The sequence below is a fragment of the Shewanella dokdonensis genome (assembly GCF_018394335.1).
Lineage (GTDB): Bacteria > Pseudomonadota > Gammaproteobacteria > Enterobacterales > Shewanellaceae > Shewanella > Shewanella dokdonensis.
Genome location: NZ_CP074572.1, coordinates 1,267,850 through 1,383,192, shown reverse-complemented (window position 1 = coordinate 1,383,192; position 115,343 = coordinate 1,267,850). Strand labels below are relative to the sequence as shown.

Below are 115,343 nucleotides of genomic sequence, written 5' to 3'. Positions count from 1 at the left end.
TGGATCCCCTCTCTTTTATCTCTTACCTGAAACATCTGGGCGATGTGGTCAGCATTATCCCTTTGGCAGAGTTTTTACCCCCCATTACCGCGTTTGACAGTGAAAACTGTTATCTGGCTTTTGGCATTCAACTGGCCTCGTCAGCATCGAAGCAAGAAATTGAAGATGTGTTTGAATTTGTTAGGGAAGAAAGCATTCTGCACATTATTCCACCTCACAGCCGATTGCAGGAGTTTGTGCAACTGATAGAGAGCATGCCGCAGGTTGACCAACTGCTGGGGCAGATGCTGGTGCAATCGGGAGCGCTGACAGCCAACGAATTGCAACGGGCACTGCAATTACAGCAACAGCTCAGTAGTAGCCCTCAACCCTTAGGCGAGATTATTTCGAGTACCAATGCGGCATCCAACCGGTATTGCAAGCGGCTCTCGATAAGCAGGGAAAAGTCCGCGATACCCTGGTGAAAGAGCAAAAAGTCTGCGCGTGGATGCCGAAAAGCTGGATAAGCTGATCAATCTGGTGGGCGAGCTGGTGACCGCGGGAGCCGGGACATCGCTGTTGGCCGATAATCTGGGCGATTCGGCGTTAAACGAATCAGTGTCAGTACTGAATTCGTTGCTGGAAGCCGTGCGGGATGCAGCCTTGGAACTGCGAATGGTTGCGATTGGGGCCACGTTCAGCCGCTTCCAACGAGTCGTGCGGGATATTGCCCACGAGCTGGATAAAGAGATTGAACTGGTGATCAACGGCGCCGAAACCGAGCTGGATAAATCCGTGATTGAGAAAATCGGCGATCCATTGACCCACTTGGTGCGCAACGCCATTGATCACGGTATTGAATCGCCTGCAATTCGTGTCGCTGCCGGGAAACCAGAAAAAGGCACGATTACGCTCAATGCCTATCATGATTCCGGCAATATCGTGATTGAAGTCAGTGATGATGGCAAAGGGCTGGATCCCGAGATCATTAGAGCGAAAGCGATTGAAAAACAGTTGCTGGATGAAAATGCCGTATTGTCGCGGGATGAACTGCTGAACCTGATTTTCGAACCGGGTTTTTCTACTGCCTCACAAGTTTCCAACCTTTCCGGTCGCGGTGTGGGAATGGACGTGGTCAAACGCAATATCTCAGAACTGCGAGGCCGCGTGGAGATCCTCAGCCAGATAGGCCAAGGCAGCACCATGCGCATCATCCTGCCGCTAACGCTGGCGATTATTGACGGCTTTATTATTGGGGTTGCGGATGAGCAGTTCGTGGTGCCTTTGGATGCGGTGCAGGAATGTCTTGAACTCAAAAAACTGCCCGACAATCCCGTCGATGCTCCTTACTTTAACCTGCGAGGGCAGGTGTTGCCCTTGATCTATCTGCGCCATTGTTTGGGTATCGAAGGCCGTTATCCGGCGCGTCAGAATGTGGTGGTAGTGCAGTCTGGTGGCACCAGTGCCGGACTGGTCGTTGACTGCCTGTTAGGTGAGTTTCAGACCGTCATCAAACCACTGGGCAAACTGTTTTCCGAAGTGGGCTGCATCAGTGGTTCAACCATTTTAGGGAATGGTTCAGTGGCTTTGATTCTGGATATTCATGGTCTTATCGACACCATGATGGGAGAAGAACAGTTGTTATTACAGTAGCTTGGCAACGGTGTTTAGCAGTGGCCGTTACACATACACAAGAACATGACAAGGAAAGGGTAGATAGCTATGTTCAGGAATATGAAGCTTGGCCTTAAGTTAGGAATGGGGTTTGGCATAGTGTTATTACTGCTATGTCTGGCGGCCATCATCTCCTTCCGTGGGTTGTTCACTGCCAGTAGCGGTTTTGCCGAGTATCGTGCTTATGCCCGCAATACGGTGGAAGCCGGTAATATCCAAAGCAGTATGTTGGCACTGCGGTTAGAGACGTTGTACTACTACATGCATGCCGATGAAACCACACTAAAACGCAAAGGTGAACGCTGGCAGGCGCTGATGGATCTGCTTCCCCAAGCCAAGGCCATGGTGGTTGATCCGCCACAACTGAAAATCTATGAACAGTTAGAGAAACAGCTCAATAACTATGATGCGGTGTTTACCCAGATCACTGAGCTGATTGCCCGCCGTGATGCCTTGATGTCCGGGCAGCTAGATCGTCTTGGCCCTGAGGTGGAAAACGTCATGACGGAATTGCTCAAGACCGCCAGGCAGAATAATAAAGCCGAAGATGCCTATGTCACATCGCTGGCATTACGCCACCTGCTGTTGATGCGCTTGTATGTGGTGAAATTTCTTGACAACAACCTAGATACCTATGTTCAGCGCGTTGATAGTGAATACCTGACGCTGAAAGACCAACTGGCAACACTAGATAAGCAAGTCAACGATAGCAACGAACGGACGCTGGTAAATCAAGTCAAGATTTCCAGCGAGCATTACGCAAGCGCCTTTAATGAACTGACGAGCGTGATTAAGAAACGCAACCAGCTAATGGACGGAGAGCTTTCGGTGATCGGGCGTAATGTGGCCAAACTGCTAGAAGATCTGATGGCTAACATCAAGTCACAGCAGGATGCACTTGGCCCTAAAGTACAGGCGTCCAATGAGCAAGCCAAATTGATGATGTTGAGTGTCTGTGTCATTGCCATTGCTATCGGCTTGCTGGTGGGCTTCTGGATTACCCGTTCGGTATTGCAACAGATTGGGGGCGAACCGGATTATGCGGCCGCGGTGGTGAAGGAAATTTCGGAAGGGGATTTAACCGTCAAGTTCAATCTCAAACCCAATGACAGCACCAGCCTAGTCGCTAATATCCAAAACATGGTACGCAAGTTGTCGCAAATTGTGGGCGAGGTCAACAGTGCCAGCGATGCGCTGGCTTCGGCATCGGAACAGGTGTCTGCCACATCGCAATCGTTAAGCCAGGGCGCCAGCGAACAGGCGGCCAGCGTAGAGGAAACCACCTCATCAGTTGAGCAGATGTCAGCTTCTATCGAGCAGAATACCGACAATGCCAAGGTCACTGATTCCATGGCGGCTAAAGCGGCCAAAGAAGCCAAGCAAGGGGGCGAAGCGGTTACTAAAACGGTGGCGGCGATGAAGTCAATTGCCGAAAAAATCAGCATTATTGACGATATTGCTTACCAGACCAATCTGTTAGCGTTAAACGCTGCAATTGAAGCCGCACGAGCGGGCGAACATGGCAAGGGGTTTGCCGTGGTTGCCGCAGAAGTACGTAAACTGGCAGAGCGCAGTCAGATAGCTTCTCAAGAGATTGGTGAAGTCGCCAAAAACAGTGTTGGACTGGCAGAAGAAGCGGGCAATCTACTGCGAGAAATGGTGCCTTCTATTGAGAAAACCTCGGATTTGGTACAGGAGATCAGCGCGGCATCGATGGAGCAATCTACCGGAGCCAGCCAGATCAACCAGGCGATGGAGCAGTTGAACAGCATTACTCAGCAAAGCGCTTCGGCGTCCGAGGAACTTGCCTCTACCGCAGAAGAGATGAGTAGTCAGGCACAGCAGTTACAGCAGTTGATGACGTTCTTCAAAACGGGCAATGGCACAGCCCCCGTGGAGGGCTCAAACGTACGGCCCCCAAGGCTGCACCTGTGGCGATGAGTCATAAGCCCGTAGCATCTGACGACGATGACAGTGAATTTGTACGCTTTTAGGAGGCCCCATGGCAGAAGCTAAACAATCACTGGCAGTAACTAATGGGACGGATAACGAGGACAACTATCAGGAAGAATCTCAGTACCTGACGTTTCTGTTGCAAGGTGAGCTATATGCTTTTGGCATTCTCCATGTGAAGGAAATTTTGGAGTATGGACGCGTTACCAAAGTCCCGCGCATGCCTGATTTTATTGAAGGCGTGATCAACCTGCGGGGAGAAGTGATCCCCGTGGTGAATCTGGCTAGCCGTTTCGGTATGGCGGCATCGCAGATCAGTCGCCGTACCTGTATTGTCATTGTGGAAGTGGGGCAAGAGACCGATTCCCAAGTGATAGGCGTGCTGGTGGACAGTGTCTCGGAGGTGCTGGAAATTGCCACCGACAACTTGCGTGGCGCGCCCAGCTTTGGCGCCAGTATCCGCACCGATTTTATCCGAGCCATGGGCAAACTGGGCGAAGCCTTTGTGATTATTTTGGATGAAAACAAAGTGCTGTCGGTGGAGGAAATGACCTTGGTTGGTCAGGTTCGGGATGCTGCGCTGGAGAATAAATCGCCGTGAAATGCAATGAAGCGGAATTTCTTTGGCCCGACTCATTCCAGCAGATACCGCTGCATGATGCCGAGTTTCAACTGATCTGCCAGTGGCTGTATCAGGCCGCCGGGATCCGGCTTGCCGCCAATAAAAAAGCTTTGGTGACGAGTCGCCTTAATGGCCGACTGCGGGAGCTACAACTCCCCAGTTTTCGCCGTTATTATGAGTTAATCAGCAACGCTCAAGACACACTAGCAGCATCGGAACGGCAGCGGGCGATTGACTTGCTCACCACCAATGAAACCTTCTTTTTCGGGAAGACAGTCACTTCAGTTTTATTCGGGAAGCGGTATTACCGCGGTTTCGTGGACAACACCTCAAATGCTGGAGTGCTGCCAGCTCCACCGGTGAGGAAGCTTATACCTTAGCCATGGTACTGGCGAGCCACCATCAGGGCAGTTGGCAGATTTTGGGGACAGATATCAATGCTGAAGTCATTGAAAAAGCAAAAAAGGTATTTATCCCATACAAAGGGCAGAGAATATTCCCAAACATTATCTGCATCAGTATTGCCTGAAGGGAACGGGCGATAAATCCTTACAATTCAAGGTCTGTCGTGAACTTCGCAGCCAAGTGGAATTTCGTCATGCCAATTTGCAGCAATTGCCGGAGCGGCTCGGTAGTTTTGATCTGGTGCTGCTGCGCAATGTGATGATCTATTTTGATCAACCCTCAAAACAGCGGGTAGTCGCCAATATTATTCGGCACATGAATGCGGGTGGTTTCCTGCTGATAGGCCATGCCGAAAGCCTCACTGGCGTTACGGACAAAGTTAACCTGTTGCAGCCATCTGTGTATCGGCTAGGAGCAAAACTATGACAATTGCGCTCTCACTGCCGCAGACCCGTAAATTTGTGCTCAATCCTGGTGAGTTGCTGTTCAGTCAGGAACCTGTGCAGGTGCAGACATTGCTCGGCTCCTGTGTGGCCATCACCTTGTGGCATCCGCAGCATAAACTGGGCGGCATGTGCCATTACTTGTTGCCAGATCGGCAGCGCTTTCATCGGCCAGAACGGCATCCACACGGGTATTTCGGCAGTGATGTATTCCATTCCTTTCTCGAACATATTGCTAAAGCGCGCCTGTCTCCCAGCGAATTTGAAGCCAAAATTTTTGGTGGCGGCAATGTGATCCTGTGGCCCGATCGCCACAGGTTTAACATCAACGTTGCCGAAGCCAATATTCGCTTTGGTCAACAACGGCTGCGTGAAGCTGGCTTTGCGGTTAAAGCCGAAGACGTGGGCGGGGAACGTTATCGACAAGTGGTCTTTGAGATGAATAGTGGCAGTGTTTGGGTCAAATATGGTCGTTGTGGTTGAAAGATTGATCTGCGCAAGGAAGCGTTGTGCCGTATGTGGGGAGCAACATGAGTTCAATGATGGGCAAAGGGATTAATGTGCTGATTGTGGATGACTCAGCCGTGGTGCGCCAGGTGATGAGCGATCTGCTGCTGGAGGACAATGCCATTGCCGAAGTGGCCGTGGCTGCCGACCCTATTTTTGCCATGCGGCGCATGGAAAAGTGCTGGCCTGACGTGGTGTTATTAGATGTGGAAATGCCGCGGATGGATGGCTTAACGTTCCTAAAGCAGATTATGGAGAAGCGGCCAACGCCAGTGATCATCTGCTCTAGCCTAGTGGAAAAGGGGGCGGAGGTCACGGTGCGGGCAATGTCCGCCGGAGCCTTTGGTTTTATTACCAAACCCAAAGCTGGCTTGAAAGGTTTTTTGCTCGACAGTGCTAATGATGTGGTCAGCGTGGTGAAAGCGGCGGCCAGTGCCAAGCTGGCCAATATTGTGCGTAAGCCACAGCTAGCAGCACCTAAACCTCAGCCGATAAACCGCGTAGCCCCCGCGCGATTACCACTGCGTAAGGTGGTGGCCATTGGCACCTCCACTGGCGGTACTCAGGCACTGGAGCGGATCTTGACCGCGTTGAGTGAACGCCCACCAGGCATCGTAATCGTGCAGCATATGCCTGAAAAATTTACTGAAATGTTTGCCCAACGGCTTAACAGCTTGTGCCGAATAGAAGTGAAGGAAGCCGCCGATCAGGATGCCGTATTGCCAGGCCGGGCATTAATCGCTCCCGGTGGCCGCCATATGCAGCTAGTTGCTCAAGGCAATGGTTATGTGGTGACCGTGAGTGATGGGCCGCTGGTGAATCGCCATAAACCCTCCGTGGATGTGCTATTTCGTTCAGTTGCCAAAGCCGCCGGGGCCGATGCCGCTGGCTTTATTCTGACGGGCATGGGCGATGATGGTGCCAGAGGTTTAAAGCTGATGCGGCAGGCGGGAGCCATCACCTTTGCCCAAGACGAACAGAGTTGCGTGGTGTTTGGTATGCCAAAAGAAGCTATTGAAATGGAGGCCGTTGAGCAGCAACTTTCACTGGATGAGGTTGCCCCCACCATTGAAAATCTGTGGCGGCACTAGCGATTAACGCTAGCAATAGGCTCTCACCAGTGAATTATCCTTGGCGTATTTGGCATAAAATCATGCTTCTAAGCGGCTGACATCTACAGTTATCCGCAGCTTTGTATGAATAACACCCATATTGAACGCTGCTAACGAGAGTTGCCGGCGCGCCGCCCAGCGTTTTTGCTATGTGGCTCACCACTCCCTGTGCCGCTGCATGTTATTTATGATTGTCAGTGTTCAAACCTGAGGCTAAGGCCTGTGCAATCTGGCAAACGCCAGATACAGAAAGACAACGCCTTGGATTTTTGATACACCATAACGCATCACTGATGGATGAATAACATGGATAGTGAATGGCGAGGCAATTAGTCGAGGAACGGCTGGCATTTATCGAAATGTTGGCACTATGGCAAGGCGAAGTGCGTAACTGCGAGGTCGTCAAACAATTTACGATATCCCGCCAGCAGGTTTATAAGGATATTAGCCAATATCAGGCACGCTATCCTGCCGTGCTTACAAAACAAATGGATGGCCGTTATTGCTTCCAGGATACAGCGTTACCCATATTTTATGACGGCGATTTAGACACATACCTGCATTGGTTGCAAACCAATGAATTTTCCCCACCAGCAAATTACTTAGCCAATAATACTTGGACATCATATCCCCGTTCAAAAGATGATTAATTTTTGCACTTTCATATGAATTAGATTTATAGTCTCTCAGGTAATCAATAAGTTAGAATCCAAAACCTCAACCAAGGAAGGAAATATGAATCGCAATATTATTTTTGCCGTTGCTGCGTTGATACTTACGAGTTGCGCTACTTCACATATGACAACTGGTGCAGATTTTGACGCGACTAAAGTGACAAGCATAGTGAAAGGCAAGACCAGCGCCGATGAATTACAAATCTTAATGGGACAGCCATTTACTAAAACGGTTATAGATGAAAACAGTGAGCGTTGGGGATACCTTTACACCGATGTAACCTCAAAAGCTAAGAGTTATGTATTTTCGGTGGATGTGAACACCACAGGCTTGCGTAAGCAATTAGACGTTTTGATTAAAGATGGTGTTGTAGTTAATTACTCTTACACGGAAGCTCCAATCGGCAGCCAACTTAAGACAAATTAACCTTCAAACTGGTGAGGTGCATGTGTAAAGGCTAGCACCTAACATCTGCTACACCATGGCCTTGTGAGTTTTCGGACGCATTAAGGCAGAATTTTCCGACATCACTAGCTGCCCATTTTCTGACATCGCTAAGGGAATTTTCGGACACCTTTAGCGCGAGTTTTCTTACTCGATAAAAAAGCTATTTTTGCTTGGCAAGTTTAGCTGTTAGTTTCGCTATTCGCTTTTCATTATCATCAGTCCATCCCTGCTTTAACGCCTTTTGTGACAGCTCAAGCGCACCTTGTAGATCACCTTCTTTTTCAAGAATGATAGCAAGTTGTTTGTAACCTGTATGTGAAGGCAGAATTTGAGGTTCATCATAATAGGGATGTGTCATACCCGTTAATTTATGAAGCCCTTTTAGTTCTTTCGGTTTTTCGGGATAACGAAATTTTTTGACTAATTTACTAGAAATAGATATCTGCAATAAGCAAAACTCTTTGGCCTTTTCATAATGAGCTTGATCATTCCGCAAACGGTAATGATATTTAATTAAACCAGCTAGGGCTAAGTGAATATCTATGTAATTTCGCTTAGTCAGGCTAAGAGCCTCTTTTACCGCTTGCTCGGTTTTGTTCCTGATGATGTCTTTCGCGTCATCCTTTGCCACACACGCTAAGACGTCCAGTAAACAGCATTTACCTGTTTCGCCATATTCCTTCCCTACCAGCTTTGCGTAGAGATAACGCTCACCTGTCGGGTAGCCCATTGGCTGATAGTCGCGGGATATTTGATCGCGTTGTTCAGTTGTTAGTGCTGTGTTCCACCATTCCTTTAGTTCGTACTTGTCGAGGATGTCCATATTAGGTTTCTAGTCGATGTGATTGACTAACTGTAAGGTATTTTTCTGGTGGGTAGGGAGATATTTTCTAATGTGAGTGAAAAAGCATGTGTGGGTTTAAATGTGGGTTCAAAATGCAAAAAAGCCAGTCGCAATGACTGGCCTTTTCTTTAAATACAATATGTTACTGATTCAATATCAGTTCATGCCGTATTTTTCAGTTTCTTGCGCAGGGTGCCGCGGTTGATACCCAGCATGTTGGCGGCACGAGTTTGGTTGCCACGGGTGTGCTGCATAATGATATCAAGCAGAGGGGCTTCGACTTCGCAAAGCACCATTTCATATACTTCTTGAGCTTCCTGACCATCCAGCTGCGAGAAGAAGTTGCTAACAGCGCGTTTTACGGCGTCGCGCAGCAGCTGTGGCTTGATGGTGCCGTTTGCGGTTTCAATTTTGCCTACGGTAAGCGGATGAGCTTCTGTGTGAGTTGTCTGATCAAACATTCGTTTCTGCTCTTATTTATCTAGTACACATTCATCAAAATAGTGTTCCACCATGGAGCACTGTTCGGCAGCGCTTTCCAGCTGATTAAACTCAGCCCGAAATTGGCGCTGTTCTTCCTGGTTCAGATACCAACCTATATGCTTTCTGGCGAAGCGAATGCCTTTATATTCGCCATATAAATCATACAGTTTGGACAAATGCTCCAGCATCACTTGACGCTTTTCAGCATTGTCTACAGGTGCCGGCAAACTGCCGGTGTCCAGGTAATGCTGGATCTCTTTAAAAATCCACGGTCGTCCCTGTGCGCCCCGGCCTACCATCAGAGCATCCACGCCAGTGTAATCCAGCACGAAGCGGGCTTTCTCCGGTGAGGTGATATCTCCGTTGGCGATAACCGGTATCGAGACATTCTGTTTGATTGCCTTGATGGTGTCGTATTCGGCTTCTCCCTTGTACAGGTCTTGCCTAGTACGGCCATGTACCGCTAAGGCGGTAATGCCACTCTCTTCAGCAATCTGGGCGATTTGAACACCATTCCTGTGTTCTGGGTCCCAACCCGTGCGAATCTTCAGCGTTACAGGTACATCCACTGCTGCTACCACCGCATCTAGGATACGTTGCACCAATTCCGGTGATTGCAGCAAGGCTGAGCCCGCGAGCTTCTTATTCACTTTTTTGCTGGGCAGCCCATGTTGATATCGATGATCTGGGCACCTTGCTCTACGTTGTAGCGGGCGGCCCAAGCCATGTCATCGGGATCTGCCCCGGCAATTTGTACCGAGCGTAGGCCTTCCTCGCCGGAATGGCTCATACGCTGGCGACTTTTGTCCGTATCCCATAACTCAGGATTGGACGAAAGCATCTCTGACACTGCCATGGCAGCACCATAACGGAGACAGAGATTACGGAAGGGCTGATCGGTGACACCTGCCATTGGTGCCACGATCAGCTGGTTTGTCAGTTGATAGGGGCCAATTTGCATTTCGCGGTTTCACCTAGCGCTTCAAAGGGGCGCCATAGTACGCCTTTTTGCTAGCCATGAAAAGGTCAATAAATAACCTAAAGCAAAACTTTTTTCTTGACTTTTAGATCCTTCGAAGTCAGTGCTGGCGTGCCTTGGCGGCCTATTACAGCGATTTGCGTACTCCTGTCAAGCGGCTCCAGTCTTCTTTGTGAGCAGCGGCGTCCATGGTAAACCACTCGCTGTAGATTTCGCGGAGTTCTTCGGCTTGTTCATTAAGCAAACCTGATAACGCTAGCTTGCCTCCAGGCTTAACCAGCGATGCAATTTGTGGTGCCAGTTCCCGCAGTGGCCCGGCGAGAATGTTGGCCACTAACACATCGGCTTGAATGCCTTGTGGCTGATCTTGCGGCAAGTACAGGCTAAGCCGGTCTATCACCTGATTGCGGGTGGCATTGTCGCGGGAGGCGTCGATGGCTTGATAATCGATATCGATACCAATAGCCGATTTAGCGCCGAGTTTCAGGGCGGCAACGGCGAGAATACCGGAGCCACAACCAAAGTCGATCACTTCCTTATCTTGCAGTTCCAGGCTGTCTAGCCATTGCAGACACAAGGCGGTGGTAGGGTGGGTGCCAGTACCAAAAGCTAGCCCTGGGTCAAGGATCACATTAACCGCATTCGGATCTGGGATCTCGCGCCAACTGGGGCAGATCCACAACCGTTGACCAAACTGGATGGGATGAAAGTTATCCATCCATTCCCGTACCCAGTCTTTGTCTTCGATCTGTTCGATTTTGTAGTTGAACTGTTGTTGCAGAAACGGCAGTTGCTGCAACTCGGCTACCACTGGCGTGAGGTCAGTACCGGCATCAAACAAGGCGACAACAACCGTGTCGGCCCACAATGGTGTTTCACCCAGTTTGGGTTCAAATATGGGCGTGTCTTTACCGTCTTCGAAGGTAATCGACACACTGCCGAGTTCCATCAGCAGGTCGCTCAGTGCTTCAGCATGTTCACTGTTGCTGTGGATACGTAGCTGGATCCAGGGCATGTAAGGCTTCTCTTTGGCTAGAAATAAACCCGCGTATTGTAAGGCAAGGGCTTGCCGCCTTGCTAGCCGATATCACGCAAGTTGGATGAAGTAAAAGTGAAACTGGCTTTCAAAAGTTGCCAATAAAATGCCTGAAATTGGTATCTGAGTTACGTTTTTGACTGATAAATTCAAATAAGCGTTTGATTATTATAGGTTAAATGGTCTTACCATTCACTGTGGCGATAATCCGTATTTGTGATGTATGTCTGATTGGTATTGCAGAATTATTGAACACGATCACGAAAGTCACTTGTCACTATTGGCCAGGCAAGCGGGTTGCGATATGTTGGTACGCTCACGGATCTGACCTTAAATAACTTTAATAACTATGTTAACTAAATATCGTATCAGTGAGAGATGGTTGGGGTATCCACAAAGCCATCGCTGGTCAGCCATCGCGGACATACTGCAGAGTGGCTCCGGCCTTATCTTAGGTTTGTTTCTGCTGGCACACCTGCATTTTGAATCCTCTATCTTGCTGGGCAAAGCGGCGTTTTATCGCGTGGCGAATGTGCTGGAAGGCGGTTGGTTTACCAGCAGCGGCCACGGCTCGTCGTTGCTGACGCAGACGTTTTCAGTGTTCATGTTGCTGGTGGTGATGGTACATGCGGCGACTGCACTCAGACGTTTCCCGGCACAGCGGCGGCAGTGGCAGGCACTGCGTAATCATAATCTTTTGCTCAACCACCAGGATACGCGCTTGTGGTTTTGGCAGATGGTGACTGGATTTTTGATGTTTTTCCTGGTGCCGATGCACTTGGTGACCATGATTACCAATCCTGAAATCGGCCCACATCTGTCTGCGGCGCGCGTTTGGCATGACAACTACTGGCTGGTTTATATCCTGTTGCTGCCCGCGGTGGTGGTTCACGCCATGCTCGGGCTCTATCGGCTGGCTCTCAAATGGGGCGTGAGTTTTCGTCGAGACGGGCTGCGGCTGCTGGCGAAGATCCTAATCGGTTATCTGCTGGTGTTGGGGCTTTGCAGCCTTACCGCTTACCTGTTGATTGGTAGTGGTCTTGCGACGCCTGTAACACCGTTTATTCCTTGATGATTTGACCTGACCGATGCTGTCTGCCGCAAATCGCGGCCGGGAGGATTTTTCCCAACAGCCACAAGATTACCCAGATTAGCGGGTGCTAACGGGATTAAAAATAAGCAGAGCGTGGGATTTCATTAATCCCGAAAGGAGAGAGTGTGAAACTCATTTATACCGATGCACTGGTGGTGGGCGCTGGACTGGCCGGGTTGCGGGTGGCGATTGAAGCCAAGCAACGCGGACTGGATACGCTGGTGCTGTCGTTAATTCCGCCGAAACGTTCGCACTCGGCTGCCGCGCAAGGGGCATGCAGGCGAGTCTGGGCAATACCGTTAAAGGCGATGGCGATAACGAAGACATTCATTTTCAGGACACAGTAAAAGGCTCTGACTGGGGCTGTGACCAAAACGTGGCTCGGATGTTCGCCCATTGTGCCCCCAAAGCGGTGCGGCAGATGGCGAACTGGGGCGTGCCCTGGACGCGAGTGACGGCGGGGCCGCGGCAGGTGGTAGTCAATGCCGAACGGGTAACGCTGGAAGAAGCCCAAGCGGCACACGGGTTAATTAACGCCCGTGATTTTGGCGGCACCAAAAAATGGCGCACCTGCTACACCGCCGATGGCACTGGCCATTCACTACTTTATGCGGTTGATAACAAAGCCATCTCGTTAGATGTGCCGGTGCATGAACGCATAGAAGCGCTGAAAATCATTCACGATGGCAAGCGCTGTTATGGGGTGATTGCTCGTTGCCTGATCACTGGGGAACTGCGAGCTTATATTGCCAAATGTACCACTATAGCCACCGGTGGTTATGGCCGTATCTATGAGGTTTCTACCAATGCGGTTATTTGCGAAGGGATAGGTCAGGCGTTGGCGCTGGAAACCGGTGTGGCCACGCTGGGCAATATGGAAGCGGTGCAGTTCCATCCCACCGCAATTGTACCGGTAGGCATCCTCACCACCGAAGGTTGCCGTGGCGATGGCGGTATTTTGCGTGACAAAAATGGTCACCGTTTTATGCCAGATTATGAGCCAGAGAAAAAGAGCTGGCCTCACGTGATGTGGTATCGCGCCGCATGACCGAACATATGCGCAAAGGCTTGGGAGTCGATAGTCCGTACGGCCCGCATCTGTGGCTGGATATCACTTTGCTTGGGCGTAAGCATGTGGAAACCAACCTGCGTGAAGTCAAAGAGATCTGTGAAAACTTCCTCGGTATCGATCCCGCCGATGAATGGATCCCGGTACGGCCAACACAGCACTATTCCATGGGCGGCATTCGTACTAAAGCCAGCGGTGAAAGTCCACAGCTCAAAGGGCTGTTCAGTGTGGGGAAGCCGCTTGCTGGGATATGCACGGCTTTAACCGCCTGGGGGCAATTCACTGGCAGAAACCGTGGTTGGCGGCATGATTATCGGCAGCTATGTTGCTGACTTCTGTGAGCAGGAGGAATTACAGCTGGACACCCGGTTAGTGGAACAGTTTGCTGGCGAACTGCAACAGGAGATCGACACGCTACTGGCCACCGACGAAGGCGAAGATGCCTTTGATTTGAAACTGCAAATGCAGCGCACCATGATGGATTATGTGGGCATCTTCCGTAATGGCCCAGAGCTGCAAACCGCGGTGGATGAATTGAAAGCACTGCTGGCACGCTCGCGGCATATTCGCCTCAAATGCAAAAAACGTCACGCCAATCCTGAACTCGCAGAAGCGCTGCGGGTGCGGCGTATGCTCAAGGTCGCACTCACCGTTGCTTGTGGTGCCTTAGCGCGCACCGAAAGCCGTGGCGCCCATGCCCGCGAAGATTACCCGCAACGTAACGATAAAGACTGGCTCAGCCGCACACTCTCCAGTTGGCCAGATGCCAATGCACTGGAACCGAGCCTGAGCTATGAAGCACTGGATGTGATGCAGATGGAGCTACCGCCAGGTTACCGCGGTTATGGTGCCGATAACGCGATTGCACACCCCGATACCGCCAAACGGCAGCAGCAAATCGCCGAGATCTTGCAGCAATTGGGCGACAATGCTTCCCGGCAACAAAAACAACAGGCGCTGATGCCGTTTGAGTTACCCGAGCATCTACAGCCACAAAATCAGCGTTTACATGAGCTTTTAGCCCGCGGAGAAAAATCATGAGCCGTAGTCTGACTTTCAGGATCTTTCGTTACGATCCGCAACTGCCTGGCGATGCCCCCAAAATGGTGGATTATCAGTTGGATGAAACCCCAGGGATGACGGTTTTTATTGCGCTGAATCGGCTGCGGGCGGAACAAGACCCGTCATTGCAGTTTGATTTTGTTTGTCGCGCTGGCATATGTGGCAGTTGTGCCATGGTGATCAATGGCTTGCCTACGCTGGCGTGCCGTACCTTAACCGCCAAATACCCGGAGGCAGTGATTACCCTGATGCCATTGCCGGGGTTTGAACTGATTGGCGACTTGTCGGTTAATACCGGTAAATTTATGCGTGAGTTGGCGGAGCGTTTGAAACTATGGCTGCACCCCAAAGCGCAGCAAGCCGATATTCACCATCTGGAACAACCGATGGAACCGGACGAAGCCGCCAAGTTGTACGAGCTGGAGCGCTGCGTTGAGTGCGGTGTCTGTGTTTCTGCCTGTGCCACTGCGCAGATGCGCGACACCTTTGTTGGTGCCGTGGGCATGATGAAAATCGCCCGCTTTGAGCTGGATAGCCGCGATGCCCGTACGGCAGATGACTTCTATCATGTGCTTGGCACTCAGGATGGCGTATTTGGTTGCATGACCTTGCTCGGTTGTCAGGACAACTGCCCCAAAGATCTGCCACACATGCAGCAGATTGCCTATCTGCGCCGCAAAATGGCCGGGACTCTGATTGCACTTAACCGTGCCTAATCGCGCAATAGGGTAACATGCCCGGTAATAGCGCTTAACTCAGCGGCTAACGTTGATAGCGTTGGCCGTTTTTTTATTCCATTGGCTAAATGGATTTCCGCCGTAACTCACTGATTGGCTAATTATCTACAGCCGCTGGTGTGCTGAGTTATGCCAGCGGCTGCGTTTAGACTGCCGTTTAGGCGGTTTCTCTTGCCGCTTGATGTTGCTGCAATTTTTTATATAAAGTGGAAAAGCCAATACCTAATTTGGCGGCGGCTAGCCGTTTATCACCTCCCACTGCCGTGACCACATTCGCCACGTATTCGCGCTCCACTTGGGCGAGTGACTTGAGGTGGTTACCGGACATATTATCGCCAAACGGTAACAGCAGTTCTGGCGGCAAGTCTTCAGCGTCAATCTGATTGTTGGGGCAAAGCACTACCGCCCGCTCCACCATATTTTGTAACTCGCGCACATTGCCAGGCCAAGCATAGTGCAACAGCATGGAGGCCACTTTGGTGCTAAAGCCGTTGATTTTTCGCTGCATCTGCTCGCAATACATGCGTAAAAAGAAGTTTGCGAGCGGCAGAATATCTTCACTGCGATGGCGCAGCGGTGGCACTTTTACCTCAATTACCTTTAAGCGGTAGTAAAGATCTTCGCGAAAGTTGCCGTTTTTCACCTCTTGCAGCAGATCACGGTTAGTGGCGGACAGTAAGCGCACATTGACGTGGCGGGCGCGGTTTTCACCAACGCGCCGTACTTCTTTTTCTTGCAATACCCGCAGCAGTTTGGCCTGAGTGGCTGGGCTGAGTTCGCCAACCTCATCTAAAAACAGCGTGCCGCCATTGGCTTCTTCAAACAGCCCAGGGCGATCTCGGTTGGCGTCGGTAAATGCCCCTTTTGCGTGCCCAAAGAGTTCTGATTCCAGCAAGGTTTCGGTGAGGGCGGCGCAGTTGATGGTGATAAACGGTGCTAATGAACGGCATGAGGCTTCGTGAATATAACGGCTGATGCGTTCCTTGCCGACACCGCTTTCGCCGGTAATCAATACTGAGGAATCGACTTGGGCAACACGTTTGGCCATATCGATGACCTTTTGCATCTCGGTGCTACGTACAAACATGCCGTGATGATCTTCATTCAATCGACTCAATAAGCCTAACTGACGTTGGCGTTGTTTCAGTTTGCGCTCGGTTTCGCGCAGTTTTTCTGAAACATCCCGCAGCATGATATCGGCGGAGCTCATGGCATAGAACTCCAGATAGGGCTTAATTTTGTCGCCCCATTTTTCTTTAAAGTTACCGCGAATGCGGCAGTATGGGTCGCCTTTGGCAACGCATTTATCTTCGATGAAGTAGACTTCACGGCCAAACTTAAATGATTCATAACCACTGGCGTAGCCCATTAACGTCCAGCAGGCAGGTTCGTCAGCTTTGCCATACAGCAGCCGATGCTGCTCGGCTTCATAGGAATCTTTGAGGATACATTCATAGAGCGGCTCATCGTCATTCCCATTGCTCATTTTCAGCTCGATGGTGTTCACTTCACCAAAGAGTCGATGCAGTAAGGCGCCACCATGGGATTGTTTGACGAGATCAGGAAATTCTTGAGACAGCATTTTGGCCGTGCACCAGCCATGGGCATAACCAAAACGCGTTAAAATGGCACAAGCACCATGAAACCCGAGTGTGTCGATCAGCTCTTTACGCAGCAATGCCAGCGAAGCGAGATCGAACACAATCACCCGTTGATCTAAAAAGTGCAGTGAATTGCTCTCATCAGACACGGTCAGCATCTCTTTCAAACTCAGTCCATCGTTTTCCATCGCCTCACTCCTCGCATAGAAGTGATTCTCTAATCAGAGAAAAATATTTCTCAGATTAGAGAATGCTCTATAAGTGAACCATTAAAAATACCATAAAACTCAAAGTGTTAATCGATTCTAATGGCTTGGCATAGGCGATGCTATGAGCCATACGACAGTTTTGTACAAACTGTGTTCAAGCGTAATAAATAACAAGGAGCATTGAGATGTCTGACAACAATGAACAACATGAACATGCAGGTGTATCTCGGCGGGACTTTATCAAAGGTTCCGTTGCTGCCGGAGCGGTATCTGTCGTGGGGATGGTGATGCCGGGACGTGCGCTAGCGGAAAATCAGCGGATTGGGGATCCGGTAACTGATGAACACAAATGGAGTTGGGAACAACCGCAAAAACCGATTAATGCGAGTGAAATCAAAGAGAAGATTAATGCCGATGTGCTGGTAATTGGCGCCGGGTTAGCCGGATTGGCAGCCGCGATTTCAGCCGCAGAACAGGGTGCTAATGTGCACCTTATTGAGAAAAACAACATCTGGGGCGCGCGCGGTGGTCACATTGCCGCCTTTAATAGCAAGCTCCATAAAGAACTGCATATCGACAACGATTATCGCCAAGTGATCCGCGACTGGATCGCATGGGCACAAGGTCGTCTGGACGAAAAATTGCTGTGGGAATATGCCCATCGTAGTGGCGCCGCTATGGACTGGATGATCGATATCACCCGTCGCCGTGGCCTAGATGTGGCAATGTGGGAAGGCTATTACAAAGGCCCGGACTACACCGAATATCCAGTGACACACTTTTTCTACAAGAAAGGTGCCGATATGACTTACGCCAACGGCCATGCCGAAGGTGTAGGTAACATAGTGTTAGTACCAGCCTTGGAAGCTGAAGCCAAAGATAAAGGCGTCAAAATCCATTATAAAACCCCATCTGTACAGATTTTGCGACAGGAGGGTGGCCCAGTGACTGGGGTGATTGCAGGTAACCCTGATCATTACATTCAATTCAACGCGCCGAACGTGATTATTGCCACCGGTGACTACGCTTCTAACCGTGAACTGATCCAACGCTACTCACCAGAAACATTACTGGCCGATGCGCAAATCTACTTCCCGAACAAATGTAATACCGGCGATGGTTTGATCCAGGCGATGCACGTGGGGGCGCGATGCAGAAACATGAGCCCCATGCCGCCGTTATTCACCTGGAAGCCGGTGCTGCCAGTTACGGCTTCCTGCATGTGAATGCCAATGGTCAGCGCTTCAAAAATGAAGACGTTAATACACAATCCAAAAGCTGTACAAAAGAGATGCAACCCGATGGTATCGCCTGGACTATCTACGACAGTCGTTGGGCTGACCAAGTGAAATCTCAGATTGATAACAATCTGGCCGGTGGCCTGTTCTATGGGCAAACCTTCCAACCCTGGGGCCAAGGTTTCAATAAAGAGATGGAAATTGACGTGCAGAAAGGACACATCAGACAGGGCAAAGTGCTCGTTGCCGATTCGCTTGATGAACTTGCGCAAAAAATGCACGTGCCAGCGGCGCAACTGAAAAAACTGTAGCACGTTACAACGAGTTGTATCGCCAACAGAACGATGTGGATTACGGCAAACGTAAGGAGCTGCTTACTGCCATTGATAAACCCCCATATTACGCTGGCAAGTTGATCAGCACAGTGCTGACCATGTGTGGTGGCTTGCGTACCGACAGCAGCTTATTGGTGAAAGATGCCAACGACCAACATATTCCTGGTTTGTATGTAGTGGGGGCAGCCCAAGGCGAATTCTTTGCCAACGACTACCCAACTATCTGCCCCGGAATTGGTCATGGCCGCTGCGTGACCTTTGGTCGCATGGCAGGGATCAAAGCCGCTGGTGGTGATATCGATAAGTTATTACCGTCACTGAAAGTCTAACTCACTGATAGCAATAGGAATGACGATGATCAACACGCAAGTTTGGTCGCTGTGCCGGTTGCTATGGGTGCCTCAAATCGCACCAGGCTGGGGCCGTTGCTTGCGTTGCATGTCATTTCTCCAACGGGGAGGCGTTATTGCCTCCCGGCTGGAAAATCCAACAATAAGGATGGTGAATTGTGAACAAAGCAAGCAAATGTCTCTGGACTATCGCGATTTGCAGTGCCTGTTGGCTGGCGGGAGGGGCGGCGCAGGCGGCCACTTCTGGCACACACTACGGCTTTGGTGGTGAAGGGGTGATGGCGGGAACCACACCGCCAATCGGCTTCACTTACCGAATGTACAACACTTGGTCTAACCCAACGACCATGAAAGATAATCGGGGCCACAAAATCAATAATGGCTTTAACCTTGATGTTTTTGCATCGGCGCATCGATTTGTCTATGTGACCGAGAGCAAGCTCTTTGGTGCTGATTACTTTTATGACGTAGTCATGCCCTTGGTGTCCAAAGATCTGGATATTAAGGCGACCGGATTTAGCGACAGCAAATCATTGTCGCTGGGTGACATGGTTATCGAACCATTGGCCTTGGGTTGGCACAAACCACGTTGGGATGGTGCCTTTGGGTTGGCGGTTATCGCCCCAACCGGCGAATATGACGCTGATATTCCTACTTCTCCGGGGTTGGGATACTGGTCTGGCATGTTGACCATAGGCGGCACTTACTACTTTGATTCCGCCCGTACTTGGACCATCAGTGCCTTGACTCGTACCATCATTAACAGTCGTCAACGCGACACTCATGTGCGTCCCGGCAGTGAGTTTGTGATGGAATATGGGCTTGGTAAAGAAGTACAAATGCGGGATGACTTGTTGGTGCGCGTGGGGATTGCGGGTGCTATTTATCGTCAGTTCAGCGACGACAGTAAAGATGGGGTGGATACCATCGCTTCTGAGCACAAACAGTCTAATGCCTTAGGGGTAGAACTTAACCTGTTTTACCTGCCAGCACAGTTCCAGGCCAATATCCGGGTATTGCGTGAGTTTGATGCAGAAAATACTACACAAGGCTCGCAGGCCGTGCTGACGTTAACTAAATCGTTTTAGTCGCCAGCTTTGAAGATAACTTTGCTCAAATTAGCAAGGGGCAGCGCCACTGGAGCTGCCCCTTGTTGCTGTTACCGCAGGTGGGTAATCCTCCGCCGTAATGGCTTGCTGTTAGCCATAGTTTTCGAACCTTGGGGAATTGCGGCCGCCTATCGCGGTATTTTCTTGCGCGGAGAATTGCCCGTTGCTTGGGATCTTCGTCAACCTCGCCGGGCTTTCCTGCTATAATGCCGCCTCGATTTTGATGGAGGCAACGATGGACGTATCTTCTTTACTTGATGGCCTGAATGAGAAACAGCGCGAAGCGGTCGCCGCCCCTTGTCGAGCATGTTGGTGCTGGCTGGGGCAGGCAGTGGCAAAACGCGGGTGTTAACTCATCGCATTGCATGGCTGATGCAGGTAGAGAACCAGAGCCCTTATTCGATTATGGCGGTGACCTTTACCAATAAGGCGGCCACTGAGATGCGTGAGCGTGTCGAGCGGCTTATTGGTCACAACATGAATCGGATGTGGATCGGCACATTTCATGGGCTGGCGCATCGGCTGTTACGTACCCATTGGCAAGAAGCCGCACTGCCACAGAATTTTCAGATCCTTGATGGCGAAGATCAGCACCGCTTGATCAAACGTATTATCAAGAGTCTTAATCTTGATGAAAAACAGTACCCACCGCGCATGGTGCAGGGCTATATCAATGGTAAAAAAGACGAGGGATTAAGACCGTCGGCCATTGATGCCGGGCCGTTCCCCTTGGAGCAAAAACTGCTGGAGCTGTACCGGGTTTATCAGGAGTCCTGCGACCGCGCCGGGTTGGTGGACTTTGCTGAAATTCTGCTGCGGGCACACGAGTTATGGCTTAATAAGCCGCATCTGCTGGAACACTATCAGGACAGGTTTCGCAATATTCTGGTGGATGAATTTCAAGACACCAACGCCATTCAATACGCCTGGATCCATGCTGGCAGGCGATAGCGGTCATGTGATGATTGTCGGCGACGATGATCAGTCGATTTATGGCTGGCGTGGGGCGCAGGTAGAAAACCTGCATCGTTTTCTGAAAGATTTTCCGCATGCCACCACTATTCGTCTGGAACAGAACTATCGCTCTACCGGCAATATTCTGAAAGCGGCTAATGAATTAATTGCCAATAACCCAGACCGTCTCGGTAAAGACCTGTGGACGGAAGATGCTGAAGGCGAGCCTATCTCCGTTTATTGCGCCTTTAATGAACTGGATGAAGCGCGTTTTATCATCGGGCGCATTGCGGATTGGCAAGATAAAGGCGGTAATTTAGCCGATTGTGCGATTCTTTACCGTTCCAACGCGCAGTCGCGGGTGCTGGAAGAGGCATTACTGCATAAAGGGCTGGCTTACCGTATTTATGGTGGGTTGCGCTTCTTCGAACGGCAAGAAATCAAAGATGCCATGGGCTACCTGCGCTTGATGACAAATCATGATGATGATGCGGCGTTTGAGCGGGTGGTGAATACGCCAACGCGAGGCATAGGTGACCGAACCCTGGAGATTATGCGCAGCACGGCACGCCAGCATCAACTGACGCTGTGGCAGGCAGCCGGACAGTTATTGGAGCAAAAAGTGCTCAGCGGTCGGGCGGCCACGGCGGTGCGCAGTTTTATGGATCTGATAGTCGCGCTGGCACACGATACCGACGAAATGGTCTTGTATCGCAAAACGGATCATGTGATCCAAGCCTCTGGCCTCAAAACCATGTATGAGCAGGAAAAGGGCGAGAAGGCACAAAGCCGGGTAGAGAACCTGGAAGAACTGGTCACGGCGGCGCGTACATTTGAAGTGCCAGAAGAGCTGCTGGACATGGGTGAACTCAACGCCTTTTTGTCTCATGCAGCGCTGGAAGCGGGTGATGGGCAAGCCGATGAACATACGGATGCGGTGCAGTTAATGACATTGCACTCAGCCAAGGGGCTGGAATTTCCGGTAGTGTTCATGGCCGGGGTCGAAGAAGGTATTTTCCCCAGCCAACTGACGTTGGAAGAAGGGGATCGGCTCGAAGAGGAACGCCGCTTATGTTATGTCGGCATGACCCGCGCCATGGCACAACTCTATATCACTTATGCTGAGTCTCGGCGAATTTATGGCCGCGAGAACTACGCCAGACCCTCGCGGTTTATTAAAGAGATCCCGCCACAGTGCATGCAGGAAGTACGGTTGAAGGCCCAGGTTTCCACCCCAGTGTTAAATACCCGTTTTAGCCGTAGTCAGCAGTTTGATGACAACGGATTTCATCATGGTCAGCGGGTCGTGCACGCCAAGTTTGGCCAAGGCACAGTTACCAACAGTGAAGGTAGTGGGGCCCAGGCCAGGGTTCAGGTAAATTTTGATGATTTTGGTAGTAAGTGGCTGGTAGTGGCCTACGCTAAGTTACAAACGGTGTAATACCGTGGCGGCTAAATGTCATTTTGTGGTGTAAATCACACTCTGACTGCGTCATAATGCATTGCTGTAGTGCAAAGACTGAGGGATTTGGAGAGAGCAGGCCCATGAATCTTAGGGAAAAATTCGACGCATATGCGCGTCTTGCTCGTATTGATCGTCCAATCGGCACATTTCTATTGTTGTGGCCGTGTCTGATGGCCTTATGGTTGGCGGCGGGTGGTTTACCCAGTGCCAAAGTGCTGGTGATCTTTATCCTCGGGGTATTCATCATGCGCGCCTGTGGCTGCATTATTAACGATTACGCCGATCGCCATCTCGATACCCATGTTGAACGCACCAAGTCGCGGCCATTAGCCAGCGGTGAAGTCTCGGTTAAAGAAGCGCTGCTGCTGTTTGTGGTGTTGGGGCTGGTGGCTTTTGCGCTGGTGCTGATGCTCAATCCCTTGGTGGTTAAACTGTCCTATATCGGCATGGTGCTTACCATCATTTATCCCTTTACCAAACGCTTTACCAATATGCCGCAGATGTTTCTCGGCGTTGTTTGGAGCTGGTCAATTCCTATGGCTTATGCTGCACAAACTGGTGCAGTGCCCGCTGAAGCTTGGTGGTTGTTTGCGGCAAACTGGTTCTGGACCATCGCTTACGACACCATGTATGCCATGGTGGATCGCGATGATGACCTAAAAGTCGGTATCAAATCTACGGCGATTCTGTTTGGTAAATATGATAGGCAAATCATCGGGTTATTCCAGTTGGCGGCGCTCACCTGTTTTATGACCGCAGGTTTTGTGGCGGATCGCGGCCTGATGTATCTGATCGGTTTGCTGGCCTTTATCGGTTTCAGCCTGTATCAACAGCGGTTGATCTTTGGCCGTGAACGCGCGCCTTGCCTGAAGGCTTTTCTCAACAACAACTGGGCGGGTATGGCGTTATTTTTGGCATTAGGCATGGATTACCTGATGGGCGTGGCTATCTAGTCACCAGCATCTCAATGCCCGATTTGCCCTCAAGCAGGAGGCACTGATGCAACTGTTCGACGTAAAGTGGCCGCTGGTGCAGGCGCCCATGGCGGGGGCTCAAGGCATCGAACTAGCGCTCGCGGTGGCAAGTGCGGGTGCCTTGGGGTCTTTGCCCTGCGCCATGTTAAATGCAACGCAGATCCAGCAAGCCGTGGCGCAGTTCCGCCAGCAAACCCAAGCCCCCATCAATCTCAATTTTTTCTGTCACACGCCACCCGAAGCACAACCACACAAGTTGCAGCAGTGGCAGCAACGGTTGCAACCTTACTATCAGGAACTGTCAGCAACGCCAGTGGATACGGTTGTTGAACGCCGCCCATTTGATGCCGCGATGGCGGCGGCAATTGCACCATTGCGGCCTGAGGTTGTCAGTTTTCATTTTGGTTTACCTGAGCCGTCACTATTGCAGCAGGTAAAATCTTGGGGCAGCAAAGTGATTGCCAGTGCCACTACCGTTGCCGAAGGTGTGTGGTTGCAGGCGCAGGGGTCGATGCGGTCATCGCTCAAGGATTGGAGGCCGGAGGTCATCGCGGCCATTTTCTCACTGATGAACTGTCGTTGCAGTCCGGTACGTTCGCGTTGTTACCACAATTGGCGGCGGCGCTCAATGTGCCAGTAATTGCTGCTGGCGGTATGGTGGATGCCACCACCATTGCTAGCGCGATGAAGCTTGGGGCTGCTGCGGTGCAGGTGGGAACGGCCTATCTGTTATGCCCCGAAACCACTATCAGCCAGCTACACCGTCAGGCATTAGTTGATCCACAACGCAACCAGCATACAGCGCTTACGCGGGTGTTTAGTGGCCGACCCGCCAGAGGGATTGTGAACCGGCTAATGCGGGAACAGGCGATGGCGGATATTCCAGATTTTCCGTTGGCCGCCAGTGCCATCGCCCCGCTGCGCAAGGCCGCTGAGCAGCAAGGCAACAGTGATTTCAGCCCCTTATGGTGTGGGCAAAATGCCAGTGGTTGCCGGGCGATTCCGGCGGCTGAACTGACCCGCCAGTTAGTGGCAGGATTGCCGCGCTAACCCTAGGTAATCGATTAACTGACCAAGGAACGCAGGTCTGCTGGACGATAATAAACCGACTTCAATACTTTGCCACGGCGTACCGTCTTGCCAGCCATGGCTACGTCTTTGGCACATTTGGCGATCAGATAATCGCCATTTCGGCTGCCGCTGATCTCGATCCCTTGCCGGGCATAATGGGCAATGGTTGCTTCTAGTTCCTGCTCGGTGCGACAGACCTTGCTCATATTGCTGCTATGCACTTCGTCCCAGCAGGGGACAAAATCGATACCGCGATTGTTGGCTACCTGCAATAACAGATCCACCAGATAGCTGATCTCCAGCCGTTGCTCCACGGCGGTTGCACCAAGGTGTACCAGTCGGCCCATCAAGACATAGACGCTGTCGACGATAGCATCGGCTTGCGCTACTTTATCTGCGGCTTCGGCCAGCTCTGTCAGTTCTTCACTGATTAACGAGGTATGCAGTTGATCTTGCTTGGCATCTAAGGACTCAGGCTCTGCCACTGGTAGGTCAAAGGTCAGGCGAAATTCGCAGATATCACGATAGAGTTTGTCGTACAGCGACTGGGTCAACAGGGTGAGCTTCATCTTCTGGTTCTCGTTAGGGCATGTTTGGCGATCATAAGGAATCGTCACGGTTAACGCAAAATGCTGCCAAAAAGTATTGCCGAATAATTCGGTGCTTTTTGTGGGTTTCCGCTACCATAAGCTTTTCTCTGAATGATGGACAGATGGATGCCAATTCAACGAATTAATCCCAGCAAGCTCTGGTCTGATGTCACGATTTATCATGGCATTGCCCACTTTGTCGAAGTGGCCGAGAGCGAACCTCTAGGTGATATCCGTGAACAAGTCAGTGCCATACTGGCGCAAGCGGACAACAAATTGCAGCTTATTGGCAGTGACCGTAGCCGCGTGTTAGCGGTGACCATTTATCTCACCGACTTTGCCAACGCCGCCGTATTAAATGAACTGTGGGAAGCCTGGTTTCCTGAAGGTTGTGCTCCCAGTCGCGTCTGTGTCAAAGCCGAATTGGCCGACCCGCAATACCTGTTGGAAATGGCGTTTGTGGCGGCGGCTGGCGAGCCTGGTTATGCCGAGGGGCGCTAACATGTTTATCGTATCGTTAACTTATACTTGTGAACTCAGTGAGATAGAAAAACACCTTGCGGCACATATCGCTTATCTGGAACAGCAGTATGCGGCGGGCCATTTCCTGGCTTCGGGTCGCAAAGTGCCGCGTACGGGTGGGGTGATTTTGGCGCAAGCGGATAGCCAGGAGCAGTTATGGCAGATTCTGGCTCTGGATCCGTTTAAACAGCAACAACTCGCGGAATATGAGATCATCGAATTTATTCCTACAAAAACCGCGGAGAGTCTCGCGTGTTGGCGACAGTAATCGGCGTTGTTTTGATGGAATAGGGCATATGCAGGGCTAACTTAGGCTGGACAGGGAGGAACAGGACTATGGCCAAATATCGTATTTTAAGCTTGGATGGTGGGGGCTGCGCGGCGTGATCAGCGCGCGCTTGTTGCAACGTCTCAATGAACAACCGTCAATCGCCGGTTGGTTAGCACAAGTCGATCTGCTGGCGGGCACTTCTACTGGCGGCATTTTAGCGCTAGGGCTGGCCGCTGGCCACTCGCCGCAAGAGATTGCCGAGCTATACCAGCAGCGAGGGGCTGAAATCTTTGATGACAGCATCTGGGACAATGTCCGCGATCTTGGCAGAACCATAGGTGCCGAATACGCCACCAAGCCGTTGCGGAAAGTGCTGACCGAGACCTTTGGTGAACTGCAACTGGGTGACCTGAGCCGTAAAGTCGCCATTCCTACCTTTGACCTAGATAATGGTGCTGCCGCCGCCCACCGCAGCTGGAAGCCAAAAATTTTTCATAACTTCAACGGCAGTGACTGTGATGCCGCGGTCAAGGTGGCCGATGTGGCCTTGTACACCAGCGCTGCCCCGACCTATTTCCCCTCAGCGGATGGTTACATCGACGGTGGTGTATACGCCAATAATCCGGCCATTGTGGCACTGGCTCAGGCCATTTCTCAACATAACCTACCGCAAGAGCGCGCCGCAATGGATGACATAGTGTTATTGTCGGTTGGCACCGGGGTCAGTCTCACCTATATCAAAGGTAAAACCTTGGACTGGGGCTATGCCCAGTGGATCAAACCGCTGATAAACATTCTGATGGACGGTGTTTCCGGTATTGCTGACTATCAGGCCCGGCAGTTGCTGGGAGAAAGTTACCAGCGGTTGCAGTTAGTGTTTGAGCATGGAGAAACTATTGCGTTGGATGCGGTAAACAAACTACCGCATATGCTACAACTGGCAGACAGTGCCGACATAGATGCTACCGTGGACTGGTTACAGCAACACTGGCTGACATAGAAATTGTGGTGTTGTATTCAGTCTTATTGAGGAAAAGTGCAGAGTATTAGCTAAGGTAAAACTATTTCAATTCTAGGAGTGATGTTGATGGCAGCGTTTAGGGTTTACGGTGATGCGCAATCTGGTAACTGTTATAAAGTGCAATTGTTGTGTGCCTTGTTGCACCTGGACTATGAATGGGTAGCGGTGGATATTCTGGCAGGTGATACTCGGGTTAGCTCATTTCTGGAGAAAAATCCTAACGGTAAAATCCCGTTACTGGAACTGAGCGACGGTCGTACTTTGTCTGAGTCTAACGCCATCATTAACTATCTGGCTCATGGCTCTGCGTTATTACCTTCCGAACCGTTTGCGCTGGCTAAAGTGCAACAGTGGCAGTTTTTTGAGCAGTACAGTCACGAACCCTATATTGCCGTTGCGCGTTTTATCGCTAAATATCTTGGCCTGCCAGCCGAGCGCCGCGCCGAATATGAAGCCAAGCAGAAAGGCGGGCACAAGGCGTTGGCGGTGATGGAGCAACAGTTGCAGCACAGCCAGTTTATTGCCGGTGACAGTTTGAGCACCGCCGATATCAGCTTGTTTGCCTATACCCATGTGGCCGATGAAGGCGGCTTTTCGTTGGAGCACTATCCAGCTATTGACGCCTGGATCGATCGCATCAAAGCATTAGCAGCTTTCCGACCTATGGGGGCATGAGTTAACGCTGCTAAAAACAGCAGTTGTTTGGTACTGAGTGATTGATGGCTCCAGCCGAGAGTCAGGGTGGCTTTCCCACACGGTTAAAAACAGTAGAATAGCCACTTTGTTAACGCTGGAGCTGTTCTCATGTACCAAGATTTTGCAGCAGAGTTGGCCTGGGCCAGCCTGCATATGACCCGTACCCGCGCCGCAGTCGCGGCTTTACCTGATCTACACGGTGTCAGGCTCGCCTGTAACATGCACCTCGACCTGAAAATGGCACCGCTGGTAGCTGGGCTGCTGAGCAAAGGTGCTGAAGTGTTTCTTACTACCTGTAACCCGACAACGGTGCAGGACGATGTGGTCAAATATCTGTGCGACAAAGGGGCAACGGCACATGCTTGGCGCGATATGAGCGATGCTGACTGGTCGGATTCTTTTGATAAAGCACTGGCTTGGCAACCTACCCACTTGTGCGAAATGGGGGCCGATCTGACCACCCGTCTGCATCAGTCTGCCACTGGCCCCAAGATAATTGCTGGGCTGGAAGCGACCGGCTCTGGCATTAATCGTCTGGGCGGTGTCCATCCGCGTTACCCTATTTTTAACTGGGATGACCTGCCGGTAAAAGAAGGATTGCACAATCGTCATATGGTGGGGCTGACAGCCTGGCACACATTCTTTCAGACCACCCATCTCACCTTGCATGAGAAAACCGTTATCGTCATCGGTTATGGCCTCGTTGGGCAAGGGGTCGCCGCAGCAGCCAAAGCCTACGGCGGTCAGGTACAAGTGGCCGAACTCAATCCCGCAAGAGCGTTACAAGCCAAATATGATGGCTGGCCGGTGGTAGATTTGGCGACAGCGGTAACGCAGGCCGATGTGGTTGCCACCGCTACCGGGGCTTATGGTGTGCTGAATGCCAAACATTTGCAGGCGATGAAAGACGGGGCATTTATTCTCAACGTTGGCCATGTTTCACAAGAAATTGATGTGCCTTTCCTGAAACAGCAGGCCCGTCACAGTCTGCCGATGCCTTATGTCGATGCCTATGAATTTGATGGCAAAACCTTATACCTGCTGGCGGATGGTTCGATGTTCAATCTCACTGCTGGTTATGGTGATAGCCTTAACGCCTTCGATGTTACGTTGGCGGTGATGGCGGCGGGTATCGGTCACATTGTTGGCGCGGGTGCCTCACATGCGGCGGGTTTGTATCTACTGCCGCAATCAGCTTGGATGCCTGTTCTGTAACTGATTGTTTACTGGCGTGATCTACAAATGTTGTGAATATAAAAGTGCGTGACCTGCCGCCAAAGTTTTGCCAAACTGAAGCGCAGCTTGACAGGTAGCGGTCAGCACTTGCAGTATCGCCGAAAACACTGATCTTGGATTTTGCCAGCGGAGGAATCACCATGAAGTTTACCCTGATTGCAGGTTTAACGCTTATGTATAGCAGTCTGGTGATCGCTGCTGATACGCCGCCGGATGAAGCCGCACTGGATAGTGGCAACTGCGCCCGTATCGATCAGCTATGGCAACAGGATGGTAAAACCGGTATCGGCCCGCTGTATCTGGGCATGGCGGCCACAGAAGCGGAGCAGAATGGTCATCTGCTATATGACAAAACCGCCAGCAACAGTTGTGCGGCGTATAGTGCCCGCTTTGTGCAGGATGACGGGGTGATTTTTGTGATGCTCGATAGTAGCCGACAGATCATCAGCTTAGGCACCGAAGCCGGTGATGAACAATGCGATGTTAACAGCCAGGCGGCGCAGGCGCGGACGATTTTCCCGCAGATGCATTATCTGCCGCCAGCAAACGCCATGGCCGCCGATGAAGCGCTTGATCCTGCCCCCATTATCGTATCGGTGACGACCCCAACGTCGCGAGGCTGGTATTGAAGAATAACGCTATCCAGTTGGATAACGGGCAGTGCAGTAACTGAGATGATGAGACAGAAAAGGCGCTATTAAGCGCCTTTTTTAACACGATTGAGCCTCAGTCTACCAAGCCATAGCGACTCTTGAGGATCTCAATAATCTCGGCTTTGGGGTTCGCTGATAGGGTAATGGGTTTGCCAGTGACTTTTTCGGCAACACCAATGTAGGTTTTGGAAACCGCCATCATCGCGTCTAACGGCAAGTCATTATCCCGCGCTAAGGCTTCACGCTCAGGCATGCGCTTTTTGTTCAGCAGAATGTCTGGGTCTGGGAAGTGGTGCAGCAGAAATTGCCGGAAGCCTTCTTTGGAGTTTTCCAGAATTTTGCCTTCTCGGTAGGCCGCACCTTCCCAAATTCGGGAAGAGTCAGGGGTACCGACTTCATCCATGTAGATCAGCTTGGAGTTGCCATTATTATCGGTGACATAGCCAAACTCAAACTTGGTATCAACAAAGATCTGGTCAATGTCGCTCAGTGCTTTGGAGATTACCGCAAAACCTTGTTTCAGCAGTTGCTCGTACAAGGCAATATCTTCAGGTTTTTCAAAACCAAATGCCTGCCAGTTGGCTTCTAGGTCGGCACGGCTGACGTTAACATCGTCCTGCTCTGGCACACCGGGAATGCCTTTCAAAATGCCTTTAGTTGATGGGGTGAGCAGCAACTCTGGCAATTTTTGATCTTTTTGCAGACCTTCTGGCAGGGTGATGCCGCAGAATTGCCGTTCACCTTTTTCGTAAGCGCGCCACATTGAGCCAGTAATGTACTGACGGATAATCGCTTCAACTTTGATGGGCCGGGCTTTCTGTACAATCCACACCAATGGATGCGGAATATCCAGAATATGACTATCCGCCAGCCCTTGTTGTTTAAACAGGCCGAACCAGTGGTTGGAGATGGCATTCAAGGCTGCGCCTTTGCCGGGGATCCCCTGCAACCCACCTTCACCATGAAAAATACAGTCGAAGGCAGAGATACGGTCGCTGATCACCATGATTGCCAGCGGCGTGTCGGCCGGTACTGGATAACCTTGTTCTTGGATTAACCGGGCACTGTCAGCCTCAGTTAACCAGTAAACACTACGGACTTTGCCACTATGCACCGGCTTGTCGGTACGGATAGGCAGGTCGTTATTAACGGCTAAAACGGAATCAGCAAGACCCATGACAGGAGTTCCTTTGATGATAGGGGTTGAGGTTTAGCCCGGCAGATATGGTGGTAATTATGGCCAGGCAGACACGGAGCGACAGCCGATATGGCATCAATGACATGCAGTGACCAAGCGATGGGAGCTGTTCCACTGGCAAACCGACCCGTGACAAAAGATGGCTTATTCTACCGCAGCCACGGTGATTTGCCACGGGTGACTTTTGTTGCAGATCACAACACAGCGTTCGCTGTTGCAAACATCTACAGCGCAACGCCATTCACGGTGGAGGTCACTCAGTCGCGGATTTGGCCCGCGCCGTTTACCAGATATTTCTCGGTGGTCAGTGATTCCAGCCCCATCGGCCCATAAGCATGCAGTTTGGTGGTGGCGATACCGATTTCGGCACCGAGTCCCAGCTCCGCCCCATCGCTGAAGCGGGAAGAGGCGTTAACCATCACCACCGAGGCATCGACCGCTTGTTGAAATTGCGCCGCGGCTTGCAGATCTTCGGTGCAGATCACTTCGGTGTGATGGCTACCGAAACGGGCGATATGATTCATGGCGCCATCGAGCGAATCCACCTGGCGGATAGCAATCTCCAGACCGAGATATTCTGCACCGAACTGCTCATCGGTAAGCACGGTTGGCTGTGCAAAATAAGCCGCAGAAGCCGCATCGCAATTGATCTTAACCCCTTTATCTTTCAAGGCTTGTGCAGCAATTGGCAGCCATACTGGCGCAATCTCTTTATGCACCAGTAATCCTTCCAGTGCGTTACACACACCGGTGCGCTGGGTTTTGCCATTGAGCAGCAAGTTCAGGGCTTTCTCCACATCGGCCGCACGGTCAACATATAGGTGGCAAACCCCTTTAAAATGCTGGATCACCGGAATTTTGCTGTTGTCGGTGACAAAGTTAATCAGCCCCTCACCGCCGCGAGGAATGACTAAATCGATGGTTTGTCGCTGTTGCAGTAATTCCAGCATTAACGCGCGGTCTGGATCGGGCACCACGGTAATCAGGGCTTCTGGCAGATTAAATAGCCGGAGCACCTGTTGCAGCACTGCGGCGATCGCCAGACTGGAGCCCAGAGCCTCTTTGCCGCCACGCAGGATCACCGCATTGCCGGATTTAAAACATAGCGCCCCGGCATCTGCCGTGACGTTGGGTCGTGCCTCATAAATCATACAAACCACGCCTAACGGCACCCGTAATTTGCTGACTTTGATGCCATTGGGGCGGGTGCCCAGTTCGCGCCTTAGCCCCACCGGGTCGGCAAGCTTGACTATGGTATCTATGCCATCGGCCATGGCGTTGATCCGCGCAGGCGTGAGTGTTAGTCGATCAAGCATCGCCTCGCTTAAACCGTTGGCTTTGGCCGCGTCTAAGTCTTTCAGGTTTGCTGCCAGAATCACCTCTTGATTGGCTCTAAGGGCGCTGCTCATGGCTTGCAACACTTGGTTTTTGCTGTCACTGTCCAGTATTGCCAATTGGCGTGAGGCGTTACGGGCGGCTTGCGCTAATTCCGTTATCAGACTCATGATTTTTCCTCCATCGGGTTGGCCTTTGGGGAAAGCAGGGCGATATCCTGTGGCGCAATAAGGTTGCGCTCGTGGGTAAAGCTGTCCATCAGCTTGGAATCATCCTGCTTGGCGATAAATTTCAATAATCGGCTGCTGTAGTTACTCCGGGCTTTTGCCAGCCGCGTGCCGTCATCGCTACGCAGTAAAATGGTGTCACCTTCTGAAAAATTGCCTTTAACATCTAGCACTTCGTCACTGGACAGGTTGGCGCAGTCCTCGGCGGAGTGTACTTCATCGGTGGCCGCAATAATGACTTCGCCCTGAGCACGTACCGTGTGAGTAAACCAGTGCAAGCGTTCTAGCATAGGTTTGTCGGAACCGCGGAACAGGGTGCCGGGATTCTTGCCTGCCAGCAGATCATTGAAGCTGGCTTCTTTGAACCCATTGACAATATAAGTATCTATACCGTGGGAAACGGCTTTTTCTGCCGCTTGGATCTTCGTCAGCATCCCGCCAGTGCCCACATCGCTGTGACTGCCGCCGGCCATGGCGTAGATGCTGCCATCAATTTTTGTCACCTCAGGAAGCAACTTGGCATCGGCGTTAAGATGCGGGTTTTTATCGTAAAGACCATCAATGTCGGAGCAGATCACCAAACTGCGAGCATCAGCCGCAGCGGCTACCATGGCTGACAGATTGTCGTTATCGCCCACTTTTAGGGCATCGGTGGTGACGGTATCGTTTTCATTAACAATGGGCAAAATATCGTGTTCCAGCAGGGTGCTGATGGTGTCGCGAATACTCAGGTAACGTTCGCGATCCCTAAGATCACCGTGGGTCAACAAAATCTGTGCTGTCGGGAAATCGAAGAATTTGTCCCAGGTCGCCATCATCTCCGTTTGCCCTGCGGCGGCCATGGCTTTTTCAGTGCCAACAGTGCTTCTGGGCTGGTGCTGTTGTCCCGAGCTCGCAGCGGAAAACGGTGCGCCCCGGCGGCGATAGAGCCGGAAGATACCAAGATGACCTGCAACCCTTTGGTGCGGCAGCGCACAATAAACTGGGCAATCGCCAGCAGGTAACGAGAACTACAGCCCTGTCGATCGGGTGCGATCAGGGCACTGCCGACTTTGAGCACGATACGTTGTTTGCTTTTAGCGTTCATAACGTCCTTGAATTGTCTGGCTGAAGTTAAGTGTTGGGCAGCGGTTCACTGCCCGGATGAAAGTGATAGAACTAACTGAGCTCCTGCAATTTCTCATTCGTCGCGTGAAAGGTTTTTTGCACCGCTTTAGAAGGGTCTTTACCGAAATGGCTCACCAGAATGATAGTGGCGGAACTGACTAAGAAGCCTGGCACTATTTCATAGATCACGCTGGAAAGGGTTTTACCGTCCGGTAAAACCGGTGCATAAATCCACACCAGTACAGTCACGGCGCCAGCGACAATGCTGGACACTGCCGCCGTGTGGTTCATCTTGTGCCAGAACAGGCTGAACAGCACTAACGGCCCGAACGCAGCGCCGAAACCTGCCCAGGCGTTGCTTACCAGATCCAAAATGCTGCTAGAGCGATCCATTGCTAGCAGGGTAGCAACGGCGGCTACCGCAAATACCCCAAAGCGGCCGATGTTAACCAGTTTTTTCTCGTCAATATCTTGATGGAATAGGGCGCGATACACATCTTCGGTCAGGGAGCTGGACGACACTAGCAACTGGCTGGAAATGGTACTCATGACTGCCGCCAAAATAGCGGCCAGCAGGAAGCCGGTGATCAGCGGGTGGAACAAAATCTGCGAAAATACGATAAAAATGGTTTCTGGGTCTTTTAGCTCTAGCCCAAATTTATGCACATAAGCGACACCTACCAGCCCAGTTGCCAACGCCCCAATAATGGTGACCAGCATCCAGCCCATACCTATGTTGCGAGCAAGTTTGATGTCTTTTACCGAACGGATCGCCATAAAGCGCACTATGATATGCGGCTGGCCGAAATAGCCGAGTCCCCATGCCAGACTCGAAACGATAGTCAGCAAACTGATGTGGCTCATAGAATCGGAGAGCGAAGCGATGGTGCTGCGGGCATTGAGCAACATATCTTGGGTGCTATCAAACTGTTCGTAGGCCACATAAGGCACCAGTACCAGTGCGACAAACATGATACAACCCTGGACAAAGTCGGTCATACTCACCGCGAGAAAGCCGCCCAACAAGGTATAAGCCACCACGACGCCGACAGTGACCAGCAGCCCTACTTGGTAATTCAGATGGAAGGCAGTTTCAAACAATTTGCCACCCGCCACCAAACCGGAAGAGGTATACAGGGTGAAAAACAGAATGATAACGGCGGCCGAAACCATCCGCACCGCACCGTTGTTCAAACCGAAACGCTTGCTGAAAAAGTCCGGTAAGGTGAGGGCATCATCGGCTTCTACGGTATAAACCCGCAAACGTGGGGCGACCAATAAATAGTTAAATAACGCGCCAATCAGCAGTCCTAGCGCTATCCAGATAGTATTGAATCCCTGCACAAACATTGCGCCGGGTAAGCCCATCAACATCCAGCCGCTCATATCGGAAGCGCCTGCCGACAGCGCGGTTACCTGAGGGCTGACTTTACGTCCTCCAAGAATGTAGCCAGAAATATCATCCGTGGAGTTGCGATAGGCAAACAGGCCTATCGCTAACATGACCAAAAAGTAGATGGCCAAAGCAATATAGGTTGAATTATCCATTGAGTGAATGCCTGTGTTTATTTGCCAATAGCTTGGTTGAATTTTTGTTTGCACATGGGGAAAAGGTAGGTCGCCAGTACCAGCCAGAAACAGCAGAGCTGTAGCAGGTAACGCGCATGTTCTTTCAGACTGATGTGGTGATGACTGTCAGCCTCCTGGGAGTTGTTGGCATTCATCGAAAGTTCTCCTTGTGTTACTGCGGTTTAACAACCGTGACGGAAAACTATTTGAGTACTAACCAAATAATTAATTAGTGTTCAAATAATTTTTATGAGGGCGCTATTATTCAATATCTGACAGTAATTATCAACTTTACCACATAGGTAGACGTTGGTTTTAATGCGGTTAACTTAATATAATTAATTGAAATTAAATATTTTAATTGATAATTAAAAGGTTTTGTTACATCGCAGTAAATACCAGGGTTATGGGACCAAAGAGCATAGTTCACCGTTACTTTTTGGTGAATAAATGCACAAAAAATTATTTTGAATTAAAAATAAATTTGGTGATTTTATCAGCGAATTTGTAAGAGTTGCCGCAGATCACAGTGTCATTAAAAATTCATTTTAATATATGTTTTTACGTATATATTAATATCCATATATGAAGGCGTCTCCGCTTTGAATTTGCTGGTGGCGTATTGCTCTATGGTGGAACTTTCAATGGAACCAAGCGTATTTTTCAAAGCGATGGCGGATGACACCCGTTTGTGTTGTTTGTTGCTGATCCAGCAACAGGGCGAGCTATGTGTATGTGAGCTGACAGCGGCGTTAGCACAGAGCCAACCCAAAGTATCTAGGCATCTGGCACAACTGCGTAATCAGGGGATCTTGCAGGATCGTCGTCAAGGTCAATGGGTGTTTTATCGCTTTGATGAGGCTCTGCCCAGTTGGTGCCGACAAGTCCTGGTGGCGACCTTGCAAGACAATCAAGCCATGCTGGCAGCACCAATTGAACGACTGCATGCGATGCACTGGCGCCCAGAACGTTGCTGCGCTGCGGCCGCTTGTGGTGATTGATTGTGTCCTAACCGTTATTGCTGCATGAGGTACTCAAATGTTCGCCATTTTCACTGCGTTAGCGGATTGGCTGGTTTACGGGGTATTGTCGCTGGCGCCTCAAAGCCGTCTGGGCGAAGCGCTGCATTTTTGTGGAAGACACCAGCAAGATTTTTGTGCTGTTGCTGTTGATGATTTATGTGATTGCCCTGTTACGGGCATCGCTCAATGTTGAAAAAGTTCGAGATTATCTCGCCGGTAAAAACCGCCTGACAGGTTATCTGTTCGGTTCCGCCTTTGGCGCGGTGACCCCTTTCTGTTCCTGTTCCAGTATTCCGGCATTTCTTGGTTTTACCTCGGCAGGTATTCCGGTGGGGATCACCATGGCGTTTCTCATCACCTCACCACTTATCAATGAAGTCGCGGTGTTGTTATTAGTGGGATTGCTGGGGTGGCAGTTCACGCTGATCTACGTGTTAGTGGGCATGTTGGTGGGCGTGGCTGCCGGGGCTTTTCTGGATGCGATTCATGCAGAACGCTGGTTACAGTCGTTCGCTGCTAAAGCGTTACAGCGTGGGCAACAGCAACAAGTTAGCTGCTGCGGTACGCCGCAAACACCACAGCAATTGAGCTGGCAAGCACGCCACGATTTTGCGGCGGCGGAAACCAAAGAGATTGTCGGCCGGGTTTGGAAATGGGTGTTCATCGGGGTTGGACTCGGTGCCGCGTTACACGGTTTTGTGCCTGACGGCTGGGTGGCAAACCATTTAGGTCAGGGGCAATGGTGGTCAGTACCGCTGGCGGTGTTCATCGGGGTGCCGCTGTATTCCAACGTGACGGGCATTGTGCCAGTGATGGAAAGCCTGCTGCAAAACGGTTTACCGATTGGCACCACGTTGGCGTTTTGTATGGCAACGGTTGCCGCCAGTTTCCCAGAATTTGTGTTGTTGAAACAGGTGATGCAGTGGCGTTTGTTAGCCAGTGTTTTTGGCATTTTACTGCTGGCATTCACCTTGATCGGTTGGTTATTTAATCTGCTAGGTCCGCTGCTTTAAGGAGCAAAATATGAAAAAGATCATTGTGTTAGGAAGTGGTTGTACTAAATGTGTCAAAACCGCAGAGCTGATTGCTGAAGTGGTGAAAGAACAAGGTGTTGCTGCTACCGTCAGCAAAGAAACCAACCCAGAAGTGATCATGGGTTACGGTGTGATGAGCACCCCGGCCGTGGTCATCGATGAACAGGTAGTGCACAGCGGTTCTATGCCACAGAAAGCACAGATTGAAGCTTGGTTGGCCAAATAAGGACGAGGATATCCGATGACGATCCGTGTAGGCATCAATGGCTTTGGCCGTATTGGTCGACTGGTATTACGTGCTGCCTGGGAATGGCCAGAACTGGAGTTTGTGCAGATCAACGATCCGGCTGGTAGTGCTGCCACCCTGGCGCATTTGCTGGAGTTTGATTCGGTGCACGGTCGCTGGCGGCGACAGATTAGCGCCAACGGCGAACAGTTACAGATTGATGGTAAAGTGATTGCGGTGAGCGCCAACAAGGCCATTGCCGATGGCGACTGGTCCGGCTGCGATGTGGTGATTGAAGCTTCTGGCAAAATGCGCAGTAAGGCGCTGCTGCAAGCTTATTTGCAACAAGGGGTGAAACGGGTCGTGGTTACTGCACCCGTCAAAGAGGAAGGTGTACTCAATGTGGTGATGGGGGTGAACCAGCAGTTATTTGATCCGGCATTGCACCCCATTGTCACGGCTGCTTCCTGTACCACTAACTGTCTGGCACCGGTAGTGAAAGTGATCCACGAAAAACTGGGGATCCGCCATGGCTCAATGACCACCATTCATGATTTAACCAATACCCAGACGATTCTTGATGCGCCGCATAAAGACTTGCGCCGTGCCCGTGCGTGTGGTGAGAGTCTGATCCCGACCACTACTGGCAGCGCCACGGCGATTACCCATATCTTCCCGGAACTCAAGGGCAAGCTGAATGGTCATGCGGTGAGGATCCCGCTAGCCAACGCCTCGTTGACCGATTGTGTGTTTGAACTGCAACGGCCAACGACTGAAGCTGAGGTGAATCGGTTACTGCGTGAAGCTGCGGACGGCGAACTGAAAGGCATTCTCGGTTATGAAGAACGGCCGTTGGTGTCAGTGGACTATCGTACCGATCCACGCTCCAGCATCATTGATGCCTTGTCGACTATGGTGATCAACGGTACCCAGTTGAAGTTGTATTGCTGGTACGACAATGAATGGGGCTATGCCAATCGTACCGCCGAACTGGCAGTGCTGGTCGGTCAGGCCGACAGTGGAGTCGCTCATTAATGGCTTCCGTGAGTCCGGCGCTGCGGCAGTATTTGATTATTACCGGTAATTATTGGGCGTTCACGCTGACAGATGGCGCACTACGCATGCTGGTAGTGCTGTATTTCAATGACTTGGGGTACAGCGCGCTGTCGATTGCCATGTTATTTCTGTTTTATGAGTTTTTTGGCGTTGTCACTAATCTGCTGGGAGGCTGGCTCGGTGCCAGAATCGGCCTCAATCGCACCATGAACCTAGGTCTTGGCATACAGATTATCGCGCTGGCGATGTTGCTGGTGCCAACGGCCTGGTTGACGGTGCCGTGGGTGATGGCGGCGCAGGCCATGTCTGGAATTGCCAAAGATCTCAATAAAATGAGTGCCAAGAGTGCGGTGAAAACGCTGGTCAGCGGCAATGATACGCAAGGTCGCTTGTACCGTTATGTGGCGTTACTGACCGGCTCGAAAAATACTCTGAAAGGTGTAGGTTTTTCCTCGGCGGCGCGCTACTGACGCTATTAGGTTTTGAAGGCGCAGTGCTGCTGATGGCACTGGGATTGCTGGTTGTCTGGCAGTTGTCACTGCTCCTCTTGCGTCAGGATTTAGGCAAGGCTAAAAATAAACCGAAATTTCGCGATATTTTTTCCAAAAGCCGCGCGGTGAATATCTTGTCTGCGGCGCGTTTATGTTTATTTGCTTCCCGCGATGTGTGGTTTGTGGTGGCCGTGCCCGTGTATTTAAGTGTGCATCTGGGCTGGGATAACTGGCTGGTGGGTTCCTTTCTCGCCAGTTGGGTAATGGCATATGGCATAGTGCAGGCACTGGCACCTATGCTTACCAGCGCGATGAAAGACGCTGCGGCAGTGCCTGGTCGTAGTGCCGCGGTAGGCTGGGTGGCATTACTCATGATGTTACCGGCAGGTATTGCCTTGGCGTTGCAGACCGGGACCGACCCTCATTGGTGGTTACTGGGCGGTTTGTGGCTGTTTGGGGCGGTGTTTGCGGTGAATTCCTCGTTGCACAGTTTTCTGATTGTGCACTATGCCAGTGAAGATGGGGTGTCGCTGGATGTCGGTTTTTACTATATGGCGAATGCCGCTGGGCGCTTGCTGGGCACAGTGCTTTCAGGCTTGTTGTATCAGCAATATGGGTTGAATGCCTGTTTGTGGTTCAGTAGTGGCTTGTTATTACTCACGTTTGCTATCTCGTTTGCCTTGCCAAAACAGTAAAAATGCCAGATGAAACAGGCTTTTTCTTGTAATAGCGCGTAGGATTAACTTAAAGGATAGCTGGCGGAGATGGCTTATGACTATGACGCTGCAATGCTTGGGAGCCACAGGAGAAGTAACGGGTTCCTGTCACCTACTGGAACTGAATGGTGCGCAGCTATTGCTGGATTGCGGTTTAATCCAGGGCGGTAAAAAAGACGAGCTGCGTAACCACGAACCTTTCGCATTTGACCCACATACTATTACGGCGGTGGTGCTCAGCCACGCGCACATTGACCATTCTGGTCGTCTGCCCTTATTGATGAAACGCGGTTATGACGGCCCCATTTATACTCAAAAAGCGACTGCGGAGCTATGTGCTTTTATGCTGCGCGATGCGGCATCGTTGCAACAGCGCCAGCTCGAAAGGGAAAATGAAAAGCGCTTAAAACAGGATCTGCCGCCATTGGTGCCGCTGTTTGATGAGCAAGATGTCGATATGGTCTTGCAGCATTTTGTACCACTGGAATACGGCGTACGTTTTGAACCTGTCCCCGGTATCAGCGTGTGCTTGAGTGATGCCGGACATATTCTTGGTTCAGCGATATTGGAGCTGTGGCTGGACGATGGTACCTGTCAGAAAAAACTGGTGTTCAGTGGCGATCTCGGGCGCGCCGGCATGCCAATTTTACGCGATCCTACCTTAATCGATGACGCGGATCTGGTGTTGATGGAAAGCACTTATGGCGACCGTTGTCACCGGAGTTGGCAGGCCACAATCGATGAGTTGAAGGCTATTTTTGCCAAGGCGCTCAGTGAAAGTCGCGGCAATATTCTAATCCCGGCCTTTTCAGTCGGGCGCGCGCAGGAGTTGCTGTACCTCTTCCACCTTTATGCTAAAGAGTGGGATCTCAGCCGTTGGCAAATCTGCCTCGACAGCCCCATGGCCATTGAGGCCACGAAAGTATATGTGCGTAATTATCCCTTGATGGATGAAGATTTCCGCCATTTTGTGCAGTTCAATCCTGGTAATCATCCATTACTCAGTAAGGTGCAGTTTATCCAGAGCACCGAAGAATCCAAGGCATTGAACCATATTCATCAGGGGCTGATTATCATTGCTGGCAGCGGCATGTGTAACGGTGGTCGCATTCGCAGCCATCTGGCACATAACCTGTTCCGTTCTGAGTGTGACATTATCATCTGTGGCTTCCAGGCGCGGGGAACTCCCGGGCGTTTGTTAGTCGATGGTGCCACTGAGTTAACTGTGCATGGTGAAAGTGTGCCAGTAAATGCGTTGATCCATACGGTTGGTGGATTGTCAGCCCATGCCGATCAGCAGGAGTTATTACGCTGGTATCGCCATTTCAACAATGCTCCGCCACTCTTACTGGTGCACGGCGAACCAACCGCACAGGAAACGCTGCAACAGGTATTGCGTGAGGAAGGCAATGCCGAGGTAGTCATTGTTAATCTGGCTGACAAGATGGATTTGACACAGTTGCCCCATTTAGCTTGGCTGAATTGAGGCGCAGCTTAGGTAAAATCTAAGACTCTGCGCGGATAGCGCTTGGCGATAGCCTAGTGTTTCGGCAAAATATAGCGGTTCGGCACAGTCGCTGTTCGCGAATCCTTCCCTGCAGTTGTGTCTCATGCGCGTTCCGGAGTCTTCCTTGTCTGCTAGTGCTGCCCGTTTGGGGCTGATATTTATGTCCACCACGGTCATATTTTGGGGGTAATGCCTATTGCCCTGAAATTGTCTGCGGAGTTTATCGATCCTGTTACCCTGACGTGGTTCCGCTTTGGTGTCGCATTTGTGGTTACGCTATTGCAGCAATGGTTGCTTGGTGGTTTGCAACAGTTTGCCCAGTTACGTCGACGAGATTGGTTGAAACTGGCGCTGGCGGCGCTGTTGCTTATCGGCAACTATGTGAGCTTTGTGTTTGCCTTGAAATATCTGGCCCCGGCACGGTGCAGCTCAATTTTCAGACCTCATCGTTTTTTCTGGCTTTAGGCGGCGTGCTATTTTTTGGTGAGCGTTTTTCGCGGATGCAGTTATTGTGTTTCTCTGCGCTTGCCATTGGCATGTTGTTGTTTTTCAATCCGTTCCTTAGCGGCGCCAGCGGTAGTGGCAAGATACTGATCGGGGTGGCCATTGTGCAGCTATCAGTGATCAGTTGGGTCAGTTATGCCTTGTTGCAGAAGTCATTGGGGCGTCGCTTGTCTCCGGCGAATGTGCTGCTGTTTATCTACGGTTTTGCTTTACCTGTGTTATTGCCTTTCAGTGATATCTCGCAGTTTTACCATATGCATACTGAACAGTGGTGGATTGCGATTTTCTGTGCGGTGAGCACCTTAGTGGCTTATGGCTGCTTTGGGCAGGCAATGAAATATTGGCCAGCCGCGCAAGTGGGCGCGTTGATGGCGCTGACACCCGTATTGAGCTTTGCCGCTACCGATCTGGTGGTGCAGTTAGGCTGGTGGCGTGACAGTTTTGCTGCAACCTCGCTGAATCTGTTATCACAAACGGGTGTGGTACTTATCGTGCTCTCCGTGATGTTGGTGCAATTGTTACCTCACTGGCAGCAACGCCAACGCCGTTGCCAGCAAAACTAACGCATACAAACATCGGCTTACAGAAGATGCCAGCACGGTTGACATTGGTTATTTCCAATTGTTAACCATTCGTTGTAACCTGAGGCTTCATTGTGCCTAGCCTTGGTTTATAAAAAACCTCGTTTGGCATGACATTTATAACAATAACAAAGACATGAGGTTTGGATGGAAGTCATAGTCTCGTTGGTCAATCAAATTAATTCACTGGTTTGGGGTGTGCCCATGCTGGTGATGATCCTCGGCGTAGGATTGTTTCTCTCGGTTGGTCTGAAATTAATGCCCGTGCTGAAGCTAGGTACTGGTTTTAAATTGCTTTGGTCGGGTCGTATTCCTGAAAAAGATGCCGATGTGAAAGGGCAGATCAGTCCCTTTAACGCTTTGATGACTTCGCTGTCAGCCACTATTGGTACCGGTAATATCGCGGGTGTGGCAACCGCCATTGCGGTGGGCGGCCCTGGTGCGTTGTTCTGGATGTGGTGTACCGCTCTGGTTGGTATGGCAACTAAGTTTTCTGAAGCCGTGCTGGCGGTGAAATACCGTGAAGAAGATGAACACGGCAACCATATCGGTGGGCCGATGTACTACATCAAGAATGGTCTGGGCAGTAAATGGACTTGGCTGGGCACTTTATTTGCCTTTTTCGGCGCTTTTGCTGGCTTTGGTATTGGTAATACGGTGCAGGCAAACTCTGTTGCTGACGCATTGTCTGCTAACTTTCACATTGCTCCCTGGATCACCGGGGTGGTGATGATGTTATTAGTCGGGGCAGTATTGATGGGCGGCATCAAACGCATTGCTGATGTTGCCGGCAAACTGGTACCGCTGATGACCATTTTTTACGTGGTGTCTGGCCTAGCGGTATTAGTGGTTTATATCGATGATATTCCTGCGGCGTTTGCGCTGGTGGTCAAAAGTGCTTTTACACCGGTAGCCGCGCAAGGCGGTTTCGCTGGGGCCGCGGTTTGGGCTGCTATCCGTTATGGGGTTGCCAGAGGGGTTTTTCCAACGAAGCCAGGCCTTGGTAGTGCGCCGATTGCGCATGCGGCCGCGCAGACCAATAACCCGGTCACGCAGGGGTTAGTGGCGATGCTCGGTACCTTTATTGATACCCTTGTTGTCTGTTCTATTACCGGCTTGGCCATTGTGGTTTCCGGTGCTTGGAGTTCAGGTGAAAACGGTGCTGCGCTGACATCTTATGCCTTCAGTCACGCCTTCCCTATTGGCAATTATGTGGTGGCGGTAGCCTTGGCCATATTTGCTTTTACCACCATTCTTGGCTGGAGTTTTTACAGCGAGAAATGTGTGCAGTTCTTGTTCGGTGTTAATGCCATCAAGCCGTTTCGTTTGATCTTTACGCTGGTGGTGCCTATTGGGGCGATTGCAAAACTGGAATTTATCTGGCTGCTGGCGGATACCCTCAATGCGATGATGGCATTGCCAAATCTGATCGCCTTGCTGCTGTTGAGCCCAGTAGTATTCCGCTTGACCCGCGAATATTTTACAAAGCAGAAAGCGTTGGCAGCAGAAAAATCAGTGTGAGTATTTATCTCATTAGAAAGGGCAGCGGCAGCTGCCCTTTTAACTTAATCAGCGATCAGTAAGAACCCGTCAGGGTTACGCCAGAATACGCTGAGTACCCCTTCAACATGATGTAAAAGGTTCCTGCACTTGGACGCCTGAAGCTACAACTTTCGGTGTTACCACTTCGATACGGACGACAATCATAGCTGCTACTGGTAGGTTCACTGCCGTATTTCACATACAGATCCACATCACCGCTGCCACCACTGGTAGAGATAGTCACCGTTTGAACTCCAGAAGGTACGGCAAACGTCCAGCGTTGTTCAGAACCGCTGGCACCTGAGATCCCGCTAACCGGTTGTCCGTTGAGCAGCTCACCAGTTGTGGCGGGTGGCGGGGTGGTGGTATTACAGCTTGCATCCACATCTACGCCAGCAAAAGCGGTCTCTACATCGCTGGCACTGTAGCCCAGATCTGTTGCTGCTTGCGACACCCCACACGCGGCATCATCAAAGCCAGAGTTAGCGTTCCAGTATAGCTGGTTGGCCTTTACAAAAACTTCAAAAGCCTTTTGCGTATCCCAGCCGCTGCTTGTTGCCAGCAGATAAAAGGCCCGGTTAAATACGCCGGAGCTATAATGGACATCCAGTCCACTGTAGTAATCGTTGGCACTGTCGATGGATATGCCGTCACGACTCGGCTGATCCATATAGCGCAGTGCACCGCTGCCCTTAAATATCTCGGCTCCGACCATCCAGTCGTTACTGCCTTTCATATAATATTCAGCAGCTTCACCGGCCATATCTGAGAAAGCTTCATTGATACCACCGCTTTCCCCGGAATAGATGAGACTTGAGTTCTGCTCAGTGAAGCCGTGAGATACTTCATGGGCAGAAACATCAAGACTGACCAATGGGTAGAAAGTGGTAGCGCCATCACCGAAAGTCATGCCAGTACCGTCCCAGAAGGCATTTTCATAGCTTCGGCCATAGTGCACACGCATTTCCAGCTTGAATGTCAGCGGTGACGTGTTGAACCAGTCAGAATACATATCAAAGATCACGCCACCGAAATAGTGCGCATCATTTTCGGCAGAGTAGGCGCCATTCACATAATTTTCCGGGTTATCAGGACACGTAAACTGCACTACGGTGCCGCTGCCGTTCGTGCGATTGTTCATATCCAGCGTTGTGACATTGGCGTTATCCATTTGGCAACTGTCATTGACCTGCAAATATCCATAGTCAGTACCGTAGAAGTATTCACCGGTCTTTTCATTGCCACCTGGACCTGTTGCCTGTTGGGCATAAGTCAGCTGTTGCCATTGTTTCAGGGGCTCACCACTGGTGGCATCAATGATGGTAAAAGGTCGGCTAGGTTGTGGCTCTGAAACAAACAAATCCACCAGATAAACCAGATGAGCTTGCTGGCTATCATCCAGCCAGATATAGAGCTTTGCCTGACTGCGTTGGGCACTCTGTAAATGGTTGGCTTTCAGCGCCAAGGCAATCGCTTGTTTGTCATTAAATGCTGGAGTGATATTCGCAACATCAGTATCTAACCCACTGACATATTTACCCGACAGGTTGGAGTAAACCCCCATTGGGCTGACATCAGCCGCCATCGACACACCGTAAACCTCTACGCCTTTATGGAACTGACGCATTCGTGCCTTGGTATGTTTGCCAACCTTGACCTTGTGCTCTTTAAAACTCTGACTGTCAGATAGTCCCAGTGCTTTAGCTGGGCTAACAGACGGCGCTAGCGACTGGGCGGCTGTTGCATCAGGCTTTAGGTGCACAATGGATGCGGCAAGTACAGTGGGGGCGAAGGTGGAGGCAGCTATCATGGCTGCTGTGAGTGTTGTCATTTTCATGTTTAAGGATCCTTCCTTATGGTTGTTGACACTGTTACTTTCTGTAACAGTTATTTATAAATAGTTAATATAGAGTTAAAACTCAATAAATTTATTGTTTAATATTAGTTTTTATTGATTCAAGAAGGTTTGTGACTTGAGAGTAGAGATAAAACCGTCAAAAAAACGCTTTTTGTCAAAATAACAATGTGTTGTGGCGATGGTTAACGGTATGTTTATCAGAAAATTGGATTGTCGATTTGTTAATAGCTTTCGAGATTGCACTATGGCTGCCTATTTTTGGTGCACTTGCTTGGATTTGAGTCATTCATAACTGAAACATGTTTTTTAATGCCTTGTTTTCAATGATTTTTATCCTTGGCATTAAAACTGCTTAAAATTCAGCAGGTTTTAAACACCGGGAGCGATTATGGCAAGTATGAGCTATCTCAGTGTCATTGAGCGTTATCATGAATATGAAACGCTGGTACATGAGCTGCTGGAGTCGATTCTGACCGGGATGTCGGATACGCAACTGTTTGATGATACAGGCAAAGCGATAAAGGTTTTTAGTGATGTCGCCGCGCGTTATCCGTTTGTGGAATTGATGTATCTGCTGGACAATTCTGGGCGACAGATCAGTCCCAACCTGGCGTTGATCAATCAACAGGTTAAGCTGTTATCTGTGGGGAGAGCCCTGACCGCAGTCAACGCCCTTATTACCTCAATGTTCGCGATAAAACTGGCACCCAGATTACCCAGCCTTATCTTTCCAATGCCTCTGGTCAACTATGCCTGTCGGCATCTTTGGCGCTGACGTTAGCATCCGGGAAGAAGGGGTATGTGGTGGTCGATATCAATCTCACCCGCTTGATTGAATTTATGATGGGAGACAGTACTCGCCGTAAAGTGACCCCATTATTTAAAGCCGTTTATGCCTTATTAGTGGCCGGGCTGTTTATTATTGTGGCGGTGTTGATGTCGATTGCTGCTCGGGATATCTGGCATCTGTTGATGCTGGGCGGCGATTTACAGCATGACTCACTTAAACCCTTCGGCATTATCATCTTCATTACGCTGGCGTTGGCGGTGTTTGATCTTGGTAAGACCATTCTCGAAGAGGAAGTGCTGATGCATAAAGATATCTTCAGGCACAGCTCTACGCGCCGTACGATTACTCGCTTTGTCTCTACGATTCTGATTGCCATCTCCATTGAAGCGCTGCTGACAATGTTTAAAGCATCATTGGGGGAAGTTGAATATATTCAAGGGGCTATCATGATGATGTTGGCCGTGGTCGGGTTATTGATTGCGCTGGGTTTGTACGTATACCTAGGGGCTAAAGCCGAGATGCTGTTAACTCAGCAAAACTATAATATGAAAGGAAAACAGGGCTAACGCCCTGTTTCAGTTAAAACTCTTCATCATCATCCAGTGCGAGCGCCTTACGCAGTTGTAGGCGCTCCAGATAATCTTCAAGACGGCGTTTTACCTCGCGTCTGTGTTTCAGCACGCGCTCCGCTTGGCGGTTTTTAGGATGGGTCATCGCTTCGATTTCTGCATCGTTGGGTACTAAGTCAACTATATGGGCCATAAAGAACTCCTGTATGACAGATATATGCGAAATTTCTAGCCAAAAAACATGCGGCTGCAAAGCAAAAAATATTCGTCAGAACTGCAAAATATTTTTGTTGCTCTCCGGCAATCGTTTCGTTCCCTTAGCCGCTAATTTAGCAATTGCGTGGTTGCTAAAGTGCGATCGCTGCAACAATTTGACACTATGCGTCAACACGCTATGACTGCCCGCCACGACTTGTCCGAGATCTTGATTTTTTCAATTAACTACCAGACTTCATCTGTTGACACTTGAAGGATGAGTTGCCTCGGATGGTAAAGGTTGCTGTCAGTTCTGATCCCCAAAAAATAGACCAGGAATTTCCTGAGTTTTCAATTCCGTTGTCATTGTGGTTAGTGATGGCATTTGCGTTGGTGTTTATTCTGGTTGGTGGTTATCTGTTCAATTTTTACATTGAGCAACGTGGGCAGGAGCGTTTTGAATTTCAAACACGGCTGCTGAAAAATGCTATCAGCGACAGGATGCGCACATACGAGCAGGTGTTGCGTGGTGGTCTGGGGCTCTTTATGTCTTCCAGCAATGTTACCCGAGAGGAGTGGCATCATTATGTGCTAAACGCCCGCTTGAACGAGTTCTATCCAGGCATTCAGGGCATGGGCTACAGCCAGTTTCTAACTGCTGCGCAGGTGGCACCAGAAGAGCAAGCCATTCGGAATGAGGGGTTTCTAGATTATCAAATTCACCCTGAAGGCCAACGGGAGCGGTATTTGGCGATTGTATACTTAGAACCATTCGACTGGCGTAATCGGCGGGCCTTTGGCTACGACATGTACTCTGAGCCAGTACGGCGCAAAGCGATAGACCGAGCGCTGGCTACCGGAGAAGCGGCCATTTCTGGGCGGATAACCTTAGTGCAGGAAACGGGTCAGGATCAACAAGCGGGATTTCTGATGTATCTGCCGCTGTTTAAGGAAAACCCCAATGGTCAGCGCCAGGCGCAAGGTATGGTCTATGCCCCGTTTCGCATGAATAATCTGATGGAGAACATTATTGGCGATCGTTTTTCGATGTTGCAGTTAGAGATTTACGATGGAACTGCAGCTGACGGAGCCGAGTTGATGTATCGCAGCAGCCCGCGCCCAGCGGCGATTTACCATAACAATGAAACATTGCTGGAGATTGGCGGGCACCAGTGGTTGCTGGTGACCCACAGCACTACTAGTTATGTCTCTGCCACTGAATCGTTGCAACGCGCATTGTTACTGGCATTTGGGGGCTCGTTTTGGATCTTGCTGTTTTATTTTCTGTATCACAACGCCAAGGCGCGTTTCAAAGAAAGCCAGTTAGCACAGGCATTACTAGAGAACGAAGAACGTTTCCGACTCGTGATTGAAGCATCACCTTCCGCGATGGTCATCGTTGACCATAACGGCGTGATGACGCTGGTGAATGCGCATGCCGAGCAGTTGTTTAAATACTCCCGCGATGAAATGCTTGGCCAAGGGATCAACATGTTGTTGCCAGCAGCACAGCACAGCCATCACAGTCACTATATGACGAAGTATTTTCAGCAGCCAATAGCCAAAAATATGTCCAGTCGTGACGATCTTTATGGCCAATGCAGTGATGGTTCGCTGGTGGCGGTTGAAGTTGGTCTGACTCCCGTCATGTTCAGCAATGGCCCGGCGGTTCTGGCCACCATTAACGATATTTCGCAGCGCAAGCAAGTTGAGCAGGAAAAGGCTCGCCATACTACCGAGTTGGAGCGGATTAACAGTGAGCTTGATAGTTTCGCTTATATTGCCTCCCATGACCTCAAATCACCGCTACGGGGCATTGAACAGCTGTCTGATTGGCTTTCGGAGGACTTAGCTGATAATGCGAGTGACACAGTGCAGAAGTATCTGCGCTTGATCCGCAGCCGGGTGCAACGGATGGAATTGCTGCTGGATGGACTGCTGACATTTTCCCGCATCGGTCGCGTCGATGCGCAACTGGTCATGACCGACACCCGCCAATTGGTCGATGAGGTCTTTTCGCTGGTCAATATGCAGCCCAGTTACCATTTGGAAATCGAAACTGAGCTACCGGAATTTGTCACTGCCAGAGTGCCGTTGGAGTTGGTATTTCGCAATCTGTTTAGCAACGCCATCAAACATCATGACAAAGACGGCGGCGTTATCTGTGTCAGTTGCCGCGAACAGCATGACCATTACTGCTTTTGCGTTGCGGATGATGGTCCCGGGATCCCGGAAGCATTTCATGACAAGGTGTTTGCCATTTTTCAGACGTTACGTCCACGTGATGAAGTGGAGGGCAGCGGTTTAGGATTATCACTGGTCAGAAAGTGTGTAGAAAGTTTTGGTGGCCGCATCTGGTTGGAGTCGGAAGGGCGTGGCAGTCGCTTCTGTTTTACTTGGCCGAAAACCCTCAAGGAGCAGCAATGACCGCGATGCCTTACAAAGAAGTCACCATACTGTTGGTTGATGACGATGATATCGACCATATGGCGGTGGTGCGGGCGATGAAGCAATTACGCTTGCTGAACCCGTTAGTACGCGCCAGAGACGGGCTGGAAGCGCTGCAGATGTTGCGACAGCAACAGGTCCATCGGCCTTACCTGATCCTGCTGGATCTCAATATGCCACGGATGAATGGTCTGGAATTCCTCGAACAGTTACGTCATGAAGCCGAACTGTCGTTGTCTGTTGTCTTTGTGTTGACCACCTCCTCGGCTGACGAAGACAAAGTGGCCGCGTATCAGCATCACGTCGCGGGTTACATAGTCAAGCATCATATCAAGGATGAATTTATCAGCATCTTTAACATGCTGGAAAACTACTGGCGGATAGTGGTGCTGCCGCCTGATGCAGGGTGAGTAGAATATGGAACTATTGCTGATTGATGACGATGAGATTGACAGAACCGCGATTATAAGAGCGTTGGCACAGTCAGATATCGGCTTTAATGTTGTCGAAGCTAACTGTGCCCAGGTCGGATTGGATTTAGTCCGTCTGCAGCGTTTTGACGGCATTATTCTCGATTATCGTCTGCCGGATGCTAACGGTTTGGAGCTATTACCCCAGTTACACTCCACTGCGGGCGACGCCACTGCGGTGGTGATGATTTCGCGCTATGAAGATGAAAATCTGGCAGATCGCTGCATTGAAATGGGGGCCCAGGATTTTTGCTCAAAGACGAAGTCAATACCCGGCGGCTGACCCGGGCGATTCGTCTAGCAAAACAGCGAGCCAGCATGAGCCGGGAGCTACAGAAGACCCACGAACGTTTGCGTAATCTAGCAGAGCATGATTCGCTCACTCACCTGCTAAATCGTTACGGCTTTGAGGTGAGTTTGAGTCGGGCGTTGGCAATGGCTCGGGAGCAAAATGCCGAACTGGCATTGATCCTGTTGGATCTGGATGATTTTAAAGGTGTTAATGATACTCATGGACACCAGATGGGCGATCGCCTGCTAGTGGACGTCGCCGCGCGTCTGCGTCAGGTGGTTCCTGATGATTGTCTGCTGGCAAGAGTTGGCGGTGATGAGTTTGTGGTGGTATTAAGCGGAAACCAGGTGTTACTCACCGCCGAACCGTTGGCCGCGGCTTTGTTACAAACACTGCAACCGGTATTTACTATCGATGAGCAGCCGTTATTTATCGGTGCTTGTGCGGGGATTGCCAGCTATGGCGCCTTAGCCTCCAACAGTTCTGGACTGCTGAAATGCGCCGACATCGCCCTCTATCGCGCTAAACAGCGTGGACGTAACCAACTGCAGTTATATTCGGAGGCGCTAGATTTAGCGGTACAACAGCGCCAGCATATTGCGACTGGGTTACGACAGGCGCTGGAGTTTGAGCAATTTCGGTTGTTCTATCAGGGAAAATTTAATGCCCATACGGGGGCTTTGGAAGGGATGGAAGCCTTACTGCGCTGGCAGCATCCGCAAGATGGGCTGATTGCGCCAGACTGCTTTTTGCCGGTTGCTGAAGAGTTGGGAATGATGGATGCGATTTGTGAATGGGTATTGCCCACTGCCTGTCGCCAGACCCAGCAATGGTTACAGCAGTTACCTGCTCACCAACGTTTGACCATTGCCGTCAATCTTTCAGCATCCCAGAAACTCCAAGATAAGCTATTGCAGCAGGTTGAAATGGCGTTGTGCAGTAGTGGCTTACCTGCAGAACTGCTGGAGTTGGAAATCACTGAAAACGCCCTGATTGAAAAACCGAGGGAATTAGCCGAAGTACTCGAAGACGTGGTGGCAATGGGGGTGACACTATCTCTAGATGATTTTGGTACTGGTTTTTCGTCATTGGAACATGTGAAGGATTTCCCCATTAAGGTACTAAAAATAGATAAAAGTTTTGTGTGGGGTATCGAGCAAGATGAACGGGCACGATGTTTACTGGCAGCACTGATCAATTTTGCCAGAGGTTTTAATGTATTGTCGGTTGCGGAAGGGATTGAAACAGCAAGCCAGGCACAGTTTTGTCGTGATCATGGTTGCCATCTGTTACAGGGTTACTTGTATGGCAAACCCATGCCTCCAGAGCAATTCTGGAGGCAATACCTCCAGCCACTTATTGCCGGCCAAGCTTGATTAAAGAACAAAACCCGCCATCCGTAGAACGGATGACGGGTTAGATTCAGGCACGGCTGAAAGTCTACAATGGATCATAACAGTGGCCATCCTGGCATCACCTTGATCCCTCAGTTATTATTGTTATTGCTTGTCGTTATTATTGTAATTTATTGATATTTATTAGAATTCAAATTCGTAGGTGTAGCCCAACACAAATTTCACGTCATCGTCAGGCAGGTCGGTATCTGCCAGTTTGAAGGAAATCGCGCCAATGCTGGTGTCTTTGGTTACTGAGATATTGTATTCAGAATAGTTATCGACACCGTACCAACTGGTGATCACATCCCCAGTAGAGTATGCGTAGTAAGCACCTAATGTGATGCTGTCGGCCAGAGGATAGCTAACGGCAATGTGATAATAGGCGTAATCCTTGTCATCCAGACCATCAGCAGCAACGTCATCGCCAGCGGTCACAAATTTAGCCGCGCCCACTTCTAACCATTTCCAGGTTAAATTCAGGTACAACTCACCGAAGTCAATGGAACCTTCAGCATCTGGATAACCATAATATAGATAACCCACATCATAGCTAAAGTCATCGTTGATGGAATTAGAAAAACCGCCATAAACGTCCATTTCATAACTGGTGTCGTCACCAAAGTCGACATTGGAACCCCAGGTACCCAGATAGAAGCCGGATTCATGGCTGTAATCTACGCCACCCTGTACCGCTGCACTATCGGCAGTTTGTGTAACGCCACGCCACAAATAGTTAGACGTTGCCCCAATATTTCCGGTCACAGTGGCCTGGCTCATGGGCGCAATCATCATTAAGCTTGCGAGCGCACTCAGTGACAGCAGTTTTTGTTTCATACTCATCCCCTTTTTCCCTTTTACAGTTGCCGGAGATCCGGAAAACGCGCCGGAACGTTGGCTTTTCATTGTGCTGATGTTATTCCTCGGAAAGATGAGCTAAAGCTGTGCCAAAAGTGAATAGTGAGTTTTTACAAAAACTTAACTAAATAGTGCCTTATATGTAAACAAACTGCTGCATTATTATGGGGCTGGTTGCACAAAAATAGTGCAACAACTGATGGCGGGTAGAAATAAAAACGCCTCATTGAAGAGGCGTTTGTTACTGAGCTAGGGAAATTCAACTAACACTGTCTTTGAGTGCCTTACCGGCTTTGAATTTGGGGACAGTGGCAGCGGCGATCTGAATTTCTTTACCCGTCAGTGGATTACGTCCAGTTCTAGCGGCGCGAGTGGATGTTTCAAAAGAGCCGAATCCCACGATAGATACTTTATCTCCGGCTTTTAGTGCTTCAGTTACTGCGGCTTCAAAAGACTTCAGTGCCAGGGCGGTTTCAGCTTTTGTCAGCTCAGATTTTTCAGCCATGCTGGCAATCAGTTCGGTTTTATTCATTTTTATACTCTCTTCTTTCCGTAGATATTGTTATAGCGCTGTTAACCTGCCACAAGGCACTACCTAATGAAAGTGAATTTTCCAAATTATCGGGTAAAACATCACTAAAAATTAATCGGCACCTCTCACATCAGTCAATCTCGCTCTGACACCGGGAGACAACGCTGTTATTGACGATAGCATAAGCTGTTAGTGATTGCGCATCTCTTCGCATACATATCCTTGGCGTCTGGAGTCAAAGCGGCAGCCACCACCACATTCCCAAGGGGCGTTTTCATATTTTGTTGACTGTGCTACCGCATATTCACGACATTGTTGGTAAGTAGCAAAGCCCTCTTTTTTCAAATAATTGGCTGAACCAAAACCGTGATGATAGACAAATGCTGTCCAGCCTTCCGGAATGGTGGACGATGAACTGCGACTGATCCAAAAACGGTCGCTGCTACCGCAACCAGCAAGCAGCAGGTGAAGACAATGGGGACAGATACTTTCACGGCAATCTCCCTTATGGATGGCCATTTTATTACTGTAAAAAATGATAAAGTTAACTTAGAGTGTGAACTAGGTGCTACATCCAATATCCAACTATTCAATGATGCTTAATGTCATTCTCACTACCTAATGGATCGCTATTCCCCTCGGAGATATTGCAGTCCGGTTGCCAACAAGGAGACAAAGATGAAAATTGGCTATCTGTTTTTCGCCAGTATACTCAGTATCATGAGTGCTGGCTGTGCCGTGGCTACGGAAGAAGCTGGTGATGTAGCGGCTAATCCGGTAACCACTGCTGGTAAGGTTAAAATCGAATGGCAAACTCCCAATAAGTATACCGACATTCGTACTGCAACTGAGGTTCAAAAACGCTACGAACAGCGCATGTTTGACGAACTCACCAAAGCATTGGATAAAGCCTCTGAAAAGGTTCTGAAAGATAAAGAAAAACTGGAACTGGTGGTGACCGATGTCGATCTTGCAGGAGATTTACGTCCGACATTTGGTCAGGCATCAACGAGCGATATCCGTATCATTAAAGATATTTATCCGCCACGAATTAACTTTTCTTACCGGGTCCTAGATGGTGAGCAGGTGATTATGGTGGGGTCTGAAAAGTTGCGAGATATGCGTTTTATGGACCGTATCAGCAATATCGATAACTCCAGCTTTAAGTACGAAAAAGCCTTACTGAAAGATTGGTTCGATAACACAGTTGCCCCCAAGCTCTAAGTCTTAGGCAATCTGTACTTGTGGGATCTGCAGCAGGCAAAATCCACTGTCGGTGAGTTTTGCCTGTTTTTTTGCCTGGGCACACAGATGGGACAGTTGTGCTTCACTGGCTCCCTCTGTGAGATGTGGCGGGATCAGGCCAACACTGAGGCTCATCAGCGGTTGCAAACACAGTTCTTGTTGACGGTTTCTGGCAAGAAATGATTGCTCGACCCAATGCTGAGCCGTAAAGAAACGCCGTTTGATAACGTCAAACTCCGCCAAGATCTGGCGGCTGTGTTCCACTATGGTGGCATCAGCTCCAATCATCACAAAATCATCGCCACCCACATGCCCAATGAAATGGCGACGGCCATGAAATCTCAGCAGATCAGCTACACAACGGATAACTTCATCGCCTTTGGCAAAACCATAAACATCGTTGTAGGCCTTGAAGTTGTTGAGATCTAGATACGCCAGATAAAACGGTTGCTGCTGTTGTCCCAGACGCAATAGTTCCTGTTGGATTGGCACATTACCAGGCAATTCAGTCAGTGGATTTGCGTGGCGCGCGGTTTGGATCCGCTGTTCCGTGAGCCGTTGCAGCAGATCGCGCGTGTGGCCGAGACCGCGAAATTTTCCCTGCTGCAAAATAATAAACTGCTGTGCCACATATTGGTTGTTATCTGCCGTCAATTGCTGGCTGACTGAGGATAACGGCTCACTGCCTTCGACCATCAGTACGCCGTCATCCATGATTTCTGTGATGGGATGGTTTTCATGCAATGCGCGCCCGTATGGGGTGGAAAACAGTTCCAGTAAACTCTGCCGGTATACCAGTCCCAGTGGAAAATTGTGTTCAATAATGGCAACAGCCTGCAAGGCCGGGCGATCCAACAGCAGTTGACTGAGTGTCTTCATCCGCGTATCGGGTGGCAACGAGATGGCGTCCTGACAGAGACAATCAGCCGTTTCGTTATAACGGGGTTGTTGCTGTGAGCGGAACGATGGAAACCAAGTATGTGGTTTCGTTGGCGGCTGAGGTTGTGGCTTGCCCAGCAAAAATCCCTGGCATAACTGGAGCCCCAGCCTTTGCAACACCGCCAGCTCCGCTTCGGTCTCTATCCCTTCCGCAATCACTTGGCAGGTAAGGCTTTGGCATAAGGTAACAATAGAGCGTACAAACTCCTGTTTTACCGGGAACTGATCAATGCGGTCGATAAAGTGACGGTCAATTTTAACGTAATCAGGTGCCAGTTCAGACCACAGTCTTAGGCCGGAATAGCCAGCACCAAGATCGTCTAACGCCACTTGAAATCCTTGATGGCGATAATAATCGAGGCAGCTTTTCAGCAGATCAATATCTTCTGCCGGATATTGTTCGGAAAGTTCAATGACAATGGCGGAGGGCGGCAATCCTAGTTGTTGTGCCAGTCTCAAGGTGTGGCCTTTCGGATGGCGCGGATCGAGCAACGCCATCGGACTGATGTTAACAAATAACTTGCCCGGTAATTGCTGTTGCTGAAATCGCTGCAAAGCTTGGGTGCGGCACAGGGTTTCCAGTTCAGATAAGCGGCCGTGCTGCTCTGCAACGCTGAACAGGCGAATAGGGGAATAAAGCGGGCTTTGCTCTGGCCCGCGGCTCAGCGCTTCAAAACCGTACATCCGGTTAGTGTCAATGTTGACGATGGGCTGAAAATGTATCGCTATGTCTGCCTGCCGGATTATCTGCTCCAGCAGTACTGCATGATCGGTATTCATCTGCTTGTATCGCATTCATCTGAACCGGTGCCGCAGCTTATGAATATTCCGTGACAAACAGATGACAACCAATCCGCCGCTGTCGATTTTGTGATCAACGGCTATTGGCGGCCCTGTTCTTTGAAGCGCGCCAGTGTTTGCAGCAAAATTGCCAGCTGCTTAACTAAATGTTCCAGTTGTTGCTGTGCGGGTGCTTTGTCTTGTTCTAGTTTCGCCACTAACTCTGCCAGCTCTTGCACATAGGGTAAAAAACGATTGCTTGAGGTGGTAAATCCCTGATCGTCAGTGAAAATTTTGGCAAATTTAGCGTGGCCTTGCTGTTTTAGTTGGTCAAGACTGTTATCGGCGTCAACCGCTTGCCGATAAGCTGTTTGCAGATTGGCCTTCAGTTGCGCTATGACCTTGGTGTATGGCATAACGAGAGTCCTTTAAAGAATTTGTGAAAATTATAAGGAAGCCTAATGGCATCAACAAGCCGTTGGAAAGGATTACTGTGGGTATTTGCCCTGTTTTTGAGCAAAGTAGCTGTTGCCGTACCAGCGCTAACCCCATTGTTTTACCAAGTGGACTACCAAGGGAAAACGGCTTGGATACTCGGCTCATTTCATGTTGGTAAAGCCGATTTCTATCCGCTGCCCGCCAGCATTCATCAGGCATTGGCGCAGTCTTCAGCATTGGTGCTGGAAGCGGATATTCAGGACCCACAAATGCCACAGTGGGTGCAACAGTATGGCATGCAGCCCATAAAAGCCGACAGTGAAACGCAGCAATTAGTGGATAATTACTGCCAGCCGTTGGGGATTTGTCAACAATTAGCGCAGTTTTCACCTTGGTTGCAGTCGGTACAGATCAGCATGTTACGTTTTGCGCGTATGGGGCTATCACCGCAGTTTGGTGTTGAGCAACAGTTACTGAGGTTAAAAGGCAGTAAGCCATTGCTGCAACTGGAAACCGCACAGGGACAATTGCAAATGTTGGCGTCCTTTGAACCGAAGATCCAATGGGCGATGGTGCGTGACAGTATTCAGGCACCAGATGTGGATATTCAGGCGTTAGTGGATGCCTGGCAGCGCGGCGACCGACAGACCATCGCCAGACTCATACAGCAGCAGATGCAGGCTCAAGGTGGGGAGCCAATGCTGGATAAAATGCTATGGCAGCGCAATCGCCAGATGTCGCAGCGTTTACAACAACTGTTACAGCAGCAGGCCAAACCGCTGTTTGTCGCGGTTGGCAGTGCGCACTTAGCCGGAGACTACAACTTGCTGGATTACTTGCAGCAAGCCGGTGCTAATGTGCGTGATTGCTGGCAGGTGTCGTGTGACATCAACACTGAGCAATCAGCGCTTTTGCCCCAGAAAATGGACATAGCGCCCCAGTGACAGATACGGTTCGCGCCGTGAGTATTCCAACTCTATGGCAATGAGCTGGCGCTCGTCATAGTTGTCTGGCAGACGTTTGTTCATGTAATCGTGAATAACCCGCACGCCAGAGGCACACAGTAGGGTGACCGACCAGTCATTGAACCATTGGCGAACGGTGGGGATCTCCAATGGATGTTCCGGGCTTAAGCGGTTTTTCTTTTTCGATTTAAGGCCATTGCGTACATAATCGAAATTACCCGCCGTTAATGCATGAAAGCGCATCGCTTCCTTGTTATAGAACATCAAGGAAAACAGACCACTAGGGCGTAACAACGTCAGTAGTTGGGCGAGCGTTTCTTTGGCATCCGCCAGCCACTCTGCCACCGCATGACATAGAATGAGGTCAAACTGCCCCAGTTCATCAGCATTAAGTTGCTGTATGGGCGCATGGATTAAGGTGATATCCACCGCTTCGGTTTCTGCATCAATCAACTGCTGAGCCTGTTGCAGCATGGCCTGAGAGATATCACATAGCACCACTTGATGCCCGAGTTTGGCCAGTTTCAGGCTAAAATAACCAAAGCCGCCGCCAGCATCCAACACTCGCAAGCGCCGCTGCCCCAGCAGCGGTAATTGCTCTTGTAAATCGCGCCAAAGCACGGCCATACGGATATCACCTTTGGTGGTACCATAGATATTGTGGGCAAACTTTTGCGCGAGTTTATCGAAATTCTTGTCCTGCACGGCGGAATAACTTAGGGTGTGGAAAGCGCTTAGTGTCTCATACTCCGGCTTGGTTAGCACAGTGTCAGCGGGTGATAACACAAATTCGGACTAAGACCTGAGCCAAAGTATGGTTATAATGTTCGCCTGTATCAATAGGAGTGGTAACCGTTGGTGATGGAATCCTGTCTGGAATTGCGGGCTATGCCCTCGTTGTTTTCCTTATATCGCAAGATTTTTTCGGGCGTAAACCTGGCTGGGATCAGCAACCTTTGCCGCATCTTCAAGTCAGTGCCAGACAAGTACAGTTGTCGGCAGAAAAAGTGGCTGAATACGCGGATGTTTGCGGTTTTGCGTTTGATGGCAAAACCTTACCGCCAACGTATCTGTATGTCGCAGCTTTCCGCCTGCATGCCACCATTTTTACCCATGAAGCCATTACCTTTCCGCTGCTCGGTTTGATCCACTTACGTAACCAGATCCGTTGCTATCGCAGTGTGGCGGTGGACGAGTTGCTGGATATTGACTGTGCTGTGGGGGAGAGCCGGGAGACTGACTCCGGGCTGGAATTTGAGCTATTGTCCAAAGTGTATCGTGGTGATGAGTTGGTGTGGGATGCCGTATCGACCTACCTGTACCGCATGGACAAACCAGGTCGCCGAGCCAGACCTCCGAAAGGTGCTGATATGGACTGGCAGGAACCGGTATTTTGGGACTTAGAGGAAGATCTGGGACGGCGTTATGCCAGAGCCTCTGGTGATTATAATCTGATCCACCTGCATCCACTGCTGTCTAAGCGCTTTGGTTTTGATCGGGTCTTGGTGCATGGAATGTGGTCCAAGGCGCGTTGTGTGGCAGAACTGATGCCACAGATTGGGCAGCGGCCGTTCACTATCGATGTCGCGTTTAAGTTACCGCTGTTTATGCCCGCTCGTGTCAGCTTTAATGCACAAACCTCTGCTAGCGGTATCTTGTTTGAATTGCGGGATCAAAAAGGGCGTCGACCGCACCTGGTGGGCAATATTACCTTTATGGATTAGTCCACGGGTAAACGGCTTTCTTTGATACGGATTCAGTATTTATTGTTCGAAACAGCGTGCGGCTTTTGTCGAGCCGATGATTGCTCTAGTATGCGCGCTCAATAATAAAATATCGTCTTAGCGCTGGACCCCCTACATGCTGTCAGATAGCGAAATTTCTCGTCAAAGCCCTCGGCGGCCAATTACCGAAGTTGCCCAATCATTAGGGCTAACGCCCCATGAATATCACACCCTAGGTGACGCCAAAGCCAAAGTACAACTACAGGTGTTGCCACGTCTGGCCGCAGCATCTTGCGGTAAGTTTATTGTGGTCACTGCGGTCAATCCAACCCCTCACGGTGAAGGCAAAACGGTTACCAGTATTGGCCTCACTCAGGCGCTGCATGCTCTCAATAAAAAAGTTTGTGCTTGTTTGCGTCAGCCCAGTATGGGGCCAGTGTTTGGGGTTAAAGGTGGTGCCGCCGGCGGCGGTTATGCGCAAGTCGTGCCGATGGAAGAACTTAACCTGCATCTTACCGGTGATATCCATGCTGTCAGCAGTGCGCATAATCTGGCGTCTGCCGCCTTGGATGCCAGGTTGCACCATGAAACTCGGCTTGGGGCCGCAGCGTTTGCACAGCAAAGTGGCTTAACGCCGTTGAATATTGATCCTGAGCGACTGCTCTGGCCGCGAGTGATGGATCATAACGATCGTGCTCTGCGGCAGATAACGGTCGGACAGGGGAGCAACAATGGCCCAGAACACAGCGCCTCGTTTGTAATTACGGCAGCATCGGAGTTGATGGCGGTGTTGGCGCTGAGTCGCGATTTGGCAGATATGCGCCGTCGTATTGGGCAACTGCTATTAGCCTTTGATAAAGACGGCCAAGCGGTGACCGCAGAAAGATTAGGTGTTGCCGGGGCGATGACGGCCATCATGCGTCAGGCCATTGAACCAACGCTGATGCAGACTCTTAACGGTGCCCCATGCCTGATCCATGCCGGGCCGTTTGCCAATATTGCTCATGGCAATTCATCTATTATTGCCGATGAGATCGCCTTGAAACTGGCGGATTATGTGGTGACGGAAGGCGGTTTCGGCTCTGATATGGGCTTTGAAAAATTCTGTAATATTAAAGTTCGTGCCTCTGGTCATGCGCCAGATTGTGCGGTACTGGTGGTTACTCTGCGGGCATTGAAAAGCCATGCACCAACACCACCACAGGATATTAGTGCGGTTGATTTCACCGCCTTGCAGCAGGGCTTTGCTAACTTAGCGTGGCATTTGAATAATGTGCGGCGTTATGGCGTACCCGTTGTGGTGGCTATCAATCGGTTCCCGCAGGATACGGAACAGGAACTTACTTGGCTGCAACAGGCGGCCATTAATGCTGGTGCCGCGGACTGTGTTGTCAGTGAAGCTTTTAGTCACGGCGCGCAAGGTGCGTTAGCCTTGGCTCAGGCAGTGTTGCAGGCGTTACAGCAACCCGCAGACTTTCATCCCCTGTATCATCCTGAGGCTGGTTTGCAAACCAGTTTAGCAACCTTGGCTGAACTGGGTTATGGCGCGGCGGGGGTATCGCTATCAGACAAAGCGCAGCAGCAGTTACAGCAGCTGCAGCAACTCGGTGCGGATAAATTGCCTGTGTGTATGGCTAAAACGCCGATGTCGATTAGCCATGATCCCGCATTAAAAGGGGTTCCTCGTGGTTTTGTGCTGCCCATCAATGAACTAAGACTCAATGCCGGCGCGGGGTTTGTCACTGCCTTGGCGGGCAATGTGATGACCATGCCTGGGTTGGGGCTTAATCCCGGTTATCTGCATATCGACATTGATGCTGAGGGCAATATTTGCGGTCTCTAATAAAATTGGCCTAACCGGATGATTTAACGTGTGGCTGCTGGTGGTTAAGCAAGCTATTGCCGTGATTGGCAACGCCATCTGGGTTGCGGTTTCACGGCATTCACACTTTGAAATACTTAATACCACTAATTTACGGTTTTTCCTGCCTTAGACGCTTGGCGACAAAACACTCTTGCATTATCGTGCTGGCTGTATCCGTCGTCTGCCAAGCTGCTATTTATGATAAAAACAATAACACTGCTATCACTCACCTTGCTACTTACTGGCACATTGACTGCCTGTCAGGAACAACATAAACCTGCGGCAACCGACCCTACCGTCGGGGTCGTGAAAGTGACCCAACAAGTACTGCCATTGACCCTTATGTTACAGGGGCGAACCGTGGCTTCGTTGAGCGCTGAGGTGAGGCCACAAGTGGGCGGTATTATTCAGCAGCGGCTGTTTACCGAAGGCGCCAAAGTTAATGCGGGTGACGTACTGTACCAGATAGATGCCGCCTCATATGCCGCCACTTATGCTAAAGCGGAGGCTGATTTACGTACGGCACTGGCAACGCAGGAAGCGGCAAGACTAAAAGATCAGCGTTATCAGGCATTGCTGCAAGACAAGAGCGTTTCCCATCAAGACGCTGAAGACGCTCATGCTGCGTTCATGGAAGCTGATGCCAGTGTCGCGGGTTACCAAGCGGCCTTACAAAGCGCCCGGATTGATTTAGAACGTACTAAAATTACCGCACCCATCAGCGGTTATATCGGCATCTCAAATGTCACGCCCGGTGCTTTGGTCAGTGCAGCTCAAACCACGGCGCTGACGACCATCAATACGCTGGATCCCATGAATGTTGACCTGAATGAATCCAGTAAGGATTTGCTGGAACTGCGCAAAATGTTGTCTCGCGCCGGGGTGGTTAAAGGCAATGCCAACGTCAGTTTGATTCTTGAAGATGGTTCCGAATACCCGTACGAGGGGCAACTGAAAGTCCGGGAAGTCTCGGTTGATCGTTCCACTGGTTCCGTAGTGCTACGGGCACAGTTTGCTAATCCTGATGATATTTTACTGCCCGGGATGTTTGTCCGCGCCAAACTGGCAGTGGCGGTTGATCAGCATGGCATCAAGGTGCCACAGCAAGGGATCTCCCGCGATAATCAGGGGCATGCCTACGCCTTGGTGGTGGACAAGGACGGCAAAATCGCTAAGAAGATGGTGACAACGGAACAGGCTATCGGCGATCAGTGGGTGATCTCTGGCGGGTTAGCGGCGGGCGATATGCTGGTGGTTGAAGGCTCCAATAAAGTCAGAGTCGGTCAGACCGTCAAGGCTGAAACTGTGGCGCTTGACACAACTGGCAAGGAAGGACGCTAAGTATGTTGGCGCGTTTTTTTATTGATCGTCCGGTATTCGCCTGGGTTATTGCCATCATTATCATGCTAACCGGGGTTTTTGCGATTGTATCGCTGCCAATTGCACAGTACCCAGATGTGGCCCCACCGACAATTAACATCTCTGCCAGTTACACCGGGGCTGATGCACAGACGGTAGAAAATAGTGTCACTCAAGTATTGGAACAACAGCTCACCGGGATTGATGGTTTGCTGTATTTCTCCTCTTCTTCCAGCTCAGGTCGGGCACAGATTTCGGTGGTCTTTGAGCAGGGCACAGATCCAGACACCGCACAGGTACAAGTACAGAATAAAGTACAGCAGGTAACCTCGCGTCTGCCAACGGCGGTGCAATCTCAAGGGGTGACAGTTACCAAGTCCCAGACCGACTTTCTGATGGTGTTTTCCTTATATGATGCTACTGATAAGGCCAGTTCTTATGATGTTGCTGATTTCCTCGCCTCCAATATGCAGGATCCTATCGCTCGCCTTGAAGGGGTGGGTGATGTGCGGGTATTTGGCGCTCAGCACGCGATGCGGATCTGGCTAGACCCAGCAAAATTAGCGGCTTATGAGTTAATCCCTGCCGATATTACCAGTGCGCTCAGGGTGCAGAATGCCCAAGTGGCGGCCGGGAGTATTGGCGAATTGCCGACTGTGGATGGGCAGGAACTGAATGCTACGGTCACGGCGCAATCAATGTTGCAGACGCCTGAGCAGTTCCGCGAGATCATTGTTAAACACAACTACAATGGCGCGGATGTAAAGCTGAAGGATGTTGCTAGGGTCGAACTTGGTAGTGAAAGCTACAGTTTTCAGCCGCGGCTGAATGGTCATCCGGCATCCGGGATGGCCATCAATCTGGCACCAGGGGCCAATGCCCTGACCACGGCCACGCTGGTCAAAGACACCGTGGCGCGGATGGCCAGTACCTTCCCGGATGGCTATCAAGTAGCCTATCCGCGTGACAGCACGGATTTTATCCGGGTGTCTATTGAAGAAGTGGTGAAAACATTACTCGAAGCCGTGTTGCTGGTGGTGCTGGTGATGTGGATTTTTCTACAGAACTGGCGCGCCACCTTGATCCCAGCCATTGCCGTTCCTGTAGTGTTACTGGGGACATTCGGGGTATTGCAAGCCTTTGGTTATTCCATCAATACGCTGACAATGTTTGGGATGGTGTTGTCGATTGGCTTGCTGGTGGATGATGCCATTGTGGTGGTCGAAAACGTTGAGCGTCTGATGCGAGAAGAGAAACTCTCGCCACGTGCCGCCACCATCAAATCCATGCATGAGATCAGTTCGGCATTGATAGGGATCGCCGTGGTTTTGTCGGCAGTATTTCTACCAATGGCATTTTTGGCGGTTCCACCGGCGTTATTTACCGGCAATTTTCCATCACTATTGTGTCATCAATGATCCTGTCAGTGCTGGTCGCCTTAACGCTGAGTCCCACGCTATGTGCCAGCTTGTTAAAACCCTCGGCGCACGAGCATGAAGCCAAAGGATTGTTCATCTGGTTCAATCGCAATTTCGATCGTTTTAGTGCCAGCTATGGCCGTGGTGTCGCGCGGGTGCTACAGCGGCCACTGAGATGGATGCTGGTTTATGGGCTGATCATCGCGGCCTTAGCTGGGGCTATGTCACATCTGCCCGGTGGATTCTTACCAAACGAGGATCAGGGCATTTTGATGGTGCAGTACAACTTGCCAACCGGGGCATCGGTGAAGCGCACTCGCGCCGTTGCCAAGCAGATCCAGCATTATTTTATGACTGAGGAAAAAGACAACCTTAAGACGATTTTTACCATCTCAGGTTTTAGTTTTGGTGGTAGTGGGCAGAATGCGGGGATGGCATTCATTGCCTTGAAAAACTGGGATCAACGCCCCGGCGCACGCAACAGTGCCCAGGCGATTGCTGAGCGGGCCAGTCATTATTTTGCCTCTATTCGTGATGCCAGAGTTTTTGCTATGTCGCCGCCTCCGGTGCGTGGTCTTGGGCGTAGCAGTGGTTTCTCCTATCAACTGCTGGCAACTGTTGGCACCGATCGCGCACAACTGTCGCAATACCGCGATGTATTGCTCAACGCCGCAAGACAGGATCCATTACTGACCTCTATTCGCGAAGGCAGTCTCAGTGATACGCCGGAACTGAAAGTACACATTGATTCAGCCAAGGCCTCCGCGTTGGGGTTGAGTCTGTCGGATGTTAATAACACCCTCAGTACCGCTTGGGCTGGTAGTTACGTTAATGATTTTATTGATAAAAGCCGGGTGAAAAAAGTATATGTTCAGGGCGATGCGCCATATCGTTCACAACCGGATGATTTGCGTTACTGGTATGTCCGTGGCACTGACAGCCAAGGCCGTGTGGCGATGACACCGTTTTCAGCTTTCAGTGATGTTACCTGGGGCGCAGGGCCACAAAGTCTCAACCGCTTTAACGGTTATGCCTCATACGAGATCCAAGGGGCGGCTAATGGCATCAGTTCCGGTGAGGCGATGAATGAGATTGTGCGCCTAGCAGACGCTCTGCCAAGTGGCGCCACCACTTATGCCTGGAGTGGCTTGTCATATCAGGAACAGTTATCTGGCGGGCAGTCAACGCTGTTGTACAGCATCTCTATTCTGGTGGTATTTCTCTGTTTGGCGGCGTTATATGAGAGTTGGACTGTGCCGCTCTCTGTCATCATGGTGATCCCGCTTGGGGTCATTGGGGCGGCGCTGGCGGCAATGCTGCGCGGCTTGGAAAATGATATCTACTTTCAGGTGGCACTGCTGACGACCATTGGTTTGTCATCGAAAAACGCCATTTTGATCGTCGAGTTCGCTGAGGTGGCTTACGAGCGCGGGATGACAGCGCTAGATGCGGCGATGGAAGGCGCAAAACTCCGGCTAAGACCGATATTGATGACCTCTATGGCATTTATTTTTGGGACATTACCGCTGGCCGTGTCAACCGGAGCGGGGGCGGCCAGTCGTATGTCAATCGGTACCGGGATCGTTGGCGGCACGCTAACAGCAACTGTGCTGGCAATATTCTTAGTACCGCTGTTCTTCGTGTTGGTACGTAAACTGTTTCCTGCCCGTAGACCCGTACATGACGACTGATATAGCAAGCTGATGCTAACCAACTGCGGCGTATTTCTGTTAGAATGCGCTGTTTTTTATTGGTTTTAGAGTAACAGATGATCTGTCCAAATTGTGGCAAGGCCATAAAAGTTGAGGCAATTACCCAACAACGGGGTCGTGGTTTTTCGGCACAGATCCAGTGTCCGCATTGCCTGGTTTGGCTAGGCCGTACACCTTGGCTGTTAAAGGTCAAAATGGTGAGTTTTTATCTGCTGCTACTGTCAGGTATCACAGTATGGTTATGGCCGAACACGCGCCATCTGGGGATACCTGTGGTCATTTTGGTATTGATTACCCTGTTGATGTCGCATTTGATGGATCAGTTGAAGGTCACCGAGCGACCTTCCAAGGTGGACGACAGCGAGCAACGCCGCAAATATCGCTGATCAGTTAACTACCCGTTCTTGGGCTTCCAGAGAGTGTTCTACGTAATAGATGCCACCGAACACTACGCCTAAAAACAGGATGGCGAATAGAATGATCCCTATGTTATTACGGATAAAAGCCAGCATGATCCATTCCTCTGTATACTGATTTGCTCCCGAGTCTATTGCTAACGGCTTAAGGTCAACTTAACTACGGCTTAATCCTGATAATCGCTGTTTAATGCAGCTCGGGGCGCGGCACAATTCCTCTGATTTCCGTTGGTTACCATACGCTGTTATAACGAAGGCCTGCAATCATTAATTTTAGAGAGCACTGAATAACTAACACCATACATTCCTTACTGCTTGCGTTGTGAGTTGTCATTAGGGTGGTATACTGGCGCACCTTCCTGTGAGGAGCAAAAGCGTGCTGTTAGTGTTCAGAAGCTTAGTACTGGCGTTGCTGCTGGTATTGCTGTTCTGTTTTAGTATTGTATTGTGCCTGTTGCGGCCCATGCATAAAGATAATGTTTATGTATTGGCGCGTTGTTTTGCTGCCGTGACTCCATTGCTGGGATTGCGGGTGATCATCCGTCATAGCGAACGTAGCCAGTGCCAGCCCTGTGTTTTTCTCGCTAACCATCAAAATAATTTTGATCTGTTTACCTTATCAAAGGTGGTACCTAAGGGCACAGTGTCTCTTGGCAAAAAGAGCCTGTTGTGGATCCCCTTGTTCGGTATTATTTACTGGTTGTCAGGCAATATTCTGATTGATCGTAAGAATCGCACTCGGGCGGTTTCAACCTTGAACAAGGTCGCCCGCAAAATTAAGCAGAATAGACTATCACTGTGGGTGTTTCCGGAAGGTACTCGTAGCCGCGGTCGCGGGTTATTGCCATTTAAAATGGGCGCATTCCATACCGCAATAGCCACTGGGGTGCCGGTGGTGCCCATTATCGCCTCATGTCAGAGCCATATTCGCCTTAATCGCCGTAACAATGGTGTTGTGATCATTGAATTGCTTGAACCTGTCGCCACTGACAATGTCGCGCCGAACCAGCTCCGTGACTTTGCCGCTGACATTCACCAAAAGATGGCGGCTAAACTGGAACAGCTAAACCTTGAAGCGGCGCAACTGATGGCTGCACCATCACATCATCCTGAAGTATAATCAGCGCCAATGCCCCAACTGGAGATCAATAAATGAGTGTTCAACAACAACTGCAGGCTCAGCAGCAGGAAAATCGCGATATTGTGGAGTCACTGCTGAGTGACGGTTCTGATGCCGATGCTGAATACACCATTGAGCATCATTTTTCGTCCAGTGATTTTGATCGCTTGGAAAAAGCCGCTGTGGATGCGTTCAAATTGGGCTTTGAAGTGAATGATGCTGAAGAAGTGGAACTCGATGACGGTAGTGTACTGTTCTGTTTCGATGCCATCGCTTATCACTCACTGGATGTGGCTTTGCTGGATAAAGCCTGCGAGCAACTATTACAGTTAGCCAGCAAACATAAGGTTGACTATGATGGCTGGGGCACCTACTTCATGGGTGATGACGAAGATATAGAAGAAGATGAAGATCTTGATGATGAAGAAGAGTCTAGCTGGCGTCATTAAGTCTTGCTAAACAGATGTAAAAACACCGGGCTCATCCCGGTGTTTTGTTATGGGCTAGCGGTAACGTCTCAGTTGTAGCGTACCGGTTTTTCACCCATCACGACCGGAATATCCAGTGTTTTACCATCACGGATAATCTGTACGTCGACTTTGGTCCCTGGTTTGGTTTCGGCAATACGATCCATCAGCATGTCGACCCCAGTCACCTCTTCATGCTGATATTTGATGATAACATCACGTGGGCGCAGTCCTGCATGAAATGCCGGGCCACCTGAGTCCAGGCTGGTAATGAAGATGCCTTTCAAATCCGGCAGATTAAGGATCTGTGCGATCACTTGATTTACTGGTTCGCCAGAGATCCCTAGTGCACCACGGATCACCCGACCATCTTTGATCAGTTTGCCCATCACCTTGTATGCCAATTCAATCGGAATGGCAAAGTTGATACCGTGCCCGGCTTTATCATCATTGGTCAACTGATAAGCCGCAGTGTTAATACCGATAAGACTTCCCGTGGTATCGATCAGCGCGCCACCTGAGTTACCGGCGTTAATGGCGGCATCTGTTTGCAAAAAATCCAGATAGCGGCTACTCAAACCGCTGCGACCGGTAGCACTGATAATGCCCTGCGTGATGGTTTGGCCCAAGTTGTAGGGATTGCCAATGGCGAGCACTACATCACCAACCCGTGGCGCATGCTTGAGATTCACCGGCACTACTGGCAGGTTATCACCCTCAATTTTAAGTGCCGCAAGGTCGGTTTCTGGATCTAGCCCCACCACATCGGCACTGAATTTTCGGCCATCTTGCAGTGCCACCACAATTTCATCGGCCTTATTAATCACATGGTAGTTAGTGATAATGTAGCCCTGTTTACTCATTATCACCCCAGAACCCAGTCCCTGCAGCTTGCTGGAATTAAGCGGTTGTTCCTGATTGATGCTGAGACTGTAGATATTGACGACGGCTGGTGCGGCTTTGCGTACCGCTGACGAAAATGACAACTCACTGCCGCTGTTAAATTGCAGCAGATTACCATTGGGATCTGCAATAAAGCGGGTGAACACGATAAACACGGCAGCCATTACCAGGCCGAAGGTAACGGCTTTAGCGATATAGATCAGCGAGGATCTGAGCATTGTTAGTGGCGGTCCGTGATTGAGTAAAAAGGAAAAAGTCGAGCTAGACTAGCATGTTTTATACGGCATCGCTCGTTGATTAGTGTCCGATGTAGTAGCGTCTTTGGCGGTTAAAAAATGGAGCCGCAACCGCGACTCCATTGCCATTATGGTGAATTTATCCGCGTAACACTAGATACAGCAAGCTGTTACCACGACGGATCTTCAAGGCTACACCACCATCTTGATCCTTGAGGGCTGCTTTCAACTGTTTCAGGTTGTCGATACGAGAGCGGTTAACCCCAACAATCAGGTCATCTTTTTGCAGGCCGCTCATGGCCGCTGGAGAACCTTGGGCAATTGCGGTGATGGCCACCCCTTTATCGGTATTTTCGAGGGTTGCTCCGGCCAGCATTGGATGTACATCGCCAGCGGAGGCTTCTTTCATTTCACTCGCATTACCTAGGGTGACTTTAACGTCTTTCTGGTCACCGTCGCGGATGATCCCCAGTTTAACTTCGGTGCCAGCACCCATAGTGCCAATTTTTGCCCGCAACTCTTGGAAGGTTTTCACTGGACGGTCATTTAAACTAACGATAACGTCACCGGCTTTGATCCCGGCTTTTGCGGCTGGGCTATCGGCAACAACCTCATTGACGAACCCACCATGCTGCGATTTCAGACCAAAACCTTCTGCCAGTTTACTGTCCAAATCGCGGCCCATGACCCCGAGTACCCCACGGCGCACTTCGCCATGTTCAATAATCTGATTCACCAGGTTGTGTACCATGTTGGCTGGGATCGCAAAGCCAATACCCACATTGCCACCGTTTGGACCAACAATGGCGGTGTTGATGCCGATCAGTTCACCTTTGAGGTTCACCAATGCACCACCGGAGTTACCACTATTAATGGCGGCATCAGTTTGAATGAAGTTTTCCAGCATTTCTATGCCTAGGCCGCTCCGGCCCAGTGCGCTGACAATACCTGAAGTCACGGTTTGCCCAAGACCAAACGGGTTACCAATCGCCACGGCAAAGTCACCAACACGCAAGGAATCAGAGTCGGCAGGTTTAATGGCTGTCAAATTGTCAGCCTTGATCTGCAACAATGCCACATCAGATTCTTTGTCTGTGCCCAGCAATTTAGCGGTTACTTCACGGCCATCATGCAGACCTACTTTAATTTCGTCGGCACCATCAACCACATGGTTGTTGGTGACAATGTAACCTTTGTCCGCATCAATAATGACCCCAGAACCCAGGCCGCGGAAGGGTTGTTCCTGTACTTGCTCTTGTGGCGCATTGGGGCCAAAAAGTAGCGGAAAATATCTGGGACGCGTTGCCGTGACACATGGGTTCCAGATACGGCAACAGAGACTACCGCGGGGTTACTTTTTCCAGCATCGGGGCGAGACTAGGAATATTCTGCCCATCAACGGCTTGTGGAATGGATGCCTGTGACACCACAGGGTTTAACATCAGGCTTGCCCCCAACAGGGCCGCGGAAATCAGTGATAACTTGGTCTTCATCTATGTATTGCTCCTCATCCGGAATCATTCAGATGTTCTGCTCTGCCAGGTGGCGGCGAATTCGTTAAATGCTCTGTGAGCTATCGGTACTTAATCCGACTGAACAGGCTTTTGAAAAGTTCGAGTCATTAACAAAGATTAATTATCTGCGCTCACTGTATTGTCGTTAATAGAATAGTAAAACCTATTAAAAACATTGCGTTAATTTTTACTGGTTCTGGTACGTCTGTACCAACTTTGGCCTCGCATGTTAACATTTGGCTTCTTTTGAAAGGCCGTATATTTCACATAAGGCATAACGAGAAGATTTCAAGTGTCACAAATCACGCCATGGGAACATTATCAGCAGGATCTGGAACGAACCGATTTTAGTTATGATGCTGCTCAGGAACGCGCCGTAAGAGCTTTACAACGGGTTTACGATGTATTGCAAAAACCTGCCAAGGGTGGATGGCGGCGTTGGATAGGCCGCGGTAAGCCACAACCGGTTCAAGGGTTGTATCTGTGGGGCGGCGTCGGTCGTGGAAAGACCTATCTGATGGATATCTTTTTCGAATCACTACCGGATAGCCACAAATTACGTGCCCATTTTCATCATTTTATGGCACGTATTCATCAGGAATTGAATGAGCTGAAAGGGACTCGCGATCCGTTACTGGTGATAGCCGAGCGGATGGCAAAGCAATACCGGGTCATCTGCTTTGATGAGTTTTTTGTGTCTGATATTACCGATGCCATGCTGCTTGGCACTTTGTTTACCGCGCTCTTTGAAAAAGGGGTGCTGTTGGTGGCGACTTCCAACATCATTCCCGATGACCTCTATAAGAATGGGTTGCAGCGGGCACGTTTTTTACCGGCGATTGCCCAGATTAACCAGCATTGTCAGGTGCTGAATGTGGATTCCGGTATCGACTATCGTCTGCGTACTTTGGAGCAAGCTGAAATTTATCACTTTCCGCTGGATCAAAAAGCTGAAACCAATCTACAAAGTTACTTCCGCCAATTAACCGAGGGAGCGGAAATTAACACTGAGCCATTAGAGATCAGTGGTCGTCATATCCAGATTCAGCAACGTAGCAAAGGCGTATTGTTAGCGGATTTTCGCGCGCTGTGTGATGGCCCCCGCAGCCAGCGGGACTATATGACAGTGGCACATCAGTTTCATACAGTACTGCTGCGTGGCGTTGAACAGATGGGGTTGCAGCAGACCGGCGACGATATTCCCCGGCGTTTTCTGGCACTGGTGGATGAGTTTTATGAACGGCGGGTAAAATTGATTATTTCGGCAGCAGTACCGCTGTCGCAAATCTATACTGAAGGACAATTGAGCTTTGAATTTCGGCGTTGTCGTTCCCGGTTGATAGAAATGCAATCAAAAGAATATTTGGCACTGGAGCATCTGCCATAATTTTTTGGAAAAATATTACGTTGGCGGCAAAAAGCAGATGATTTTTAGTTCAGCTTTGTCTATAATCCTGCGCCTGCCCACGTTACTCCGTCCTTTGTTGGGCGGTTAAAGCCAACTACATGCTCGAAGGGGTATGGAACGGTATATAGTGTTGTCTGCATCCGCGGCAACATGTGACAGAATTTAACTTTGGGTTTTTGTAATAATGAAGACTTTTACTGCCAAGCCAGAAACTGTAGCTCGCGACTGGTATGTTGTTGATGCCGAAGGTAAGACTTTGGGCCGTATCGCCACTGAAATCGCTTTGCGTCTCCGTGGTAAACACAAGCCTGAATTTACTCCTCACGTAGATACTGGTGATTACATCATCGTGATCAACGCTGAGAAAGTTACCGTTACCGGTAACAAAGCTTTGGGTAAGACATACTACTCCCATTCCGGCTTCCCAGGTGGCATCAAGCAGATCAGCTTTGAGAAGCTGCAAGCTCATAAGCCAGAAATGATCATCGAGAAAGCGGTTAAAGGTATGCTGCCAAAAGGCCCATTGGGCCGTGCCATGTTCCGTAAACTGAAAGTTTACGCGGGCGCAGAGCACAACCACGCTGCACAACAACCTCAAGTTCTTGATATCTAAACGGGATTAAGCAAATGGCTGCAACTCAGTACTACGGCACTGGCCGTCGCAAAACTTCAACTGCCCGCGTATTTGCCAAAGCAGGCAGTGGTAATATCGTTGTTAACAAGCGTCCTCTGGATGTTTATTTCGGTCGTGAAACTGCCCGCATGGTAGTTCGTCAACCACTCGAACTGGTTGAAATGATCGATAAACTGGACCTGTATGTAACCGTTAAAGGCGGTGGCATTACTGGTCAAGCTGGCGCTATCCGTCACGGTATTACCCGTGCGCTGATGGAACTGGACGAAACTCTGCGTCCTACTCTGCGTGCCGCTGGTTTCGTTACCCGCGATGCTCGTCAGGTTGAACGTAAGAAAGTGGGTCTGCGTAAAGCACGTCGTAAACCACAGTTCTCTAAGCGTTAATATCGCTTTATGTGTTTGCAAAAACCCGGCATCAGCCGGGTTTTTTTATGGCAGAATAAAACCGATGGCTCAACAACTCAGGGCATAAACAATGGGATGGCATCTTTGGTTAACGGCATTGGGCATAGTGTTGTTGTTTGAAGGCTTAGGCCCTCTTTTATTCCCTAATCGTTGGCGCCAATATCTGCAACAGATAGCTGCAATGCCAGCAAGCAGCATGCAACGTCTGGGGGCAGGATTAGTGTTAACTGGCGCGGCAATACTGATTATTTTTTCGTAAACTCTTGCCCTTCACCGGTCAAAATCTGTTAGAATCCTGTTTTAACCGCAACCTTGCAGCAAACAATGGGCAAAAACGTAGTTGTTCTCGGCACTCAATGGGGTGACGAGGGAAAAGGTAAGATTGTCGACCTTCTGACAGAACAGGCAAAATACGTGGTTCGGTATCAGGGTGGCCATAACGCTGGTCATACACTGGTTATCGATGGTGAAAAAACCGTTCTTCATCTGATCCCATCTGGTATTCTCCGCGGTAACGTCAAGTGCGTCATCGCTAATGGTGTGGTGTTATCACCAGAAGCGCTGATGACAGAAATTAAAATGCTGAAGGATAAAGGCGTTCCTGTTGAAGAACGTCTGTTGTTGTCTGAAGCATGTCCGCTGATCCTGCCATTTCACTGTGCACTAGACGTTGCCCGTGAAAAAGCGCGCGGCAATAAAGCCATTGGTACCACTGGCCGTGGTATCGGTCCTGCGTATGAAGACAAAATTTCTCGTCGTGGACTGCGGTTGGGCGATTTGTTCAATCCTAAGCAGTTTGCTGAAAAGCTGAAAGAAGTCATGGAGTACCATAACTTCACTCTCACTGAATACTATAAATGTGAGCCGGTGGATTATGAGAAAACTCTAGAAGACTCTCTGGCGCTGGCGGATTATCTCAAGAGCATGTGTGTTGATGTCGCCGAGTTACTCGACAATGCGCGTAAAAATGGCGATTCCATCCTGTTTGAAGGTGCTCAGGGCACCATGCTGGATATTGACCATGGGACTTATCCATTTGTGACCTCCTCTAACACTACTGCTGGTGGCGTTGCTACTGGCAGTGGTTTGGGACCGCGTTACATTGATTATGTCTTGGGGATTATCAAAGCTTATTCTACTCGCGTAGGTGGCGGCCCATTCCCGACAGAACTGACCTGTGATATCGGTGAGCATCTGTCAATTAAAGGGCATGAATTTGGTGCTACTACCGGACGTAGACGTCGCCCAGGTTGGTTAGATGTGGTAGCTATGCGCCGTGCTATCCAAATCAACAGTTTAAGTGGCCTATGCCTGACTAAACTGGATGTGCTGGATGGGCTGAAAGAAGTCAAAATCTGTGTGGGTTATCAACTCCCAGATGGTACTGTCAGTAAGGTAACCCCTTTGGCAGCCGAAGGTTATGAGCTGGTAACGCCTGTGTACGAGACTTTACCCGGCTGGAGTGAAAGCACATTTGGGGCAACCTCGTTGGAGCAGTTGCCACCGGCGGCTATCAACTATATCAAGCGGATAGAAGCTTTACTGGAAACGCCGATAGATATTATCTCGACTGGGCCAGACCGTAACGAAACTATGATTCTGGTGAGTCCGTTCAAAGAGTAGTTACCCAAAAGGCCGCATAAGCGGCCTTTTTTACAATGTATGGACTTGCAGCACCCCTTCAGAATTGCGTTATACTGCCGATGATCCTTATGTCTTTCATTGTCTCGGAAAAGCTTTATGTTGCGACTGATATTGATGTTATCCCTGCTGATGGCGGCGCCTTTGATGGCAGAGCAAAAAGCGGTAGATATCTACTCACAGGCACAATTGCTGAAGATGATCCGCAGTCATACTTATCTGCAACAGATTAAATCTGATAACTGTCAGATTGTGCAGGATATTGAAGCTCATGCGGATGTATTGAAAGAACCACTGTACCAGTATCTGTGGGGCGAAATGCTTAATTACGGTGTTTGCGTCAAGGCCGATCCCGCCAGTGGTATACAGCAACTGCGGGCAGCCGCAGAACAGGGCAGTGCCGAGGCGATGGTTCGACTTGCTGAATATTATGCGCAAGGCAAGTTTTTGATGAAAGATAAACAGCGGGCAGTGCAGTACGTCTATCCCGCTGCTGCTAATGGTGATCTGCCCGCACAAATGATGCTGGTAAAACTATTTGGTGAAGGGTATGGCAGCCCTCGCGATTATATGATGGCTTATCATTGGCTATATAATCAGACATTTAATGATGCCAAAACCCAAGAACAGGCCAGTGTTTTACTGGCAAAACTAGCGGGCAAGCTACCCGCCAGTCAATTAGAACAAGCGAAAAAAGCCACGGTACACAGATGATGACTGGTGGTTAACTAACTGATGGAATTTGAATGATTAAAGATCCTCATTTTGAGAGAGAACAACAGAAATACGACAACCCCATTCCCAGTCGGGAATTTATTCTGGATTACCTGAAAAGTCAGCCTTCCCCCTGAACCGCGAACACATCGCCGCAGCACTGGATATTCATGATGAAGAACAGCAAGAAGCCTTGCGTCGTCGTCTGCGGGCCATGGAGCGTGATGGGCAGATAGTGTTTACTCGTGGTCAATGTTATGGGCTGCCTGAACGGATGGATTTAATTGCCGGGACTATCATAGGTCACAAAGACGGCTATGGTTTTTTCCACCCAGATGAAGCCGGAGAAGATCTCTATATTCATCATGGGGATATGCTCAAATATTTTCACGGTGACCGGGTATTAGCACAAAAAGCTGGCGGACGTGGTCGTACTGAAGCGCGGATTGTCCGCCTGTTAGAAGAACGCACTGCGCCTTTGGTTGGGCGGTTTCATCTGGATTGCGGTATGGGGTTTGTTATTGCTGATGACAAACGCATTACCCAAGAAATCTTGATTGATAATGCTGACCGCAATGGTGCCAGAGAAAACGATGTGGTGGTGGTTGAGCTAACCCGCCGCCCAGGCCGTTATGTGAAAGCGGCCGGTAAAATTACCGAAGTATTGGGTAAGGATATGGCGCCAGGCATGGAAATCGAAATTGCTTTACGCAATTACGATTTGCCCCACACTTGGTCGGCAGCCATCGAAAAACGGCTGCGTAAAATCCCGGATGAAGTCTTGGATAGCGATAAAACCGGACGTGTTGATTTGCGCCAGTTGCCGCTGGTCACTATCGACGGTGAAGATGCCCGTGACTTTGATGACGCCGTATATGCTGAACGTAAACGCGGTGGCGGTTGGCGGCTGTGGGTTGCGATTGCTGACGTGAGCTACTATGTACGCACCGAATCGGCGTTGGACACTGAGGCGCGCGCTCGTGGTAACTCGGTTTACTTCCCGTCACAAGTGATCCCCATGTTGCCAGAGAAGCTATCTAACGGCTTATGTTCACTCAATCCTGGGGTTGATCGCCTGTGTATGGTTGCCGAGATGACGATTGCTGCCAGCGGTAAATTGTCTGGCTATAAATTTTATCCGGCAGTGATGCACTCGCATGCCCGCTTCACTTACACCTTGGTCGCCGACATGCTGGAGACTGGTAACGTTCCCGAACAGTACCGCGAGTTGTATCCGCATTTGCAGGTGTTACAGCAACTTTATCAAACACTGGAGCAGCAACGGCAAGCGCGTGGTGCCATTGGCTTTGAGACCGAAGAAACCCAATTCATCTTCAATGAGCAGCGCAAGATAGACCGGATTGTGCCACGGGTGCGCAATGAGGCGCATAAGATCATTGAAGAGTGCATGATCATGGCCAATGTGGCGGCGGCTAAATTTGTCAAAAAATACAAAGGTCATACGCTTTACCGGGTACATGAAGCACCATCGGAGCAGAAGCTGACGCAGTTTAAGGAGTTTCTGGCTGAACGCGGTTTGAAACTCAATGGTGGATTGGAACCCCAACCCGCAGATTATCAAGCCTTGATGGAGCAGGTACATGAGCGTCCCGATGCACAGCTTATCCAAGTGATGTTGCTGCGCTCAATGCGCCAAGCTATTTATACCCCAGATAATGAAGGTCACTTTGGTTTAGCGCTGGAAGAATACGCGCATTTTACATCACCTATCCGCCGCTATCCTGACTTGGTGTTGCATCGCGTGATCCGTTATCTGTTAGCGAAAGCCGATGCGGAGGTGCAGGATAAGTGGACGCCAGATGGCGGTTACAATTATCAGTTGGAAGAACTGGATCTCCTCGGGGAAGAGTGCTCCAATACCGAGCGCCGCGCGGACGAAGCGACCCGCGATGTTGCCGATTGGCTCAAATGCGAGTTTATGCAGGATCATGTTGGCGACGTATTTGAAGCCGTGGTGGCTTCGGTCACAAGCTTTGGCTTGTTTGTGCGTCTGAAAGATCTGTTCATTGATGGGCTGGTGCATATCTCAACGCTAGGGAGCGATTACTATCAATATGATCCGTTGCGGCAGCGCCTTATCGGTGAGCATACCGGCAAAGTCTACCAGATTGGCGATCCTGTAACGGTCAAAGTGGCTGCGGTGAATCTTGACGATCGCCAGATTGAACTGTTGATGGTGGATGATATGGGGCAGCGCAATCGGGGCCGAAGCCGCAGTGCTAGTCGGCCATTGACCGCGCGCGAACGTGTCAACCGTGAAGGCGCCAAACTTGCGGCTAACAAAGGTCGTACGGGTAAAGATAAACGCAGTAAAAATATCGATAAGGTGGCCGCTAACAAGCCCGCTAATCCTGAAAAAGTAAGTCTGAAAAGAGTAAGGCTGTGAAACGGCCCAAGAGAAAGAAATAAAGCATGAAAAAACCGGAACTGGTGTTTGGCATCCATGCCGTAACCTCTTTATTTGAACATTCCCCTGAACGGGTGCTGGAAATGTGGCTGCTCAATGGCCGTCAGGATGAACGTATTCGGCCATTGTTGGCATTAGCGGATACTATCGGCATTAAACCGCAGATTGCTGCCCGTAAAACACTGGACGAGAAAGCAGAAAGCAGCCAACACCAGGGCATAGTGGTACGCGTTCGTCCGGCTAAAATACTGACCGAGAACGATCTAGAAGCGTTACTGGATAAGACCAACACGCCATTTCTGCTCATTCTGGATGGCGTAACAGATCCGCACAATTTGGGCGCCTGTTTGCGTAATGCCGATGCCGCCGGAGTACATGGTGTGATTGTGCCGAAAGATAATTCTGCTGGACTCACGGCGACTGTGAGTAAAGTTGCCTGTGGTGCCGCAGAAACTGTCCCCTTATTTCAAGTAACCAACCTTGCTCGCACCATGAAGCAGTTGCAGGAACGGGGCGTTTGGATTGCCGGTACTGCTGGCGAAGCGGATAGCACTTTGTATCAGGCTAATCTCAGTGGCCCCCTGGCGATTGCGATGGGGGCAGAGGGCAAAGGGTTACGTCGTTTAAGTCGCGAGAGCTGCGACACCCTGATTTCCATTCCCATGGCAGGCACGGTTTCCAGTCTTAATGTCTCAGTGGCAACGGGCATCTGTTTGTTTGAGGCTGTACGCCAACGGCAAGCCTGAGACAATGCTTTGTGAGAATAATAAGGGATGGTGAAAACCATCCCTTTGGCGTTATTGAAAGGTGTAAAGCAGGTTAAAGGTGGTAATGGTGTCTGTCTGCTGGCTACCTTCTGGCACGATTTCAGTATATTTAACGTAGAAACCGATTTTAAACGCCCAGTCCTGAAAGAGCGTGTTCTTATAGCCCATATCCAGTGTCACTGTGTTGTTGTTCTCGCCAATTTCGGCGGTCAGATCGGCATTGAACGTCGTATATTCGTGAATTTTTTGCTCAAATCTGGCGGCGGTACGTAAAATGACATCGGTTTCGGATGATGGGTCTGGTTCATCATCCGTTGCTATAGGTAAGTTATAACGATAGCCGGGGCCAACTTCTAAACTCAATTTGGTTCTGCCTGTGCTGACCGCATCAAAACCGTAACCACTGGAAATGGTATAAATGTCGGTGTAACTGCCGAATTTATCCCAGACAAATTCCCCACGGCCAAAAACATAGCCTTTTCTCAGCTTGTAGTTTGACTGTAATTGCAGGTCATACTTTTCGGCCGTGGTATTTTCGGAGTCAGCGGCATAATACGCCTTAAACGTCCCTTCTTGTGTGGCCTTACTGGTGTCATACACCATTTTGGTGCGACCGTTGAAACTGGTGGAGTCGGTATTGCCTGTATTGAGTTGAAAACCAGCTTCAATTTCAGCGGTAAAGTTATTGGGGGCTCACGATAATCTGGAGGGACGAGTGCCCAAGTCGGCGATGACAATAAGCTTAAAAGCGCCAGTAAAAATAATCTTGTCATTGTATTTGAGTCTTAGTGCTGTTACTGCTGCAAATCAGCGTCACATAATAACTGCTGACTGTCTACAGGCAAAGTTATTGCTTGAGTTTGTGTCCCCCTTTATGTACTATTTCGCGCCTAAATCAGTCACTTTATTCTCGTTCCTTGCCTTGTAGGGGTCTGACTGAGCCACAAAAAGGCTAAATAACCGTAAGGAGCAATAAATGCGTCATTACGAAATCGTATTTTTAGTTCACCCAGATCAGAGTGAACAGGTTCCTGGCATGATCGAACGCTACACTGGTGCTATCACCGCTGTAGGCGGCAAGATCCATCGCCTGGAAGACTGGGGCCGTCGCCAACTGGCATATCCTATTCAAGATTTGCACAAAGCTCACTATGTTCTGTTGAACGTAGAAACTACCGCTGAGTCTATCGAAGAACTGGAAACTGCTTTCCGTTTCAACGACGCTGTTCTGCGTAGCTTGGTTATGCGCACTAAAGCTGCCATCACCGAAGTTTCTCCAATGGCCAAAGCAAAAGATGAACGTGACTCACGTCGCGCGTCTAACAGCGATGATAGAGCTGCTGACGAAGATTCTGCTGAGATCGAAGAAGAAAACGCTGAAGAGAGCGCTGAGTAAGTTTTTCTGTGACCACCAACCACCTGGAATTATCCGGAAAGATCCTGCGTTGTCGGCGCTTTAAAAGCCCGGCTGGCATTGAACATACGGTAATTCAGTTGGAACACAGGTCGCAACGTTTTGAAGCTGAACTGCCAAGGAACGTGTACTGCGTGTTGCAAGTGGTATTGAGTGGAGAACGCTTTGATAGCGTTACAGATAAGCTGAAAGCGGGTGTGGATATCCAGGTCAGCGGCTTTCTGACTCTACAACAGAGTCGCAATGGCCAAAGTCGACTGGTGTTGCACGCCGAAAATGTCGAATTGAAAATTTAGGAGACTGTCAAAATGGCACGTTATTTCCGTCGTCGTAAATTCTGCCGTTTCACTGCCGAAGGTGTTACGGAGATCGATTACAAAGATATCGCTACGCTGAAAAACTATATCACCGAAAGCGGTAAGATTGTTCCCAGCCGTATTACCGGCACCAGCGCTAAATACCAGCGCCAGTTGGCTCGTGCTATCAAGCGCGCTCGTTATCTGTCTCTGCTGCCTTACACTGATCTGCATCAGTAAGCTGGCATTGATCCAAATCGAATTGAGAGGAATTGATAATGAACGTTATTCTGCTTGATAAAATTGCCAATTTGGGCAATCTGGGCGATCAGGTTTCTGTAAAAGCTGGTTATGCTCGTAACTACTTGCTGCCTCAGGGTAAAGCAGTTGTTGCAAACGATGAAAACGTAAAAGTTTTCGAAACTCGTCGTGCTGAACTGGAAGCTAAAGTGGCTGCTGAACTGGCAACTGCCAATGCTCGTGCTGAGAAGATTGTAGCGCTGGAAGCTGTGGTTATCGCTTCTAAAGCCGGTGATGAAGGCAAACTGTTCGGTTCTGTTGGTACTCGTGATATCGCAGATGCTGTAACTGCTGCCGGCGTGGAACTGGCTAAATCCGAAGTGCGTTTGCCACTGGGCGCTCTGCGTTCTACTGGTGACTTCGAAGTTGAAGTTCAGTTACATTCTGAAGTTAAAGCTGTTGTTAAAGTGACTATCGTCGCCGAAGCATAATGAGTCTTTAATGAAAAAACACCGCCATCAGGCGGTGTTTTTTTATGTGTTATTGAGATATTTTTACGGTTGTTTCATATGAAAGTTATAGGTCAGATTCATACCTGCTTATTTTGACTTTTGTTATGTCGGTTTGTTCTTTGCCCCTGTGTAGACAGTACTTTTGCAGTAAGCTGAGAGTCGTTACAATGGGCGGTCGAATAAGCAGGTTGCCACCAAATCAGAGCCGCTCGTTTGCTGAAGATCTGTGCTTAGTCCATCACATTTCTTTAAGATGGCGCTATTCATGAGAACTAACGTTTTTACATCTTCTAATCCAATATTGGAGATTTCCAGAGTTATGCCACAGCAAAGTGCTTTCAAAGTCAGAGGTGACAAGCGTAAAGAGGCGCAGGTTGATGCGTTGAAATTGCCACCCCATTCCATTGAAGCGGAGCAGTCGGTGCTGGGTGGGCTGATGTTGGAAGCCGAAGCGTGGGATAAAGTTGCTGAAGCATTGGTTAAAGAGGATTTCTATTCCCGGGCCCACAAGCTGATTTTCAGTGCGATGCAAAAACTGGTGGATGGCGGCCAGCCACTTGATTTAATCACGGTATCGGAACAGCTGGAACTGACTGATGAACTGGAAGATGCTGGCGGTTTTGCCTATTTGGGTGAGATAGCTAAAAACACGCCCAGTGCTGGCAATATCTTGTCTTATGCCGAGATTGTGCGTGAGCGTGCAGTGGTGCGTGAGATGATCCGCGTTGCCCATGAAATCGCTGACGCTGGCTACAATCCTGAGGGGCGGGATTCTGGCGCCTTGTTGGACTTGGCCGAGACCAAGGTTTTTAAGATTGCTGAGCAGCGTGCCAATAGCAATGAAGGTCCAGAAGGCATCAAAAGCATTCTTGAAAAAACCGTTGATAAGATTGAGCAGCTTTATAACAACCCGCATAACGGGGTGACGGGTGTATCTTCCGGTTTTGCAGATCTTGATGATAAAACCGCAGGTTTCCAGGCGGGTGATCTGATCATTGTTGCGGCGCGTCCTTCCATGGGAAAAACCACTTTTGCGATGAATCTGTGCGAATATGCCGCGCTTAATGAAGATAAACCAGTGTTGATTTTCAGCCTGGAAATGCCTTCCGAACAGATCATGATGCGTATGCTGGCCTCGCTTGGCCGCGTTGATCAAACCCGTATCCGTACCGGTAAGTTGGATGACGATGATTGGGCGCGCGTTTCTTCCACCATGGGGCTGATGCTGGAAAAAGGTAAAATGTTCATTGATGACAGTTCGGGATTGACGCCAACGGAAGTGCGCAGCCGTGCTCGTCGTGTCGCCCGTGAACACGGTGGGCTGTCAATGATTATGGTGGACTACTTGCAACTGATGCAGGTACCGGCCTTGGCCGATAACCGCACCTTGGAAATTGCCGAGATTTCCCGGTCTCTGAAGGCGCTGGCAAAAGAGCTGGAGATCCCAGTTATTGCGTTGTCACAGCTTAACCGTTCATTGGAGCAACGTTCAGATAAGCGCCCGGTTAACTCAGACTTGCGTGAATCTGGTTCTATTGAACAGGATGCCGACCTTATCATGTTCATCTATCGTGATGAGGTTTATCATGACGACTCACAGGATAAAGGTGTCGCTGAGATCATTATTGGTAAACAGCGTAACGGTCCTATCGGTAAGGTCAGATTGACTTTCCAAGGACAATTTTCCCGTTTTGATAACTATGCTGGACCGCAATTCGACGAGGATTAGACCTCCGTCCGGCCATTCCGGAGTGACTTTGGTCACTCCATACTCATAAGTTTATGAAGGTATTAATTGAAACCCTTTCCCAGAGCTGAAATCAGCAGTCAGGCGCTCAAACATAATCTGGAACGCCTTCGAGAAGTCGCTCCTCACAGTAAAGTGATTGCCGTCGTTAAAGCTAATGGCTATGGCCATGGCCTTTTGAATGTCGCGAATAGTGTTCCAGATGCTAATGGCTTTGGCTTGGCGCGACTGGAAGAGGCATTGGAAATGCGAAAGGGTGGCGTCAAAGCTAAGCTATTACTGCTAGAGGGTTTTTTCAGAAGCGAAGATTTACCTCTGTTGGTTGAGCATAATATTGATACCGCCGTGCATCATGAATCTCAGTTGCAGATGCTGGAGCAGGCGCATCTGGATAAACCGGTAACTGTGTGGATGAAGCTCGATACCGGAATGCATCGTTTAGGTTTTTCTCCTGCACAATTCCATGAGGTTTATCAGCGTTTGTTGCGTTGCCCTCAGGTTGCTAAACCGATTAATTTTATGACCCATTTTGCCTGTGCCGATGAGTTACAAAAGGACTATACCGCCAAGCAGCTCGCTATTTTCAATGAGCTGACACAAAATTTACCCGGCGAACGCACAACCGCAAATTCGGCGGGAACCTTGTTTTGGCCAGAGAGCCAGGCTGACTGGATCCGCCCGGGAATTGCCTTGTATGGCGTGTCTCCGGTGGATGGTGATCGTGGGGCTAAACATGGGTTGATACCGGCAATGACCTTGGTGTCGCAGTTAATTGCGGTAAGAGAACATAAAGCTGGTGATACCGTGGGTTACGGTGGTCACTGGCAGGCTAGCCGCGACACACGCCTAGGCGTGGTTGCTATTGGCTATGGTGATGGTTACCCCCGTAATGCACTACAAGGTACGCCTGTATGGATTAATGGCCGACGAGTCCCGATTGTTGGCCGGGTTTCCATGGATATGCTGACCGTTGACTTGGGCCCGAATGCCACCGATAAAGTGGGTGACGCTGCTGTTTTGTGGGGGCCGCAACTGCCAGTAGAAGAAGTTGCGGAAAAGATTGGTACATTCGCCTATGAACTCGTCACTAAGCTCACTCCCCGTGTTGCCGTCTGTTTAGACTGATGGATCCGCAAGCCCCTAGGGTGATGGTGTCGCACAGAACTCATCGTCCTAGGGGCTTTTTGTTGCCATCCATAATTCCCTGCTGCGTTATCCCGTCGATTTGTTACTAAGGTGCTTTTGCGCTGTATCACACTTTTTAAGTGTTCCACATTTTTTGCACAATATTTGTCGTTTGTTTGCAAAGTCTATTTCTAGATTGCTTGCAGTTGTCTTAACAGAAACCTGTATGGATATAACGCAATGCTCATCAAGACTATGACAATACTGCTGATGACTCTGCTCCTGGCGGCTTGTGCTTCTGGGAGTATGAACACTGCCGGGAAGAATGGTTCAGGTTCTAAAGTGTTACCACCCGCAGGAGAACCGGTACAACAGATGGATGATGCAGATCCTGATGATCCTTATTACGCCTTCATTGAACCTGGCGATGAAGCGGTGTCGGCAATTCCTACCGGCTCTATTTTCAATATCCAGCAAGCGCAAAGTATTTATGTGGAGCAAGCTCACTTCCGGGTCGGTGACATTATTTCGGTAAAGCTCGCTGAATCGACCAAAGCCAGTAAAAGCGGTAGCACGCAAATGAATAAAAGTACCGATTTTACTCTCGATCCCATTGGTGTGCCTGGCGGCAATCTGAAAATTGCCGGGAAAGAGGTTGACCTTGATCTCAGTCAACAGCAGAAATTTAAAGGTGATGGTAACTCAAGTCAGTCCAATGATTTTGAAGGGGAAATAACCGTTTCTGTGATGAAAGTGATGAAAAATAACACATTGTTGATCCGTGGCGATAAATGGCTACTCATCAACAACGGTAAAGAGTTTATCCGGTTAACGGGCATTATCCGCGCTAAAGATATTCTGCCAGACAATACCGTATCTTCGACCAAGATCGCTAATGCTAGGATTGAATATTCTGGCAATGGTGAATTGGCTAACAGTCAACGTTTAGGCTGGCTGACAGACAAGCTGAACAACCCAACCGTGTGGCCATTCTGATGCGCTGGTTATTGCTAATTACCATCCTGTGGCTGCTGACGGCATGTACTCATGAGCAATTAGTGCGTTATGAGCTGGTAGCCCCGATAATGCTCAAGTATTACAGGCGACAGGCTACGCGCCGATTGCCTCGCAAGTTGGCCCGAGCTACGAAGAAAAATTGATGCAGGCCATGGAAGCCTCGCGTTTGGATGCCTATCGGCGCTTAGCCGAGCAACTCTATGGGCAGCAATTGCGGGCCTATACCCGCATGACTGGTGAAACGACCAATCGCAAAACATTGGATGCCAAAGTCCAAGGGGTTGTTCGGGGAGCAAAAGTTGTCAGCCAAAGCGTGCAGGGGCTTTTTACACTACAGAGTTATCACTCGATCCCAAGGTGCTGGCAGATTTAGGTTCAGTCGAAAATAAACCGGTAGAGACGGAAAACAAATGGTGGTACTGAGAACGTTAATCCTGCTACTGCTGTTGCCTTGGCCGGTCACTGCTGCTTGGTATAAAGGTGAGGGTTCTGCGCCGATTATCAATGGTAATGCTGATTATGCCAAAGAACAGGCGGCCCGAGCCGCACTGAGAGATGCCATTCTGCAGGCTGGTGCTTCAGTGTCTCTGCTCAGTGAAGTGGATGAAGGCAGTCTCAATGGCAATACCTTTCAAGTGCGTGCCAATGGTCATGTTACCCAGATACAGAAGTTGGAAGAATACAGCAAGGATGATCGCGTTACGGTAACTTTACGTGCCGATATCTGGAATGACAACGCGTTATGTGAAAACCAACATCTCACCAGCAAGTCAATCATTATGGCGCCGCTGATCCTCACGGATCGTAATTATGCCGGGTATGGCGGGCTTAGTGACTTGCCGCAGGAAGTGTCCCAACGGTTGTTTGCTGAGTTTGATCAAGCCAAAGCCGATTTCCTAGCGAAAAGTCTGTTACAACACCCCTTAGCTATCAATCCAGATCGCATGTCAGCCCAAGATCAGCAACAACTGCAGTATCTGTCTGAGCAATCGCGGGCTCAGTATGTTGTTATGGGGCGGATTACTGACCTTGCTGTAGGCAAAGTAGATGGGGGGACTCAGTCATGACAAACTGGTGCGCGAATTTGGTATCAGCATGTATTTGATTGACGGTATTTCTGGGCTGACCATCATGAAAAAAGACTACCACACCCGCACTTACTGGCCTTTCCCCATCACCAAAAGGTCTTGCCCGCCAGCGAACAGCTATGGCAGTCAGATTACGGATTAGAAGTTACCCGATTGCTGAAAACCACGGTTGAAGACATGAGTGAGTTACTCAAATGTGCTCATCCTAAGGCCAGGATTTTGCGTGTCGGCAGCAACACATTAGAAGTCGCCATGGGCGGCCGCCAGGGGTGAAAATAGGGGATCTGTTCAAGCTGCAATATCAGTACAACTACATTGATGAGCAAGGCGTTAAGTACGCTAATTTCAGTGATGAACGGGTAGAGTTTGAAGTGGTAAAAGTTTATCCCGATCACAGCCAGTTGGTGCCGCTCAATAACGATATGCCATTCGGTATCCAAATTCGTGATGTTGTACAACTAGATAATTTCTGGAACTGAAAAACTATGAATATCAGTAGTTTTATCCCTTCTTGGTTCAACAGTACTTCTTCATCTGCGGCGACCACGACAGTATCGACTGACAGTGTTGATCTGTCTTCTGGACTGGACTCAATGTTCGGCCAGGTGATTGAAAACGCATTGGAAAAAGTCTCAGGAGAAGGGAATACCACAGCAGTAACCGCTAGCAGTGACAGTATGAGTTTGCTGGGGGCGGGGCTGGCTGATGGTTTACTGACATCGTTCTACCAATCAAAAATCAGTAACAGCCTGACACCAGCACCGGAGCAGGCGGTTGCGGCAAACACTACAGCGACTCCCGCAAACGCAGGTGTTACGGTCGGCACCGTAAAAACCAGCGACACCAATGATGATGGCGTATTAAAGCCATTTGCCGATGGTCAGCAGCTCAGTTTCAGCGACATTGTAGATGTCGTGAATCCACTGCAACATATTCCGCTCATTAACTACTATTACCGCGACCTGACCGGTGATGAAATAGGCTTTGTGCCTCAGCTCGTTGGCAGCACCATCTATGGCGGTACATTAGGCGCTATTGGTTCTTTGGTGGAAATGGGCGCTTCTAGTCTACTTGGCGAATCCCCTGTCAAATATGCACTCAGTGCTGTCTCTAGTGACTCAGATAGCTAATCAAGCAGCTTAATCTTGGCCTCAGGTCTATCAGGGGGCCATTCCGATGCAGTTGATGTATTCATCTTCATGTTTGCATGAGTAAATCGTTCAGAGATGGTGTCTGTTGGTTATTCGCTACAGGCGCTGCTTGTGGGGTTATTGAAATTCGAGGCGGCCAATTTCAGGTGGGTCCTTAGAGCGCGCAGATTGGTAAGTGGTTATTAATAGTTGCTGATGGTCATTAGTTAACTTGACATATAATAAGTATTACTTATCATCTTATCCCTAGTTTTATCAATGTAATCATCTCTGGGACTCGCATCATGCCGCAACAAAGTATTGGCTATCTAATGGTAGATATCATGCGTTTGCTACGCCGGGAGTTTCAGCAACGTTCAGAGTTAAGTTGTTTGACTCTAGCGCAGGCACGTGCCCTAAAGTGTGTCTCTATGAATGAGGGGATCCGCCAAGTTGAATTGGCTGAGATCTTGGAAATCAAGCCAATGACACTGGTGAGGGTTATCGATCAGTTAGTTGCCGCAGGTTTTTTGACCCGACAACGTGATCCTGCCGATCGCCGGGCACATTTAATCCATACCACGCCAGAGGCTAAACCTGTACAAGACAAGGTAATGCAAGCCTCTCAGGAGGTGTGGGAGCGTGCTCTGACGGGCTTATCGGAAGCGCAAATAGACAATTTCATGCTGGTTTTGCAATCCGTCCACAATAATTTATCAAAAGAATAATTAGGTATATTTATGTCCGCGGCAGACTCTACTCTCCAAGAAAATCCTCGTTCTGGTCGTAAGCTCAAACGCATTGTATTGCTATTTGTGGTTCCCGCATTGTTAATCATCAGCGCCTTAGCCATGTACTTGCATGGCGGGCGTTATGTGGAAACAGATAATGCTTATGTAAAAGCGGATAAAACATTGATAAGCAGTGAAATAGCAGGAAAAGTGATTAAGGTTTTGGTACGCGACAATCAACAGGTGAAGGCCGGTCAGTTACTGTTTCAACTTGACCCTAAACCGTATCAGATTGCGCTAGCGGAAGCGGAGGCTAACCTTAGTGATACCGTTAATTTACTGAAAGTGCTTAAAGCCAATGTGCAAACCAAACTGGCAAGTATTGCATTAGCCAAAAACCAATATCAGTACCTGCTGCGAGAGCAGCAACGCCAACAGAATTTGTTGAAGCAGCATTACATCTCGGATTCTGACTATGATGCTGCTAGACAGGATACCGAGCAGGAAAAACTACAGATTGAATCGCTGTATACGGAGTTAAAACTCGCGGCAGAAGGACTGGGTGGCGATGTGAATGCGCCAATAGAGCAGAATGCCAAGTATAAGAAAGCGCAAGCGTCCTTGGACAAAGCGCGCAATGATCTACAACACATAGATGTTTATGCGCCGTCTAGCGGTATTGTGACTAACGTATTGGAAAAAGGGGAATATGTGAATCCTGGCAGCAGCGCCATGATGCTGGTCGCCGATGATAATTTGTGGGTAGAAGCGAACTACACAGAAAAGGAACTGACCTATGTTCGCATTGGCCAGAATGTTGAAATTAATGTGGACTATCAACCCGATTACACTTGGCATGGCACTGTAAGCAGTCTCAGCCCGGCGACTGGCTCCGAGTTTTCAGTGATCCCGGCGCAGAATGCTACCGGTAACTGGGTGAAAATTAGTCAACGTTTGCCTATCCGTATTCATATTGAACCGCTGCCCGGTGCACCTAAATTAAGAGCCGGTCTCAGCGCTGTCGTTACTATTGATACGCAACATCAGCGCCATTTGGCCTTCTGATCCAAGCATTGGGTGCAATACTGATGGAAAACCCGGGCGTAAATCGCGGTCTAGTGACCTTATCCGTAATGCTTGCCACCATTATGCAGGCGCTTGATACCACTATCGCCAATGTGGCGCTGCCGCATATGCAAGGCGCGATGGGCGCAACCCAGGATCAGGTTTCCTGGGTGCTAACTTCCTATATCGTGGCGGCAGCAATCGCCATGCCCATGACGGGCTTTATCTCTGCCCGCATCGGCCGCAAAAATCTGTTTTTGTGGTCTGTGGTCGGATTTACTATCACTTCAGCTTTATGTGGTGCGGCACAAACGCTAGATCAGATAGTGATTTTCCGTTTGTTACAGGGAATATTTGGTGCCAGTCTGGTGCCGCTATCACAAGCGGTTTTATTGGATACCTATCCCACCGAACAGCATGGCTCTGCTATGGCAATGTGGGGCGTGGGCGTTATGGTGGGGCCGATTCTTGGGCCGTCTTTAGGTGGCTGGCTCACGGAATACTATAACTGGCGCTGGGTGTTTTATATCAATATCCCATTTGGTGTACTCGCTTGGTTAGGCATCGCTGCCTTTGTGAAAGAAACGCCATTAGATCCCAAACGTAAGTTTGACCTGTTTGGTTTTACGTTATTGGCCGTAGCAATTGGTAGCCTGCAACTGTTTCTTGATCGCGGTGAATCACAAAACTGGTTTGCCAGCATGGAGATTGTGGTAGAAGCCGCGTTGGCTGCGCTAACCATGTATATGTTTTTAGTGCACATGTTTACTGCTAAACATCCGTTTCTCGAACCGCAGATGTTCCGCGATCGTAACTTTGTCATCGGGTTACTGTTTATCTTTATTATTGGGATAGTCTTGTTAGCCACCATGGCATTATTGCCGCCCTATTTACAAAATCTGATGGGATACCCGGTAATTGATGTGGGGTTGCTACTGACTCCGCGAGGTTTTGGCACCATGGCGGGGATGATGTTGGTTGGGAAACTGGCGAATAAAGTAGATCTGCGCTACCTGATTGTGGTCGGCTTGTTGTTAATGATCTTGTCACTATGGCAAATGACCTGTTTTTCTGTAGAGGTGAGCCGTTGGGAGATTATTTACTCTGGCGTCATTCAGGGTTTTGGTATGGGGCTGGTCTTTGTGCCTTTGTCGACCATCAGTTTTTCAACGCTGGCTCCGCAGTACCGTAACGAAGGAACAGCCTTATACAGTCTGATACGTAATATTGGCAGCAGCATCGGTATTTCAGCGGTTACCACTTATTTGTCACAACGGGTGCAGATCAATCATGCGGCCTTTGCTGATTACATTACGCCATTTAACAAAGCGTTGCAGGAAGCAGTGCATGCCGGTGCTGTCAATATCACGACCACCAGCGGTTTGGTTAAGCTCAACAGTGATGTGACGTTTCAGGCTTCGGTGCTTGGCTACTTGCAAGATTTTCGCATCATGATGTTGCTGTGTGTGTTGATGCTGTTAATGATGGTGTTATTGAAGAAACCCAAAAAGCGAGCGCCGATCATTATTGAGCGCAAATCCTGAGGAAGGTCAGGGCAACCAGTGTGGCGTCAGCAGCTCAGCGGACTATGTAACGCATAACATAGTTTTCCGCCACAATATCGGGCATGGCAAGTGAGAAGAGACATGGCGTCAATGTTGTTTGAAATCCAGTTACTGCCGGATTATCCATACGAATGCTTGCAGGACACGGCTGCCCGGCCGGATAATTTGTCCCATTAAACATGAGCCCATTCTGGTAGTTTTATGGCACAGATATCCTTACAAGTGACCGACGATGGTTCCCACACATTATTTAATTCCGAGTTAAACGAAACCTACCATTCACACAGAGGTGCGATTGCTGAGTCTCGTTATGTCTTTATTGCCGCCGGGTTTGATGCGGCAATAGAGACGTTTAGCGAAGTGTCTATTTTTGAAGTAGGTTTTGGTACGGGTTTAAATGCCTTGCTGACATTAGGGCATTTTCAGCAACTTAATCAGCAACGGCAGGCTGACAATAAACCGTTGTTAACCGTGCGTTATGTCAGTGTTGAACCCTATCCATTAGCGCAGGACTTGCTCCATCACCTTAACTATAAGCAGTTGCTTGCACCATCTTATGCCCCGTTGTTTGACATGCTGCATGCTGCGCCTTGGGAACAGGCCAGTGAGTTGTTGCCTGGATTCTGGCTGACTAAATGTCACACGCGGTTGGAGCAAATTGCTTTATCTCCCCAGCAATTCAATCTGATCTATTTTGATGCCTTTGCTCCGAATAAACAGCCGGATGTTTGGCGTCAGGAGAATTTGGCGAAATGCTACCAACTGTTACAAGCTCAAGGATTGCTGGTGTCCTACTGTGCCAATGGCCAGTTTAAGCGCGATCTAAAAGCCGTTGGCTTTACGGTAAAAGCTTATCCTGGCGCGCTGGGCAAACGCGAGATGACGCGGGCGTGGCGTTGTTAGTTATTTGGGGGAGGTGACAGGAGCGAACCCTCAGAATGTGGTTGCATATTTTATTGTTTTTGGTGCGGTATATACGGATAAAACTTCCGATCCGCTCCTGTCATGACGGTTTACCACAAGCTCATCGTTGAGTTGGGTTGAATAAAAACGGCAGAGATAATCGGTAAAATCTATAATTCTTATTTTTATTAATGAGTTAGTCATCGTTGGGGGCGATATCGTAACTCTCACTTCTTAACTCTGCCTAAACCTGACTTATCATGGCGTTGCCCGATAAGTGACACAGGTTGACCCTGTGTGAATAAAAAACGACAAGAGTGAACCTAGAATTCGCGCATTATTTTTGTTATTTGCACATTTCTATCGTTGGGGGCGATAACAAATATTTTTTGTTCAGCCCACTCAGGTCGAAACCTTGGCAGACTGCGTCCTTGCAGTGCCACCAGTTAAATCCTGTAACTGGTATCGAATAAAAATGACAAGAATGAACCTAGAAAAGCGCAAAATTTGGGGAGCACACTTTTTCTATCGTTGGGGGCGATAACTGTTACTAGTTCAGTTCAAACTTGTCGAAACCGTTAGTTAAAATATTTGGCTTTCAGCTGCGACATCATGGACGATAAACCATAAATCCATGAGGTCGAGGGTTGGGTCCGTTGCTCACTTTGACGCACCCACATATACAAGGTTTTTGTCGGGAGTCCATATTGACGGGCAACATCAAATAGCAACCGCCCATGATGGGTGACTTCGATGATTGCCTGATGCCGAATGGTATCTGTCATTTCCATCTTCACCTCCAGAATTACCTCGTTATACTGCTGAAACCGCTATTCTATATCCCACTGGCTAACGCCAAGATGTTTATAGCTTTGCCAGTGTGCCCGACAGCTTTGGACAAAGTGATAAATGATTTTCATCGTTACCTCCTGCTGTGTCGGAATACTACTTTCTATATATGTAAGAACTGTGCCAATTTTTTTAATTTTTTTCTATTTTAAAATCATGTAGATATTAAATTTATGCAAAAAAATGAAAATTTGCACTAGTACCATGAATGTGCGTGATGCACCTATTTGGTGCGTGATATCCCAGCAGTGGTCGGTCTGAAAATGACAGAAACATGCGCGATGACTAACTGAATCGAGCCTGAATAAGCCGTGAATTATACAGTCCAGCATTCTCTGAGTCGTTGTCTTGCCGATATATGGTTATATACTGATGTCATTATTTTCACGGTGAGACAAAGGAGAACCCACCATGAACAAGGTTATGATGCCAATCACTTCTGCTGCACTGATGATGTTTCTGGCGGCTGGTTGTACAACTGTTAATCCTTATACCAACGAACAACAGACATCTAAGGCTACGAGTGGCGCTCTTATTGGCGCGGCGGCAGGGGCACTGGTTGGTGTTGCGACTTCCAGCAAGCATGACCGAGGCAAAGGCGCGTTGATTGGTGCAGCGTCTGGTGCCGCAGTTGGCGGCGGAGTTGGTTACTACATGGATGTGCAGGAAGCTAAGCTGCGTCAGCAGTTATCTGCATCAGGCGTTAGTGTGACCCGTTCTGGGGACAGTATTATCCTGAACATGCCAAATGAGATTACCTTCCAAGTCGATAAAACAGACTTGAGCGGTGGTGCTATGCAGGTGTTGGACAGTGTGGCACTGGTTGCCAAAGAATATCCTAAGACACAACTGAATATTATTGGTTATACCGACAGTACCGGGTCTGAATCTTATAATTTGCGTTTGTCTCAGGTTCGGGCTTCTTCGGTCGGTAGTTATTTGATCCAGAAAGGGGTTGCGGGTCAGCGCGTGGTTACTCAGGGTGCGGGTGAAAGCAATCCTATCGCCAGTAACAGCAGTGCCGCCGGAAGAGCACAAAACCGCCGGGTGGAAATTGTGTTAAGCCCATTAGCCCAATAATCAGTAGTTATTCTGCTCAGGCCGCATTTGCGGCCTTTTTTATGGTCAAAATGTCACCATTGATAACTTTCTTGGTTTACTTCTGTGAGTAGTACCACGTAACGACTTTGGTCCTATCCGGTGTTGCGTCGAGTTCTGCTGAAGTGACGGCGGTCTATGAAAACCGGAGAAACAACATGTTAAAGAGGATTTGCATGGCGGTGCTGTTATTGCCTTTAATGTCTCACGCCGCAGAGGTGCAGTTTCGGGCGGCGGGGAGCCTGAAAGCGGCAATGACAGATATTATCGAACAATATCAAACGATAAACGGTGTAAAGGTACAGGCGCAATTTGCGCCATCTGGGTTGTTGCGACAACGTATCGAAAATGGTGAGCAGGTTGCTGTATTTGCTTCGGCCAATATGAAACATCCAGAAGTGTTATCTCAGGCAGGTAAAGGCGGCCCAGTGGTAATGTTTGCTCGCAATCAGTTGTGTGCGCTGGCTCAGCCTGATGTTAAGTTAACCTCCAGCAACCTGTTGGACATGATGCTAAGGCCGGACGTCCGCCTAGGCACCTCGACTCCGAAAGCTGATCCGGCAGGTGATTACGCTTTTAAAGTCTTTGAGCGTGCAGAGGTTCTACGTCCTGGCAGTCAGGCTTTGCTATCGTCTAAAGCGTTACAGTTAACGGGTGGGCCACAAAGTGCTAAGGCACCGCAAGGACAAAATCCCTATGCCTGGGTGATGAGTCAGCAACAAGCGGATATCTTTTTAACCTATTGTACCAATGCGGTGTTGGCTAAAAAGCAGGTACCAAGGTTGCAGATTATCAATCTGCCAGCAGAATTGGCGGTAGGCGCCAATTACGGCATGTTGGTATTGGATAAGCAGCAGGTAGAGGCTTGGCAATTAGTGTTATTTATTTTATCGCCACAAGCCCAGGCGATTCTGGCTACTTATGGCTTTGAGGCGCCATTGGCATTGTAACGTTCAGGTTCTGGGACGCTGACTTTTTAGCGTCTCAGCAATAGTGAGACATAAGGGCATACCACTTTTCTTTAGTACTCAAAGGTTTGTTTACACGGTGCAGTATATTGATTGCGAACGCTGATGCTTACCCCAATTCACTGACTAGGCTGTTTTAGGGTTAACTTTTGTTGCTTCAGTATGAATAATCATGGCTCTATTGTTATCGGTAAGCGCTACCGAGTGTTTGATAAAGTGGTTATTGAGGTCTGTTGAGCGAGTTTTGTAAGGTGACTTGTGCTAACGATTGGTTCAATTAGCGATTGTCGCATCGGCGAAGGGATTAGCTTGCTAACTTGCTAAGGGACGGAAGGATTAACTGGCTTCGTCGAAGCGAGCATTGATCAGATTACAGATGGCTTCCATGGCGGGTTCTGCATCTGGGCCATCGGCGACCAGACGGATTTTTTGCCCATCCCCGTTTCTAACATCAGTAACCCTAGAACACTCGCGGCAGAAGCCTGTTTTTGACCTTGGATCAGGATGATATTGGCATCAAACGCGTTAGCAAGCACCGCCAGTTTGGTGGCAGCTCTGGCATGTAATCCCAGCTTGTTGAGAATGGTAATTTCCCGCTCAATTTTTGCCATGTTCAAGCTCCCGATGGCGTGCTTGAACTTTATGTTTACTGTTACTGAAGCGTTTAGCAAGTTGTTCCGCCACATAAACTGAACGATGCTGGCCGCCAGTACAGCCAATGGCCACCGTAAGATAACTGCGATTGTTACGCTCTAGATGTGGTAGCCAGGTATCCAGCAGGTTTTCTATTTGCCAGATAAATTTGTTGACTAGAGGCTGTCGATTGAGAAACTCTCGCACCGGCTCATCTAGCCCGGTAAGCGGCCTTAGTTGCGGTTCCCAGTGAGGATTTGGTAAGAAGCGCGCGTCAAATACAAAATCGGCCTCGGCAGGTAACCCATGCTTGAATCCAAAGGACTCAAAGTTAATCACCAGCTCTTTGGTCGCGCTACCCAGCAGAATTTCTCTGACGGTGTCACTCAGTTCATAGATATTCATGGTGGAAGTATCTATGTAGTGATCCATCAGTTGTGACAAAGGTGCCAGCAGTTCACCTTCCTGCTCAATCGCGTCTTTCAGCGAAATTTTACTTTTGGATAGCGGGTGTAAACGGCGGGTCTCACTGTAACGTTTTAATAGTACCTTGTCTGAGGCATTCAGAAAAAACTAATGACTTCTGTGCCCTGCGGTAGCCTACCTAGCTGGCCTTCGAGCACTTTTTCCTGGTTGGGCATGTTGCGCACATCAACACTGATGGCCACCAGCTCATTACTGCCCCGAAGATTTTCCAGTAAGTTGCCAATCATTGGCAAGGGCAGGTTGTCGACACAGTAATAGCCCATGTCTTCCAGTACTCGTAATGCTACAGATTTTCCTGAGCCAGAGCGGCCGGAGACTATGGCCAGTTTCATCCGGTGATCACCTGATACAGTTCTTCTTTGGTAGTCGCTTTGCGCAGTTGTTTAAGGATCTGTTTATCACTGAGTTTTTCAGCCATAGCAGACAAGGTGCTCAGATGTTGCTGGCATTGATCCGCTGGTACTATCAGGGCGAATAGAATATCCACCGGTTGGTTATCGATTGCATCGAAGGCAATTGGCTCATCGCATTTCACTAGCACCGCTATCGGCTCGGTGATATCCGGCATGCGGCCATGCGGAATGGCTATACCGTTGCCAATACCGGTACTTCCCATTTTTCTCTGGCCAATAGGCTCTCAAAAATGGCTTGGGACGACAGATTGTGATACTGGGCCGCGGCGAGTTCGCTGATGAGCTCCAATACCTTTTTCTTGCTGCCGGGTGTGGCGCAGACGGTACACTCCGGCCGCAGGACGGTACTAAGTTCCATCATGAGTATTTTGTCAGCTTTTCTTTGTATTTAATGACCTGACGATCCAATTTATCAATCAGTGCGTCAATGGCTGCGTACATGTCGGTGTGTTCTGCTGTGCCGTGCACTTCACCACCGTTCAGATGTAACTTGGCTTCAACTCTTTGTATGGCTTTTTCAACATTAAGTACGACATGCACATTATTGATCTGTTCGAAATGGCGTTCAAGTTTTGCAAATTTACTCTCCACGTAGCTACGCAACGAGTCGGTGATCTCAATGTGATGGCCTGCCAGGTTGATTTGCATAGGGGTGTCCTCCATAGGGGTACTGTGGAATTACAAACTCTTACGCTGATTTGACGGTGGGATCATCATGGCCTCGCGATATTTTGCGATAGTGCGCCTTGCTACGTTGATCCCCTGTTCCGCCAGCAACTGTGCCATTTTGCTGTCGCTGAGCGGTTTTTTCTGATTTTCTGCTGCTACTAACTTCTTGATAAATGCTCGGATTGCGGTAGAAGAACACTCACCGCCGTCATCGGTGCCCACATGGCTGGAAAAGAAGTATTTCAGTTCAAAAATGCCGCGTGGGGTATGCATATATTTTTGCGTAGTCACTCGGGAAATGGTGGACTCATGCATATCTACTGCTTCAGCGATGTCGTTGAGTACCATGGGTTTCATGGCTTCTTCACCATATTCAAAGAAGCCTTGTTGAAACTGCACGATGCAGTTAGCTACTTTCAACAGGGTATCATTGCGGCTTTCCAGGCTCTTGATAAACCATTTGGCTTCCTGCAAATGTCCGCGGATAAACTGGCTGTCAGACTGACTGCGAACACTGCGCGCCATGGCGGCATATTGCTGATTAATACTTAGCTTGGGCATACAGTCTGGGTTGAGTTCTACAACCCAGCGGCCATTCTTTTTCCAGACGCTGACATCTGGGATCACATACTCTTCGTCCTGTGGCTGTACGAGCAGCCCGGGGCGAGGATTGAGTGTCTGGATCAGGGCAATGGCGTCCCTGAGTTCTTCTTCTTTAAGGCGGGTTTTGCGCATCAAGGTGCGGTAATCTTTTGCCGCAATCAGATCAAGGTGGTGCTCCAGCAACATAATGGCATTACCCAGATGCGGGGTGTCATCACTGAACTGGGATAACTGGATCAGCAAGCATTCGCGCAGATCTCTGGCCGCCACTCCTACTGGGTCAAAGTGCTGGATGCGTTTCAGGACGGCTTCTACTTCGTCCAGCTCGATTTCCTGATTCCCCATCGCTTCCAGAATCTCTTCTGTGGTTTGGGTCAGATAGCCTTGATCGTCAATCGCTTCAATAATGGCGGTGGCAATGGCTGCATCGGTTTCTGAAAAGGGGTGAGGTTTTTTGCCATTCCAGATGTTCGTGCAATCCTTCCGAGGTTTCTCCTTGGAAAGGTGTGTCGTCATCGCGAATGGGCCCCGCTGAACTGGCTGGGGCGGCAGTAAAAACTTCGTCCCAGGTGGTATCCATTGGCAGTTCTTCCGGCAGCGCTTGACTGGTTAACGCCTCAGAGGTTTCAACGGTTGAGCTGTCTTCTTGCTGAGCGCTGGGTGTCGGCATTTCAAGCGCGTCATCCACGTCATTGTCTTCGTCGGTTAGCTGGTTGTCTTCATTGACTTCCAAGAGAGGATTGGCTTCCAGTGCCTGTTGGATCTCTTGTTGTAACTCCAGCGACGACAACTGTAGCAAGCGTATGGCCTGCTGCAGTTGTGGTGTCATGGTCAGCTGTTGACCCAGCTTTAACTGGAGTGACGTTTTCATGTTACCGCTTACCCCTATACATCCTATCGTGTAATAAAAAGCTCAGTAATTACAGCTAATAATAATTGAAATTGTATGCCCCAAAGTGGTTACTATAGCTTGAATTGCTCACCCAAGTACACTGCGCGGACCTGTTGATTATCAAGGATTTCAGCAGGAGTTCCTTCTGCAATCAATTGACCGTGACTCACGATGTAGGCGCGCTCACACACATCAAGCGTTTCACGCACGTTATGGTCAGTGATAAGTACACCTAGCCCTCGAGAGCGCAATTGTTCAATGATTTTTTTGATATCGATAACCGATATTGGATCAACCCCGGCGAAGGGTTCATCCAGCAAAATAAACTTTGGATCGGCGGCTAATGCTCTGGCAATTTCCACTCGGCGTCTTTCGCCGCCCGATAGTGACATCCCAAAACTGTCGCGGATGTGAGTGATATGGAACTCTTCAAGTAATTGTTCTAGCTGTTCTTCGCGGCCATCACGATCCAGATCTTTGCGGATCTGTAACACCGCCATGATGTTGTCTCGCACCGTGAGTTTGCGGAAAATACTGGCTTCCTGAGGTAAATAACCTATCCCTTTGCGGGCACGTAAGTGCATGGGATCCAGAGTCAACTCATCATTATCGATGAAGATCCGACCTTTATCGCTTTGAATGAGCCCAACCACCATGTAGAAAGTGGTGGTTTTGCCGCGCCGTTGGGGCCGAGCAAACCGACAATCTGTCCGGTCTTCACCGACAGACTGACGTCTTTCACGACCATTCTTTTTTTATAGCTTTTAGCGAGATTCTGGGCGGTCAGGGTATTGCTCATTGTTGCTCCTGCTTGGGTTCCTTTTTGGTCTCTTGCTGGTAATTTTCCGGCTGAATTACCGTGGTAACCCGATCTTCTCCCTGACCACTGCTGGTCGCTTGCAGTTGCTGGTTTTCCAGATCATAAATGATTTTTTCTGCGGTTGAGAGGCTGCCATCTTGCTCTACTCTGGCTTTACCGATAAGTGTCAGAATGCGCTTGTTGATGTTGTAGTGGATCTCGTTAGCGCTGGCATTGGCAATGCGGCCATCTTCTAATTTCTGGCGAAAGGTTGCTGGTGAACCTTTGGCTATCAACACGCGTTCACCGTCTTTATCGGTACCGGATGCGTTAAGTTCCTGGGCGGTAAGTTTCATCGAACCCTGTGTGACAATCACGTGTCCGCTATACACTACCTGCTTGTTTTTGATGTCGGCATCTTGAGAGTCAGCAGAGATCTTGACCTGCTGCAATAGGTCTTTATCTACTGCGGCCGCAGACAGACTGGCGAGACACAAGAGTGCACCGAAAAAAGCTTATTTGGTTTCATAGGTTCCTTTTACCTGACTAAGCAACTTTACCTGCTGAGCATTGAGGTCGGCGTATAGTCCAAGACCTGTAATATCAAAATCCTGCCCCTTGACCAGTATATTTTTGTCAGAGGTCATAATCATCTTGTTCAGATCCAGTTCTAGATAACTGGTGCTGATGGATTGTATGGGTTCTGTCGGGCTGATGGCGTCAATAATAACATTATTTTGCAGAACCACTTTGTTGCTGTGTTTGTCTAGCAGCCCTTGTTGTGCCGTCATGCGCCATTCTGTCTGGCCTTTATCGGGAAAAATCCAGTACACCGGGTCGCTAAAAACAGTACGATCATCCTGTTCGTAATGTTCCATGTGTTTGGCAGACACCTTGCTGGAAATCATGCCGTTTTCGTCGTAACTGACGCTGTGCAAATCATCAGCAATATAATCGGGCTGCACCACACCTGGCAGTCGTTGGTCGGCATCGGCGTTACGTTTATTCTGAACTTGCCAGTACAAGATCAGGGCGGCGGTAAAAAATGCAATGATTGCCAGCGTAACTCTGTTCATATACTCATGCCGTGTGCGGAATCGATTTTATCTTGGCTCAATAGTAGTAGATCAGCCAGTTCCCGCAGTGCGCCGTGACCACCACCAAGGTAAGTTACCAGATGTGCCAGTTGCCTCACTCTAGGGTGTCCGTCCGCAACACAGACGCTGAGTCCCACACGCTGCATCACGGGAAGATCCACCATATCATCCCCAATATAGGCTACCTGTCGTGGCTGTAACTGATAGTGTTGCAACAACCACTCAAAAGGGGCTAATTTGTTGTCAATTCCCTGAAATATATGGGGTATTCCCAATGCCGTCATACGCGTTTCCACAATCTGCGATTTGCGCCCAGTAATAACCGCAACCTGGATATTGGCGCTTAGCAAGGCTTTTATGCCATAACCATCGCGGGTATGGAATGCTTTGAGCTCTTCACCATGGTTTCCCAGATAGATGCGGCCATCGGAAAATACACCATCTACGTCGCAGATCAGTAACTGGATCTGGCTGGCCGCTTGCCATACTGGGTCTGCCACTGGTCCATAGAAACCGTCACGACTCATTACATGACTCCTGCATTGACCATATCCAGCATATTGAGGGCGCCTACCGGATGATTTTCAGCATCGACGACTATCAGCCCATTGATGCTGCGATCATCCATGACTTTCAGCGCTTCTGCCGCAAGAATATTGGCTTTAACCGTAATGCAGTTACGTGTCATTACCTCGGCAATACGGGTGGTTCGCAGATTGACATCGGCATCGATAACCCGTCGCAAATCGCCATCAGTGAAAATCCCTACCAGCTTGTTACTGGCGTCCACCACTGCGGTCATGCCAAGGCCTTTTTGGAGATTTCATACAGGGCATCGGTAATGCAGATATCATGATGTACCAGCGGAATATCCTGATCTTTGTGCATTAGATTATCGACTTTGAGCAACAGTTTACGGCCCAGTGCGCCACCTGGATGAGACAGGGCAAAATCGTCTTTGGTAAAGCCTTTGGCTTGCAGCAGCGCAATTGCAATGGCGTCACCCATCACCAAAGTTGCGGTAGTGCTGGATGTTGGTGCTAATCCCAGTGGACAGGCTTCTTCTGGGACTTTGATGCACAGGTGTAACTGTGCCAGTTTTGCCATAGTGGATTCAGGATTGCCCGTCATGCTGATCACCGGGATCCCTTGGCGTTTAATCACGGGCATTAATGTCAAAATTTCGTGAGATTCGCCGGAGTTGGAGATTGCCAGCACAATATCATTATGACTGATTACGCCAAGGTCTCCGTGGCTGGCTTCGCCGGGATGTACAAAGAAAGCCGGGGTGCCGGTACTGGCCAGTGTTGCGGAGATCTTATTGCCGATGTGGCCTGACTTGCCCATGCCCATTACGATGATTTTACCACTACAGCGGTAAATCATTTCGCAAGCTTCGGCAAACTCGGGAGAATCTACATACTGGTATAAATTGTCCAAAGCTTGCATTTCGATATCAATGACTTTGCGTCCCCAATTGCGCATCTGCTTTGCATCTGTCATGTCTTTCTCTCTTCCATCTGTTTGACGCTTACAACTGCGGCTCAAACAGGCTAACCTGGTAGCATATAAAGGCGAGCAATAAGGCGACGCCGTGCCACCGTTTAAGTGATTTATGTTTTCTGCCACTGAGCAGAACTAATACTGCCAATGCCGTGCTGGTTGCTAGTACCATGTAAAAATCTCGGCTGGCAGCGGCAGCATCTACCGCGCCCGGGGCAATCAATCCTGGGATTGCCAATACTGCTAAGATATTGAACAGGTTAGAGCCAACAATATTCCCTATTGCTAAATCGTCTTCTCGCCGCAGTATCCCCATAATACAGGCAGCTAACTCGGGTAAACTGGTACCCACAGCAATAATTGTTAGGCCGATCACTAGGTCTGACAGCCCGAAATACTGCGCGATACCCACAGCACCCGCCACCATCCAGTTAGCCGATAACGGCAGCAGCGTGATACCTACGATAATCCAGAACAATGCTTGCCAGGTAGCCACATCGTGCGGAATATCATGCTCGGTTTCATCAGCAAGACGATCCTTGGAACGGTTAGCGATGGCGTGCCCGATGAGGTATCCCATGAATCCAATAAACAGCACTAACAGGCCAATGGCTTCGGCCCGATTGAACTGCTGATCGTGCAAACAATAGCCAGCTACTAGCGTGGCAACCAGCATCAGTGGAATTTCCCGGAACAGGGTTTGGGAACTGACACGGATTGCGCCAAACAATGCAGTAATGCCGAGAATTAGCGAAATATTTGCAACATTGGAACCCAGAACATTACCTATTGCCGTATCTGGGTGGCCAGACAACGAGGCGGTAGCCGCCACAAACATCTCAGGTGCGGAACTCCCCATTGCGACAATCGTCAAACCAATCAACAATGGTGGAAGCCCCAGATTTCTGGCTAAAGCGCTTGATCCATATATAAATTTGTCAGCACTCCAGACCAGAAACAGCAAACCGGCCAAAAGCAAAAATATATTAAATAACATTGCACAATCGGTTTTCCCGGATTCTGCCGAGCATTGTCGCTGTATTTACCGCAAATTGAAAGGGTATAGCGCCCAACTCGGGATGCCTGTTGTGCCGGATAACCCGATTGCGTACAATTTATCGCTTATTGTTCACGGTCTGCCGTTCACCGGCAGCTGTTCAGTAACGGTTCAGATTGGCGTAACTAACATGATGTACAGCTACGATGTTTCAGGGGCGAAATGGTTAGCCAGGCGTAGTTGCTAGCAATCTGCATCTCCCCGCTAACTTAGGGTTACGCTTGCGATGGGATCGGTGATGAATCCCATTTATCTTTAATAGGAATATGAGAACTGGAATCAAACATGAGCCAAACCCAGACCGGATTGGTCGAAGTGAAGAATCTCAGTTTCAGCAGAGGCTCACGGGTACTCTATGACAAGATCAGCCTGAGCATTCCCAAAGGTAAGGTCACTGCCATTATGGGGCCGAGTGGGATTGGGAAAACGACCCTGCTGAAATTAATCGGTGGACAATTAGTCCCCGATAGCGGCGAAGTGCTGTTTGAGGGAAAGAATATCCATCAGCTCAAACGTAATGAGCTGTTTGAAGTGCGTAAACGCATGAGCATGTTATTCCAGAGCGGCGCATTGTTTACCGATATGAATGTGTTTGATAACACAGCGTTTGCTCTGCGTGAACACTCAGGTTTACCGGAAGCAATTATCCGCCGAATTGTGTTGATGAAACTGGAAGCTGTTGGCTTACGGGGTGCTGCGTCTTTGATGCCAAGCGAACTTTCTGGCGGGATGCAGCGGCGAGCGGCATTAGCGCGAGCTATTGCCCTTGAGCCAGAAATGGTGATGTATGATGAACCCTTTACTGGCCAAGATCCTATCTCCATGGGCGTGTTGGTGAAGCTGATCCGTGAATTGTCAGATGCCTTATCGTTGACATCCATTGTGGTTTCGCATGATGTCAGTGAAGTGTTAAGCATCGCTCATTACGTCTATATCATTGCTGACAAACGCATTATTGCCGAGGGCACACCAGATCAGCTACGAAATGCCGACAATCCACAACTGCGGCAGTTCCTAGACGGTGCGCCAGATGGCCCGGTACCGTTCCATTATCCGGCCATGGATTATCAGAAGGAGTTATTGGGTGCGTCTGACTGATTCTATTGCTGATCTCGGGCGTGATGCGCTGGGGTTGGTTGCTGGCTTGGGAAAAGCCGGTTTAATGTTATGGGGCGCTTTGGTGCAGTTGCCAAGGTTCCGTAAAGGTACGCCACTGTTGGTGAAGCAGATCTATGTGGTGGGTGTACAGTCAATGGTGATCATTCTGGTTTCCGGCCTGTTTATCGGCATGGTGCTGGCATTGCAGGGATACACCATCTTAGTCGATTTTGGTACTGAGCAGAGTCTTGGGCCTTTGGTCGCATTAAGTCTGCTTCGCGAACTCGGGCCCGTTGTGACCGCGTTGTTATTTGCGGGCCGCGCTGGTTCCGCACTTACTGCGGAACTGGGGTTGATGAAGAGTACCGAACAGCTATCGAGCTTAGAGATGATGGCCGTCGATCCGTTGCGGCAGGTCATTGCGCCACGTTTTTGGCAGGCTTTATCAGCATGCCCTTGCTGGCGCTGATGTTTACCGCTGTCGGTATCTATGGTGGATATCTGGTCGGCGTAGAGTGGAAGGGCATTGATAACGGGGCGTTCTGGTCAATCCTGCAAGCAGCAGTGGAATGGCGCCAAGATATTGTAAATTGCCTGATCAAGAGTTTTGTCTTCTCCTGGGTGGTAACTTGGATTGCGTTGTATCGTGGCTATCATCTGGTGCCCAATCCAGAAGGTATCAGCCGGGCAACAACTCAGACCGTAGTGCAATCAAGCCTGGCGGTTCTGGCACTGGACTTTTTGCTGACAGCCTTGATGTTCGGCAACTAATGGATAATGACTGTTTAACTTTGGTAACTGATTATGTTGACAAGAAAAATTGAATTCTTGGTGGGTATGTTTCTGGTGGCTGGACTGGCTGCATTTCTGGTGCTGGTCTACAAAGTTGCCAATGTCGAGGTACGTTCATCCAGTGATACCTACACGCTGACTGCTGAATTCAGCAACATTGGCGGCCTTAAAGTACGTTCTCCGGTGAAAGTCGGTGGCGTGGTGGTGGGCCGGGTCAGTGGTATTGCATTGGATCCGAAGAAAATGGAGCCAGTCGTTACGCTGACAATGGACAAAAATTACGACAAATTCCCGGAAACCAGCAGTTTGTCAGTATTGACCTCTGGTCTGCTGGGTGAGCAGTTCTTGGGATTAACGCCAGGGTTTGTCGATGATGACGTGGCAATTTTGAAAGATGGTGATCGGATTTACGATACTCATTCTGCTCTGGTACTGGAAGATCTTATCGGCCAGTTCCTGTATAGCGCGGGTTCAAAGGATAAAAAGTAAGGAGTCCCTTATGTTGAAAAAATTACTGAGTGTGGTGGCTAGCATCTGTTTGCTGCTGCCAGGAATGTCACAGGCTACGACTACGACAAAAGATTACAAAGACCCTTATGTCATGATTAAAGATGTGGCGGATCAAACATTTGCTCGTTTCAAACAGGATCAGGACAAGATTAATGCGCAGCCTGACTATTTGAAAACCATCGTCACTGAAGAACTGATGCCTTATGTTGACACCCGTTACGCTGCTTATAAGGTGCTTGGCCCTTATTTGCAGGAAACTACAAAAGAGCAACGTGATGATTTTGTCAGTGCTTTTACCGGTTATCTGGTGGCAACCTATGCTCAGGCTTTTACCGCATACACCAACCAGAAACTGCAATTTGATCCAGCGAGCGATTTTTCCAGTGACAGCATCGTCGATGTCGGCGTACAGATCATTGATAATGACCGTCCTCCCATCAAATTGGACTTCAAGGTGCGCCGTCTTAAAGATGATACCTGGAAAGCATTCGATATGGTGGCTGAAGGCGTAAGTCTGCTGAGTTCTAAACAGTCTGAAGTGACCGCTATGGTGCGTCAGAAAGGGATTGATGCCGTGATTGCGATGTTGCAAGACAAGGGCAATACCCATATCGACTTCAATGCCCCTAAAGGTAAGGATGCTCTGTGATAGAATTCAAGCAACTGGGTGACCGCTGCCAGTTGGTGGGGCGGCTGAGCCAGGATGATGTCAAACAGTTATGGGGGCAACGCACTCAACTGGTTGCGGCTGGCACTCGAACCTTGGATCTGCATGGGCTGGAATACAGTGACAGTGCCGGTATCGCTTTTCTGATGGAGTTGCTGAGTCAGCATCCAGCAGAATTGCACTTGAGCGCACCGTCAACCCAAGTTAAACGTTTGATAGACCTGTATGATTTGCAGGGATTTTTTACAGAATAAGCAACGCCTGACAAGGTATATTCGCTGATGGATACACAAGAGATCGAAACTGTTTTACGCAACGCACTCGCCCTTGCCGAAGTTTATGTCACGGTGGAAGGGACTCACTTCAAAATTGTTGCCGTTGGCGATTGCTTTGACGGGATGAGTAAAATTAAGCAACAGCAAGCTATTTATGCACCACTGATGGATCGGATTACCAGCGGTGAACTGCATGCCCTCAGTATCAAGACTTTTACCCCTGCACAGTGGCAGCGTGAAAAGATCTTCAATATGCCAGTGTAGAGAATCGATGTGGATAAATTAACTATTCAAGCAAGCGGCCCGCTTGCGGGTAATGTTGTTATTTCTGGCTCCAAGAACGCTGCTTTGCCTATCCTGATGGCCGGGGTACTGACTGACGAACCCGTCATTCTGTCCAATGTGCCAAGTCTCAGGGATGTGTCCACCAGTTGTAAGTTGCTGCGTTGTCTGGGTGCTGAAGTGGCAGAATTGCCCAATGGCGTGGTCCATATCAATGCCAAAGACATCAACGAGTTTTGTGCTCCTTATGATCTGGTAAAAACCATGCGTGCCTCCATTTTGGTGCTAGGGCCGCTGTTGGCGCGTTATGGAACCGCCGATGTGTCCTTGCCTGGCGGTTGTGCTATCGGGGCCAGACCAGTCAACCTGCATCTGCACGGCTTAGAGCTGATGGGCGCACATATTGAGGTACAAGAAGGGTACGTTAAAGCCAGAATCGATGGTCGCCTTAAAGGGGCGCATATCTTCATGGATATGGTCAGCGTTGGGGCAACTGAGAACCTACTGATGGCCGCCGCGCTGGCGGATGGCGAAACCATTATTGAAAACGCTGCTAGGGAACCGGAAGTGGTAGATCTGGCAAATTGCCTGATTGCAATGGGCGCGCGGATTGATGGCGCGGGTACTGCCACCGTCCGTATTCAAGGCGTGGAAAAACTGCATGGTTGTCACTATCGGGTGATGCCGGATCGCATTGAAACGGGCTCATTCCTGGTGGCGGCCGCCGTTACTCGTGGACGTATTCGTTGCTTGGATGCAGATCCCGCATCACTGGAAGCGGTCTTGGTAAAATTGCAGGAAGCGGGCGCTGAGATCACCGTGGGAAGTGACTGGATTGAATTGAATATGAAAGGTCAGCGTCCACGGGCAGTCAGTTTAAAAACCATGCCTTATCCTGGATTTCCCACAGATATGCAGGCACAGTTTTGCGTGCTCAATGCCTTAGCCGATGGCACTGGCACCATTACGGAAACCATCTTTGAAAACCGCTTTATGCATGTGCCTGAGCTAAACCGCATGGGTGCCAGCATGGAGCTGGAAGGTAATACCTGTATTATTCACGGACGTGAAACACTCAATGGTGCACAGGTCATGGCAACTGATCTGCGTGCATCTGCCAGCTTGGTTATCGCCGGGTTAGTGGCAGAGGGCACCACAGTGGTGGACCGAATCTATCACCTAGATCGCGGTTATGAGCACATTGAAGATAAATTCAGTGGCCTTGGTGGCAGCGTACAGCGTATCTCCTGAGCGCTCATTTAAGGAACACCGTTAAGTAGCGGTGTTCCTTGTCACTTAACTATCGGCCAGTATTATCTGATTTCTCCCGGCCATTTTGGCTTTCGCCAGTGCTTCATCGGCTTTGTCTAGCCAGCGGTCATAACCGTTACACTCCCCATCCAACGGGCAGATCCCCGCACTGATGCTAAATGTCAGTTGTTCTCCATTAAATAGCAATGGTGTCTGCGCCAGGCTGAACTGTAACCGTGCCACCAATTGTGATGCCTGCATGGCATCGCTGTGGTGCAATAACAGCGCAAAAGCATTAGCCCCATAGCGGCAAGCCATATCGGTATTACGCAGGTTACGGCTAATAAGATGTGCCAGATGTTGAATGGCTCTGTCACCCGCAATGTGTCCATGTTGGTCATTAATCGCTTTCAAGTGATCGATATCGACCAGTAACAGTGAGGTGGGTTCCTGATAACGGCTGAAGCGGGCAAACTCCTGTTGCACTAGCTCTTGCCAATGGCGCCGATTAAATAGCTGTGTCAGTTCATCGCGCTGGTTCAACTGTTGCAATTGCTCGTTGGCAGCGACAAGTTGCAGTTTATTGATGGCGATATCGGTAACATCATAGATGATCATGCTGATGTGGCTGGTGCCGCTGAGTGAACTCAATGGCAGCAGTGTGATGTTCTGATACATGAACTCAGCGCGACCAGTAATGGGACGGTAGTTATTGAATTTAAAGATATAAGGCCGTTGTTCCCAACTGATGAAGACGTTATTTTTTAATAAAAAACCTGCTCCATTTTTTGCCGCAGCCAATCGGCAGGAAGTTCTGGAAAACGTTGAAACAGGTTATTACCTTTCAGCTCATTAGGAGAGATACCACTGTGGTTCTCCATAAAGCCATTCCACAACTGAATATTGAAATTGCGGTCGAGCACTACTAGGCCTACTTCTATGGTCTGAACCATATCAATCAGCCAGTGCAGTTCATTCATCGGGTCAGCATCGTGAGTCATCGCAGTATCCGTTTCAGTTCATCAGGTAACCGAGTTTGAAGTTCATCGTTGGTAACGAGTCTTCGGTAAACAGCAGTAACAGATCGCACTGCACATTATGGCCTTCGATACGGTAGTTGATCTCCATTGCCAGCGTCCGCTTCCAACGTCCAGAATTATCGTGGATCAGGTCGTTGACCGTGCAATGGCGGCCAAGAACTACCGGATGCGATTGGCTGAAGTTCATGTCTAACTGTTCGGAGATGCCATTCAGAAATGCCCCTATCAAGACATTACCGGTATCAATCAATACTTCAATTTCGGTGTTGGTACTGTCAGGGTTTGCCATGCCCATCAGTTGTGCCATATCGGCGAAACTAGAGTCATGAAAAATCAACAGCGCTTCACCGGCGATACCCGCACCAATAAAGCCCTGACACAATGCAGAAACTTTAGCGCTGCTTTCTGTGGCTTTCAGGGCCATTGTCAGTTCGCTGACCTCTAACACATTGACGTTAGGAATTGGCAGCAGCACAAACACGTCCAGTAATTTGGCCAACAGATCTGCCGCCCGTCCCATGGCAACGTTGGCGACTTCCTGACAGGCGTCGCGCAGATCGACTTCAAGCAGTGGGCTATCGTCAACGGTTGGCGTATCAGCCATTGCCAGTGTCAGAATGCCATACTCTTCCAAAATATTGGTGATGGCATCTGCACTGACGGGTTTCTGGATGAAATCCAGCGCCCCCAAGGCTTTCACCCGCTGATGTGCTTGCAATTGAATATCGCCAGACACCACGATAATCATTGCCGGTAAATCTTGCTGCTGTACTGTATGCAGAACTTCGTAACCGTCCATTACGGGCATGTTCAAGTCGAGAAAGACAATTTCGCCCTTGCCCGCTCGAATAGCTTCTAGTCCTTCTACACCGTTGGTGGCATAAGTGATTTCGACGTCCCACTCCTTGGGCAGGGTACGCGCCATTTGCTTGCGTGCTAGCGCAGAGTCATCACATATCAGTACGGGAATGGTCATTCAGCGGCTCTCCGTGTTGTGTCCGGGAAAAACAGCGGCTTAATTATAGACTGCCAAAGGCATCTCAGTAGGCTCCGGTTAAGGAGACACTGCTTTCGTGGCATTTTCGTCAGTAGTGGCGACAACGCCACTGCCCATCTGATTTATCAGATGTAAACATACATCATAGGCCGTAGATTGGGTCGAATTTAATGCTAGCAGCCGTTGCCGGGAATGATAGCCCGGGTGGCTGTCATACACTTGCTGGCGCTGAGACTGGGTTGCTAATGAGGCACTGTTAGCATCGGGCGACTGCAAATCTAGCACTGCTAATGGCAAATCTGCCAACAGTTTTGGCAGTTGCGCGTTTGCGGCAACTTCCTCGGCATACGGGTTGATCAATACCAGTAGGTCAGGAGCCATTATATTGTTGTTTTTTAGTAAGTTAAGCACCAATGCTGCCGACGAACCGGCGGCAATCAGCAGTTTTTTACCGGCAAAGGCTTGGGCTGATGTTTGCAGCTGGGTTAACGCCTGCTGCAGATAAGCCTGCTGAGTTTGTTGCAGTTGCTGCCAAGCGTCATCGCTGCGCTTGCGGGTGCCGTTATTGCCACTATCTTGCACCTTGCCATCGCCGGCTTTGCTGATTTCGCTGGCCTCAGTGGTGAAATTGGGTTCCGCAGGTTGTGGTGGTGGCGTGAAGCTAATCGTGGTCCAGCCCAGCAGATTCAGTTGTTGTCGTAGATACTCCAGCAACCCTGGTGACATGGCATTCTCACCTGGTGCTGGAATGAAGATGGCACTGCCACGGTGTATGCGATACTGCCATTCGCGGGTCAGCACAGTGACTGGCTTACCCTCAATTTGTATCTGACTCGTCTGTTGTTCAGCGTCAGAGGTTGGTGTTGCCAGCACGGTAGTGGTGGTGAACAAGCCACAAGCAAACATCGATGGCAGCAGTACTCGGATAAACTTCAGCAACACAATATCCCGCCAGTAAAAAACTCATTATAAGTGCATTGTGGCCGAAACACAGTGCGGTGGTGCTTAAAAACAAGCCCGCATTTGCGGGCCTGTGTTATCAGACATGACTGACCAATACCAAGCGGATAGCGTCCAATCGCAGCTGGCAGTTGTCCAGATAGCCGTTCAGTTCGGCGATTTGCTGCCGTAAGAATAGCAGTTCCTCGTCGCGGATATTAGGATTGACAGTTTGCAGCGCTTCCAAACGTTCCAGTTCGGCATGCAGACTGGCTTCCATCTGTTGTCTGGCTTGTTGCAGTAGCGTTGCCATGGCGGCTTGGGCGTGTTGTTCACCTTTTGCCAACAGCGGATGCAGTAGCGGTTGTGAGGCATTCACCAGCTTGCTACCGATATGGCGGTTCACTGGACTTAACTGCCGATCCCACTGCTCATACGCCACTTTCGCTGCCAAGTCGTTGCCGTCTTTGTCTAGCAGCACCCGGATCGGGGTCGCGGGCAGATAGCGGAACAGCTGGCTGGCTTTCGGGGCAGAAGCATCGGCGATGTAAATCAGTTCCAGAAACAGTGTGCCGGCAGGTAACGCCTTGTTTTTCAACAACGCGACACAGGTGGTGCCAGTGTCTGAACCGGTGATCAGATCCAGCCCTGTCTGTACTAACGGATGTTCCTGAGTGATCAACGCAATATCATCTCGGGATAACGCGGTATTGCGCTCGAATGTCACGGTCACACCATCTTCTGGTAAGCCAGGGTAGGTGGGAAACATCATGTGTTCACTAGGACGCAAGACAATGGTGTGCTCACCTTTATCTTCTTGGTCGATACCAATGACATCCCATAAGCGGATAACGGCACCGATTAACTGAGTATCACTGTCCATTTCTGCCAGTTGCCAGGCCAGCGCCTTAGCGCGATCGCCACCGTTGGAGTTCAGTTCCAGCAGTTTATCGCGCCCTTGCTCCATCGCCAGTTTCAACTCTTTGTAACGGCTGCGGGTGTGATTCAACAAGTTGGTCATGGCTTCATCGTCTTCATGAACCAGCAACGGCAGCAGTTCTGCGGCAAACTCCTTGAACAGTATGTGACCCACCGGACAGGTTTGCTCAAAGGCATTCAGCCCTTGGTGATACCAATTCAGCAACCGCGACTGGGCACAGTCGTCAATATAGGGCAGATGAATATTCACATCGTGTTGCTGACCAATACGATCGAGACGGCCGATACGCTGCTCTAACAGATCGGGGTTAAGTGGCAGATCAAACAACACCAAGTGACTCGCAAACTGGAAGTTACGGCCTTCTGAGCCAATTTCTGAGCAGATCAATGCCTGCGCGCCCCCTCTTCTTGGGCAAAAAATGCCCCAGCCTTGTCCCGTTCAATGATGGACATGCCTTCGTGGAAGACGGTGGTGAGAATACCCTCGCGGGTTCGCAGCGCTTCTTCCAGACTCAAGGCGGTGGCGGCTTGGGCGGTAATGATCAGCACTTTCTTACTGCGATGGTTTTTAGAAAATCGATGAGCCAGTCAACGCGAGGATCAAATTTCCACCAGGCCGCGGATTGCTCATCAAACTGCTGATACAGTTTTTCGGGTGTTAACGCCAGTCGTGCCTGAGTTTCATCCGGCAGATTGCGATTCATCATCAGCGCTACCCGCATGGCGGTCTGATACTGCTCTGGCATCGGTTGTGGGTAGGCCTGGAAAATACGCTGTGGAAAGCCTTTAACCGAGGCGCGGCTGTTGCGGAACAACACTCGGCCAGTACCGTGACGATCTAGCAACTGTTGCAACAGTTCATCCCTAGCTTGTTGCTGTTGCTCTGGGGCAATGTTATCGGCTTGGATTAATTTGATGGCCGGAATGATATCTTTTTCGGCTAGCAGTTCGGTCAGCAGCGCAATCACATCATCCGGCAGCTTATGACCACTGGCGATGGCATCGGCGGCTTGAGCCACTTGCCGATAATCCTGTTCTTCCTTGATAAATGCCTGGTAGTCGTAAAAACGGTTAGGATCCAACAATCTTAATCTGGCGAAATGGCTTTCATGTCCCAGTTGATCCGGGGTCGCCGTCAGCAACATGACGCCCGGAATCACCTGTGCCAAGGCTTCTACAATCTGATAGGCGCGGCTGGGTTTATCGGCGGTCCACTCCAGATGGTGGGCTTCATCCACCACCAGCAGATCCCAATCAGCTTCCAGCGCTTGATCCAAACGGCGTTTTTGCTTTAGCAAATCCAGCGAACAGATCACCAATTGTTCGCTATAAAACGGATTATCGTGATCGGCAAAGGCTTCGACACAGCGTTCTTCATCAAACACGGCAAAGCGCAGGTTAAAGCGCCGCAACATCTCGACTAACCATTGATGTCGCAATGTGTCTGGCACCAGTATTAATACGCGTTCAGCGCGACCTGTCATCAACTGCTGGTGGATAATCAGGCCGGCTTCAATGGTTTTCCCAAGGCCCACTTCGTCTGCCAGCAAAACCCGAGGTGCATGGCGGCGGCCAACTTCTGCGGCAATCCATAACTGGTGTGGGATCAGCCCGACTCTAGGGCCTTGTAGTCCGAGCAATTCAGAGGTCGCCAGATGATGGCGCAAACGCTGTGCCTGATAACGTACCCCAAAGCGATCAAGGCGATCCAACTGGCCGGCAAACAACCGATCCTGGGGTTTGTTGAAGCGAATATTATGATCCAGCAGGGTTTCCCGTAGCGATACGGTGTCGCCGCTGTCGGCATTGGTACCGTGGTAGAGGATCAAGCCATCATGTTCTTCAACGGTCTGGATCTCTAGCGTCCAGCCTTCATGGCTTTTGACTTTATCACCAGGGTTGTAGATCACGCGGGTTAACGGCGCATCATGGCGGGAAAATATGCGGTTTTCTCCGGTTGCCGGAAACAGTAGGGTGACCATCCTGCCTTCCAACTGTACCACTGTGCCTAATCCTAGCTCCGATTCCGTATCACTGATCCAGCGTTGACCTAAAGCAAATGGCATTTTTAACTCTTTTCCTCGGTGCCTAGTAAAGGGCGCGTATGTTATACCAAAGCGATTATAATACCAATCCTGCCGGAGGCGGTGCTAATCGATAAATGGCTGTTTTTTCATCAATGTAAAATTACTGTTAAAAATCTTATGGCACAGCGATTGTCATCCCGCAGTAATGGTGACAGTATAAAAACTGAACCCGTCACCGGGGACGCTTTTCATTCACCCAATCACAGGAGCCTCTTATCTGATACAAGGCGTTACCCGCCAGACAAAACCACAAAGTCATAATGCAATGACGCTATGGAGGCGCTATGGAACAAGACGACAGAAAATTGTTTGTACTTGATACCAATGTTTTATTGCATGAACCCTTGGCGATTTACTCGTTTAAAGAGCACGACGTGATAGTTCCTATGACAGTGCTTGAAGAACTGGACCAGATAAAAGACCGCAAACGCGATGTTAGCCGCGATGCCAGAGTGGCTATCAGAGCCTTGGAAGACACCTTGGGCGGTGACATTACCCCGGAACAAATTATTAGCGGCGTGCCGCTACCTGCACGTGAAGGCCACGGCGATGCGACTGGCACTCTCGCCATCTTCCCCGACCATCAGATTGAGTTCACTATCGGCGCACTGCCGGGCGATAACAACGATAACCGCATCATCAATACCGCGCTGTACCTGCAAAAACTGCATCATCCTCGGCCCGTTGTGCTGGTAACCAAAGACATCAATATGCGTCTCAAGGCCAAAGGTGCCGGGATGTTGATGGTGGAGGATTATCGTACCGACCAGTTGATTGACGATATCCGTTTTCTATCAAAGGGCTTCCACGAGTTTGACGGCAACTTTTGGGAACATCTGGACCGAGTGGCGACAGAACGCCATGGGCGGCAGACAGTGCACGATGTGCCGCTGAAAGATCTGGGTGATGATATTTTCTATATGAATCAATATCTGTTGGATCAGGACTCCAACTTTTGTGGCCGCGTGGTTGGCCGTACTGAGTCTTCCTTGAGTGTGTTGGACCTTGGTCGCGAACGCTTGCTGAGTATGGAAGCCTGGGGCGTTCGTCCAAAAAATATTTATCAGGGCATGGCATTGCAGGCGTTGCTGGACCCGAGTATTGACTTGGTGATCCTTACTGGCCCGGCGGGTTGTGGTAAAACACTGCTGGCAATGGCGGCAGCATTAGAACTGGTGGTGGAACGCAATCAGTACGATAAAGTGATTGTGACCCGTAATACCCCAGAAATTGCCGAATCAATTGGCTTCTTGCCCGGCACCGAAGAGGAAAAAATGGCACCCTGGTTGGCAGCGATTACCGATACCCTGGAAGTGCTGCATAAACATGATGTTAACCCGGCTGGGTCGCTCAATTACATTATGGACAAAGCGAATATCCAATTTAAATCCATCAACTTTATGCGTGGTCGCTCTATTCAAAATTCCGTGGTATTGCTGGATGAATGTCAAAACCTGACCGCATCTCAAATCAAAACCATGATCACCCGTATGGGCGAAGGCACCAAACTTATCTGCTGCGGCAACTTAGCGCAGATTGACTCTAACTATCTCACCGCAGTGACTTCCGGTTTGACTTACATAGTGGAACGCTTCAAGCAATTTGAAGGCAGCGCCAATATTTACCTCAATGGCGTGGTGCGCTCACGGCTTGCTGAATTTGCTGAAGAACAGTTGTAAGCCTTTGTAATCCAGTGTAAGGCCTCTGCGGAGGCCTTTGTTTTCCTTGGTAAGCTGCTATCATAGTGACAGTTTTCCGTGCTGTTCCCTGTATACAGCCGTTGTGCAAGGGTTAGGATGAAACCGACAGAGCCTGAACTCCAGCTAAAATCGCCTATTCAGAAAAATTATAACCGTGCCGTGTTTTACACCTATATCGGGGTAATTGTATTGGCGCTGCTGACTGCCTGGGGGTTTTATGAGCGGCAGAAAAATGAGCAGATGCAACTGCGCGAAGAGCAGGTTGACCGCCATGTGATGCAGATTGACCTGCTGCTGGAGTCAAGTATTCGCGCCGTGAAGAGTTTGCGGGATATTGCGGTAGATCATCTGCGGCTGGCGGAACAGGTGCGTAAAGAACGTTTACCGCAGTACGAAAAATTTAACGAAAATAGTCAATATTTCACCTTAGAACCCACCTATGCCAAGAGTGGTGAACCCTTCACCAATATGGGGCGCATTACCGGCATTGGCGCTTTAGATGGCCGCAGCGATAAGTTCTATCAAGAACTGGAAATGCTGTTCGAGCTATCGCTGTCATTTCCGGTAGCGAAAGAAGCCGCTCCTAAGGCATCGGCCATCTATTACATCTCTAAACGGCGGATGATGTCTTATTACCCTTGGCCCGCAGATGATGTGCGTTTTCGCGATGAATTGCTGCACCGCAAACAGTTCCAACTGGCCACTCCAGAGATGAATCCGCAGCGTAGCGTGTTCTGGAGCGAAGCTTATGTCGATTCTGCGGGCAATGGTTTATTGACCACGCTCGGGGTACCGATTTATCTCGATGACGATTTTATCGGCTCGATTAAC

The 115,343-nt window shown here is 49.7% G+C and carries 95 protein-coding genes and 26 pseudogenes (2 of these 121 running past the window's edge); 82 read left to right on the top strand and 39 right to left on the bottom strand.

Annotated elements, in window-relative coordinates:
* The 10 genes and pseudogenes from KHX94_RS06695 to KHX94_RS06640 form a co-directional block, all read left to right on the top strand.
* Positions 1–464, top strand: partial view of an Hpt domain-containing protein gene (locus tag KHX94_RS06695; RefSeq protein WP_213682842.1) — the 3' portion only. It extends 526 nt beyond the left edge of the window; 464 of the gene's 990 nt are visible here — the last part of the coding sequence; its start codon lies beyond the left edge, outside the window; it ends in the stop codon at positions 462–464.
* A 19-nt stretch (positions 465–483) separates the two neighbouring features.
* Positions 484–1,632, top strand: a complete 1,149-nt coding sequence (locus KHX94_RS06690) for a chemotaxis protein CheA (RefSeq protein ID WP_213682841.1) — start codon at positions 484–486, stop codon at positions 1,630–1,632.
* Positions 1,633–1,701: 69 nt separating this feature from the next.
* Positions 1,702–3,594: a HAMP domain-containing methyl-accepting chemotaxis protein gene (locus KHX94_RS06680; protein ID WP_244859360.1), complete on the top strand. Its 1,893-nt coding sequence runs from the start codon at positions 1,702–1,704 to the stop codon at positions 3,592–3,594.
* Between the two features lie 61 nt (positions 3,595–3,655).
* Positions 3,656–4,207 carry a chemotaxis protein CheW gene (locus KHX94_RS06675; RefSeq protein ID WP_213682840.1) on the top strand — a complete coding sequence of 184 codons (552 nt, stop codon included), beginning with the start codon at positions 3,656–3,658 and terminating at the stop codon, positions 4,205–4,207.
* Complete coding sequence (locus KHX94_RS06670; protein WP_213682839.1) at positions 4,204–4,608, top strand: protein-glutamate O-methyltransferase CheR; 405 nt, start codon at positions 4,204–4,206, stop codon at positions 4,606–4,608. Before KHX94_RS06675 ends, KHX94_RS06670 begins: the two co-directional genes overlap by 4 nt.
* Positions 4,518–5,059, top strand: a pseudogene (locus tag KHX94_RS06660) (CheR family methyltransferase). Before KHX94_RS06670 ends, KHX94_RS06660 begins: the two are co-directional and overlap by 91 nt.
* Entirely contained in the window at positions 5,056–5,559 is a 504-nt protein-coding gene (locus KHX94_RS06655; protein ID WP_213682838.1) for a chemotaxis protein CheD, read from the top strand. The pseudogene KHX94_RS06660 and the gene KHX94_RS06655 overlap by 4 nt, the downstream one beginning before the upstream one ends.
* A 47-nt stretch (positions 5,560–5,606) precedes the next feature.
* A complete protein-coding gene (locus tag KHX94_RS06650) occupies positions 5,607–6,674 on the top strand; it encodes a protein-glutamate methylesterase/protein-glutamine glutaminase (RefSeq protein WP_244859359.1) in 1,068 nt (355 codons plus the stop codon).
* 338 nt (positions 6,675–7,012) lie between these two features.
* Positions 7,013–7,345 (top strand): BrxR family helix-turn-helix transcriptional regulator, encoded by a 333-nt coding sequence (locus KHX94_RS06645; RefSeq protein ID WP_213682837.1) that lies wholly within the window; start codon positions 7,013–7,015, stop codon positions 7,343–7,345.
* Between the two features lie 85 nt (positions 7,346–7,430).
* On the top strand, positions 7,431–7,796 hold the full coding sequence (locus KHX94_RS06640; protein WP_213682836.1) for a hypothetical protein: 366 nt from the start codon (positions 7,431–7,433) through the stop codon (positions 7,794–7,796).
* A gap of 181 nt (positions 7,797–7,977) precedes the next feature.
* On the opposite strand, the gene KHX94_RS06635 is transcribed toward KHX94_RS06640, so the two are convergent.
* The 4 genes and pseudogenes from KHX94_RS06635 to prmA form a co-directional block, all read right to left on the bottom strand.
* Positions 7,978–8,640, bottom strand: a complete 663-nt coding sequence (locus KHX94_RS06635) for a hypothetical protein (RefSeq protein ID WP_213682835.1) — start codon at positions 8,638–8,640, stop codon at positions 7,978–7,980.
* A gap of 177 nt (positions 8,641–8,817) precedes the next feature.
* Positions 8,818–9,122: pseudogene (fis, locus tag KHX94_RS06630) on the bottom strand (DNA-binding transcriptional regulator Fis).
* A 12-nt stretch (positions 9,123–9,134) separates the two neighbouring features.
* Positions 9,135–10,105 (bottom strand): annotated as a pseudogene (gene dusB / locus KHX94_RS06625) (tRNA dihydrouridine synthase DusB).
* Positions 10,106–10,250: 145 nt separating this feature from the next.
* Positions 10,251–11,138: a 50S ribosomal protein L11 methyltransferase gene (gene prmA / locus KHX94_RS06620; RefSeq protein WP_213682833.1), complete on the bottom strand. Its 888-nt coding sequence runs from the start codon at positions 11,136–11,138 to the stop codon at positions 10,251–10,253.
* 370 nt (positions 11,139–11,508) lie between these two features.
* On the opposite strand from prmA, the gene KHX94_RS06615 reads away from it, so the two are divergent.
* From KHX94_RS06615 to KHX94_RS06605, 3 genes and pseudogenes are all read left to right on the top strand, one after another.
* Positions 11,509–12,231 (top strand): fumarate reductase cytochrome b subunit, encoded by a 723-nt coding sequence (locus tag KHX94_RS06615; protein ID WP_213682832.1) that lies wholly within the window; start codon positions 11,509–11,511, stop codon positions 12,229–12,231.
* A gap of 146 nt (positions 12,232–12,377) precedes the next feature.
* A pseudogene (locus tag KHX94_RS06610) lies at positions 12,378–14,362 on the top strand (fumarate reductase flavoprotein subunit).
* Positions 14,359–15,099, top strand: a complete 741-nt coding sequence (locus tag KHX94_RS06605; RefSeq protein ID WP_213682831.1) for a fumarate reductase iron-sulfur subunit — start codon at positions 14,359–14,361, stop codon at positions 15,097–15,099. The pseudogene KHX94_RS06610 and the gene KHX94_RS06605 overlap by 4 nt, the downstream one beginning before the upstream one ends.
* A 178-nt stretch (positions 15,100–15,277) precedes the next feature.
* Here KHX94_RS06605 and KHX94_RS06600 read toward each other — a convergent pair whose 3' ends face one another.
* Positions 15,278–16,909: a sigma-54-dependent Fis family transcriptional regulator gene (locus tag KHX94_RS06600; protein WP_213682830.1), complete on the bottom strand. Its 1,632-nt coding sequence runs from the start codon at positions 16,907–16,909 to the stop codon at positions 15,278–15,280.
* A 206-nt stretch (positions 16,910–17,115) separates the two neighbouring features.
* Between KHX94_RS06600 and KHX94_RS06595 the strand changes: the two genes are divergently transcribed.
* From KHX94_RS06595 to KHX94_RS06565, 7 genes and pseudogenes are all read left to right on the top strand, one after another.
* Positions 17,116–18,156, top strand: coding sequence for an FAD-dependent oxidoreductase (locus tag KHX94_RS06595; RefSeq protein WP_213682829.1), 1,041 nt, complete (start codon positions 17,116–17,118; stop codon positions 18,154–18,156).
* Positions 18,081–18,479 carry a hypothetical protein gene (locus KHX94_RS06590; protein ID WP_213682828.1) on the top strand — a complete coding sequence of 133 codons (399 nt, stop codon included), beginning with the start codon at positions 18,081–18,083 and terminating at the stop codon, positions 18,477–18,479. Before KHX94_RS06595 ends, KHX94_RS06590 begins: the two co-directional genes overlap by 76 nt.
* Before the next feature lie 14 nt (positions 18,480–18,493).
* Positions 18,494–18,832 (top strand): FAD-binding protein, encoded by a 339-nt coding sequence (locus KHX94_RS06585; RefSeq protein WP_213682827.1) that lies wholly within the window; start codon positions 18,494–18,496, stop codon positions 18,830–18,832.
* A 179-nt stretch (positions 18,833–19,011) separates the two neighbouring features.
* Positions 19,012–19,941, top strand: coding sequence for a SphA family protein (locus KHX94_RS06580; RefSeq protein WP_244859358.1), 930 nt, complete (start codon positions 19,012–19,014; stop codon positions 19,939–19,941).
* A gap of 256 nt (positions 19,942–20,197) precedes the next feature.
* Positions 20,198–22,357, top strand: a pseudogene (uvrD, locus tag KHX94_RS06575) (DNA helicase II).
* A gap of 104 nt (positions 22,358–22,461) precedes the next feature.
* Entirely contained in the window at positions 22,462–23,334 is an 873-nt protein-coding gene (gene ubiA, locus KHX94_RS06570; protein WP_213682826.1) for a 4-hydroxybenzoate octaprenyltransferase, read from the top strand.
* A 46-nt stretch (positions 23,335–23,380) separates the two neighbouring features.
* Positions 23,381–24,405 (top strand): annotated as a pseudogene (locus KHX94_RS06565) (NAD(P)H-dependent flavin oxidoreductase).
* Between the two features lie 14 nt (positions 24,406–24,419).
* Here KHX94_RS06565 and KHX94_RS06560 read toward each other — a convergent pair.
* Positions 24,420–24,995: a nucleoside triphosphate pyrophosphohydrolase family protein gene (locus tag KHX94_RS06560; protein ID WP_213682825.1), complete on the bottom strand. Its 576-nt coding sequence runs from the start codon at positions 24,993–24,995 to the stop codon at positions 24,420–24,422.
* Between the two features lie 147 nt (positions 24,996–25,142).
* Between KHX94_RS06560 and KHX94_RS06555 the strand changes: the two genes are divergently transcribed.
* From KHX94_RS06555 to KHX94_RS06530, 6 genes are all read left to right on the top strand, one after another.
* Positions 25,143–25,517, top strand: coding sequence for a RidA family protein (locus tag KHX94_RS06555; protein ID WP_213682824.1), 375 nt, complete (start codon positions 25,143–25,145; stop codon positions 25,515–25,517).
* Between the two features lies 1 nt (position 25,518).
* On the top strand, positions 25,519–25,806 hold the full coding sequence (locus KHX94_RS06550; protein ID WP_213682823.1) for a YciI family protein: 288 nt from the start codon (positions 25,519–25,521) through the stop codon (positions 25,804–25,806).
* A 115-nt stretch (positions 25,807–25,921) separates the two neighbouring features.
* Positions 25,922–26,809, top strand: a complete 888-nt coding sequence (locus KHX94_RS06545) for a patatin-like phospholipase family protein (protein ID WP_213682822.1) — start codon at positions 25,922–25,924, stop codon at positions 26,807–26,809.
* Positions 26,810–26,896: 87 nt separating this feature from the next.
* Entirely contained in the window at positions 26,897–27,505 is a 609-nt protein-coding gene (locus KHX94_RS06540; protein ID WP_213682821.1) for a glutathione S-transferase family protein, read from the top strand.
* 129 nt (positions 27,506–27,634) lie between these two features.
* A complete protein-coding gene (locus KHX94_RS06535) occupies positions 27,635–28,741 on the top strand; it encodes an adenosylhomocysteinase (protein WP_213682820.1) in 1,107 nt (368 codons plus the stop codon).
* 161 nt (positions 28,742–28,902) lie between these two features.
* Positions 28,903–29,391 carry a hypothetical protein gene (locus KHX94_RS06530; protein WP_213682819.1) on the top strand — a complete coding sequence of 163 codons (489 nt, stop codon included), beginning with the start codon at positions 28,903–28,905 and terminating at the stop codon, positions 29,389–29,391.
* Between the two features lie 97 nt (positions 29,392–29,488).
* Here the strand turns inward: KHX94_RS06530 and KHX94_RS06525 are convergent, their stop codons facing one another.
* The 5 genes and pseudogenes from KHX94_RS06525 to KHX94_RS06505 form a co-directional block, all read right to left on the bottom strand.
* Positions 29,489–30,592 (bottom strand): phosphoribosylaminoimidazolesuccinocarboxamide synthase, encoded by a 1,104-nt coding sequence (locus tag KHX94_RS06525; RefSeq protein ID WP_213682818.1) that lies wholly within the window; start codon positions 30,590–30,592, stop codon positions 29,489–29,491.
* A 278-nt stretch (positions 30,593–30,870) separates the two neighbouring features.
* Complete coding sequence (locus KHX94_RS06520; RefSeq protein ID WP_213682817.1) at positions 30,871–32,118, bottom strand: glutamate-5-semialdehyde dehydrogenase; 1,248 nt, start codon at positions 32,116–32,118, stop codon at positions 30,871–30,873.
* Positions 32,115–33,262, bottom strand: a pseudogene (gene proB / locus KHX94_RS06515) (glutamate 5-kinase). The gene KHX94_RS06520 and the pseudogene proB overlap by 4 nt, the downstream one beginning before the upstream one ends.
* 71 nt (positions 33,263–33,333) lie before the next feature.
* Positions 33,334–34,830 (bottom strand): sodium/proline symporter PutP, encoded by a 1,497-nt coding sequence (putP, locus tag KHX94_RS06510; RefSeq protein WP_213682816.1) that lies wholly within the window; start codon positions 34,828–34,830, stop codon positions 33,334–33,336.
* 17 nt (positions 34,831–34,847) lie between these two features.
* Complete coding sequence (locus KHX94_RS06505) at positions 34,848–35,006, bottom strand: hypothetical protein (RefSeq protein WP_213682815.1); 159 nt, start codon at positions 35,004–35,006, stop codon at positions 34,848–34,850.
* Between the two features lie 489 nt (positions 35,007–35,495).
* Here KHX94_RS06505 and KHX94_RS06500 point away from each other — a divergent pair, with 489 nt between their 5' ends.
* The 8 genes and pseudogenes from KHX94_RS06500 (at position 35,496) to KHX94_RS06465 (ending at position 43,509) form a co-directional block, all read left to right on the top strand.
* Positions 35,496–35,852, top strand: a complete 357-nt coding sequence (locus tag KHX94_RS06500; RefSeq protein WP_213682814.1) for a metalloregulator ArsR/SmtB family transcription factor — start codon at positions 35,496–35,498, stop codon at positions 35,850–35,852.
* Between the two features lie 37 nt (positions 35,853–35,889).
* A pseudogene (locus KHX94_RS06495) lies at positions 35,890–36,886 on the top strand (permease).
* A 10-nt stretch (positions 36,887–36,896) separates the two neighbouring features.
* Positions 36,897–37,133, top strand: a complete 237-nt coding sequence (locus KHX94_RS06490; RefSeq protein WP_213682813.1) for a thioredoxin family protein — start codon at positions 36,897–36,899, stop codon at positions 37,131–37,133.
* Between the two features lie 15 nt (positions 37,134–37,148).
* A complete protein-coding gene (locus KHX94_RS06485) occupies positions 37,149–38,168 on the top strand; it encodes an ArsJ-associated glyceraldehyde-3-phosphate dehydrogenase (RefSeq protein ID WP_213682812.1) in 1,020 nt (339 codons plus the stop codon).
* Positions 38,168–39,375: pseudogene (arsJ, locus tag KHX94_RS06480) on the top strand (organoarsenical effux MFS transporter ArsJ). The gene KHX94_RS06485 and the pseudogene arsJ overlap by 1 nt, the downstream one beginning before the upstream one ends.
* Positions 39,376–39,451: 76 nt before the next feature.
* Entirely contained in the window at positions 39,452–40,882 is a 1,431-nt protein-coding gene (locus KHX94_RS06475; protein WP_213682811.1) for an MBL fold metallo-hydrolase RNA specificity domain-containing protein, read from the top strand.
* 124 nt (positions 40,883–41,006) lie between these two features.
* A pseudogene (locus KHX94_RS06470) lies at positions 41,007–41,970 on the top strand (DMT family transporter).
* A gap of 165 nt (positions 41,971–42,135) precedes the next feature.
* Positions 42,136–43,509: an alanine/glycine:cation symporter family protein gene (locus KHX94_RS06465; protein ID WP_213682810.1), complete on the top strand. Its 1,374-nt coding sequence runs from the start codon at positions 42,136–42,138 to the stop codon at positions 43,507–43,509.
* 55 nt (positions 43,510–43,564) lie between these two features.
* Here the strand turns inward: KHX94_RS06465 and KHX94_RS06460 are convergent, their stop codons facing one another.
* Positions 43,565–45,367 carry a M4 family metallopeptidase gene (locus KHX94_RS06460; RefSeq protein WP_213682809.1) on the bottom strand — a complete coding sequence of 601 codons (1,803 nt, stop codon included), beginning with the start codon at positions 45,365–45,367 and terminating at the stop codon, positions 43,565–43,567.
* Between the two features lie 409 nt (positions 45,368–45,776).
* On the opposite strand from KHX94_RS06460, the pseudogene KHX94_RS06455 reads away from it, so the two are divergent.
* A pseudogene (locus KHX94_RS06455) lies at positions 45,777–46,744 on the top strand (PDC sensor domain-containing protein).
* Positions 46,745–46,757: 13 nt separating this feature from the next.
* On the opposite strand, the gene KHX94_RS06450 reads toward KHX94_RS06455, so the two are convergent.
* Positions 46,758–46,940: a PA3496 family putative envelope integrity protein gene (locus tag KHX94_RS06450; protein ID WP_213682808.1), complete on the bottom strand. Its 183-nt coding sequence runs from the start codon at positions 46,938–46,940 to the stop codon at positions 46,758–46,760.
* A 293-nt stretch (positions 46,941–47,233) separates the two neighbouring features.
* Here KHX94_RS06450 and KHX94_RS06445 point away from each other — a divergent pair, with 293 nt between their 5' ends.
* The 3 genes and pseudogenes from KHX94_RS06445 (at position 47,234) to KHX94_RS06435 (ending at position 51,528) form a co-directional block, all read left to right on the top strand.
* On the top strand, positions 47,234–49,369 hold the full coding sequence (locus KHX94_RS06445) for a CHASE domain-containing sensor histidine kinase (RefSeq protein ID WP_244859357.1): 2,136 nt from the start codon (positions 47,234–47,236) through the stop codon (positions 49,367–49,369).
* Entirely contained in the window at positions 49,366–49,800 is a 435-nt protein-coding gene (locus tag KHX94_RS06440) for a response regulator (RefSeq protein ID WP_213682807.1), read from the top strand. Before KHX94_RS06445 ends, KHX94_RS06440 begins: the two co-directional genes overlap by 4 nt.
* A 7-nt stretch (positions 49,801–49,807) precedes the next feature.
* Positions 49,808–51,528, top strand: a pseudogene (locus KHX94_RS06435) (putative bifunctional diguanylate cyclase/phosphodiesterase).
* A 162-nt stretch (positions 51,529–51,690) separates the two neighbouring features.
* Here the strand turns inward: KHX94_RS06435 and KHX94_RS06430 are convergent.
* From KHX94_RS06430 to KHX94_RS06420, 3 genes are all read right to left on the bottom strand, one after another.
* Positions 51,691–52,383 carry a TorF family putative porin gene (locus tag KHX94_RS06430; protein WP_213683349.1) on the bottom strand — a complete coding sequence of 231 codons (693 nt, stop codon included), beginning with the start codon at positions 52,381–52,383 and terminating at the stop codon, positions 51,691–51,693.
* A 280-nt stretch (positions 52,384–52,663) separates the two neighbouring features.
* Complete coding sequence (locus tag KHX94_RS06425) at positions 52,664–52,942, bottom strand: HU family DNA-binding protein (protein WP_342345836.1); 279 nt, start codon at positions 52,940–52,942, stop codon at positions 52,664–52,666.
* 183 nt (positions 52,943–53,125) lie between these two features.
* Positions 53,126–53,455 (bottom strand): hypothetical protein, encoded by a 330-nt coding sequence (locus tag KHX94_RS06420; RefSeq protein ID WP_213682805.1) that lies wholly within the window; start codon positions 53,453–53,455, stop codon positions 53,126–53,128.
* Positions 53,456–53,614: 159 nt separating this feature from the next.
* Between KHX94_RS06420 and KHX94_RS06415 the strand changes: the two genes are divergently transcribed.
* Positions 53,615–54,160, top strand: coding sequence for a DUF3016 domain-containing protein (locus tag KHX94_RS06415; RefSeq protein WP_213682804.1), 546 nt, complete (start codon positions 53,615–53,617; stop codon positions 54,158–54,160).
* 3 nt (positions 54,161–54,163) lie between these two features.
* On the opposite strand, the gene KHX94_RS06410 is transcribed toward KHX94_RS06415, so the two are convergent.
* Both KHX94_RS06410 and KHX94_RS06405 read right to left on the bottom strand, forming a co-directional pair.
* Entirely contained in the window at positions 54,164–55,915 is a 1,752-nt protein-coding gene (locus KHX94_RS06410) for a GGDEF domain-containing protein (protein ID WP_244859356.1), read from the bottom strand.
* A gap of 86 nt (positions 55,916–56,001) precedes the next feature.
* Entirely contained in the window at positions 56,002–56,316 is a 315-nt protein-coding gene (locus tag KHX94_RS06405) for a prephenate dehydrogenase (RefSeq protein WP_213682803.1), read from the bottom strand.
* A gap of 45 nt (positions 56,317–56,361) precedes the next feature.
* Between KHX94_RS06405 and KHX94_RS06400 the strand changes: the two genes are divergently transcribed.
* Entirely contained in the window at positions 56,362–57,282 is a 921-nt protein-coding gene (locus KHX94_RS06400; protein WP_213682802.1) for a TraB/GumN family protein, read from the top strand.
* Here KHX94_RS06400 and KHX94_RS06395 read toward each other — a convergent pair.
* Positions 57,241–58,008, bottom strand: coding sequence for a methyltransferase domain-containing protein (locus KHX94_RS06395; RefSeq protein ID WP_213682801.1), 768 nt, complete (start codon positions 58,006–58,008; stop codon positions 57,241–57,243). The two genes, KHX94_RS06400 and KHX94_RS06395, sit on opposite strands and share 42 nt — an antisense overlap.
* Before the next feature lie 183 nt (positions 58,009–58,191).
* On the opposite strand from KHX94_RS06395, the pseudogene KHX94_RS06390 reads away from it, so the two are divergent.
* From KHX94_RS06390 to KHX94_RS06370, 5 genes and pseudogenes are all read left to right on the top strand, one after another.
* Positions 58,192–59,027 (top strand): annotated as a pseudogene (locus KHX94_RS06390) (MaoC family dehydratase).
* Between the two features lie 136 nt (positions 59,028–59,163).
* Positions 59,164–60,870 carry a formate--tetrahydrofolate ligase gene (locus KHX94_RS06385; RefSeq protein WP_213682800.1) on the top strand — a complete coding sequence of 569 codons (1,707 nt, stop codon included), beginning with the start codon at positions 59,164–59,166 and terminating at the stop codon, positions 60,868–60,870.
* 219 nt (positions 60,871–61,089) lie between these two features.
* Positions 61,090–62,232 (top strand): efflux RND transporter periplasmic adaptor subunit, encoded by a 1,143-nt coding sequence (locus KHX94_RS06380; protein WP_244859355.1) that lies wholly within the window; start codon positions 61,090–61,092, stop codon positions 62,230–62,232.
* 2 nt (positions 62,233–62,234) lie between these two features.
* Positions 62,235–65,359 (top strand): annotated as a pseudogene (locus tag KHX94_RS06375) (efflux RND transporter permease subunit).
* A gap of 77 nt (positions 65,360–65,436) precedes the next feature.
* Positions 65,437–65,766, top strand: a complete 330-nt coding sequence (locus tag KHX94_RS06370) for a hypothetical protein (protein WP_213682799.1) — start codon at positions 65,437–65,439, stop codon at positions 65,764–65,766.
* Here KHX94_RS06370 and KHX94_RS21035 read toward each other — a convergent pair whose 3' ends face one another.
* A complete protein-coding gene (locus KHX94_RS21035) occupies positions 65,767–65,892 on the bottom strand; it encodes a hypothetical protein (RefSeq protein WP_280529625.1) in 126 nt (41 codons plus the stop codon).
* Positions 65,893–66,172: 280 nt separating this feature from the next.
* Here KHX94_RS21035 and KHX94_RS06365 point away from each other — a divergent pair, with 280 nt between their 5' ends.
* Together KHX94_RS06365 and rraB are read left to right on the top strand one after the other, a co-directional pair.
* Complete coding sequence (locus tag KHX94_RS06365; protein WP_213682798.1) at positions 66,173–66,916, top strand: 1-acylglycerol-3-phosphate O-acyltransferase; 744 nt, start codon at positions 66,173–66,175, stop codon at positions 66,914–66,916.
* A 32-nt stretch (positions 66,917–66,948) separates the two neighbouring features.
* A complete protein-coding gene (rraB, locus tag KHX94_RS06360; protein WP_213682797.1) occupies positions 66,949–67,365 on the top strand; it encodes a ribonuclease E inhibitor RraB in 417 nt (138 codons plus the stop codon).
* A 68-nt stretch (positions 67,366–67,433) separates the two neighbouring features.
* Here rraB and degS read toward each other — a convergent pair whose 3' ends face one another.
* Together degS and KHX94_RS06350 are read right to left on the bottom strand one after the other, a co-directional pair.
* The gene (degS, locus tag KHX94_RS06355) at positions 67,434–68,504 is read right to left on the bottom strand and encodes an outer membrane-stress sensor serine endopeptidase DegS (protein ID WP_213682796.1); all 1,071 of its coding nucleotides are present in this window, start codon (positions 68,502–68,504) and stop codon (positions 67,434–67,436) included.
* Between the two features lie 157 nt (positions 68,505–68,661).
* Positions 68,662–70,015, bottom strand: a pseudogene (locus KHX94_RS06350) (DegQ family serine endoprotease).
* Positions 70,016–70,328: 313 nt separating this feature from the next.
* Between KHX94_RS06350 and zapE the strand changes: the two are divergent.
* The 8 genes and pseudogenes from zapE (at position 70,329) to rlmB (ending at position 78,014) form a co-directional block, all read left to right on the top strand.
* Positions 70,329–71,423 carry a cell division protein ZapE gene (zapE, locus tag KHX94_RS06345; protein WP_213682795.1) on the top strand — a complete coding sequence of 365 codons (1,095 nt, stop codon included), beginning with the start codon at positions 70,329–70,331 and terminating at the stop codon, positions 71,421–71,423.
* A 205-nt stretch (positions 71,424–71,628) separates the two neighbouring features.
* Positions 71,629–72,057, top strand: a complete 429-nt coding sequence (gene rplM / locus KHX94_RS06340) for a 50S ribosomal protein L13 (protein WP_133037360.1) — start codon at positions 71,629–71,631, stop codon at positions 72,055–72,057.
* 14 nt (positions 72,058–72,071) lie between these two features.
* Complete coding sequence (gene rpsI, locus KHX94_RS06335) at positions 72,072–72,464, top strand: 30S ribosomal protein S9 (protein ID WP_133037359.1); 393 nt, start codon at positions 72,072–72,074, stop codon at positions 72,462–72,464.
* A gap of 91 nt (positions 72,465–72,555) precedes the next feature.
* Positions 72,556–72,744, top strand: coding sequence for a DUF2065 domain-containing protein (locus KHX94_RS06330; protein ID WP_213682794.1), 189 nt, complete (start codon positions 72,556–72,558; stop codon positions 72,742–72,744).
* A 65-nt stretch (positions 72,745–72,809) separates the two neighbouring features.
* Complete coding sequence (locus KHX94_RS06325; protein ID WP_213682793.1) at positions 72,810–74,108, top strand: adenylosuccinate synthase; 1,299 nt, start codon at positions 72,810–72,812, stop codon at positions 74,106–74,108.
* 117 nt (positions 74,109–74,225) lie between these two features.
* Positions 74,226–74,840, top strand: a complete 615-nt coding sequence (locus tag KHX94_RS06320) for a tetratricopeptide repeat protein (RefSeq protein ID WP_213682792.1) — start codon at positions 74,226–74,228, stop codon at positions 74,838–74,840.
* A 32-nt stretch (positions 74,841–74,872) separates the two neighbouring features.
* Positions 74,873–77,247 (top strand): annotated as a pseudogene (gene rnr / locus KHX94_RS06315) (ribonuclease R).
* A gap of 26 nt (positions 77,248–77,273) precedes the next feature.
* Positions 77,274–78,014 (top strand): 23S rRNA (guanosine(2251)-2'-O)-methyltransferase RlmB, encoded by a 741-nt coding sequence (gene rlmB / locus KHX94_RS06310; RefSeq protein ID WP_213682791.1) that lies wholly within the window; start codon positions 77,274–77,276, stop codon positions 78,012–78,014.
* A gap of 51 nt (positions 78,015–78,065) precedes the next feature.
* On the opposite strand, the pseudogene KHX94_RS06305 reads toward rlmB, so the two are convergent.
* Positions 78,066–78,808, bottom strand: a pseudogene (locus KHX94_RS06305) (DUF481 domain-containing protein).
* A 203-nt stretch (positions 78,809–79,011) separates the two neighbouring features.
* Here KHX94_RS06305 and rpsF point away from each other — a divergent pair.
* The 16 genes from rpsF (at position 79,012) to mnmC2 (ending at position 90,868) form a co-directional block, all read left to right on the top strand.
* Positions 79,012–79,431, top strand: a complete 420-nt coding sequence (gene rpsF, locus KHX94_RS06300; protein WP_213682790.1) for a 30S ribosomal protein S6 — start codon at positions 79,012–79,014, stop codon at positions 79,429–79,431.
* An 8-nt stretch (positions 79,432–79,439) separates the two neighbouring features.
* Positions 79,440–79,745, top strand: a complete 306-nt coding sequence (gene priB / locus KHX94_RS06295; protein ID WP_213682789.1) for a primosomal replication protein N — start codon at positions 79,440–79,442, stop codon at positions 79,743–79,745.
* 12 nt (positions 79,746–79,757) lie between these two features.
* Positions 79,758–79,985 (top strand): 30S ribosomal protein S18, encoded by a 228-nt coding sequence (rpsR, locus tag KHX94_RS06290; protein ID WP_025009344.1) that lies wholly within the window; start codon positions 79,758–79,760, stop codon positions 79,983–79,985.
* A gap of 38 nt (positions 79,986–80,023) precedes the next feature.
* Positions 80,024–80,476: a 50S ribosomal protein L9 gene (rplI, locus tag KHX94_RS06285; protein WP_213682788.1), complete on the top strand. Its 453-nt coding sequence runs from the start codon at positions 80,024–80,026 to the stop codon at positions 80,474–80,476.
* 340 nt (positions 80,477–80,816) lie between these two features.
* Positions 80,817–82,226, top strand: coding sequence for a replicative DNA helicase (gene dnaB, locus KHX94_RS06280; protein ID WP_213682787.1), 1,410 nt, complete (start codon positions 80,817–80,819; stop codon positions 82,224–82,226).
* 66 nt (positions 82,227–82,292) lie between these two features.
* The gene (gene alr, locus KHX94_RS06275) at positions 82,293–83,369 is read left to right on the top strand and encodes an alanine racemase (RefSeq protein ID WP_213682786.1); all 1,077 of its coding nucleotides are present in this window, start codon (positions 82,293–82,295) and stop codon (positions 83,367–83,369) included.
* Positions 83,370–83,609: 240 nt separating this feature from the next.
* Entirely contained in the window at positions 83,610–84,365 is a 756-nt protein-coding gene (locus KHX94_RS06270) for a flagellar basal body L-ring protein FlgH (RefSeq protein WP_213682785.1), read from the top strand.
* Between the two features lie 160 nt (positions 84,366–84,525).
* Positions 84,526–84,759: a hypothetical protein gene (locus KHX94_RS06265; protein WP_425314044.1), complete on the top strand. Its 234-nt coding sequence runs from the start codon at positions 84,526–84,528 to the stop codon at positions 84,757–84,759.
* A 37-nt stretch (positions 84,760–84,796) separates the two neighbouring features.
* Complete coding sequence (locus KHX94_RS06260) at positions 84,797–85,453, top strand: flagellar assembly protein T N-terminal domain-containing protein (RefSeq protein WP_213682784.1); 657 nt, start codon at positions 84,797–84,799, stop codon at positions 85,451–85,453.
* Positions 85,434–85,616, top strand: a complete 183-nt coding sequence (locus tag KHX94_RS21030) for a flagella assembly protein FlgT middle domain-containing protein (RefSeq protein WP_213682783.1) — start codon at positions 85,434–85,436, stop codon at positions 85,614–85,616. Before KHX94_RS06260 ends, KHX94_RS21030 begins: the two co-directional genes overlap by 20 nt.
* Positions 85,617–85,713: 97 nt before the next feature.
* Positions 85,714–85,953, top strand: a complete 240-nt coding sequence (locus tag KHX94_RS06250; RefSeq protein WP_280529649.1) for a FlgT C-terminal domain-containing protein — start codon at positions 85,714–85,716, stop codon at positions 85,951–85,953.
* A 6-nt stretch (positions 85,954–85,959) separates the two neighbouring features.
* Positions 85,960–86,604 (top strand): hypothetical protein, encoded by a 645-nt coding sequence (locus tag KHX94_RS06245; RefSeq protein ID WP_213682781.1) that lies wholly within the window; start codon positions 85,960–85,962, stop codon positions 86,602–86,604.
* Positions 86,605–86,909: 305 nt separating this feature from the next.
* The gene (locus tag KHX94_RS06240; protein WP_213682780.1) at positions 86,910–87,332 is read left to right on the top strand and encodes a MarR family winged helix-turn-helix transcriptional regulator; all 423 of its coding nucleotides are present in this window, start codon (positions 86,910–86,912) and stop codon (positions 87,330–87,332) included.
* A gap of 12 nt (positions 87,333–87,344) precedes the next feature.
* Positions 87,345–88,400 (top strand): HlyD family secretion protein, encoded by a 1,056-nt coding sequence (locus KHX94_RS06235; protein WP_213682779.1) that lies wholly within the window; start codon positions 87,345–87,347, stop codon positions 88,398–88,400.
* A 23-nt stretch (positions 88,401–88,423) separates the two neighbouring features.
* Positions 88,424–89,944, top strand: coding sequence for a DHA2 family efflux MFS transporter permease subunit (locus tag KHX94_RS06230; protein ID WP_244859354.1), 1,521 nt, complete (start codon positions 88,424–88,426; stop codon positions 89,942–89,944).
* Positions 89,945–90,166: 222 nt separating this feature from the next.
* Positions 90,167–90,868, top strand: coding sequence for a tRNA (5-methylaminomethyl-2-thiouridine)(34)-methyltransferase MnmC2 (gene mnmC2 / locus KHX94_RS06225; RefSeq protein WP_213682778.1), 702 nt, complete (start codon positions 90,167–90,169; stop codon positions 90,866–90,868).
* A 578-nt stretch (positions 90,869–91,446) separates the two neighbouring features.
* On the opposite strand, the gene KHX94_RS06220 is transcribed toward mnmC2, so the two are convergent.
* The gene (locus KHX94_RS06220; protein ID WP_213682777.1) at positions 91,447–91,659 is read right to left on the bottom strand and encodes a transposase; all 213 of its coding nucleotides are present in this window, start codon (positions 91,657–91,659) and stop codon (positions 91,447–91,449) included.
* 469 nt (positions 91,660–92,128) lie between these two features.
* Between KHX94_RS06220 and KHX94_RS06215 the strand changes: the two genes are divergently transcribed.
* Both KHX94_RS06215 and KHX94_RS06210 read left to right on the top strand, forming a co-directional pair.
* The gene (locus KHX94_RS06215; protein WP_213682776.1) at positions 92,129–92,797 is read left to right on the top strand and encodes a YiaD family glycine zipper/OmpA-like lipoprotein; all 669 of its coding nucleotides are present in this window, start codon (positions 92,129–92,131) and stop codon (positions 92,795–92,797) included.
* A gap of 176 nt (positions 92,798–92,973) precedes the next feature.
* Positions 92,974–93,765, top strand: a complete 792-nt coding sequence (locus KHX94_RS06210; protein WP_213682775.1) for a molybdate ABC transporter substrate-binding protein — start codon at positions 92,974–92,976, stop codon at positions 93,763–93,765.
* 354 nt (positions 93,766–94,119) lie between these two features.
* Here KHX94_RS06210 and KHX94_RS06205 read toward each other — a convergent pair.
* The 11 genes and pseudogenes from KHX94_RS06205 to KHX94_RS06155 form a co-directional block, all read right to left on the bottom strand.
* Positions 94,120–94,394: pseudogene (locus KHX94_RS06205) on the bottom strand (HPr family phosphocarrier protein).
* Positions 94,381–95,234 (bottom strand): annotated as a pseudogene (rapZ, locus tag KHX94_RS06200) (RNase adapter RapZ). The pseudogenes KHX94_RS06205 and rapZ overlap by 14 nt, the downstream one beginning before the upstream one ends.
* A pseudogene (ptsN, locus tag KHX94_RS06195) lies at positions 95,231–95,673 on the bottom strand (PTS IIA-like nitrogen regulatory protein PtsN). Before ptsN ends, rapZ begins: the two co-directional pseudogenes overlap by 4 nt.
* Positions 95,673–95,963: a ribosome hibernation promoting factor gene (gene hpf / locus KHX94_RS06190; protein ID WP_212595339.1), complete on the bottom strand. Its 291-nt coding sequence runs from the start codon at positions 95,961–95,963 to the stop codon at positions 95,673–95,675. The pseudogene ptsN and the gene hpf overlap by 1 nt, the downstream one beginning before the upstream one ends.
* Before the next feature lie 30 nt (positions 95,964–95,993).
* Positions 95,994–97,458, bottom strand: a pseudogene (locus KHX94_RS06185) (RNA polymerase factor sigma-54).
* Positions 97,459–97,550: 92 nt separating this feature from the next.
* Positions 97,551–98,278 (bottom strand): annotated as a pseudogene (lptB, locus tag KHX94_RS06180) (LPS export ABC transporter ATP-binding protein).
* Positions 98,275–98,775, bottom strand: coding sequence for a lipopolysaccharide transport periplasmic protein LptA (gene lptA / locus KHX94_RS06175; protein WP_213682774.1), 501 nt, complete (start codon positions 98,773–98,775; stop codon positions 98,275–98,277). Before lptA ends, lptB begins: the two are co-directional and overlap by 4 nt.
* A gap of 18 nt (positions 98,776–98,793) precedes the next feature.
* Positions 98,794–99,354, bottom strand: coding sequence for an LPS export ABC transporter periplasmic protein LptC (gene lptC / locus KHX94_RS06170; protein WP_213682773.1), 561 nt, complete (start codon positions 99,352–99,354; stop codon positions 98,794–98,796).
* Entirely contained in the window at positions 99,351–99,902 is a 552-nt protein-coding gene (kdsC, locus tag KHX94_RS06165) for a 3-deoxy-manno-octulosonate-8-phosphatase KdsC (protein ID WP_213682772.1), read from the bottom strand. Before kdsC ends, lptC begins: the two co-directional genes overlap by 4 nt.
* Positions 99,902–100,878 (bottom strand): annotated as a pseudogene (locus KHX94_RS06160) (KpsF/GutQ family sugar-phosphate isomerase). Before KHX94_RS06160 ends, kdsC begins: the two are co-directional and overlap by 1 nt.
* A 28-nt stretch (positions 100,879–100,906) precedes the next feature.
* Entirely contained in the window at positions 100,907–101,875 is a 969-nt protein-coding gene (locus tag KHX94_RS06155; RefSeq protein WP_213682771.1) for a calcium/sodium antiporter, read from the bottom strand.
* Positions 101,876–102,220: 345 nt separating this feature from the next.
* Between KHX94_RS06155 and mlaF the strand changes: the two genes are divergently transcribed.
* From mlaF to murA, 7 genes and pseudogenes are all read left to right on the top strand, one after another.
* Positions 102,221–103,033, top strand: a complete 813-nt coding sequence (gene mlaF / locus KHX94_RS06150) for a phospholipid ABC transporter ATP-binding protein MlaF (RefSeq protein WP_213682770.1) — start codon at positions 102,221–102,223, stop codon at positions 103,031–103,033.
* Positions 102,966–103,804: pseudogene (gene mlaE / locus KHX94_RS06145) on the top strand (lipid asymmetry maintenance ABC transporter permease subunit MlaE). Before mlaF ends, mlaE begins: the two are co-directional and overlap by 68 nt.
* A 33-nt stretch (positions 103,805–103,837) precedes the next feature.
* Positions 103,838–104,314, top strand: coding sequence for an outer membrane lipid asymmetry maintenance protein MlaD (gene mlaD / locus KHX94_RS06140; RefSeq protein WP_213682769.1), 477 nt, complete (start codon positions 103,838–103,840; stop codon positions 104,312–104,314).
* Between the two features lie 10 nt (positions 104,315–104,324).
* Positions 104,325–104,984, top strand: a complete 660-nt coding sequence (locus KHX94_RS06135; RefSeq protein ID WP_213682768.1) for an MlaC/ttg2D family ABC transporter substrate-binding protein — start codon at positions 104,325–104,327, stop codon at positions 104,982–104,984.
* A complete protein-coding gene (locus tag KHX94_RS06130) occupies positions 104,981–105,256 on the top strand; it encodes an STAS domain-containing protein (protein WP_213682767.1) in 276 nt (91 codons plus the stop codon). Before KHX94_RS06135 ends, KHX94_RS06130 begins: the two co-directional genes overlap by 4 nt.
* A gap of 27 nt (positions 105,257–105,283) precedes the next feature.
* Positions 105,284–105,541 (top strand): BolA family protein, encoded by a 258-nt coding sequence (locus KHX94_RS06125; RefSeq protein WP_213682766.1) that lies wholly within the window; start codon positions 105,284–105,286, stop codon positions 105,539–105,541.
* A 9-nt stretch (positions 105,542–105,550) separates the two neighbouring features.
* On the top strand, positions 105,551–106,810 hold the full coding sequence (murA, locus tag KHX94_RS06120) for a UDP-N-acetylglucosamine 1-carboxyvinyltransferase (RefSeq protein ID WP_213682765.1): 1,260 nt from the start codon (positions 105,551–105,553) through the stop codon (positions 106,808–106,810).
* A gap of 45 nt (positions 106,811–106,855) precedes the next feature.
* Here the strand turns inward: murA and KHX94_RS06115 are convergent.
* The 4 genes and pseudogenes from KHX94_RS06115 to rapA all read right to left on the bottom strand — a co-directional run bounded on the left by KHX94_RS06115 (position 106,856) and on the right by rapA (position 112,791).
* A pseudogene (locus KHX94_RS06115) lies at positions 106,856–107,811 on the bottom strand (sensor domain-containing diguanylate cyclase).
* Between the two features lie 13 nt (positions 107,812–107,824).
* Positions 107,825–108,826 carry a response regulator gene (locus KHX94_RS06110; RefSeq protein WP_213682764.1) on the bottom strand — a complete coding sequence of 334 codons (1,002 nt, stop codon included), beginning with the start codon at positions 108,824–108,826 and terminating at the stop codon, positions 107,825–107,827.
* A gap of 78 nt (positions 108,827–108,904) precedes the next feature.
* Complete coding sequence (locus tag KHX94_RS06105) at positions 108,905–109,786, bottom strand: DUF3530 family protein (protein WP_213682763.1); 882 nt, start codon at positions 109,784–109,786, stop codon at positions 108,905–108,907.
* Between the two features lie 100 nt (positions 109,787–109,886).
* Positions 109,887–112,791: pseudogene (rapA, locus tag KHX94_RS06100) on the bottom strand (RNA polymerase-associated protein RapA).
* Between the two features lie 305 nt (positions 112,792–113,096).
* Here rapA and KHX94_RS06095 point away from each other — a divergent pair.
* Both KHX94_RS06095 and KHX94_RS06090 read left to right on the top strand, forming a co-directional pair.
* Positions 113,097–114,491 (top strand): PhoH family protein, encoded by a 1,395-nt coding sequence (locus KHX94_RS06095; protein ID WP_213682762.1) that lies wholly within the window; start codon positions 113,097–113,099, stop codon positions 114,489–114,491.
* A gap of 117 nt (positions 114,492–114,608) precedes the next feature.
* Positions 114,609–115,343, top strand: the beginning of a protein-coding gene (locus KHX94_RS06090) for a response regulator (protein WP_213682761.1). Its footprint extends 2,958 nt past the window's final position; 735 of the gene's 3,693 nt are visible here — the first part of the coding sequence; its start codon is at positions 114,609–114,611; its stop codon lies off the right edge, out of view.

Bases quoted from the DNA above. Each gene is read 5' to 3' on its own strand.
- KHX94_RS06680 (WP_244859360.1), top strand. From the start codon at position 1,702: ATGTTCAGGAATATGAAGCTTGGCCTTAAGTTAGGAATGGGGTTTGGC.
- KHX94_RS06675 (WP_213682840.1), top strand. From the start codon at position 3,656: ATGGCAGAAGCTAAACAATCACTGGCAGTAACTAATGGGACGGATAAC.
- KHX94_RS06655 (WP_213682838.1), top strand. From the start codon at position 5,056: ATGACAATTGCGCTCTCACTGCCGCAGACCCGTAAATTTGTGCTCAAT.
- KHX94_RS06650 (WP_244859359.1), top strand. From the start codon at position 5,607: ATGAGTTCAATGATGGGCAAAGGGATTAATGTGCTGATTGTGGATGAC.
- KHX94_RS06645 (WP_213682837.1), top strand. From the start codon at position 7,013: ATGGCGAGGCAATTAGTCGAGGAACGGCTGGCATTTATCGAAATGTTG.
- KHX94_RS06640 (WP_213682836.1), top strand. From the start codon at position 7,431: ATGAATCGCAATATTATTTTTGCCGTTGCTGCGTTGATACTTACGAGT.
- KHX94_RS06635 (WP_213682835.1), bottom strand. From the start codon at position 8,640: ATGGACATCCTCGACAAGTACGAACTAAAGGAATGGTGGAACACAGCA.
- prmA (WP_213682833.1), bottom strand. From the start codon at position 11,138: ATGCCCTGGATCCAGCTACGTATCCACAGCAACAGTGAACATGCTGAA.
- KHX94_RS06615 (WP_213682832.1), top strand. From the start codon at position 11,509: ATGTTAACTAAATATCGTATCAGTGAGAGATGGTTGGGGTATCCACAA.
- KHX94_RS06605 (WP_213682831.1), top strand. From the start codon at position 14,359: ATGAGCCGTAGTCTGACTTTCAGGATCTTTCGTTACGATCCGCAACTG.
- KHX94_RS06600 (WP_213682830.1), bottom strand. From the start codon at position 16,909: ATGGAAAACGATGGACTGAGTTTGAAAGAGATGCTGACCGTGTCTGAT.
- KHX94_RS06595 (WP_213682829.1), top strand. From the start codon at position 17,116: ATGTCTGACAACAATGAACAACATGAACATGCAGGTGTATCTCGGCGG.
- KHX94_RS06590 (WP_213682828.1), top strand. From the start codon at position 18,081: ATGCAGAAACATGAGCCCCATGCCGCCGTTATTCACCTGGAAGCCGGT.
- ubiA (WP_213682826.1), top strand. From the start codon at position 22,462: ATGAATCTTAGGGAAAAATTCGACGCATATGCGCGTCTTGCTCGTATT.
- KHX94_RS06560 (WP_213682825.1), bottom strand. From the start codon at position 24,995: ATGAAGCTCACCCTGTTGACCCAGTCGCTGTACGACAAACTCTATCGT.
- KHX94_RS06555 (WP_213682824.1), top strand. From the start codon at position 25,143: ATGCCAATTCAACGAATTAATCCCAGCAAGCTCTGGTCTGATGTCACG.
- KHX94_RS06550 (WP_213682823.1), top strand. From the start codon at position 25,519: ATGTTTATCGTATCGTTAACTTATACTTGTGAACTCAGTGAGATAGAA.
- KHX94_RS06540 (WP_213682821.1), top strand. From the start codon at position 26,897: ATGGCAGCGTTTAGGGTTTACGGTGATGCGCAATCTGGTAACTGTTAT.
- KHX94_RS06535 (WP_213682820.1), top strand. From the start codon at position 27,635: ATGTACCAAGATTTTGCAGCAGAGTTGGCCTGGGCCAGCCTGCATATG.
- KHX94_RS06530 (WP_213682819.1), top strand. From the start codon at position 28,903: ATGAAGTTTACCCTGATTGCAGGTTTAACGCTTATGTATAGCAGTCTG.
- KHX94_RS06525 (WP_213682818.1), bottom strand. From the start codon at position 30,592: ATGGGTCTTGCTGATTCCGTTTTAGCCGTTAATAACGACCTGCCTATC.
- KHX94_RS06520 (WP_213682817.1), bottom strand. From the start codon at position 32,118: ATGAGTCTGATAACGGAATTAGCGCAAGCCGCCCGTAACGCCTCACGC.
- putP (WP_213682816.1), bottom strand. From the start codon at position 34,830: ATGGATAATTCAACCTATATTGCTTTGGCCATCTACTTTTTGGTCATG.
- KHX94_RS06505 (WP_213682815.1), bottom strand. From the start codon at position 35,006: ATGAATGCCAACAACTCCCAGGAGGCTGACAGTCATCACCACATCAGT.
- KHX94_RS06500 (WP_213682814.1), top strand. From the start codon at position 35,496: ATGGAACCAAGCGTATTTTTCAAAGCGATGGCGGATGACACCCGTTTG.
- KHX94_RS06490 (WP_213682813.1), top strand. From the start codon at position 36,897: ATGAAAAAGATCATTGTGTTAGGAAGTGGTTGTACTAAATGTGTCAAA.
- KHX94_RS06485 (WP_213682812.1), top strand. From the start codon at position 37,149: ATGACGATCCGTGTAGGCATCAATGGCTTTGGCCGTATTGGTCGACTG.
- KHX94_RS06475 (WP_213682811.1), top strand. From the start codon at position 39,452: ATGACTATGACGCTGCAATGCTTGGGAGCCACAGGAGAAGTAACGGGT.
- KHX94_RS06465 (WP_213682810.1), top strand. From the start codon at position 42,136: ATGGAAGTCATAGTCTCGTTGGTCAATCAAATTAATTCACTGGTTTGG.
- KHX94_RS06460 (WP_213682809.1), bottom strand. From the start codon at position 45,367: ATGAAAATGACAACACTCACAGCAGCCATGATAGCTGCCTCCACCTTC.
- KHX94_RS06450 (WP_213682808.1), bottom strand. From the start codon at position 46,940: ATGGCCCATATAGTTGACTTAGTACCCAACGATGCAGAAATCGAAGCG.
- KHX94_RS06445 (WP_244859357.1), top strand. From the start codon at position 47,234: ATGGTAAAGGTTGCTGTCAGTTCTGATCCCCAAAAAATAGACCAGGAA.
- KHX94_RS06440 (WP_213682807.1), top strand. From the start codon at position 49,366: ATGACCGCGATGCCTTACAAAGAAGTCACCATACTGTTGGTTGATGAC.
- KHX94_RS06430 (WP_213683349.1), bottom strand. From the start codon at position 52,383: ATGAAACAAAAACTGCTGTCACTGAGTGCGCTCGCAAGCTTAATGATG.
- KHX94_RS06420 (WP_213682805.1), bottom strand. From the start codon at position 53,455: ATGGCCATCCATAAGGGAGATTGCCGTGAAAGTATCTGTCCCCATTGT.
- KHX94_RS06415 (WP_213682804.1), top strand. From the start codon at position 53,615: ATGAAAATTGGCTATCTGTTTTTCGCCAGTATACTCAGTATCATGAGT.
- KHX94_RS06410 (WP_244859356.1), bottom strand. From the start codon at position 55,915: ATGCGATACAAGCAGATGAATACCGATCATGCAGTACTGCTGGAGCAG.
- KHX94_RS06405 (WP_213682803.1), bottom strand. From the start codon at position 56,316: ATGCCATACACCAAGGTCATAGCGCAACTGAAGGCCAATCTGCAAACA.
- KHX94_RS06400 (WP_213682802.1), top strand. From the start codon at position 56,362: ATGGCATCAACAAGCCGTTGGAAAGGATTACTGTGGGTATTTGCCCTG.
- KHX94_RS06385 (WP_213682800.1), top strand. From the start codon at position 59,164: ATGCTGTCAGATAGCGAAATTTCTCGTCAAAGCCCTCGGCGGCCAATT.
- KHX94_RS06380 (WP_244859355.1), top strand. From the start codon at position 61,090: ATGATAAAAACAATAACACTGCTATCACTCACCTTGCTACTTACTGGC.
- KHX94_RS06370 (WP_213682799.1), top strand. From the start codon at position 65,437: ATGATCTGTCCAAATTGTGGCAAGGCCATAAAAGTTGAGGCAATTACC.
- KHX94_RS21035 (WP_280529625.1), bottom strand. From the start codon at position 65,892: ATGCTGGCTTTTATCCGTAATAACATAGGGATCATTCTATTCGCCATC.
- rraB (WP_213682797.1), top strand. From the start codon at position 66,949: ATGAGTGTTCAACAACAACTGCAGGCTCAGCAGCAGGAAAATCGCGAT.
- degS (WP_213682796.1), bottom strand. From the start codon at position 68,504: ATGCTCAGATCCTCGCTGATCTATATCGCTAAAGCCGTTACCTTCGGC.
- rplM (WP_133037360.1), top strand. From the start codon at position 71,629: ATGAAGACTTTTACTGCCAAGCCAGAAACTGTAGCTCGCGACTGGTAT.
- rpsI (WP_133037359.1), top strand. From the start codon at position 72,072: ATGGCTGCAACTCAGTACTACGGCACTGGCCGTCGCAAAACTTCAACT.
- KHX94_RS06330 (WP_213682794.1), top strand. From the start codon at position 72,556: ATGGGATGGCATCTTTGGTTAACGGCATTGGGCATAGTGTTGTTGTTT.
- KHX94_RS06325 (WP_213682793.1), top strand. From the start codon at position 72,810: ATGGGCAAAAACGTAGTTGTTCTCGGCACTCAATGGGGTGACGAGGGA.
- KHX94_RS06320 (WP_213682792.1), top strand. From the start codon at position 74,226: ATGTTGCGACTGATATTGATGTTATCCCTGCTGATGGCGGCGCCTTTG.
- rlmB (WP_213682791.1), top strand. From the start codon at position 77,274: ATGAAAAAACCGGAACTGGTGTTTGGCATCCATGCCGTAACCTCTTTA.
- rpsF (WP_213682790.1), top strand. From the start codon at position 79,012: ATGCGTCATTACGAAATCGTATTTTTAGTTCACCCAGATCAGAGTGAA.
- rpsR (WP_025009344.1), top strand. From the start codon at position 79,758: ATGGCACGTTATTTCCGTCGTCGTAAATTCTGCCGTTTCACTGCCGAA.
- rplI (WP_213682788.1), top strand. From the start codon at position 80,024: ATGAACGTTATTCTGCTTGATAAAATTGCCAATTTGGGCAATCTGGGC.
- dnaB (WP_213682787.1), top strand. From the start codon at position 80,817: ATGCCACAGCAAAGTGCTTTCAAAGTCAGAGGTGACAAGCGTAAAGAG.
- KHX94_RS06270 (WP_213682785.1), top strand. From the start codon at position 83,610: ATGCTCATCAAGACTATGACAATACTGCTGATGACTCTGCTCCTGGCG.
- KHX94_RS06260 (WP_213682784.1), top strand. From the start codon at position 84,797: ATGGTGGTACTGAGAACGTTAATCCTGCTACTGCTGTTGCCTTGGCCG.
- KHX94_RS21030 (WP_213682783.1), top strand. From the start codon at position 85,434: ATGGGGGGACTCAGTCATGACAAACTGGTGCGCGAATTTGGTATCAGC.
- KHX94_RS06245 (WP_213682781.1), top strand. From the start codon at position 85,960: ATGAATATCAGTAGTTTTATCCCTTCTTGGTTCAACAGTACTTCTTCA.
- KHX94_RS06240 (WP_213682780.1), top strand. From the start codon at position 86,910: ATGCCGCAACAAAGTATTGGCTATCTAATGGTAGATATCATGCGTTTG.
- KHX94_RS06235 (WP_213682779.1), top strand. From the start codon at position 87,345: ATGTCCGCGGCAGACTCTACTCTCCAAGAAAATCCTCGTTCTGGTCGT.
- KHX94_RS06230 (WP_244859354.1), top strand. From the start codon at position 88,424: ATGGAAAACCCGGGCGTAAATCGCGGTCTAGTGACCTTATCCGTAATG.
- mnmC2 (WP_213682778.1), top strand. From the start codon at position 90,167: ATGGCACAGATATCCTTACAAGTGACCGACGATGGTTCCCACACATTA.
- KHX94_RS06220 (WP_213682777.1), bottom strand. From the start codon at position 91,659: ATGGAAATGACAGATACCATTCGGCATCAGGCAATCATCGAAGTCACC.
- KHX94_RS06215 (WP_213682776.1), top strand. From the start codon at position 92,129: ATGAACAAGGTTATGATGCCAATCACTTCTGCTGCACTGATGATGTTT.
- KHX94_RS06210 (WP_213682775.1), top strand. From the start codon at position 92,974: ATGTTAAAGAGGATTTGCATGGCGGTGCTGTTATTGCCTTTAATGTCT.
- hpf (WP_212595339.1), bottom strand. From the start codon at position 95,963: ATGCAAATCAACCTGGCAGGCCATCACATTGAGATCACCGACTCGTTG.
- lptC (WP_213682773.1), bottom strand. From the start codon at position 99,354: ATGAACAGAGTTACGCTGGCAATCATTGCATTTTTTACCGCCGCCCTG.
- kdsC (WP_213682772.1), bottom strand. From the start codon at position 99,902: ATGAGTCGTGACGGTTTCTATGGACCAGTGGCAGACCCAGTATGGCAA.
- KHX94_RS06155 (WP_213682771.1), bottom strand. From the start codon at position 101,875: ATGTTATTTAATATATTTTTGCTTTTGGCCGGTTTGCTGTTTCTGGTC.
- mlaF (WP_213682770.1), top strand. From the start codon at position 102,221: ATGAGCCAAACCCAGACCGGATTGGTCGAAGTGAAGAATCTCAGTTTC.
- mlaD (WP_213682769.1), top strand. From the start codon at position 103,838: ATGTTGACAAGAAAAATTGAATTCTTGGTGGGTATGTTTCTGGTGGCT.
- KHX94_RS06135 (WP_213682768.1), top strand. From the start codon at position 104,325: ATGTTGAAAAAATTACTGAGTGTGGTGGCTAGCATCTGTTTGCTGCTG.
- KHX94_RS06125 (WP_213682766.1), top strand. From the start codon at position 105,284: ATGGATACACAAGAGATCGAAACTGTTTTACGCAACGCACTCGCCCTT.
- KHX94_RS06110 (WP_213682764.1), bottom strand. From the start codon at position 108,826: ATGACCATTCCCGTACTGATATGTGATGACTCTGCGCTAGCACGCAAG.
- KHX94_RS06095 (WP_213682762.1), top strand. From the start codon at position 113,097: ATGGAACAAGACGACAGAAAATTGTTTGTACTTGATACCAATGTTTTA.